The following is a 112431-nucleotide window of genomic DNA, read 5'->3' as shown; positions in this document are numbered from 1 at the left end:
GCATTGCGTTCGGTGCTGCTTATATCGCCTACCTTGGCGCACCAATTGGGCCTTTTCCAGCACTCTACGGCACCTTTGCATTGCTTGTCATCGCCGCCACGGCTTACTTGCTGCCCTTCTCCGTCCAAACCGGGCGGGCGGTGATCCAACAGGTTGGTGGCGAACTCGAAGAAAGTGCGCGTATCACCGGGGCGGGTTTTGTTCGCCGGCTGGCTTCGATCACAGTTCCACTGGCTATTCGTGGTCTTAGCGCTGGCGGCATACTGATCTTCGTCAAGATCATCCGCGATCTATCACTCGTGGTTCTGCTGTTTACGCCTACGATGCCGGTCCTTTCGGTACTGGCGTACCGCTATGCTTCCGAAGGCTTTGGGCAATTCGCGAATGCGATCACGGTTGTGATCCTCTTCATCTCAATTGCAGCCTCTCTCATCGCAAACCGACTGCAATCAAAATCCCAGCCCTGGCTCCAGAATTAGAGGTCTCATATGTTGGAAATCCGCAACCTTACGAAACGGTTTGGCACTGTTGAGGCCGTCAAAGACGTGTCCATCACGGTTCCTGACGGTGCATTTCTGGTTCTGCTTGGCCCTTCGGGCTGCGGCAAGACGACTCTCTTGCGCATGCTGGCGGGATTAGAGCTGCCTTCGGAAGGGCAGATTATCTTCGACGAACAAACCGTCTCGGACGGTGATCGTGACTGGTCTGTTGATCCAGCCAAGCGCAACTCGGGCCTTGTTTTTCAATCCTATGCGCTCTGGCCGCATATGTCGGTCAAAGGCAACGTTGAATGGCCTCTCAAGGTGATGAAAATGGCCAAGGAAGAACGCAATGCGCGGGTTCAGGAAGTCCTTGATTTGCTTGATATTGCGCAACTTGCGGACCGTTATCCGAATGAAATTTCGGGCGGACAGCAACAGCGCGTCGCCATTGCGCGCACCATTGCGCCCAAGCCCGGTGTGCTGCTGTTTGATGAACCACTTTCGAACCTTGATGCCAAGCTGCGGGTTGAGATGCGTACCGAGTTGATGCGCCTGCACCGTGCGACGGGTGCCACGACGGTTTACGTGACCCATGATCAGATCGAGGCGATGACTATGGCCAGCCATGTCGCCGTCATGAACCAGGGTCGCGTCCAGCAGTTCGGCGCTCCTGCGGACCTTGTTGAGCGGCCAGAAACAGCTTTTGTCGCTACGTTTGTAGGTACACCGCCCAACAACATGGTGCCAATCGTCAAGAACAGCACGGGGTTCAAGGTCGGTGGTCGCCACATGCCACTGACCCCACCAGCGGATGATTGTATGGCGATGTTCCGTGCAGAAAACATGAACCTTGCAGAGGCACAGGGCGAAACAACACTCCCTATGGAGTTGGTCGAAACCAGCGCCATTGCTGGGCGCACCATGGTCACCGGGTTGCGGGATGATCTACGCCTGACTGCCATCGTCGACAGCCCACCTGACGCCAGAATTGGCGATACCGTCCATTTTCAATTGCCGTCCCAGCCGGATAGTTGGTTTGGCCCCGATGGTGAAAGGATCGCCTGATGCGTTTACTGTTGGTTCGCCACGGTCAATCCGAGTGGAACGCCGCGCGGCGATTGCAAGGACAGGCCGACATCAACCTGTCCGAACTTGGCAAATCGCAGGCTGACGCGTTGCGTCCTGTCATCGACAACATCGGTCCTTGTCGCGCGATCACGTCAGATCTACGGCGGGCCAGTGAAACCGCACAGCGCGTCAGCACTGATCCGGCGCAACTGACACAGGGCCTGCGCGAGATCGACGTGGGCGATTGGACCGGCCGTGCCATTGAGGACATCAGGGCCGAAAACGAGGCGGCCTATCAAGCGTGGCGCGCGGGAACTGCCGCCCCACCTGGCGGAGAAAGTTGGGCAGATTTTGTCACGCGGGTCAGTCAGGTGATCGAGCAAGAACGCAAAATACCCTGCCAAAACCTGCTGGTTGTATGCCACGGCGGCGTTATCCGCGCCCTGTTGCAACATTTTGTCGGTCTCGCGCCGGCGCACATCATACCTGTCGCTCCGGCAAGCCTGAGCGCGCTACGTCTGGGCAACGGCAAACCTCCGCGTTTGGAGTTGTTCAACTATCTGCCCGATAGCCTTGAGTTTGGAGCACCTGACTGATGCTGGTTGAGCTGACACTGCTGACCCTCGGGTGCGGGCTTCTTTATTTTGGTGGGGACTGGCTGGTTGACGGGGTAACGGGGCTTGCGGCGCATCTGCGTGTCCCACCCGTGATTGTAGCCTTTGTGGTCATGGGTTTCGGCACCTCAGCCCCCGAGCTGTTTGTCGCCGTCAATGCCATGCTTGTTCCTTCACCGGATATTGCGATGGGCAATGTTGTCGGCAGTAATATCGCCAACCTGCTTCTTGTACTCGCCGTCGCGGCCCTTATCACGCCGCTTAATGTTGACCGCCGCGTTCTGCATATTGATGGCGCAGCGATGTTGGCTGCTGCCATTGCGCTTTGCTTCGTCGCCTTGGACGGCACCGTATCACGCCTTGACGCCATATTGCTTGTGGTGGCGATGGCGGCCTATCTGATCTTGCGATGGCGAACCCTCCCGGATCAAGACGAGCCAGATGAACTGGCGACAGAAAGCCTTCGCGGCCCTGTCATCATGTCTATCTGTGCGCTCGTTGCGCTGCCTTTTGGTGCACATCTCTTTATTGACGGGGCCATTGGGATTGCAAACCGGTTCGGCGTATCAGAGGCACTGATCGGACTGACCGTCGTGGCCCTGGGCACGTCGTTGCCCGAACTTGCATCCTGTATCGCAGCAGCCCTACGGCGCAACGCGAACATTATTCTGGGTGGAATTCTGGGCAGCAACGTCTTCAACAGCACTATTGTGCTTGGTGGAGCAGCCATCGTCGCACCTATCACCGTGACAGAAAGCATATTGGGGTTCTGGCTTCCGATGATGATCGCGGCGTCATTGTCCACGATAGCGTTTCTGAGAACCGATCTACTGCTCAGCCGCAAAGAGGCCTCTGTCATGCTCGCATCATATCTGGCGATTTTCATTGTCTGATACATATGCGTTTAAGGCGGGTCGGATTGATCGCACCTGCCCAAACGCCACCATCGAAATAGAACCAGATTCAGTACGAATGCACATCGGGCCATGCCGCTGTTCTTTGCCCAATATGCCACGCCGCATGGCACTTTGATTGCGCCAAATTCGGGGTGTTTTCTCTTATGCGGTACGTGTCATTCTGCGGCGATCTTGAGGGTTGCGATCAGGTGATGGAATTTCTCGCCCTGCACGGCGACGTGCTGTCGGGTGACCTTTGCGGCCATATCCGGGTCGCCGTTGGTCAGTGCTTCGAGAATGCTTTCATGTTCGGACATGGATTGCCGCAACCGCCCCCGCAATCTGAGCTGCAACCGCCGGAAAGGTTTCAGCCGCCGGTGCAGGCGTTTGGCCTCGGCCTCAAGGAAGCTGTTGCCTGACTGCGCATAAATGATGTGATGAAAGCGTTCGTTTTCGCGGTAGTAGCTGTCGGCGTCCCGCTCTTGCATTGCTTTCATGCATTTGCCGTTCGCTGCGTTTAGTTCATCCAGCGCCGCATCTGTCATACGCATTGCGGCGAAACGGGCACTGGCAGCTTCGAGTTCGGCCATCACCTCGAACATTTCGATCAGTTCGATGGCGCCGGGTTGACGGACAAAGGCACCACGACGGGGTATCAGCTCGACAAGCCCCGCCTGAGTGAGCCGCTGTAGCGCCTCTCGGATCGGGGTGCGTGACACTGAAAACCGTTTGGCAAGCTGTACTTCATCAAGGCGGTCATTGTCAGCGAATGTGCCGTCAAGAATCATGTCTTCCAGTTCGTCGGCGATGGTGTTCGCGTGCCGATTGGCCATTGTCGGTGCTCCTTCGCGACCCAGATACATCCTGTATACCTTACAAATAATACACACAGTTCGATCTTGTATACAAAAAACTTGACTATGTATTACCGTAAGGTCAACAAATACTCCATCGGCGCTTACTGAGTGCCATCAAGGGAGGAAATACCATGAAAACCGCTTTTACAGCGACGATAGCGGCTGTTGCCATGATGGCTGTCTCCGCGACATCATTGCAGGCACAGTCACTTCGCCTGTCACATCAATGGTCTGACAATGACATACGCCATCAGGTCGCGCAGATCGTCGCAGACGAGGTTGCCGCAGCCGATGTCGGGCTCGACATTCGCATTTTCCCGACACAATCCTTGTTCAAAGCGCGCGAGCAATACACGCCGCTGTCGCGTGGTCAGCTTGATATGACAGTGCTGCCATTGTCCTATGCTGGCGGTCTGCAACCCGCATTTAACCTGACCCTGATGCCGGGATTGGTGAAGAACCATGACCACGCCGCACGCCTGAACGAAAGCCCGTTCATGGAAGCGATCGAGGAAAAGATGGCGGAAGACGACGTGATGGTGCTTGTCCATGGCTATCTTGCCGGGGGCTTTGCTGGCAAGGAAACCTGCATCACCTCGCCTGACGACATGGCTGGCTTGCAGACCCGTGCGGCGGGCCGCGCGTTTGAGCAGATGTTGGCAGGTGCGGGGGCGTCCATTGCCTCGATGGCGTCTTCAGAGATCTACAATGCAATGCAGACAGGCGTTCTGGACGCCGCGAATACGTCGTCGTCATCCTTTGTCAGCTACCGCATCTATGAACAGGTATCCTGCTATACCCCAGCGGGTGACTACGCGTTGTGGTTCATGTATCAACCGCTGCTGATCAACAAATCAACGTTTGACGGACTGACCGCAGAACAGCAGCAGGCGCTGTTGGACGGCGCGGCCATCGCCGAAGCCTTCTATCTTGAAGAAGCCAAGAAAGAAGATGCGGCCAGCCGCGAAGTCTTTGAACAAGCCGGCGTTGAAATCGCTGAAATGTCCGAAGAAGACTTCAACGCTTGGCGCGCGCTGGCGCAAGAGACGTCTTACAAGGCGTTCATCGAAGACACGCCTGATGGTCAGGAACTGCTTGATCTGGCACTGTCCGTGGAGTGATGGCACCCAAGGGCGGCGATTGCGCCGCCCTATTCTTCAAATAAAATCAGGAGGCTATGGTGGCAGGCAACCTAAGCACCGCTGTTGCGCAGACCGGTAACAACCGTTTCTTGCGGTTTGTGGCAGCGATTTCCACTTTGGCGGGATGGACATCTGCTGCGATGATCGTGGCTGCCGTCGCCATCACTTGCCAGATGATTTTCATCCGCTTTGTGTTGAACGGGTCGACCATCTGGCAGACTGAAGCAGTGATTTACCTTGTCATTGCTGCCACCCTTCTGGGGCTGCCCTACGTGCAGCATCTGCGCGGGCATGTGAATGTCGATCTTGTGCCGATCTGGCTGGCACCTAAGGCGCGGTTTGCTCTGTTCGTATTCACCATGTCGATGTCGATCATAATCGTCGGCGTGATGCTCTACTATGGCTATGAATACTGGCACTTTGCCTGGGACCGTAACTGGCGCTCGGACACGGTCTGGGGTGTGCGTTTGTGGATACCTTATCTGGCGCTGCCTGTCGGATTTGCCCTTTTGATGCTGCAACTGATTGCCGATCTGGTTGCCGTGCTGCTTGGCATCGAGGACCCTTTCGGCCTTGGAAACGACGACGGGCTTGCTTCCCGCACGGCGGGGGAACTCTGATGGATCCGCTGTTGTTGGGCGCTTTGGTCGCCATTTTCACGATCCTGATATTGTTTTCCGGCATTTCGGTGGCCCTTGGGCTGCTGGTTGTCTCGGCCGGGTTCCTGATCATCTTTGACGGCATGCGGTCGTTGGAACTGATGCCCGAGATTTTGTTCGGCAAGCTCAACAATTTCGCCCTTCTGTCGATCCCGATGTTTATCATCATGGGATCGTCCATTGCATCGACGCGAGCGGGCGCGGATCTTTATGAGGCGCTGGAACGCTGGCTGACCCGTGTGCCCGGCGGGCTTGTCATTTCAAACCTTGGTGCCTGCGCGCTGTTTTCGGCCATGTCGGGATCAAGCCCGGCAACATGTGCAGCCATCGGCAAGATGGGCATCCCCGAGATGCGCAAGCGCGGCTATCCTGATGGGGTCGCGGCGGGGTCTATCGCGGCGGGCGGCACGCTGGGTATCCTGATCCCTCCGTCTGTCACGATGATCGTTTACGGCATCGCCACCGAGACCTCGATTGGTCGCTTGTTTCTTGCCGGTGTCTTTCCCGGCCTGATGCTGGTCGGCCTCTTTATGGCGTGGTCGCTTTATTCGACATGGCGGTCGGGCAATATGGATGTGCTGTCTTCGACCACCTACACGTGGCGTGAAAAATTCGAGATCCTGCCGCGTGTTCTGCCGTTCCTGGCGATCATCATCGGCGTGCTTTATGCGATGTATGGGGGCATTGCGACACCATCCGAGACCGCAGCCGTTGGCGCGCTTTTGTGTCTGGTTATCGCGATGGTGATCTACAGGCTGTGGAACCCCAAGGACCTTTGGGTCGTGCTGCGCGACAGTACCAAAGAGTCGGTGATGATCCTGTTTATCATCGCAGCGGCAGGCGTGTTCAGCTATATGCTGTCATCGCTTTTCATCACGCAGTCCATCGCAGCCTGGATTGGCACACTGGATGTAAACCCTTGGGTGCTGATGGGGGCGGTGAACGTCTTTTTGCTGATTGCCGGTTTCTTTTTGCCGCCAGTTGCTGTGATCCTGATGGCCGCACCCATCCTGCTGCCAATCATCACGACGGCAGGATTTGACCCGATCTGGTTTGCCGTAATCCTGACTATCAACATGGAAATCGGGCTGATCTCGCCGCCTGTGGGTCTGAACCTTTATGTCATCAACGGCATTGCGCCGGATATCAAACTCAAGACCATTCTGATGGGCTCACTGCCTTATGTTGCCTGCATGGTTGTGGCGATCATTCTGCTGTGCATCTTTCCGGGTATTGCGACATGGCTTCCGGACGCCGTGATGGGACCGACGATATGACCCTTCTGGCTGATCTTCTTTCGACAGTGTTTGAAAGACGCTTGCGGCCGGGCCGGGCCGGGCAGCGCGATGACCGGCCAATTGCAGATTTGACGACCGATCTGATTGGTGCGTCAGGCGAGGTGTCAGGCACGACGGTCGCGCGCAACCTTCTGAGCCGCTATGACGAAATGGATGATGATGCCAAACTGGCCTTTTTCCATCACCTTGCCCGCGACATGAACATCAATGCGCCTGACGTGCATCAGGCGTTAGAGGCCTATGAGGCAGCGCATACCAAGGCCACTTACCGCGCGTTCATGCAGGCCGCCGAACCACCACGCCAAGAGCTGATCCGGCGCCTTAATCAGGTGCCGGGGGCCACCGGCGCGCTTGTTGCGATGCGCGCTGATCTGCTGCGTCTGGGGCGTGGTGTTGATGCGTTGCAAGCGCTCGACATTGATTTTCGCCACCTTTTCGCCAGTTGGTTCAACCGTGGGTTTTTGGTGCTGCGCCCCATCAACTGGCAAAGCCCGGCGCATATTCTGGATAAGATTATCGCTTATGAGGCGGTCCATCAGATCGACAGTTGGGACGACCTGCGTCGGCGCCTTGAACCGTCTGACCGGCGCTGTTTTGCATTCTTCCATCCCGCCATACCAGACGAGCCACTGATTTTCGTCGAGGTCGCCCTGACGCAAGGCGTGACAGTTTCGGTTCAAGGCGTGCTTGCCGAAAGCCGTAAGATGATCGAGGCAGAAGCCGCTGACACGGCTGTCTTTTATTCAATCTCGAATTGTCAGGCGGGACTGGCCAGCATTTCGTTCGGAAACTCACTGATCAAACAGGTCGCTGCCGACCTTGCTATGGAACTGCCGGGGCTAAAGACTTTCGTGACACTGTCGCCCATTCCGGGGCTGGCTGATTGGCTGGCCGAAAACGATGTCCTTGCCAAACCCGACGATGACGAACGCATTCGCAGCCTCGCCGCCTACTACCTGCTGGACGTCAAACAGCGCGATGGTCTGCCGCGTGACCCTGTCGCCCGCTTCCACCTTGGAAACGGTGCGCTGATCCATCAGGTCAGCGCCAACGCAGATATGTCGGAAAAGGGTATTGCCCAATCGCGCGGCGCGATGGTCAATTATCTGTATGACCTTGCAAGAGTATCGCAAAACCACGAACGTTTTGCGGTCGATCACGCGATCGCCGCCTCGGCTGAAGTACGCGCGCTGGCAGCCGCTGCTCGGAACGCCGCAGCCTGAGGAAACGACATCTAATATGACAAATCCACTCTACGACACGCTTTTTGGCATCCACGCTGGTAAGATCACGCCGTTTCTTCATTTGCCGGATGGGGGTACGATCACACATGCCGGATTTTTGGCAATGGCGGCCCGCATCGCACATGTGCTGACCAAAGCGGGTCTTCAACCGGGTGACCGCCTTGCCGCACAGGTGGCGAAGTCGCCGGAAGCCTTGGCGCTTTACGCCGCCTGCGCACAGGCCGGGCTTGTGTTTCTGCCGCTGAATACGGCCTATACGGTCGATGAACTGACCTACTTTATCGAAAATAGCGGCGCACGGATGGTTGTCTGCGACGGTGCTGGCGCAGACGGGCTGCAACCGGTGGCCGACCGGCTTGGCGCACAGCTGCTGACGCTGAACGGCGATGGCACCGGTCGCCTGATGGATCAGGCCAAGAGCCAGCCCGACACCTACCCGACCGTGGCGCGCGGGGCTGATGATCTGGCGGCGTTTCTTTATACATCGGGCACAACGGGCCGATCAAAAGGCGCAATGCTGACGCAGGCCAACCTTCTTTCAAACGCTCGCACGCTGGCGGAACACTGGCGGTTCACGGCCGACGACGTCTTGCTGCATGCGTTGCCGATTTTTCACACGCATGGGCTTTTTGTGGCGACGAACGTGACGCTGATTGCTGGCGGTGCGATGATCTTCCTGCCGAAGTTCGACACCGATGCGATGATTGAAAAGCTACCGATGGCCACGGCGATGATGGGGGTGCCAACATTTTATACGCGCCTTCTGGATGATGACGGGTTCACCCGCAATCTGGTGCGGGACATGCGGTTGTTTATTTCCGGTTCTGCCCCTCTTTTGGCAGAGACGCATGTTCAGTTTGAGGCGCGCACCGGGCACCGTATCCTTGAACGCTACGGCATGACCGAAACCAACATGAACACCTCAAACCCTTATGAGGGCGAACGCCGGGCCGGGACGGTAGGTTTTCCGCTGCCGGGGGTGGACCTGAAAGTATGCGACCCCAAGAGCGGTGCAGAGCTGCCACAAGGTGAGGTTGGCGTGATCGAGGTGCGTGGCCCGAATGTGTTCCAAGGCTATTGGCAAATGCCGGAAAAGACCGCGGAAGAACTACGGGCCAATGGTTTCTTTATCACGGGTGACCTGGGGCGCATTGACGATGACGGGTATGTTCACATCGTTGGGCGCGACAAGGATCTGATTATATCGGGCGGTTACAACATCTACCCCAAAGAGATTGAACTGGTTCTGGATGCGCAGCCCGGCGTGCTTGAAAGTGCCGTGATAGGGGTGCCCCATGCAGATTTTGGCGAAACGGTTTTGGGTGTTCTGGTAGCAGAACCGGGTGCAACGCCTCAAACGGATGCAATCGCTGACGCCGTGCGTGACAAACTCGCCCGTTTCAAACACCCGCGCGAACTGATTGTGATCGACGAGCTTCCCCGCAATACGATGGGGAAGGTCCAGAAGAACGTGCTGCGCGATCGCTATCGTGAGATATTCTCTACGACCTAGGGTCAGGGCCCATTAAATTCACGCCATCAGCGGCGTTTTCACGACATATCAGTGGTTTGTGCCAGTAGTGCATAGGGTTACAATGCGGAAAACAGCGTACGCTGCGCCAATTATCTGGTACCTCCACACCACAAGATTTCCCGTTTTTGAACCCCGGCCTGCCGCGTAACTTACTTGCCGCAGAGCAAAAAACGCATTTCACCTTTTGCAACTTTGGTAAACTTCTGCGCAAATTGGCAAAACTAGCCGCGCAGGAGTGTTCGTGTCCCTCTTTTTTATTGTCGCCTTGCCTTTCTTTGGTGCTTTGCTGCCGGGGTTGATGAATGCCGCAGGACGCTCTGCGACAGCAGGTGTCACGTTTACCGTTACATTGGCCGCTTTTATTGGCCTGCTGACCAACCTGCCCGCCATTCTGGCAGGGGATGTCGTGATGGCGCGGGTCGATTGGATGCCCGCTTTGGGCCTGAACTTTACCCTGATGCTGGATAGTCTGGGCTTTTTCTTTGCCCTGCTGATCCTTGGTATCGGCCTTCTGATCATCGCCTACGCCCGCCAGTATCTGAGCAGCAAGGACCATATGGGCGAGTTTTTCACCTATCTTCTGCTGTTCCAAGGCGCGATGGTGGGGATCGTCCTATCCGATAACATCCTGCTTTTGTTGATTTTCTGGGAGCTGACGTCGCTATCGTCCTTCCTGCTGATCGGCTATTGGAAACATCTGCCCGAAGGCCGCCAAGGTGCGCGCATGGCCCTGACCGTGACCGGCATGGGCGGGCTTGCGATGATTGGTGGCATGCTGATCCTTGGGCAGATTGTGGGCAGCTATGACCTGAGCGTCATTTTGCAAAACCGCGAATTGATTCAGGCCGATCCGCTTTATGTGCCTGCGCTGATCTTGATCCTGCTGGGCTGTTTCACGAAATCTGCGCAATTCCCGTTCCACTTCTGGCTACCGCACGCAATGGCAGCCCCGACGCCTGTGTCGGCCTATCTGCACTCGGCCACGATGGTGAAGGCCGGTATCTTCCTGATGGCACGGATGTGGCCGGTTTTGTCGGGCACGCCCGAATGGTTTGTGATCGTCACAAGCGCCGGGTTGATCACAATGGTGCTGGGCGCGGTGATTGCGCTGTTCAAACACGACCTCAAAGCCTTGCTGGCCTTCTCAACCGTCAGTCATCTGGGGCTGATCACGATGCTGTTGGGCACTGGCACGGCCTTTGGGGCGATGGCGGCGGTGTTTCACATCCTCAACCACGCGACGTTCAAAGCGGCGCTTTTCATGTCCGCAGGCATCATCGACCACGAAGCACATACTCGCGATATCAGGCGCTTGGGGGGCTTGCGCACCCTGATGCCGATCACCTTTATGATCGTGTCGCTGGCTGCATTGTCGATGGCGGGTATCCCACTGCTCAATGGGTTTTTGTCCAAGGAAATGATGCTGGAAGAGGCCAACCATACGGTACTGTTCAACAGCCCGTGGCTGGTGCCTGTTCTGGCGACGTTTGGTTCGCTTTTCTCTGCCGCTTACTGTTTCCGCCTGATCGGGCATGTGTTCTTTGGCCCGGTTCGCGATGACTATCCGGCCAAACCGCATGATCCCGGTGCGGGCCTGTGGTTGCCCCCTGCCTTGTTGATCATCCCTGTCGTTGTGATCGGCGTGGCCCCGTTTGTGGCCGAACCCTTTGTCAAACTGGTCACCGCATCCGTACTGGGCAGTGCCGCCGAAATGCCCTCGGCGCATTTGAAAATCTGGCACGGGCTGGTGCCTGCACTTTACATGTCGATCATCGCCGTTGTGGGCGGTTTGGTGATGCTGGCGATCTTCACCCCGGCGTTGCGCATTTGGGAGAATACCCCACGTCCCGAGGCCAAGGTGATCTTTGAAACCATCGTCGAGGCCGCCGCGAAACTGGCCCAAGCGCTGATCCTGCCGCTGCATAATGGTGCGTTTTCGCGTTACGCCGCTGTGGGAACGATCACGATTGTCGTGGCGGGCTATTACGCGTGGACCACGGGCACCATTGGCGCACCAACCCACGCGCTGCAACCGGCTGATCCGGTTCTGATTTCCGGCTGGGGTATGCTGGTTGCGGCCACGATTGGCATGGTGTTCCTGCACCGCAATCGCTTCCTGTCGCTGATCCTGATCGGGATTGTCGGTCTGATGGTATCCATCGGTTTTGTCTTCCTCAGCGCGCCTGATCTGGCGATGACCCAGTTCACAGTTGAGGTGGTGACGATCATCCTGATGCTGCTGGCCCTCAACTTCCTGCCCAACCGCACACCGATTGAAAGCTCGGTCCTGCGCCGGGTCCGCGATGTGGGTGTTGCGGCGGCGGGTGGATTGGCAAGCTTTGCGCTGGCCTATCATTACATGCTGCGCGATCCGGTGGCGTCGTCGATATCCGAATTCCATCTGGCCAATTCCTACAAAGGCGGCGGCGGCACCAATGTGGTCAACGTCATTCTGGTCGACTTCCGTGGTTTTGATACCTTCGGCGAGATTATCGTGCTGAGCATCGCGGCCTTGTTGATTTACGCCCTGACCGAGACCCTGCTGGGTGGCCCTGTGGGCGCAAAGCTGCTCAACCGCAGGCCGGATCAGCCGCGCGCGGGCGATATGCACCCGATGATGATGGTGGTCCTGACGCGCGGCATGATGCCGGTTGTGATGATGGTTGGCTTCTACATCTTCCTCAGCGGTCATAATGAACCGGGGGGCGGTTTCATCGCCGGTTTGATCGTGTCGATTGGGATGGTGATGCAATATATGGCCAGCGGCTTTTCCTGGGCCTCGGCGCGTTTGAAATACCCCTATCACGGCGTCATTGGCGCAGGTGTGCTGGTGGCCGGGTTCACGGGCATCGGCTCTTGGTTTGTGGATAAACCCTTCCTGACCTCTGACTTTACCTATGTGCGTATTCCGCCGTTCGAGAAGTTTGAGCTGGCGACGGCGGCCCTGTTTGATGTGGGTGTTTTCCTGTCCGTTGTGGGTGCCGTGATGCTGTCGCTTGAAAGCTTCTCACGGCTCGCGCGCCGGGCGGATGCACCGCAGGTCCTGCACCCGATGGATATTGACCCTTCCCGCGAAGACCTCAAGGAGGGTGTGTGACATGGAACTGCTGATCGCATCCGCCATCGGCATCATGACGGCCGCCGGGATATATCTTGTGCTGCGATTGCGCACTTTCCCGGTGATTTTGGGCATCTCGTTGCTGACTTATGCGGTGAACATCTTCTTGTTCACCTCGGGGCGGCTGGTGGTCGGTGCGCCGCCTGTGCTGCGTGATGACATCACGACCTATACCGATCCGCTGCCACAAGCGTTGGTGCTGACGGCTATCGTGATCTCATTCGGGATGACGGCTGTGGTGGTGATGATCGGGCTGGGGGCCTTCCTTGGGTCTGACGACGATCATGTGGATGACCAACCTGACCGATCCGATGACGCGCCGGAGGGCACACCATGACCCATTGGCTGATCGCACCCGTGGTGCTGCCCGCACTGCTGGCGCCCTTCATTGTGCTGGCGGCGCGCTATCACATTGGTATTCAACGTGTGTTTTCCATCGCAGGCGTTCTGACGCTGATCGTCATTTCAGGCGCGCTGGCCTGGAATACCTCTGACGGCACAATCATGCTGTATCAGCTGGGCGATTGGGCGGCACCGTTTGGGATCGTTCTGGTCGGTGACCGGCTATCGACCATGATGGTGCTTCTGACCGTCGTGCTGGCGCTGTTTGTACTGGTCTATGCAATCAGTTCGGGCTGGGACGACCGGGGGCGGCATTTCCATGCGCTGTTCCAGTTTCAGCTTATGGGCATCTTGGGTGCGTTCCTGACCGGCGATCTGTTCAACCTCTTTGTGTTCTTCGAGGTGCTTTTGATCGCATCTTACGGTCTGATGATCCACGCAGGTGGGACCAAACGGCTGCGGGCGGGCGTGCAATACGTGCTGTTCAACCTCATTGGCTCGACCCTGTTTCTTTTTGCGCTTGGCGCGATCTACGCCGAGACGGGCACACTGAACATGGCTGATCTGGCGAACCGCGTGACGCTGATCACGCCTGATGAAACGGTCGGTATTCGTGTCGCCGCCGTGCTGCTTTTGCTGGTCTTTGCGATCAAAGCCGCACTTGTCCCGCTGCATTTCTGGCTCCCCTCCAGCTATGCCGAGGCACCGGCCCCGGTTGCGGCCCTATTCGCGATCATGACCAAGGTTGGTGCCTATGCGATTATCCGGGTCTATACGCTGATCTTCCCGCCTGATCTGGCAGTGACGTCCGGCTTGCATGATGTGTGGCTGTTGCCTGCCGCGCTGATCTCGCTTGCGGTTGGCATGATCGGGGTGCTGGCCGCCAAACAGCTGGACCGGCTGGTGGCGTTTTCGATCATCGGGTCGATGGGTATGGTGCTGGTGTCGATCGCGCTGTTCAGCCCCGTTGGGATCGCGGCCGCACTGTATTACATCGTGCATTCCACCTTGGCCGGGGCGGCCTTGTTCCTGATCACCGATCTGGTGCGATCAGGCCGCAGCAATCTGGAACTGACACCGCAGCCACCGGTATCAGGGGCCACGCTGACGGCGGGGCTGTTCTTTATTGGCGCGATTGCAATGGCAGGCCTGCCGCCGCTGTCCGGGTTTCTGGGCAAACTGCTGGTGCTGGATGCGGCCTACGGCACAGACCTGATGGTCTGGATCTGGGCGATTGTGCTGGGGTCCAGCCTGATCAGCATTGTCGGTTTTGCACGGGCGGGTAGCATTCTGTTCTGGAAAGCAAAGAGCGTGGACGCAACCGAAGCTGCGCCGCCGCCACCTGCAACCATGTCATATGTCGCTGTCGGTGGCTTGATCACAATGCTGGCCGCCCATACGATTTTCGCAGGGCAAGTGCATGGCTATACCACCACCATCGCCGCACAATTGTTCGCGCCAGAGCCCTATATCTCAACCGTGGTGGACACGCCGGGCAAGCTGAGCGACCCGACCGAGAAGGAGGAGGATCACTAGAATGGCACGCGCTTTCAACTGGCTTTTGCCGCACCCTCTTTTGACCTTGATCCTGACAATCGTCTGGATGCTGCTGCAAAACGAACTCTCTGCGGGGATGGTTGTCTTTGGGTTCATCCTTGGGATCATCATCCCATGGAGCACGTCGATCTGGTGGCCGGACACGCCCAAAGGGTTCAGGCCCGGCAAGATGATCGGCTACAGCTTTGTGGTCATCTGGGACATCATCGTCGCAAACATTGAGGTCGCGTGGATCGTGCTGACAGTGCCGACATCCAAGCTGAAACCGGCGTGGATTGTCGTGCCGCTGCAACTGCGTGAACCTGAGGCGATTACGATGCTGGCAGGGACGATCACGCTGACACCGGGCACGGTTTCGGCTGATTTGTCAGATCAGGGGCATAGCCTGCTGGTGCATGTGCTGCACACTGATGACCCCGATGCGGTCCGTGACGACATCAAAACCCGGTACGAGGCCCGCCTGCTGGAGATTTTCTCATGACCCTTGCTTTGCAGTTTCTCAACGTCGCACTGGCGATCACCTTTCTGTCGCTGGCCCTTGGTCAGGTGCTGTCGATGGTCCGGCTGGTTCTGGGGCCGACCTCAGGCGACCGGATCCTTGCGCTGGACACGATGGTGATCAATGCGCTGGGTCTGGTGGTCGTGCTGGGCATTCACCAAGGCGTGCAGATCTATTTTGAAATCGCATTGCTGATTGCCATGCTTGGCTTTGTATCGACCGTGGCGCTGGCACGGTTCATTTTGCGGGGGAACATCATCGAATGACACCTCAGATTATCGGAACCTATTTCGTCTGCCTGTCCTTGATCATTGGATCGGGCTTTGTGCTGGTTGGGGTCATTGGGCTGTTGAAATTCAACGATCCCATGACACGGCTGCATGCCCCCACCAAGGTCGGCACCGTAGGCATCGGCATGTTGCTGATCGCCTCGATTATTCATTCATTTGATATTGGTGAACCATCGACCCATGAATTGCTGATCATGGGGTTTTTGTTCGTCACGGCCCCGATTTCAGCAAACTTCATCGCCAAAGTGAACATCCACCGCCGCGCCTGCGACACACCGCCAGAGCCGCCGCGCGATGACACATGGTCAACGCTGAACGCCCCTGTCGAAGACGGTGACGCGGTCGCGCAGAAGTAGGGGCGCGGCCCGCAATCTATACAAACGATCTGGCTGGATTTAGTCTCATCCTTATTTTCCAAGGCTTGAGGAGCGCAATTATGCGTCGTTTGATTATTCTACTCAGCTTCATTTTCGTGTTGGCTCCGGGGATTGTTGCCGCAAAATCAATTGCTTTGATCATTGGCAATGACACTTACGCCAACCTCGTTGATCTGGACAAAGCCCGGTCGGATGCCGCGGGATATCAATCGCTTTTTCAGTCGCTGGGCTTCGATGTGACCATGCGTACCGATCTAACAAGACCAGACATGAGCTTTGAACTGGCCACCTTTTTTGATCGGATCGCACCCGGCGATACCGTGGCTTTTGTGTTTGCGGGCCACGGCTGGAGCGACGGGAACGATAATTTCCTGATCCCGACTGATATGCGCGCCGCTGGGTCCGAAACACTTTTTGCCCGCGAAAGTTTTTCACTGCGCAATGGTGCCAATGGGATCATAGATGAGATCACAAAGCGCGGTGCGGGCTTAACGCTCGCTATTATCGACGCCTGTCGCGACAATCCGTTTGCGGCAACCCAGGGGACACGATCTGTTGGTCTGGCGCGGGGACTGGCACCGGTTGAAGCACCGACAGGCACATTTGTTGCCTTCTCGGCGGGTGCTGGTCAGACCGCACTTGATAGCCTGTCCAACACTGACCCCGCTACCTATTCCGTTTTCACCCGTCATTTTCTGGCTGAGCTGGCAAAACCACAGGATTTGCAATCGGCCTTCAAGCGCACTCAGCAACTGGTCAATCAGGACGCTGCGGGCGTAGGCCATCCACAAAGGCCTGCTTACTATGATGAAGTTATCGGTGCTGCTTGCCTGTTACCTGATTGCGGTACGGCGCAGGTGGTTGTTCAGCCGCTGCCGCAAAATCGAAATGTCGAAGCGGCGCAGGCCTGGGAGGCATTCAAGAATAGCAATTCGGTTGATGCGCTCAGATTGTTTGCGCAACAGTATTCTGGAACGGCATATGCAGCCTTGGCGAGCGAGCGGATATCGCAGCTTGGAACGCCTGCGGTCCAACCGCAGCCCGCTGAACCCGCGCCGCGTCCGGCGTGGTGTGTAAACGCAAGGACCCAAACAGAGCGGGCTATCTGTGCAAATGATGAACTCGCAACTTTGGATCTGGAGCTGGAGATGTCCTACAAAGCCCGTCGTCAGTCGCTGAGCGCGAATCAACGCGACAGGCTGTTGTCGGAGCAGCGCCGTTGGTTAACTGCGCGCGACACCTGTGGCGCATCGCTTGCCTGCCTTGTGCAATCGTACACCACCCGGCTAAGCGCGCTTGGGAACTAGGGTCAGCACCCATATAGACCATTGCCTGCACAGCGTTTCCCTGTGTGTTGCCATATCTTTGCCGAAGTTCCGAAATAGTTAATAGGCTGTTGACGATTCCCTTCGTGGTTGTTTTACAAGTGCCATAAATCCATACATTGATCGGGTCTGATATGCGTTATTTTCCTGCTATTTCCATAGCTTTTGTTGCCACTTTGTGGACAATCCCCGCGACTGCTGATGTCGCACAAGGTGTTGAGCTACTAAACGCAGGGGATGTGTCTGGCGCCGCGACTGAATTTGCCGCCGCTTACGAAGCAGGCGACGGAGAAGGCGCGTTTTATCTGGGCCGCTTGTTTGAGCTGGGTCTGGGCACCGAGCAGGATGAAATGCGCGCCGCCAACCTTTACTCTGCCGCCGCCGAGGGTGGATCAACAAAGGCGCAGGTCCGTCTGGGGCTGATGTACCACGAAGGCCGCGTCCTGTTGCGCGATTATGTGGAAGGCACCCGGCTGCTGTGTGAAGCCGCCGATGCGGGCGATGCGGATGGCCAGCTGAACTGTGGTCTGGCCTACCGCGCCGGACGCGGTGTGGACGCCGATGACGTGCTGGCCTTGTCATATTGGCAGCGCGCCGCAGACCAAGGCAACATTCTGGCGATGAACGTGCTGGGGCAGACCGCGCTTGAGACTGGCAACATCGAACAGGCCGCAGTGCATCTGAAGCAATCCGCCGATCTGGGCAATGCCGGCGGCATGTATGAATACGCCAAACTGCTGATGATCGGCGCATCGCCTGATCCGGTGACCGCCTATTCCTACGCCAACCTTGCTGTCGTGCGTGGCCTTGCCGACGCTGGCGTGCTGCGCGATGAAATCGAGGCGCAGTTGACGGCTGAACAAGTCGCCGCCGGTCAGGCCTTGGCGCGTGAATGGACCGAAGCGCGCATTCTGGAAGAGAGCGTTGGCGGCGAGAACTGATCGCTGCCGTGGATCATAGCATGAGATATGCCGCCCTTGGCGGGGCGTTCGGGCTCTTGGCCAGTGCCGCACAGGCGCAGGTCAACTGCATCCCGATTGATACGATTGATGTGACGGGCATCACATTGCTCAGCCCTGCTGAGACTGACGCGGCCCTTGCCCCTTTTCGTGGGCAGTGTCTGGATATCGCAGGGATCAATGCGGCCCTTGAAGCGATTACGTTCCTTTACGTGGACAAAGGCTATGTCACCGCGCGCGCCTACCTGCCGGAACAAAACATCGCGGACCGGTCTCTGGATATCACGGTGGTCGAGGGCGAATTATCCGCCGTCACCTTCAATGGCGAGGACCGCCCCCTGTGGGAAGCGATCGTATTCCCCAACCTGATCGGCAAATCCGCCAACCTGCGCGAGATTGAGCAGGGGTTGGAAATCATCCGCTCCATGCCCGCCTATAACGCAACGATGGAAATCGGGGCAGGCGAAGAGGAAGGGCAATCCGTGCTTGAGGTGACGGCAACGGCTGAGCGTCCCTGGACCGCGCGGATTGGTGCCAACAACCAAGGCACCAAAGGCAGCGGTGAATATCTGGGTACGCTTGATCTGACTTATGATCACCTGTTGGGACTGAACGAAAGCTGGTCACTCAGCTATACGCGCGGGACAGAAGAGTTTCCGTTTTCGTCCGACACAGGCGGGGCGGCGACCGAAAACATCGGTGGATCAGTGCGGTTTCCCTATGGGCGTTGGGCGCTGATGGGCAACTACAAATACTCCAGCTATGAAACGGACACTTTGGGGCCGATCACGACGATTGGCACGGACGGCTGGACCCATTCGGCCGATATCGAATTGTCCCGCGTGATGCACCGCAATCAGGACAGCAAAACGATCCTGTCCGGCACGATAGAATACCGCGACAACGTCAACCGGATTGCCGAAATCGAGATCAACGCCTCCAGCCGCACATTAGCCAGCGCACGGCTTGATCTGGAGCATGAGCGCAGCCTCTGGGGCGGCAGCATGACGGCGCGGGTGGGCTATGAACAGGGCATTCCCGCTTTTGGCGCGGAAGAGCCAGATGATACGTTTTCAAGCTCTGATCCCCAGTTTGAACTGGGTGATTTTGAGCTAAGCTATTTCCGCCCGTGGCAGTTGGAGACCAGCCAGATCAGCTATACCGGCGTGCTGCGCGGCCAATACAGTGATGACGCGCTTTACGGGGCCTACACGCTGACCGTCGGTGGCTTGTCTTCGGTGCGCGGTGCCAAGACGCTGGACTTTGACGCGACGGATGCAGGCCTTTTTGCAGGCAACGCTGGGGCTGTTTGGCGCAACGACGTGGCGTGGACGCCTCAGGTTGGCGCGACCAAGCTCTTTGGCAGTTTGCAGACCTATGCTGCTTTGGACGCCGGTGCGGTCCGGGTCGATAACAGTGATCGGGCGCGGCCTTTGGTGGGGTCGGCGGTCGGTCTGCGGACGGTCGGCGGCACTGTTTCGATTGATCTGGGCTATCAAGAAGTGCTGCGCATGCCCAATGACGATGCACCACCCGACGGAATTTTTATTGCTTCTCTTTCAGCCCGATTTTGATGAAGGTTCGTATTATGACACGCAAGATGACAAAATATCTGAATAATGCGGTCTCAGCGCTTTGTATCGCACTGATCAGCGCCCAGCCGATCATGGCCCAGTCGATTGTCGCCGATGGCAGCGGCCCGCAAGTGATCGCGGCACCCAACGGCACACCGATGGTGATGATCAACACGCCCGGTGCCAACGGTCTGTCACATAACACCTATACCGAATTCGGGGTTGGCCCGGGGGGTGCGATCCTTAACAACGTCGACACCAACTATGCCGATACCGCCCTTGCCGGTGTGGTGCAGGGCAACAGCAATCTTCAAAATGGTGCGGCCAGTATCATCCTCAATGAGGTGACATCGAACAATCCATCCGCGCTGAATGGCTTTCTTGAGGTTGCAGGCCAGCAGGCCGATGTCATCGTCGCCAACCCCAATGGGATCACCTGCAACGGCTGCGGGTTTATCAGCACCAACCGGGCAACGCTGACGACCGGCAGCCCGACGATCAACGGTGGCACACTCACTGGGTTTTCGGTTGATAACGGTGCAATCCAGATCGGCAGAGCCGGGCTTGATGCTTCTGATACCACAACCTTTGATCTGATTTCGCGCCAGATCACCGTCGCTGGCGCTGTGACAGGTCAGCGTATCCGGGTGATCGCAGGGCGGAATGACGTGCTCTATGCGACTGGTGAGCCAACGCCAAAAACAGATGCTGGGCCAGCCATGTCCGGCTTGGCGATTGATTCCACCGCCTTTGGCGGTATGTTTGCCAATTCCATCACGATTACCTCGACCGAGGAAGGGGTGGGCGTTCGCGCGCCGGATGATATGGCGGCGAATGCCGGTGGTATGACAATCACCGCAGACGGGCGCTTGGTGATGAACAACGCCACCGCCAGCCAGAATGTGACTGTGCGCAGCAACGACCGGGTTGAAATCCAAGGCGATGTGGTTGCGCAAACCGTCAACGTCACCAGCGCCGAAGATCTGGTGCTGGCCGCCAACGCCAACTTGGTTGCCGAAAGTACTGCCATCCTGACGACAGGTGGTGATCTGAATGTGGGCAACGGTGCCGAGATCGCAGCGACTCGCTTTGACTTTGATGTCGCCGGTGCGTTTCGTGTCGGACGCGATGCGGATGTGGTTGCCGTTCAGGACGTCAACATCGACGTGGAAAGCCTGCACAACTTTGGCACGCTGGCCTCGACCGATGGCGGTCTGCTGGTCACCACCAGCCTTGATCTGACCAATGAAGGCCTGATGTTTGGCGATACAAACGTCACGCTGCGCAGCGACGCTGCAATCTTCAACAATGGCGGCAGCATCATCGCCAATGGCAGCGTTGCGATCCGGGGTGACACCAATGCTTTGGCGACCGCGTTCACCAATCAGTTTGGCGGTGTGGTTGAAACGATCACAGGCGATATCAGCATTGCGGCGGTCACCTTTGGCAACTTGCGCGAAGCGCCGCTGGTCGATGGAGCCCTAACGCAGGAAACAGGAAGTGACGCCGTTCAGGAATGCACCGGCGACACTTGCTTTGATCCAATCACAGTTGCGGGCCAGATCACCGAACGGGGCGAAGCGGCCAGGATTATCTCAGCGCGTGATATCAACCTGACCGGCAGCGCTGTCAGGAATGAATACAGCCTGATATCGGCGGGTCGCAATATTAACATCAATGTAAATCTACTCGATAACGTAGGGCTGAACGCCTATCGACCAAGCGGCGAGTTTGTTGGCGCTGTTTTTGGAACGATTGAAGCACGCGGCAACATCAATGGTAACGTATCGGGCTATATCAACAACGGGGCCTACAGAGACAACACTGTTGTTATCACAGGGCCTACGAATACCGATCTTACGGATGTGGATGTGGATTCGATCGGTAACCCTGACCTGCTGGTAGTCAATGTGGACCCCGACGCAGAGTTTCTGGTCGAAACGCGGCCTGAATTTGTCGACCTCGATGCATTCCTGTCGTCCGATTACTTCCTTGAGATCATCGAATATGACCCAGAGCTAAAACGCTTTGGCGATGCCTATGCCGAAGCCTTGTTCATCCGCAAGCAACTACAGGAATTGCTGGGACAGTTGGTGCTGATCACAGGGATCAACGAACGCGCCCAAATTCAGGCGATGTATGACAATGCGATCAACGCGCTGGAAAACCTTGACCTGACACCTGGCGTGGCGTTGACCCCCGACCAGATCGGCGCGCTGACAAGCGACATCATTTGGCTGGAAGAAACCGTTGTTGATGGACAAAGGGTGCTGGCACCGAAGGTCTATCTCGCCAATCCCGAAATCCGTTTTGCGGGTCTGAGTGGCGCGATGATCACCGGGCAGAATGTCAATTTCAACACAGGCAATTTTGACAATGCGGGCAACATCCGGGCCACCGAGACGATCAGCATCGCGGTCAGCGATACGTTCCGATCGACCGGCGGCACGATCTCGGCAGAAAACATCGCCGTCGTCGGCAATAACATCGAAATCGTGACAGACGCACGGACGGTGGTGACCGAACAAGGCATCCGTCTGGTCCGGTTGCCGCAATTCCGTGGCGCAAGCTGGACCGACCGCCAAGACCGCGCATTGCAAACGGCAACCTTTGCCGCAGGCAGCACCATTGTGTTGACAGCTCGTGACGCGATCACCACTGCCGGAGCGCAGATCAGCGCAGGCGACAACATCACGCTGCTGGCTGGTGGCGACATCACCATTGGCGCTTTGGCGCTGTCCTCAGAAACGGGCAAGACCAGTGGATCGAACCGCAACCGGATCGAACGGTTTGACCACCTGACCACAAGTCTAAGTGCAGGTGGCGACATTACCATTTTGTCTTCGGGCAATGTGCCGGGGCAAAACGATATCGTGCTGGAAGGCGCGAATGTCACAGCAGGCGGCAATGTCGGCCTGATCGCACAAGATGGGGACCTGATCCTCGCGTCGGTCGCCGATGTGTATTTCCGCGATTACGCCCGCAAAAAGGGTGGATTCTTCCGCAAGAAAATCCGGCGCGAGCAGACACTGAACATCACAAATCGCACAACCGCGATCACCGGGGCATCCATCACGGGTGTAGCCAATAACAATATCCTCGTGGAAGGCAGCCGGTTTACGATACCGGGTGTTGCAAACAGTGATCTTGCACCGGGGCAATTGTCGCTTGTGTCCGTCAATGGCGGCTCTGCGTTTACGGCACCCACCGATGTGCGGGCCAGTTCCAGCTACAAAAGCACACGCCTTCTGGGCGGGTTGATCACGAACTCACGCGATAAACGCTCCTTGATCACCGACAGCGTTGGCACGGTTGCGAACACGGCAGGCGACATCGCCATCAACTCTGGCGCTGACCTGACACTGACGGCCGTTGATTTCAACGCAGGCGGAGAGTTCGTGACCAAGGTCACCGGAACCACGTATTTGCTTGCGGCGATTGACATCGAATACCACAGCCTGACTGAGCACAAAGACAACGGCGTCATCATGACCGACATTCGGTCCGAAGATCTGACCGAAAACGTGACCTTCAACGCGATTGAGGCCGCAGGCGGGGTCAACTTCGACGTCAACTCCCGGATCATACTGGCAGGCGTGCGCAATCCGCTGATCGACAGCATTCAGGCCGGTGGCTGGACGGCTGAGAGCGAAGACAGCGGGCGGATGAATATCGCTGACGCCTATCTGGGCACGGATGAAGAGCCCGTGACAGAAGAAGAGACTGCCAGCGACGATCCGCATTGGCGGGAAGGCGGCGAATGGTCGGAAGAAGGTGAATTCCTTGTCCGGCAGGTCGCACTGCCAACAGGCGCGGATGGGGCGGAATACGCCTATCTGAGCGGCGTTCTGGGCCGCGACAGCACAATCAACGACCCGATTGAGCTGGTCAGCTACAGCTTCTACGAAAAGAAGCAAGCACTCAGCCCCGCGTTCAAAGCGCTGCTGACGATTGTGGTCACGCAGGGGCTTGCCGGGGTCGGCGGGCTTGCCGGGCAACTGGGGATGACCACACAGGCGACAGCCACGGCAGCCGCAACTGTCACAAACACAGGTCTGGCCGTGAACGCCGCCGCCGCGAGCGCAATCGTCGGCACGCTTGATGGTGCGGTCGCGGGCGACATTGATGTGGGCGACATCCTTGGCGAAGCAGCCTTCGCAGGGGTCAGCGCCGGGCTGACGGCAAGTGTGAACCTCAAGACGCTTGGTGGTGACTGGTCCGGCATGAGCTGGGCCACGGAAAGCGTAGGCTTTGGCGAAGGGCTCACCTTCGCCGCCCTGGTCGAGAACGGGATCGACGCGACACTGACGGCAGGGCTGACAGTGGCGGTTTACGAAGACGCCGACTTCCTCGACAGCTTCACCGGCAGCATGCGGAGCAGTTCCATCACTATGGTGATGGCGGATTTCCAAACGGGGATTGGCGCGAATTTCGCACGAGGCAGCGCGGAGAATGTCCTAAGTCACGCCGCTCTGGGTTGTGTGGTGGCGGAAGCAACTGGTGCCAACTGCGAAGCCGGCGTCGTTGGGGCGTTGACAGAGCAACTCTATCTCGAATTTGTTGCGGGCGATGCGCCAACTCCTGGAACGCTTGAATACCAAGCATGGAAAGAAGGTCACACCAGAGACCTGACGCTTGTCAGTGCTACGGTTGGCTGGGTCTTGTCCAGCGGCAAGGCGGAAAACGTCAATGCGACGCAAGAATATGCAACATCAGCGTTCCAGAACAACTATCTGACAACAGAGCAGCGGGCACAGGCGGACAAGCTGATCGCGGCGCAAGACGCATTTGAAGACTTCGTACATTTTTGCCGTATCCTACAAGGGGCCAATTGTACGGCCTCTGACGAGTTGAAGAACCTTCTTGATGATGCGGGGATGCTCGATCTCATATCGCAGCAAGGCAGCGTTTCTCCAAAGGAAAGGCAGGATGTCACAACTGCTTTAGATGGTGCGCTCGGCATACTTCAACAAATATCGCTACAGAACACCCGCGCTATGATGGCGGCGTGTTCCGGTGCCACGCTGAGTACTGACTGTAGCCGTATGATCAATGACGCCGATCAGTTCTTGGATTGGCACAATGCCAGCTGGTTCGATGGCACTGAAAAGGTCACTGTCGGCTCGGAAACACTCAGCCGTGACCTTGAGTGGGGCAGAAACCTTGACGCGTTAATTGTCGAAGAAATGCGTGCCGTCCAAGAAGGCACAAAGACGGTCGCAGAAGCCCATGCTGCTATTTCGGCACGTGCTGCGCGGTTCGATGGAGGCATGAACGTTGGCATGGGGGCATTGGCCGCTGGGGGTGTCGCTGTGACCTGCTATTTCTCGGCGGGCACACTTTGCGTTGTGGCTGTTGGTGCCGGCACCGTGGGATCAGCAGATGAATTGGCGGACGGTGCGGCCACGCTTTACACCGGTCAGGCAATCGAAAACCCGTATGAGGCACTTGGGGAAGCCGCTGGTTTGTCTGAGTCACAAGCACGCGAGGTGGAAAGCTGGCTGGACGTCGGCGCGATGCTTGTCGAAGTGGGTGCAGGTGGTATTGCGATCGTCAAGGGCGGCAAGGTTGTTGGCACAATTGACAACTTAAGTGGTGCATCTCCGACTGTAAGAGTTTTGGATGACACTCCAATAGTGGTTCGGCAAACGCACCCAGATCACCCACTTACGGCTGACGCGCTGATACGAAACGGTGATCGCGTGCTTGATGCTCAAGGAAATGTCCCGACTTGCGGTCAACACAGTTGTGCTATGTTGACATCAACAACAGGCGAGAACTTAGATCCTGCAGCTTTGATACGGCAAACTGGTGAACGGGGAACAACTCGTGATGATCTAGCTGCGCTTCTAGGTCAAAATGGTGTGAAGGCTGTTGGAGGCAACGTAGGCGCAGGTCGCGTTGACTTGATTGAAACATTGACACAAAATGGCAAACCAGTGATCGTCAGGATAACTGGTGATAACGGCTTCTCTCACTGGGTTGTTGTGGATGGTGTCACTGTCCGTCAAGGGCAAAGAGTAGTAGCTATTCGCGATCCACATGGGCAACAATACTTCAGTCCAGAGGCAACATTTCAGCAGAATTTCAGCGGTGACGTAGTGAGAACCAGACAATGATCGAGATTAGAGCCGACTTTCCTGAGGAACTTAATTGTATCGAGGCTCTTAAGCAAAAAGATATACCTTGCCGATTTTGGATCGGCGAAGGCACCCTAAAGCTATACTTTTCAAACCCATTGTTTAATGCGATTGCTAGCGCGTCGAGCTGGGATCAGCAGAAAATTGATGCAATTGCACCAGCTTATGGAGGGTCAAATTTTTCTCACGATAATTACGCGACAGTAACACTGTCGCCTATTGACAAGGGTGTCTTTGGTATCTTGTCACTTTCGCTTTTTTACCCTGTCCGTGGCTGGATAAGCGTGATTTCGGATGGCCAGTATTTATGTACTCAAGACGAAGATTTTTGGCTTGATTGACCTGTTCTCAAATAAGTGCTTGGTCATTATATTTAGCAAGTCAAAGCCTACACAAATAACCACCGAACCAAAACTATACCCTTCTGTACGCAAGCCGAACTAGTCAATGATCCGAATGCGCGAAATGGATATCAATATGGTATCTCTGGTGGGGCTTGCTGCCAACCTGATGACTGCAGTAGTCATCTGATCGCGTCCGTCTTTGGTGGTGCAGGCGAGGGAGTCAATCTGGTTCCGATGAACCGTACCCCAAACGGTTCGGGTGGCCGCTGGTATGAGCTGGAACGGCAATGGCGAAACGCGTTGGATGCTGGTCAGAATGTTCGCGTGGATATTCAACCGCGTTACACGACTAATCCACAACGGCCCACGGATTTCATTGTTCGTTATGAAATTGATGGCGTGCTAACCTCTCCACCTCCAATCAAAAATACGCCAACTGGAGACTGATATGGACGCATCTCAAATTCTAAAGCAAATTGGTTCAAAACTATGGTCCATATTCAGAGAAGATGCCGACTTGAGTCATTTCAATTTCAAGGGGTTCCCAGATAGTCGTGGGGGAGACATGAGTATCGTATTCTTCAAGAATAAAGAGTTACTCATAGAAAGCTTAAATAGTGATAATCCTTGGCCAGTTTGGGAAGAGATGCGAACACTGGCATATGAACTTCAGAAGATGCCAGAATTTAAGATAGAGCCTTTTACCAACATGAAGTTCGCATTGAGGGAGAACGGCAAAATGGATGTTCAATTTGCCTACATCCCAGAATGGGACAGCTGGCCAGGTCTTTACATGAAGGGTGTCAGCCAGATACCGGAAGCGGAGATTGGCAAGCACAATATCCCGCATGATATCTGGTTGGAGCGTGTGAAAATGGCGAAAGAGCGGCCGTACGCTTAGACCCTAGATTGTACCGGACTACATCGAGGCCTTGCCGGCAACTCAAAATCGCAGCTTGTCATTCTGGAGTAAACTATGTGGGCATTCCTAGTTAGAAGTAGGTATCGGGGATTTGACGAAGACGCCCGTATGGTTGTCGACAACAACCTTGTTGCTGCACCTCTTTTGCGGCGTATGTGGTGGTATCTCGAAGAGAACGACATGGACCTGTATTATCGGGTCTGCGATCCTATGGCTGATAAGCGTATCCAGCTTACTGATCTCACGGCGGAAGAATTCCGCAAGGTGCTGAAGCTGATCGAAACCGCATATGATGACTTCAAATCGGGTCGTGACCCTGATTTTGTTGGAAAACCCGAAGACAAACAACACTATGCGGCGCGGCTCGAAGCCTTCGACAAGTATCTGGAAATCTTACACGCAGATCCGCGGTATCTGGACACCTGAAGATGCGCGACCCAGTCCGTCTGCAGTAGCCGTCACACCTCAGAACGGCTAACCTAGGTTATGGCGCTCTTTCGACATCTCTTTTGTAGTTTCATTCTTCTGCTGGCTACCATTAGCGGCGTTTACGCTGCTCATGCGCCGATGCCAGCGCTGACCGACTTTGGCATATCGGGAGCCGAGCCAGGTAAAATCTTCACGGAACATAACGTGCGGCAACCACCAGACGTTTGATGTCCCTTAAACCCACAGTGCCTTTGTAAAATCTTGCATTGTGGTTGGCCTTCTTAATCGCCTCGAAAAGCGTTTCTGGATCTGCGGCCGCAACAGTTGCCGGGTCTGCGTTGCCCGCCGCAACAAGCGCACGGGCGAAGTTTGGACTGACCCACTGAATGCGGCACAGGTCAGAAATTGACAGAAGGTCCCGCGCGTCCTCTGGACTTATCCCGGTGTTGCGGGCCAGCTTCGCCGGCTCACCACATGCTGCTTCAAAAACGTGCCGCGTGTTCTTGATGCCCGCCTTGCTCAGACATGCGGTGACATCAGCCCCCAACCAATCCATTTCCCTTAGCGACCGTGGCTTTGGAATGAACCCGTTGATGGTACGTTTCAGCAGCCGCAGGTAACCGGCATCTACGCCAGACCTTTCCGAAAGGGACGTGAGGGATTTTTCGGCCTTCAAAGCGCAGCGCAGATTGGCCAATGTAGTCACGCCAGCTTTCTTGAGTGACGCCAGCTTGTCGGACAAGCCGTCAAGCAACGGTTCATGGCTCGGGATCAAATCCGTGCGTTGCAGGCGATCTTGCAAAGCGTCAAGATCGGTTCCGCGCTCATCAAGATAGTAGCGCGTCATCCCGGACCTCAATCTGGGGGTGGCGCGTATTTGGCAAAGATTTCCGCAGCCGTCATCGTTTCCGTCTGATTGGCCAATGCATAGAATGATGGCTTGCTGTCGATGAACACCTGAAGCGAAAGGTGTAAATCCGACTGATCATCCATCAGCCCGATTGATACCTGAAATTGTTCACTATCAATGATGTGATAGAACAGGTTCGTCCCACATTTATTGCAGAAGCCCCGTTCGGCCCATTCCGACGAGCGATACTTTGTGATGTTGTCTTCTCCCTCGAAGGTGACGTCTTCGCAAGTCACCTCAAAAAATGGCCCAGAGCACCAACGGCGGCACATGTCGCAATGGCATGTCCCGACCTCATCCCCATTCGCGGTGACGGCCATTGAAACCGCACCACACAGGCATTTTCCGGTCAGCGTCCGTTTCGATGTCATAGCGCAGCCTCCTTGATCGGGTTACAAACGGTATCGGTCGCACCGCTATCATCGCCAACCAAACCCGGTTTGATATTCATCAATTCACGCCACTGATCCGAAAAATCTGATTTTTCAGATCATTTTGCGTAGAAAAATGATGCGAATACGGCTATTATTCGCATCATGACCTATATCTGGCAATCAACCCACTGGCCCAACTTCACCCATGATCCGGCGGTGACTGCCCCGCATTTGGCCGCCGCCATGCGTGCTTTGGGCGAAGTTACAGGCCTACGCGCGGGGATGGCCGCTGCTGATCTGGAAGAGCTGAACCGCCGCCAAATCGTGCAAGAGGCGCTGTCGTCGTTTGAGATTGAAGGCGTCACACTGGATGCGGCCGAGATTGAGGCGTCGGTGATTGCGTCGCTCAAACATCGTGACAAAGCGGCGTTTGGCCGCCGGTCTGATGCGATCGTGGAACTGATGCTGGCCGCCCGCGATGCGCATGGACCACTGACCGCGCAAATGCTGTGCGACTGGCACCGGCTGCTGTTCCACGGGATCGAGATCGAGGATCTGGGCCGTTGGCGCAGCTTCGATATTGAGATTGTGCGCTCTGCTGCGGCTGGCCATGCAGATGTGCTTTATAAAGGGCCACCTGCCGGTCAGGTGCCGGGGCAGATGAAGGTGTTTCTTGCGTGGTTGGGGCAGGACAGTACGTTGCCCGTACCGGTCCGTGCCGCAATTGCGCATCTGTGGTTTGAATCGATCCACCCGTTTTCAGATGGCAATGGCCGCATCGGGCGCGCGCTGGTCGAACACGCCTTTGCCAGCGAACAGCCGCTGCCGTTTACATTGTCGCGCCAGATTGAACGGGACAAACGTGGATATTACGCCGCTTTGCAAGCAGGCCGGATTGAGGGCAGGGCGGGCATTGATGCCACCACCTTTGTGGTGTGGTTTCTGGACACGCTGACCGCTGCGGCTGACGAAGGTCGCGAAGAAGCGCTGTTCTTGGTGCGTCGCAACCGGTTCTTTGCGACCCGCGCGGATGTGCTGAACGCAAGGCAGCGCAAAGCGCTTGAGGCGATTTTTGCCCAAGGGCCTGACCGGGTGGCGCAGGGTCTTAGCGCGAAAACCTATCGCAAGATCACAGGCGCAGCCCCGGCGACCGCGACACGCGATCTGGCCGCGTTGGAAGGGGCAGGGGTCTTGCGGCGATCCGAAGCCGGGGGGCGGTCAACGCAGTATAAGGTGTTGTACTAGGATCAGGATATGGTGGAGCGCAAGGACCCTGGGGGTCACCATACCTGGCCGTAAAGTTGCACAATCTCATTTTCGGTTGGAATGCGTGGATTGTTTTGCGGCGATCCAGAAGCGAGCGCCTGTGCCGCCATCAACGTGAACATCTCTTGGGTTGCTTTATGGCCCAATTCACCGACGCGGGGCACTTTCAAATCTGCGTTCAGAGTCTTGAGCTGTTGTACAAGGCTGTCACATGCGAATGCATCGGTATCATTATCGTCAGCCCATCCCATGACGCGCGCGCAGGTCGCGTACCGCGCCTGTGAGGACCCGATTGAAAACTCTGTGACAGCTGGCAATAGCATTGCGTTCGACAGACCATGGGCCACATGAAAATGCGCACCAATCGGGCGGCTCATACCGTGCACCAAAGCAACAGAGGCATTGGAAAAGGCCATGCCTGCTTGCGATGCTGCAAGCATCAGAGCGGCGCGCGCGTCTGCATTGTCGGGCTGTTTGCAGGCGGTGCGGACGTGTCTGGCTATCGCAGACATGGCAGCTAGCGCGAATGCATCGGTATAAGCAAAGGCCTTCCGGCTAACATAGGCCTCAATCGCATGGGTCATACTATCGACAGCGGTGTCTGCGGTGATACGCAGCGGCTTGGTCGTTGTGAACGTCCAGTCGATCAATGCCGCAGTTGCTACGCAGGCAAGCCCTGACAGATTGTATTTCTCAGGCTGCGCGGTGTCCGTAATCACGCACCAGCGCGTCAGTTCCGATCCGGTGCCCCCGGTCGTCGGTATCAAGATCACCGGCGGCCCGCAGCGATCAATTTGGCGCGGCGCCTTGTAGTCTCGGACATGGCCGGGATTAACGCTCATGAAACTGATCGCTTTGGCCGCGTCCATCGGGCTGCCACCACCCAGCCCGATAATGCAGTCAAAATCGCCACTGCGCAGCACAGCAAGCCCGTCGTCCACACAGCGATCGGTAGGATCCTCGACGACCTGATCAAAGACCCGCCATGAAAGACCCGCACTGTCCAATACATCGGTGACAGTCGCGACGTGCCCCAGCGTCATCAGATTTTTGTCCGTCACGATCAATGGCCGTGACAGACCAAGCTGAGATAGGACCTCGGCAACTTCCAGTGCAATACCACCACCGATACGTATAATACGTGGTGATTGTACCCTTCCAATTGAATCGACGCTCATCCGCGTTCTCCCTGGCCCAGACTGTTGCGCCACATTGCTACAGCCCAGAAGGAACAAACTCAATTTCCAGTTCATGAGACTCTGTACGCAACAAGTCTTTCGTACCGTGTTCAAAAAGCGGACGTTCCGATCGGGGCGGTTGGCCCGCCTGCGTCAGCCTGCGGATGACCTGCTGGCCAAGCGCGTTGTATGCATATTCGGCCTGAATGACCCCGTTGATCGCAAAGGAGGACATGCGGTTGGCGGCGTCGTAGTTATAGCTATAGCCCGGCCCGTTGCGGTTGTCGAAGGTGACATTGCCCGCCGCGTCATAGGTCAGCTGGCGCAGACCGCCGGTGCTGAAGACAATCTCCTCCAGACGGTTTGACAAACCGGGACAAAGGCAAAGGTTATGAATCCCTCCAAATTGTGGAGTTCAACTTCCCAGATATGACGCGTCTTAGATGATCTTGCTCGGCATCTTCGAAGATTCCGAGTTGTGAGGATTTATTTGCGAGTTGCTCTAGCGCTAATTTTGATCGAGTTTCGTCGCTTAGAGTCAGCACCAATATGACATTGCGAATGATGGACTTCTTTAAGACGCTTTCTCGGCCCTTAAATGCTGAGTGGCTACAGAATTCTTCCTCTATAGCCTTAAGCGAGACTAGAGCAGCTTCAACGCCGTGGGATGAACAAAGCTGGACAGCTTCGTTCACTGCAGCTTGGTACTCTAGCGGCCAAATTTCTGGTTCCATAATTCATCTCCGATAACACGACTGCCCGCTTGGCGTTGTATCTGGCCATGCCCCTTGAGCAAAACACTCTAAGTTGCAGCGTCCACAACGTGACATTCCGGCCTCTTGATCAAAGACTCCACCAAGGTCGGACGCAACACATTCAACAAACTTGTCAGCACAATTTGGCGGTGGTGGAGGCGGTGGGCTACAGTCGCTGCATGCTTCTCCGCTTGGTGGAAGTATGTTGTCGGGATCACTTCCGTCAATGCCGCTACCCGGGGCTGGACAAGAACTTGGCCTGTCACACAAATGAGGGAAGAGATGACAAAGGTCGTCCCAAACACTCTCGCCTCTCGGATCAATATACCGCCCCGGATTCTGCAGCGCATAGCCATAGACACTGGCCCCATCGACCAACCCCAGCGGGTCGGCTTGGATGTATCGTCCCGTGGTCGGGTCATAATCCCGCATCCAGTTTTGGTGCAGCCCGGTCTCGGATTGGAACCATTGTCCGGGGAAGCGCAGTTCCGGATTGGGTCCGGTGGACGCCTGCACGCCGCCGAAGGGCAGGTAGCTGGCCTCCCAGACCTTGGTGCCGCCGCCGTCCGTCGCAAACACAGGCCGTCCAATGTGGTCGGTCCGCACATAGTAGAGTGTGCCGTTCTCATAGACACCAACGATTTGGCCGTTCGCCCAGATATATTCGCGGATCAGGCTGCTGGTGCCTGCACTCTCATCATAGAGATACTCCGCAATCCGGTTGCCCGCGCCGTCGTGGATGGAGTGGATCGTCTGCGTCCTTTAAAACTTTCGACGAAGCCATTTTGCATCGGCTTGCCCGGCGCGATGTAGTGCCAATCGACCTTGCGGTCCTCCTGCCACTTCAGGATACCCTTAACTTGACATAGAGAAGAATCGCGGTTCACGGTTCGTTCACAAGTACGGAATTTCGACTTGCAAAAATATTTGTGGCTGAGCCGCCGTTCTGCACTGGTCTCGGCTTTGGTCGTCAATTATGGTTGACTTTGTCGCAATGGAGAAATTCAACAGGAACCCGAACACTTCATTTCACACGACGCTTAAATTCGGCTGATCGGGTTTTACATTGGGCGCTTTTAGGGGATGTTATGACGGTTGTAATCGGGGCCAACGGGCGTTTGGGCCAGGGGCTCATACGAGCGCATGGAACTCAGAATCTGATCGCCTTAGGCAGAGCGGATTGCCATGATTGGGTGCAGGATGAAACATTAGATCGCGTCATCAATAAGCTGGGAACAGTGACCGAACCTGGTGACACAGTTTTCGTTGCATCGGGGCTTCTTGACCCGCGGCTGCCCGTAGATGCGCTGGATGAGGTGAATTTCACCCTTCCCCGAAATGTGATCCTTGCGGGCGAACAGTTGGGGTTGAGCGTTGTGACGTTCGGAACCGTGCTCGAAGGCATGATGAAGCAACCCAACGCCTATGTCCGATCGAAAGAACGGCTCTCTGACTACGTTGCAGAAGCTGTCTCGCGGAACGCGAACGTTCTTCATTGCCGTATGCACACGCTCTTTGGGTTGGACGACCCGCCACCATTTATGTTTCTGGGCCAACTTTTTGCAGCCGCGCGGTCCCGGGTGCCGCTAAAGATGACATCAGGACTGCAACTGCGAGAGTACCAACACGTTCTCGATACTGCGCTGGCGGTGCGTGCGATTAAGAAAAGCGGCTGCTTGGGCCACGTGACAATTAGCCATGGCAAACCTGTCAAGCTGCGGGACATTGCCACATCGATCGCTGAAGCGGTCGGATTTCCCGAATTGGGCAAATTTGGCGCACTGCCTGAACCGCCTGAAGAAAATTATGGCGTTGTTTTTCAACCCACTTTATTACCAGATGAAATCAAGTTTCGTGATACGATCCCCGCCGTTGCGAAATACGCGGCAGAGCGTATCTGACGGGACACTCACGAAGAACACAGGCGCTGGTGCAGCAAGCCGGTCGATCTAACGCAGTGCAGCGGGAACTTTAGGAAACAATGAAAGAAGATGCAAAGCCTCTCATTTCTGTTTCAATTCCCGTGTTTAACGAAGAAGAAAACCTTGACCAGCTCTATAAGCGGCTAACGGCGCTTGCAGATCGCATGTCTGACCGATGTGAGTTTGAGTTCGTGTTCTCTGACAATCACTCGAGCGATGGTACGTGGGGAAAACTCAGGCATCTCGCTGAAAATGATGCACGCGTTCGGGCGATTAAATTCTCAAAGAACTTTGGGTTTCAGAACTCAATCTTAGCCAACTACATGCACACACGCGGCGATGCAGTTTTGCAAATCGATGCAGACCTTCAAGATCCGCCCGAACTTTTGGAAGAGTTTTTTGCGCTTTGGCAGCAGGGTTACCAAGTCGTCTATGGTGTACGCAAGGGGCGTAAAGAAGGACCATTTATCACGCTTTTCCGTAAGGTTGGGTATTGGGCAATCGACAAGGTGAGCGAGCATCCAATCCCCAGAGATGTCGGTGATTTTCGTCTGATTGATCGCCGGGTTGTCGAGGCGATTTCTAGGAGTGGCCAACCAAACCCATATCTGCGTGGCATGATCGCAGGTCTTGGTTTTAACCAGACGGGCATTGCGTACGACCGAGACGCCAGACAGGCTGGCCAAAGTCAGTTCGGTACGTTGCGGCTTGTAAGTCTTGGACTGACAGCAGTTCTCAATCATTCGACGGTTCCGTTGAGGATCGCGACATACACCGGTCTTGTGATCATTTTGGCCACCGTTGCACTGACGGTTTTCTATTTGATCTCGAAGTTTCTTGATCCCAACTTGCCCCCCGGTTTCATCAGCATCCAGCTTCTGATTTTGTTTGGAATTGGCCTGAATGCATTCCTTTTGGGCATTATTGGTGAGTATATCTTAAGAATTTACCGTGCCATCCGCTCTGATCCGATAGCAATCATCGAGCAAAGCCTAAACATCGAGGATACGGATTTGAAACTCTGACTGCACTTAAACTGGAAGAAATCAGGCACCAACGGCGGTGGGGTTTTTGAACTCGGGTGTCAATGAGTTGTATGTTAGAAGCAAGCAAAACTGGACAAGTGATCAATCCCGCGCAAGCAAGACACGTCGCAGGAAAACGAAACGACAAGAAGGCAGGACAGATGCAAGTTGCGATACTTTGCGGGGGGCTAGGGACGCGGATCCGAGAAGAGACCGAACTGAAGCCAAAGCCCATGGTTGAGATCGGGCACAAGCCGATTTTGTGGCACATCATGCGAAGCTACAGCCATTTTGGTCACCATGATTTTGTGCTCTGCACAGGCTACAAGAGCGATGTTATAAAGCAGTTTTTCCTGAACTATCGAAATCATAGTCAGGATATAGAAATCGATCTAAAGGCAGCGACGGTGACCAACCTTGGAACCACTGAGGAACTGTTACCTTGGAAAATTCGCATCCAAAATGCAGGCGTCCAGACCCTGACAGGGTCACGTCTGAAACGGGCAACCAAGTACATTGATGACGACATATTCCTCGCGACCTATGGGGACGGTGTGAGCGATGTGGACATCAACGCCGTGATTGAACATCATCACACGAATGGCAAGCTTGCCACCGTTGTCGCAGTACGCCCTTCTTCGCGTTTTGGCGAACTCGCACTAGATGGGGATGTCGTGTCTTCGTTTAGTGAAAAGCCGCAAACAGGTTCTGGTTGGATCAACGGCGGCTTCTTTGTTTTCAGTAAGAGCATTTTTGAAGGCCTTTCCGATGCAGATGACATCACGCTTGAGGACGGTGTTTTGCAGCAACTTTCGGAAGCAGGTCAGCTCAGCGTCTATCGCCATGCCGGTTACTGGCAGTGTATGGATACCCAACGCGAAATGAACCTGCTTGAAGAATACTGGCAATCTGGCAGGGCGCCTTGGAAAACCTGGTGATGACTGACGATTGGTGGCAAAATAGGCGCGTTTTCGTAACCGGTCACACTGGATTCATGGGTGGTTGGCTTTGCAGCTATCTTTTGAGGAAAGGCGCTATCGTGTCAGGTTACGCGCTTTCACCTTTGACGAACCCGTCTTTTTTTGACGTGGTTTTGCTAGGTGACAGGCTGTCAAAGTCGACAATTGGTGATGTCCGTGATTTGGATCGTCTGTCGACGGCGATGACAGATGCTCGGCCAGAAATCATATTTCATTTGGCCGCCCAGCCACTGGTTTTGACGGCGCATGGTGATCCTGTCGAGACTTTTGAGACCAACGTCATGGGCACGGTCAATGTAATGCAGGCCGCCCGAAAGCTTGAAGACTTGAAGGCTATGTTATTGGTAACGACTGATAAGGTTTATCAAAACAAGAACTGGCATTGGCCCTACCGGGAAAACGACCCGTTAGGCGGCAAAGAGCCTTACAGCGCCAGCAAAGCGGCAAGCGAACACGTTATTACGGCTTACGCCAATAGTTATTTCCCCCATCTCGGGATAGCGGCGTTGCGTGTTGGTAATATCATCGGTGGCGGCGATTGGTCTGCCAACCGGCTATTACCAGACGCGGTGCGTTGTTTCGCGGCAGGCGAGCCGCTGACATTGCGTAACCCGCATTCCACGCGGCCATGGCAGCATGTGCTTGATCCATTGCCTGGGTATCTTGCTTTGGCGAAGGCGCTTGCTCAGAATGGGACCGCATTCTCTGGCGGCTGGAACTTCGCATCTGCTGGAGCAGATTGCCAACCTGTCGAAATCGTTGCGCGCCAGTTAGCTCAGATTTGGGGCCAAGGGGCTGATGTTCAAGTTGCGCAAACATTCGAAGTATTCGAAGAAAAACTGTTGGCACTTGATAGCTCTAAGGCGCATGCCGAGCTTGGATGGTCGCCCAACTGGCGATTGCCTGATGCGCTCTCGGCTTTGGCCGCGTGGTATAAATCACATGCCGAAGGTGCCGATATGTGGGCAATGACCCAAACCCAAATTGCGCAATTTGAAAGTGACGGTAGCCAACATGGCCAGTGAATGTAGGTTCTGCAAATCACCTCTTGAGTATGTCTTGGTCGATCTTGGGCTAAGCCCGGTTTCAAACCATTTCCGAGACCCCAGCCGTGTCGATCACGAAGGACAAACGTTCTTTCCACTCAAAGCACTGGTTTGCGAAAGCTGCTGGCTTGTCCAACTCAGCGATGTAGTGACACCACCACATTTTTACGAAGACTACGCCTATTTTTCATCCTTTTCGGCGTCATGGTTGGCGCATGCGGAACGCTATGCGCAAGAGATGCAAGAAAGGCTTGGCCTTGGGTCGGATTCTTTTGTGCTCGAAATCGCCAGCAATGATGGCTATCTGCTGCAACATTTTAAGAACGCAGGCATCAAAGTTATTGGCGTGGAGCCGTCAGACAACGTCGCCGCGTATGCAAAAGAGCATCACGGCATCGAAAGTATCGTCGAGTTTTTTGGCAAGTCGTTGGGAGACGCACTGCGGAAAAAAGGGATCTCTGCAGATCTGATTGCCTGCAACAATGTGCTGGCCCATGTCCCTGATATTGGTGATTTTGTTTCAGGTATCGGACCGGTGTTGGCCCCTGATGGCACCCTGACAATTGAATTCCCTCATCTGTTGCAAATGCTGACGCAAGGACAATTCGATACCGTCTATCACGAACATTATTTCTATCTTTCCCTACTCAGCGTGGAACGCATTCTTGGAGCACATGGCTTAACGGTTTATGGGCTTGAGCAACTAAATACGCATGGTGGATCGCTACGGGTCTTTGCCAAACACAGCGCAAGTGAGATCAATGACCATGCTTTGGCTGAGACACTCGCGAAGGTGCGTCGTGACGAAGCGAATTTTGGCTTGAACAGCCTTGCTGGGTACAGCGGGTTCGCCGAACGACCAGCCCAATGCAAGGCAGACCTTCTGTCGTTCCTGATCGACGTGTGGCGACAGGGAAAAACTGTCTGTGGCTATGGGGCGCCCGCAAAAGGCAATACGATATTGAACTATAGCGGTATTGGGCCAGAGCTGCTCCCCTTTACCACGGACTTAAGCCCGCAGAAACAAGGTAAGTTCTTGCCAGGGGTCAACATTCCGGTATTTCACCCCGACCATATCAAGGCCACGCGTCCAGATTATGTGCTGATTTTGCCGTGGAACCTGCGGGAAGAGATCGTTCAGCAGCTGAGTGATATTCGCGACTGGGGCGGCCAATTTGTTGTTGCGATCCCAAAGCTTGAGACTTTTTGATGGAATTCGCTAAGACATCGATACCGGGTGTTATGCAGATCAGGCAAACACCCCACCGCGATGAACGCGGACATTTTGTGCGGACATACTGTCATAAGAGTTTTGCTGAGGCTGGGCTAGAGCAACCAACGGCGCAAATGGCGTTGTCCCATAATTCCAAGAAAGGGACACTCCGCGGTCTGCATTTCATTCCGGTCGCCGAGGGTGAATGCAAGCTTGTGCGCTGCGTGCGCGGTGCAATATTTGACGTTGCCGTCGATTTACGCCCAACCTCGCCCACTTTTCACCAATGGACGAGTGTTGAGTTGAGCGCAGAGAACATGGACGCATTCTACATCCCGAGTGGCGTTGCGCATGGCTTTGTGACCTTAACGGATGATGCCGATATCCTGTATCAGTTCAGCGAACCCCATCGGGCGGGTCTTGAAAAAGGTGTGGCGTGGAATGATCCTGATATTGCCGTAGCTTGGCCCATTTCACCAACCGTGATGTCAAGCCGCGACGAAGCGCTGCCCTTACTTTCGCAGATCGCGTCACTGACATGACAAACCCAAGAATTTTGATCACAGGCGCGCGTGGATTTGTAGGATCAAGGATCAAAGCGTGCTTGCTCGACGGGTATGATGTGCACGCCGTCGCACGCACTCAAGCCGTTGTTGAGGGCGCAACTTGGCATCACGCGGATCTTCTTGATCCCGCCGATTGCCTCGCGCTTATCCGCGATGTCCGACCCACTCATTTGATCCACAGTGCTTGGGAAACGACCCCCGGCGTGTTTTGGGAAGCGGACAGTAACCTTGCTTGGTTAGACGCTGGCAAGGCGCTTTTTACAGCTTTCCATGCCAATGGTGGTCAACGCATCATCGGGTGTGGAACTTGTGCGGAATACGCTGGTTCGTCTAAACCGTTGCGCGAAGAAGATGACGGTCAGATACCGTCATCGCAATATGGGCGGGCAAAACGTGACCTCTTGAACGCCCTGCGTGAGATGCCGGTGTCCTTTGCTTGGGCACGTATCTTTTATCCTTATGGATCGGACGAACACCCGGCACGTTTCGTGCCTTCGGTTTGTCGGTCATTACTGCAAAATGACGTGGCGAAATGTTCATCAGGAACACAAACGCGCAATTTCATGGATGTAAGGGATGTCGGTGCTGCTATCGCGGCACTTGTGCATAGCAACCTTCAAGGCCCCATTAACGTGGGTCACACTGTTTCGGACAAGCTTGGCGATGTGGCGAAGATGCTTGGACAAATCGCAGGCCGCCCTGATCTGATTGAGCTCGGGGCATTGCCGGATCGAGAGGGCGAGCCAGCTATACTGATCCCAGATTTACGTCGGCAGACCGATGAATTGAAGTTCGATCCAAAAATCAGCATATATGACGGCATGAGCGATGTTTATCGTTGGTGGGCGAAACAAATGGCCGAAAGCCATCTGAAAGATCTGCCTTTGTCGCGCGCAACTTAAATTGAGGGCCAGACATGGTAGACGACGTTTTTCAAACCGAACGAAATGACAATATAGCGGCAATTGGCGATGACAAAGAATTTGCAAACAAGACAAGTGCTTGGCTGCATCACGCTCAAGAACGCAAGTATTCCTATCAGTTTGATTGGATGGGCCTACCCATCATTCAGTATCCACAGGACGTCGTGGCAATGCAGGAACTGGTCTGGAGTATCAAGCCAGACCTGATTGTCGAAACGGGGATCGCAAGAGGCGGATCCGCAATCTTCTACACATCATTGCTTGAACTGAATGCCATGTGTGGCGGACCAGCCGATGCCGAAGTAGTCGCAATCGACATTGACATACGTGACCACAACCGGCAGGCAATCGAAACGCACCCAATGTCAAAGCGGTTGCACATGATTGAAGGTTCAAGCATCGACAAGACCATCGTTGAACAGGTCAAATCGCGTGCAGCCGGGCGCAAATCAATCCTTGTTTGTCTTGATTCAAACCACACCCACGACCACGTCCTAGAAGAACTGCGGGCCTATGCGCCGTTGGTTACCAAAGACAGCTATATGGTTGTCTTTGATACGCTCATCGAAGAGCTGCCCCACGATGCAATAGGAGAACGCCCATGGGGTCCCGGTGACAATCCGTTGACGGCTATTCATAAATTTCTGCAAGACGATGACAGATTCGAGATCGATGAGGATCGGCATACAAAGTTGCAGATCACAGTCGCAAAAGAAGGTTTTCTAAAGTGTATTGGCTAGGATAGTGGCGCAGTTCTCTGTCCTTATTCCGGTCTACAATGGGGCCACTTTTTTAGCTGAGGCGTTGCAATCTGTGGCCGATCAAACGCTGGAAGATATCCAAGTCGTCGTCAGTAACAACGCGTCATCGGATGGGACGGCTGAGATACTTGATCAATGGAAAGATCGACTGAATCTGCGCGTGATAACGCAAGAAAAGACACTGCCAATGCAAGATCATTTCAACGCGATCTTGGATTTTGTCGAGACAGAGTTTTACGTCTTACTGTGTCATGACGACTATTTGGCGGACCCCGATGCCCTGCTGCTTGCGCGCGATGCACTGGTGGCGGCACCAACAATTGCAGCGGTTTACTGTGATCTGCTTTATGTAAATCCGCAGCGTCGACAGCTTGCAAAGCGTACCTTTCGACGTGGCCACTTTTTTTCAGCCGATATGGCCGGAGCAAAGACTATAAGCACAGCGCGCAACCAATTTGGAATTCCCCTTGGGGTGCGACATGCAAGTTTGGGCGCATTGCGATACGACTCGCGTTTTTATTATGCGATGGATGTTGATTTGAGTTGGGCGTTATCGCGTCACCAAGATGCGCTGCACATCCCGAAACCGCTTATCGCGAACCGTTACGGAGACACAAACATGACGTGGTCTTTGTTGTCAAAGGCGCGGAATGAATTCTTGGAGCTTGCGAAGAAATACGACATCACCGTCGGGCCCGTGGGATACGTGCGTTTGAGTGCTGTAAATTTTGTTGTTAGCCAACAAAAGAGGATCTTTGGCCTATACCAAAGACTGATCACAAGGTGCAGATAACTCCTCGACATTTTGCAACGATGTTACAGAACACATTCGTGCGGTTTGGTGTCGTTGGTGCGTTTAACACAATGGTTGGTTTTGGGGTTTACGCCTTCGGGATTTACCTCGGGCTGACGTACTATGTTGCCAGTTTTGTCGCGTTGGTTTTTGGTATATGCGTCAGTTTCTTCACGCAAGGCAGGCTGGTTTTTCAATCTCAACTCAGGGGCCGTTTTCCGGCGTTTCTCTTTATGTGGTGTTTGCTCTATCTGTTGAATATCGCGGTCATCAGATTGCTCGTAACATTTGATATGAGCTATTATTCCGCTGGGCTTATTGCGACCCTTCCGGTGGTGCTGGTTTCATTTATTTTGCAAAAGTTCATCGTCTTCAAAGGGTCGTAACAGTGCCATCTCAGACTGCACAGAACTTTTTGCCCAAAGTGCAAACAGCTCTCATTTTGATGTTGCTTGCCGTCGCAATAATGCGGCTTGTAATGGTATTCGTGCATGAGGCCAATTGGGACGAATATCTCAATCTTTCGATGATCTATGATCATCAACGTGGTGAGCTGCGCGAAATTCTTCAAACGGGGTTTGTCCATATTTTTGGCTGGGTCACGTGGGTGTCTGGCAACGAAGCTGACCAAATCATCGCAGCGCGCCTGGTGTATTTTGGCGTTGGTATTCTTACCTCCGCGGCGATCTGGAAGACAGCGCGTGCTCTTGTCTCGACGGAAGGCGCTTTCTTTGTAATCCTGTGTTACTGGGGGTTTAGCTACAATTTTGTCCACGGTGTGTCGCTTAGGACGGATCCGCTGGCAGCAAGTGCCATGATGTGCGCCTTGTGTCTGGTGATATCCGGTAATCCTTCGACCCGTCGTGCGTTGGCGGCTGGTGTGTTGGTCGGACTGGCGGGCTTCTTTACGATCAAAGCGATTTTCTATGTGCCAGCACTTGCTGCAATCACTTTGATCCGCTGGGCAAAGGTTGGATCTATGGTGAAGGGCGCAGGGACAACCCTCCTGATCGGGATCGTTGCCTTGCTTTCCTTTGTCGGGTTGAGTTTCGGACATGCCATGACATTTCATAACGTCGCTTCGCCGTTTGAATTCCTTGGCCGTACAGCAGACAGCACTTTGGCCCCACAAAACTATATGATCCTCATTCAGTATCTTCGTGACGCATTTATGCAGAATCTTGTTTTCGTTGCTCTTTGGTTATTTGGATTTTTTGGTCTCGTCATACGTCTGCGGGATCCGGTCAGCCGGACGGAAGGTTTGCTTGGGCTTGCATTGGTCACGCCGCTTCTTTCCGCTTTTGTCTATCGAGATACTTACCCATATTATTATCCGTTCATCCTCGCACCGGTTATGGTTATTGTCGGCTTCGCCTGGGACGATCTAAGACGTCGTTACAGCGCTAAGATCGCCGTGACGGTTGCCGCTGTGGCCTGTCTTTGTACTTTGGTCGTGACAATTGAATATGTGCAGAAACCCATTGACCGACAACGTACGACCCTTGATGTTATCCATCGTATATTCCCTGATGAGCCGTCATATATAGACGGGCGTTCAATGGTTTCATCCTTTTCGAAACGCGGACCTTTCATGAGCACTTGGGGGATGACGGATTATAGACGTGACGGTCGTCCTATCATGGCCGAGCTTATAGAACGACATCAGCCTCAGTTCTTACTGGCAAACACGTGGCACCTTCAACTGGATCGAATGTCGCCTGCTCAGTCTGAATCCCGTGCGTTAGGCCTGTTATCTGCTGACATGGCACTACTGCAAGATAACTATACCCGCTTTTGGGGACCTCTTTATTTACCGGGGAAAACGATCGAAGTAGAAGATGACAGTATTAATATATTGATTTCAGGAACTTATAGGTTAATTGCTGAGGCGCCAGTTGTCATCGACGGAAATTCCTTAAGGCCCAACGGTGTAATTCAACTGGATGCAACGGAGTATAGCGTGGCTGCCACCACCAGTTCACAACTGATTTTTGACGTTGAACGACCAAGTGAACCTTCCTCGGAAGATGGATTGTTCAGTAGCTTTTAAAGTCCGCTCTTTGGTTTGAATCCTTGTCTCCCAGACTGGATCGCCTTAGAATTCTGATCCAATGGGTTGATAGTGCGATCCGTTTTTCAAAATGGAGGACTGCATTTTTGGGGCAAATTCGTCATGGGAACGCCACGACCATGCACGCCCTTCAGCAATGCTGCTGCACCTGTGTAGCTATTGACCTGACCTGCGGTGATAATGAAACGGATCGGGCGACTTTTGGTGTCGGTAGCAGCCCTTTGTAACTGGCCTCGCAAACAAAAGCGGACATCAGCTTGAGATGATCGTAAATGTGCTTCTGCCATTAACGAGTTCCGATAAGGTAAGTTATGTTAAAATACTTGTAAGCCTGGGTCCATTTCATGACCAATGGCAATCGTCAGTCCTGACTCTAGGTACTTTGCGCCCCAAGTAAGCATTTTACCGGAGCAACAAGCATGCAAGCTCCAACGCCTGGCATCGTTCCTCCTGCCAGATCTCCACCTCAGAAAGAGAGGTTCTGCGATCCAAAGCGCCTGACAACCTGTGCCATTATGGTGATTGCACCCAATGCATTATTGGTAAAACAGATAAGGCCATTCAGATACATCAAGAAACCAAGGACAAAAGTCTGGGTGCTGATGTTTCCCATCTCAACGGCTACGAATTGAGGCAGAAACGACGTCAGCAGAACGATCACCTTAGGGTCAGGACCCATTAAATTCGCGCCGTCAGTTTGTCAGGGCCAATAGAGCTGTCGGGCCCGGTGTTGCAACCGTGATCAACACCACCAAACAGAATGCAAAAAAGCGAATAATCCATCAGTCATTTACCTCATTCAAAAGCATGAGCGCGAGGCCGGTCAAGACAACTGCAACTGCGCTGGCGACCGTGCGGGCGGTGTTCCAGACCTGCCATGTGCCAGAGTACTCGGTCCAGATTTGCTGTGCGGCCGCGACGTCTTGAGGGATAACAACCAAGGCCAAGGCTTCGTTCATCGGGACATTCACGACCATCGTCAGCACAAGACCACCCAGCAGATAGACAAGGCCGGCACCAAGGAATGCCGCCGCAGACCTGCTGCGATCTTGGGCCCGCGCAACCAGTGCCGTGAGGATCAAAACGACGGGCGTTCCAAAAAATGCAGGTGCGAAGGCGGCGTTGCGCACAGAGGCATTCATGGCCTGCATCGCTGCAATTGCGACCGCAGGGTCGGCAGCATCCAATCCCCACATGGTCGAGCATACCCATGCATAGAAGAACCCAAATATCGCGCCAACCAGCAAAAGCGAAAGCAAGGCCAGCAAGATCATTCCAGTGGGTAGCGGTGCATGTTGAGCGCGGGGCATCATAGAATCTCCTAAATACGTAATTGTAATTACGGTTGCGGGTATCCGTAATACCAGTTACGGTAACTGTCAACACTGAAGGAAACGACGATGCGTCCCGAAACCAAATCCCACCGTCAGGAAGAGATCGAAGCCGCCGCCTATCAGTTGCTGGAAAAAAACGGCTTTGCAGGTACGTCGATGCAAGGCATCGCGCGTTTGGCCAAGGCCTCGAATGAGACACTCTACAATTGGTACGGTGACAAACTGGGGCTGTTCAATGCTCTGGTTGTACGCAACGCTACTCAGGTCAAAACATTGTTGGAACAAGAACTGTCAGCAAAGCGTGATGCCCTTGAGATCCTTGAACTTTTGGGCCCCAAACTGTTGACGCTTCTTCTGGGACCGCGTGCAATCGCGTTGAACCGCGCCGCCGCCGCAGACCCAAGCGGGGCATTAGGGCAGGCGTTGTCACAGTCGGGACGCGAAACCGTTCTGCCTCTCGTGCGACAGGTGCTGGAGCGTGCAAAACGTTCGGGCCAGCTTGACTATGACCACAGCGATCAGGCGGTTGCTCTTTACCTCGACCTGCTTGTTGGCGACCTTCAGATACGTCGTGTGATCGGAACGATCCCACCCCCTACGGCCCAATTCTGCGACGTGCGGTCTGCGCGGGCAGTTTCATTGCTCAAACAGTGGACTGCGCCGTAGACGAACAAGGCATCATAATGGCACAGCCCATACCGCCTGCAGACTGCACATCAATTTGGTGGCAAATCAGCCCAGCATTGATCCATTGATTGCAACCTTGGCCCCAACATCCGGTATGGTGTTCAACGCCTCGTTACGCTGCGCATCATCGGTATAGTAGAACGTTTCCTGACCCTTGGTAGCCTCCACTTGATCCAAGAATTCGCTGCTCCTTCGTGTCTGTCTGCGATAGACCAAAGATAGCAGACACCCGCGCATCCCCAATAGCCTGCGGTCATTTTGCCCAAATGCGCAGTTGCGGTTTGCTGGGTTATGCCCGCCTGCGCAGCATCACGCAATTGACATCGCTCAATCGGGCAAGTGGGGGCTGTGGCAGACTTGACCTTGATAATCACAACGAAGGAGGCGCGTTATGGGATTGGTTACGGATCAAACCGCACTTGTCACCGGTGGTGCTGCGGGTATCGGGCGGGCCACGGCCCTGACATTTGCCGCAGAGGGGGCCAGGGTTGTTGTCTCCGACGTTAATGACAAAGGTGGCGCGGAAACCGTTGCAATGATCGAAAAGGCAGGTGGTACGGCCATCTATGTCGCCGCTGATGTGTCGAAACCCGATGCTGTCGGCACCCTGATTGCCAAGGCAATCGCGGCTTATGGCAAGATAGATTGCGCCGTGAACAACGCCGGTATCGAGGGCAAGATCGCCCCTTTCACCGACCAGCCAGAGGATAATTTTGACGCAATCATCAGGATCAATCTGAAAGGCACCTACTTGTGCCTACAGGCTGAAATCGCTGAAATGCTTAAATCTGGTGGTGGCACAATCGTGAACCTGTCTTCTATTGCCGGTCTGATCGGGTTTGCGGGCTTGTCGCCTTATGTTGCCTCCAAACATGGGGTGATCGGGCTGACCAAGAATGCGGCCCTTGAGTATGCCAAAGCCGGCATTCGCGTAAATGCGGTTTGCCCCGGAGGGATTGATACGCGGATGTTGGATTCTTTGGCCGATCAGGCAACCGCTGGCGCACAGTCTTCGGCTGAAATGATGGACCCGTTGCATCCCATGGGCCGCATCGGCACCCCGCAAGAAGTGGCCGACCTGATCGTCTGGCTTTGTTCGCCGCGCGCGTCTTTCATCACCGGTACGGCGATCCCGATTGATGGCGGTTATGTCGCCCAATAGCGGCGTCACAAGAGGTCAAACATGATTGCGTTGCGCCTGACCGACATTCAGAAATCATATGGTGACAACCATGTCCTGATTGATGTGAACCTGACCATCGAGGATGGTGAGTTCATTGTCATCGTCGGCCCCTCTGGCTGTGGCAAAACCACCTTGCTGCGGGTCATTGCCGGGCTTGAGATGCCAGACGCAGGCGACATTGCGCTGTTTGAAGAGGTCGTCAACGACATGTCCCCGGCCCAACGCGGCATCGCGATGGTGTTTCAGTCTTATGCGCTTTACCCGCATTTGACCGTCTATAAGAACCTTGAATTTGCGTTGGATCTGGCCGGTCTGACCCGCGACGAGATCAACCAACGGATCACTGATGTGGCGGGTATCTTGTCACTGACCGATTACCTTGATCGCAAACCATCCGAGCTGTCGGGTGGCCAACGCCAGCGGGTCGCCTTGGGGCGTGCTTTGGTGCGCAAGCCGCGGATGTTCTTGTTTGATGAACCCCTCTCGAACCTTGATGCTGGCCTGCGGATGAATACACGGATCGAGATTGCAGACCTGCACCGCACCCTCAGAACCCCGATCATCTATGTCACCCACGACCAGACCGAAGCGATGACGCTGGCAGACCGCATTGTGGTGATGCGTGAGGGCCGGATTGAACAGGTTGGCGCGCCGCTGGACCTTTATAACACCCCGAACAATCGCTTTGTGGCGGGGTTCATCGGATCGCCTGCGATGAATTTCATTGACGGTGATCTACTACCCGGATCAGGTGCAGCTTCGATCGGGGTGCGGCCAGAGCATCTGCACCTTGCTGACAATGGCCGTTTGCCGGGTAAGGTACTGCATCACGAAAGGTTAGGGACCGACACCCATGTAATTGTGGATATCGGGGCAGACAGCAACCTGACCGTGCGGTTGGTTGGGCAATGGGAGTTTGAAAGGGGCGCGCCGATCAAGCTTGATTTTGATGACGAAATGGCTGTGCTTTTTGACGCGCAAGGGGACCGGATTCAAGTTCACCTCACATAGTAATATGCCGCCAAGCTTGCCAGAAACGTGCCAATCACAAGCACGGAATCAAGCCCCAGCACCCCGATGCGCGGTTTGCGCCGCACGATCAGCCCGACCAGATAGATCGCAGTCACCGCGATCCCAAAGGCCAGCGCAAGGCTGACAGTTGGCGAGGTGCCTTGCAGGATTGGCCCGCCATAAAACAGAATATCGGCCGGAAACACCAAGACCAGCATGATCAGGTTACTGCCAAAGATATTCGAGATTGCCATCGTATAAGCGCCGATGCGGGCGGCGGTGATGCTGGTGGTCAGTTCCGGCAAAGACGTCGCACCCGCCAGCAGCGTCACCCCGATAAAGCTTGTGCCAAGCCCTGATTGTACGGCGATCCGTTCGGCCAGAACCACCAGCAAAAGACCGAATACCAAAATGGCCAAGCAGGCCGCGACAGCTTGAAGGATCAAGGACTGATTGGGTCCATCGTCCTTGACCGCCAAAAACGGCTTTGCCTCTGGATCAGGCAGATCGACAGGCACCCAGTCGCTTGATCCATCATAGCGCCGCAGCAGCCAGATCGTGCCCGCATAACACAGCGCGATAAATGCACTGCCGGGGCCGATTTGGAACAAGGCGACGGGTTCGCCGATAACCGTGATGATCAGGGTGATCGACAACAATAGCACCAGCAGCGTCGCCTCAAGCGCGTGATTGGCCTTGCGCGGGTAGTTGGTGATCGCCCCCCGCGCCCAAAAATCCGCCAGCCCAAGGATCGCGGTTTGTAAGGCAATCCCGCCAAACAAGTTATTCAGCACAAGGTCCTGTGCCTGACTGACGGCTGCGGAAAGGGTTGTGGCAACCTCGGGCAAGGATGTGGCAAGCGACAAGAACAGCAACCCCACAAGCGATTTGGCCAGCTTGTAGCGGTCCGCCAGCGCGTCGGCCAAATAGGCCAGCCGCGCGCCTGCAAACCAGACAACCCCAGCGCAAAGGGCAAACAGCAGCAGGCTGCTGGTCAGGGTTGTGGCGGGGATGCTCATAGGCCCGTCCTGCCGCATTCGCGGACCTCTGCCTTGATATTGCTCAATCTGCTGCCCGCGGGCTTTTGCTAGTCTTGGAACAAACGCGAGGCGATACGATGTTCTCAAACGCGATCAGGCTTTTTGATCTGGGTGGATTTGAAATCAAGCTGGACCCCAGTTGGTTCCTGATTGCCGGGCTGATCACCTGGACCCTCGCGACCCAGTATTTTCCTGTCACTTTGCCCGGACAAACCGGGGCGACCTATCTGGCGCTCGCCATTATCGCGATGCTTGGCTTTTTCGGTTCGCTTTTGCTGCATGAACTGGCCCATTCGGTCGTCGCCCGCCGGTTTGGGGTGCGGATCAAGGCGATCACGCTGTTTTTGTTCGGCGGTGTCGCAGAGCTGGAAAATGAACCGCCCTCGGCCAATGCCGAGTTTTGGATTGCCGCCGCTGGCCCGGCGATGAGCATCGCCTTGGGCTTGGTGTTCTGGGTCATCAGCGGTCTGACGCAAGCAACGGGCGTGTCCGCCGCCTTGACAATGGTCCTTGTTTATCTGGCCACGATCAATGTGATCCTTGCGATCTTTAATATGGTGCCTGCTTTTCCGATGGATGGAGGGCGGGTATTGCGCGCCTATCTTTGGCACCGCAACGGTGACGTGTTGAAGGCCACCAAAACAGCAGCGCAATCAGGGACCGTCTTTGGCTACGCTTTGATGGCGCTTGGGGGGCTGGCGGTGCTTCAGGGTGGGCTGCCTGCCGGGCTTTGGTATATTCTGATTGGCCTTTTCGTATTGGCCGCGGCCCGATCAGCGTATCAAAATCAGCTGATGCAAAGCACGTTTAAAGGCAAGACAGCTGCGGCGGTGATGATCCCCAACCCGGTTGTCGTCTCGCCGGAAGTTACTCTTTCTGAATTCGTCAATCAGGTCATGCTGAAGCATCGCATCAGCTTTGCCCCGGTGGTCGCAGAGGGCGTTTTGATCGGCCAGATCGACAAAGATGTGTTGTCCGTCATTGACCGCGATAACTGGACCAGCACACGCGTCGGCGATGTTTTTGCCGGGCTTGATGTGGCCGAAACGATCCCGCCTGACATGCCGGTGGACGCATTGATGACCCTGATCGCACAAACCGGCACCCGCAAGTTTCTGGTGGTCGACGACCACAAGCTGCAAGGGGTGGTCACGCTGGCAAATTTGATCGGACATTTGCATTCTGCTGACAAAGCCACCGCGCGGGTCTGGTAGGCTCAGGCCTGTTTTTGCGTGCGTCTGATCGCGATAAGTGTGGCGACCGGGCCCAGCAGTTCAAACACGACCGTTGTGCCAATTGTCAGCGCGATGATTTGCGGCCCCCAGTCAGGAAAGCGTTGTGCGGCGATCAGGGACATCCCTATTGCCACCCCAGCCTGCGGCAAGAGTGCCGCCCCGTACCACCGCCCTTCACGGGCGGGCACACCTGCGATCTGTGCACCAACCCAACCGCTGATGATGCGCGCAACGGTGCGCAAAATCACAAAGGCCAGCCCGATAACGCCCAGTGTTGTAGCCACTGCGATATCAAGCGCGCCGCCTGCAAGAATGAAAAACAACACCACAAAGGGCCATTGGATATGTTCGATTTCGTGGAATGCCTTGGTGTGATGCGTGGCAAGATTGACGATCACGGCCCCCACCACGATGCCGGTGATCAGGAAGGACACTTCCAACCACAGCGATAAACCGGCGGACAGAAAAACAAGGCTCAGCGCTTCGATCTGAAGCGGTTCGCCATCGCGCAACCGCCCCGTCAGCATCGCCGCAGGCCCGCCAATCACCAGACCCAGCGTGATCGCCCCGCCGATTTCCCATGCCGCATGCGATAGCCCCACCAGATCCTGATGCCCTTGCAGCTGCGCCACGATCACCAGCACCAGACTGAAGCCAACCAGCCCCCAGACATCATCAATCGCGACAATCCCGCGCAATGTTTGCGTAAAGCCGTTATTCACGCCTGATTGCGTGATCACGTCGCTGGTTGCTGCCGGTGCCGTTGCTGTTGCGATTGCCGCCATCAACAGCGCCAGCCCAAAAGGCAGGCCCATCGCGGTCAAACCAACGCTAACAATGGCCAGTGTGCCCAACACAATCGCCACAGAGATCGCCATGATCGCCCGCCCATGCTGGCGTAGCGTGTCGCGGTGCAATCCCCCGCCCAACAAAAACGCGACCATCGTCAGCGCGATCACGGTCAGCAAATCGTACCACGCCTGAAGATCAGCGGGGATCAGGGCAAACCCGGCCTCGCCGACTGCCAGCCCAAAGATCAACAGCAGGGTCACCCGAGGAAGCCCTGTTTTGCGTGACACAGTATCGGCGATCAGCCCCCCAAGAAATAACGCGCCAAGGGCGATCAGGGATGCGGCATGCACTGCCGTTAGCCCAGGGTTGGTATGGCGCAATCTGCCGCATCAAGGGTCAGCACCGGGTCATTTGGCCCACATTCTTCGCCGGACACAGGATAGCGGTCTTCGGCGCAACTGACGATGAAGATCAGGGCAAACAAGGGAAGAAATTTCATAGCGGACCTCTTTATCGGGGGTTGTTTCATTCGGTGCAGATTACGCCACCGTCACAGCGCCCGATTGACTTTAATCAAAACGCCTCTGGCGGAAGCTGCGTAAAGCGTCCAGATGACAACGCGTGCAGTAACTTCCATGACCCAAGGGCCCGTCCCGCAGATATCCCTGACCGACGGGGTTTTTGTGCTGGAAGGTGACTTGCTGATTGGCACAATCGAAAGCCTGAATCTGCGGCAGGGCCTTGCACAGACAATCGACCTCAGCAGGGTCGCGCAATTTGATACCGCGGGCGCTTGGGCGGTGGTGACACTAGAACGCCGTTTGCAGGACGCGGGGCTTTCCCCTCGGATTATCGGGGCCAGTCCCTTACAAACTGATCTGCTGGCGACCTTGCGACAAAACATGCCAACAAAGGATGGCGCCGGTGTCATGCGCATGACCCTTGCCGACCGGCTGGATCAGCTGGGTCGCAAGACAGTTTCGGCCTTTCGGACCGCCTTGGCGATCATTGGATTTCTGGGGCAGACAGTTGCAACAATCGCAGGGCTGCTCCTGCACCCTGCCCGCATCCGCTGGACCGCGATTGTGCATCATATGCAGCAGGTTGGCCTGAATGCGGTCCCTATCGTGGCGCTGATGGCGTTCCTGATCGGGGTGGTGCTGGCGTTTCAGGGGGCGGCCCAGTTACGCCAGTTCGGAGCAGAGGTTTTCGTGGTCGATCTGATCGCAATCTCGATCCTGCGCGAACTTGGCATCCTGTTGACCGCGATCATCGTGGCGGGGCGGTCGGGGTCTGCCTTTACCGCCGCGATTGGGTCAATGAAAATGCGCGAGGAAATCGACGCCATGCGCACCCTTGGCCTTGATCCGATTGAGGTGTTGGTGGCCCCTCGCGTCATCGCGCTTATCCTTATGCTGCCAGTGCTGGGCATCATCGCGAACTTTGCAGGGCTGTTGGGCGGGGCCATCATGTCATGGATTGAACTTGGTGTGTCACCGGGCGTGTTCCAGTCGCGTTTGGTCGGTAACACGGGCGTCTGGCATTTCGGCGTTGGCCTGATCAAAGCGCCGTTTTTCGCGCTGATCATCGGCATTGTGGGCTGTTTTGAAGGTATGCAGGTGGGTGGCGACGCGGAATCGCTCGGGCGTTTGACATCGACCTCTGTGGTGTTGTCGATCTTTCTGGTGATCACCGCTGACGCGATGTTTTCCATCTTTTTTGCGATTGTGGGGGTCTGAATGACGGATAATCCGATCATCAGTGTGCGCGGCCTTGTTACGCGGTTTGGCAAGCACACGGTGCATGACGGTTTGGATCTGGATGTGCAGCGCGGCGAGATTATCGGGATCGTTGGCGGCTCTGGCACGGGCAAGTCTGTGTTGTTGCATGCGGTTGTGGGGCTTCTGAAACCCGCCGCCGGACAGATCACCGTCTTTGGCGAAAGCGTGCGCGATACCAGTGCCGAAGACTACCGCCGCCTGCGCAAACGCTGGGGCGTGATGTTTCAGGATGGGGCGCTGTTTTCATCGCTGAATGTGCAGCAAAACGTCGAAGCGCCGATGCGCGAGCAGTTGGATTTATCCGATGAAACGCGCGAAGCCTTGGCTGCGATTAAGGTGCGGATGGTCGGTCTGCCGGAACACGCGCTGCAAAAGATGCCGTCGGAATTGTCAGGGGGCATGCGCAAGCGTGCAGGCTTTGCCCGTGCCATCGCGCTGGACCCCGAGATTGTGTTTCTGGACGAACCGACTGCGGGCCTTGATCCCATCGGGGCTGCGGCTTTTGATGAACTGACCGCACAGCTGCGCCGGGCTTTGGGGTTAACTGTTTTCCTCGTCACCCACGACCTTGATAGCCTGCATGCGATCTGTGACCGGATCGCGGTGCTGGCCGAAGGTCGCGTGTTGGCCACCGGAACAATGGCGCAAATGCAGGACGTCGATCACCCTTGGGTGCAGGCTTATTTCAAAGGCCCCCGCGCCCGCGCCGCCCTTGCCCAGAAGGAAGCCGTCTGATGGAAACCCGCGCACATTTTATCATGATCGGGTTGTTCACCATTCTGGGTATCCTTGGGGGTCTTGGCTTTTTCCTCTGGCTCGCCAGTGTCCAGATTGACCGGCAATATGCACAATACGGCGTGCTGTTTGAGAATGTGACAGGTCTGGATCAGTCTGCGGACGTGCTGTTCAACGGGGTGTCCGTGGGCAGTGTCACAAGTATCCGTATTTGGGAAAACGATCCAAGCCGGGCCTATGTCGCGGTTGAAATTGACGCCAATACGCCAGTTGCCGTTGATACGGTCGCGCGGCTGGAATCCCAAGGGGTCACCGGCGTCGCCTATATCGCGCTGTCAGGCGGATCTCCGGGGGCGGCGTTGTTGACGCCAGAGGCAAATGGCCCGCCGATCATCCCTTCACGCCAATCGTCGTTTCAATCACTGGTCAGCAGCGCCCCCGAGCTGATTGAAGACGCCGCCACGATCATCGCGCAACTGGAAGAACTGACAGGGCCGGAAAATCAGGATCATGTACGCAGTATCCTGCAAAACGTCGATAATGCGACTGCCGGGTTGGAGCAGGCGCTGACCGATTTTTCCGATATCTCGGATACGCTGCGCACCGCAACTGCGCAGGTTACGGGCTTTGTCGAAGGTTTCGAAGGGGTTGGTGAGGCCAGCAAGCAAACCCTGAACGCCGCCGATCAATCCTTTGCCGCGATCACCCAGACCTTTGAAAATGCTGATGCCGCCATTGAAACGCTTGGCCCGGCAATTGATCAGGCCAGTGCCGCAATCGCGGCGATCAATACGCTGATCACCGATGATTTTGCCCCGCTGGCCGGTGATCTGCGCACCACTTTGGGCAATGCGGATCAGGCGTTCATCCGCGCCGATGAGGTCATGGCGACCGATCTTGGCCCCGCCCTTTCGGACGCACGCGGCGCATTGAATGATCTGGCCGATACGGTCAGCGCGATCACAACCGATGTGCCCGCCATTATGACCGACCTGCGTGCAGGCGTGGCCGAGGCGCGCGCTGCCATTGCCGCGGCCAGCCCCGGCATGCGCGACTTTGGCCAACTAGGTGGCGAAGCCCGCGCGGCTGTCAGGGCCTTGAACGATTTGATCCGCCGTATCGCACAAGACCCGTCAGGGTTTTTGCTAGACAACCGCGTTCCTGAATACCGGAGGTAATTTGATGACCCTGTCCCGCCGTATGTTCGCGCTAGGCGCCCTCGCGCTTCCGGGGTGCACGTCGCTTGGCTTGCTGGACGCCGCCCGCGACGTCTATGAATTGCAACCCGTCAGCCTGCCTGCACAATCCGGCCGCTCATCACAAAGCTTGCTTGTGTTGATGCCAACCGCCCCGGCGGCCCTGTCCACCGACCGGATATTGATCAAACAAGACCCTCTTGCGGTGGCCTACCTGCCCGATGCAAGCTGGTCCGACAGTGTCCCGCAAATGATGCAGTCGGTGCTGATCCGCACGCTCGCCTCTGCCGGACGGATTGGGTTTGTGGGTGCGCAGGGGGCCGGGCCTGTGCCTGACACGGTTCTTTTGACGCGGATTGATGCGTTTGAGGTGACGATGCTGGCAGATGGGCGCTTTGAAACCCGCATATCATGCGAAATGACGGTATTGCGCGACCGTGATCAACGGGTGCTGGGCACGCGGCGCTTTGAGGGCGCGCTAATCATCGCCAGTGATCAGGCCGGCCCTATCGCGCGTGCCTTTCAGCAGCTTTTGGATGATCTGTTGCCACAGGCTGCAACATGGGTCTTGGCCCGCGCTGCCTAGGGTCAGGACCCTAAGGCGCCGGCCATAAATCCCGCAGCTCTTGTGGCAGGCAGGCGCGCACGTCTTCGACCTCGCCGCGCGATATGCGGGCATTGATGACGTTGAAGACTGCCTTGATGTCCGTGACCCCCTGATAGTCGATCACATCGCCGACCTTTTCATCAACGGCAGCTACAAAATCAATCGCATGGCGTTCATGGACGGGCGTCAGCTTGGGTTGCCAGCCCTCAAAGAACATGCCGCGCAGCATCACGGGCAACTGTGCAGAAAACTGGGCCATTTCATTGACGGGCAGATGATCGCGGATCTTGCTAAGGACGATGCGCAGCAGGCGCAGCACTTCGCGTTCGTTGCCCCAGCCGGTGCGCCCGGCGACATCGTTCACCCATTCATGTGCCTCGTGGGTCGTGCGTTCAAAAACGTGGATCATGCGTGCCATTGCCAATTCCTTTCGTGGTGATGTGGCCCTTGCTAGCCCGTCAGCCGCGCGCAGGATTGACCAAAATCAAAAAGGGGTGCCACGCCGCTTGCTAGAACGAGGGACACGCCGATCCACCAAGGAGGAATAGCAATGCAAGACCCTGAATTGGACGTCCTGATCAAAGAGTTGGAAACCACCCGCGATATGAGCATCGCTGATTTTGATGGGGTGATCCGCGCGCTGGCATTCTTGTTGCCCAAGGTGGACCTTCCAGCAGCGGACCGCATTGGCTTAACAGATCAGGCGATTTTGATCGCGGATGAGGCTTATCCCAACTGGTCGATCCATATTCGTGGACGTGCCAACGACCGCGACGGTCACTGGCATTGCACCCTGCGCGAAAACGACAGCCGCGACAGTGACGCAATCATCGGCATTGGCCATGCGGCGGTTCTGGGGCAAGCGATACTGGCCGCTGTCATGCGGTTGGCAATGGTTCAAAAGACCTGAAGGATGCACCCACAGGCCGATATTCTGACCATCACCCTGAACCCCGCAGTCGATTTGGCAACAAATGTCGCCGAGGTTATTGCCGGGCCGAAACTGCGCTGTGCTGTGCCCCGTTTTGATCCCGGTGGGGGCGGCGTCAACGTGGCGCGCGCTGTGTGCAAACTGGATGGATCAGCCCGCGCGCTTGTCGCTGTTGGCGGGGCAATGGGGGACCGGTTGTTGCAATTGCTGGCCGCTGAAAATGTCCCTGCCCTGCCCGTGGCTGTCAGCGGTGAAACCCGACAAAGCTTTGCTGTGACCGACGATAGCACAGGCGCGCAGTTCCGCTTTAGCGTGCCGGGGGAACTGATGACACCTACGGACGCGGGTCATTTGCTTGCCGCCATCGCGGAACAGATCCCACAGGACGGATTTGTGGTGATCAGCGGCAGTGTCGCACCGGGTCTGCCCATTGATTTTCTAAGTCAGATCATCGCGGTCACAGCCCCTAAAGGCGCGCGGGTGATCATTGATACCTCTGGCGCTGCGCTGGATCGGTTGATTGCCCACCCTGCAACGCCGGTGCACCTGCTGCGCGTTGACCAAAACGAAGCGGCACAGGCCGCGACCCATCCCATGACCACAATTGCCGATAGTGTTGCTTTTGCCGCCGAACTGCTTGCGCGTGGCGTGGCGAAAACGGTTGTGATGGGGCGCGGGGCTGAAGGGTCTGTCTTGGTGTCACAAAATCACCGGTTCTTTTCCCATCCCCCTCACGTGAAAGTGCGCAGCAAGATCGGGGCGGGTGACGCTTTTGTAGGGGCAATGACGCTGGCTCTGGCCCGTGGCAAGGCGCCTTGCAAGGCCCTGCAATGGGGCGTCGCTGCCGCCAGTGCCACCGTCAGCACCAAAGGCACGGCCCTGTGCAATCTGACCCATGCAGAGGCGTGTTTCGCCAAATGCCAGACTGATGCGCTCTAGGGTCAGGAGTTATTGAAGGGGGCCTTGTTCTGCAACGGGCCTTGCGAAAGCACAACACCGCATCGAAGCAAATCGTGCTATTCCGCACTTACCTAAAGGTTAGGCGACCCAGTCTGCAAGATGCTGCGCTGCCTGCAAGGTCCGGAAGGAGCCCAACCTGTTCCTTAGTCAGACTGCAGCGAACGACCGCTTTTTTGCGCCCTACTTTGTTCTTTATTTCGAACGACCTGTTCATATGCGGCTTGTAAGCGCTGCAGGACTGACTGCTTTGGGTCTGGTAGCGGGATGCCAAGATGTAGGGCGCGCAGTTCGTTCATGAAGTCATTCGCAAACTCTTGCCCACCATCTTCGAGAAGCTCCGCCCGGATACTCAATTCTTCGGAGACGGGCAGAAAGCGTCGCCCCCATGACCCAAGTGCGACGATCACCGGAACGAGCGAGATTGCCATTTCAGTGAGACTGTAGATAAACTTCTGGCGATGTGACGGGTCGGGCCTTTTTGTCAGCAACCCTTCTTTGACAAGCTTGTTCAAACGGCTTGTCAGGATGTTTGTTGCGATACCCTCTTCCGAGTTCGTCAGTATGTCCCGAAAGCTCCTGCGCTGCCCGAACATGATGTCCCTCAGGACGATCAAGCTCCATTGGTCGCCAAGGACCTCCATAGAGAGATTGATCGGACATCCTGATCGTCGCTGCATTTCATCGCTCCACACTTCTAGTTGCAACTTGCAATTAGATTGGCAATCATATACCAATTGCATACTGCAATTAGTAGGGGATGTGAGTTATATGCGCAAACTGGTTGTATCAATGGTTCAGAGTGTCGATGGCTACATCAATGGTCCGGGTCACGAACCGCTCATTCCAGAGTGGTCAAGCGATCTCGATCAATGGACGTTCGATATGATCGAGCGTTTCGACACGCTCCTATATGGACGCGCCGCTTGGCAAGAGATGGCTGCCTTTTGGCCGAACGCCGAAACGAATCCAGAAACGCCCGAACCTCAACGCAAGCTGGCCAATTTCATGAATGGATCGCGGAAGATCGTTTTCAGCCGAACGCTGCAAGATGCTGATGCTTGGCAAAACTCGACATTGGCAAATCACGGCATCGAGACGGTGGTCGAGGATTTGAGAAAGGGCCAGGGCAAAGACATGGTAATCTTTGCAGGCGCTGCTTTTGCACAGGAAGCGATGCGCGCAGATGTTGTCGATGAAATTTGGTTGCTTACCGTTCCCCTATTATTCGGGCACGGAACGCGGCTGTTCGATGGCCACACATTTCGCACCAACTTGATGTTGACCGAAGCTAAGCAAATGGACACCGGTGCAGTTTCCACGCGCTACGTCCGAGTTCGCACAAGCTAAGCCAAAAGCGGACATTGGGCGAACGGCCGCCGCGTCCACACACCTGCCAAACAAACTCACCGCATCCACAACCCTGCTGACTTGATCTGGTTTCTGATCGCCCGCTCGTGCCGCGGTAGGTTTTGCCGGTCAAAGAGTGCGCGTACCTTATGGCCGCGTTTTTGGTAGACCATCCGTTTGAAAGGCTCATGCAGCTTGAGCAGTTTCTTGATTTTGTTGGGGGCCGTGACCTCTTCCAGCAAGGCAACCTGATTGTCGGTGGCGGTGGCATAAAACAGCGGTAAGACCCGGTAGTGGTAGGTTGCGGTTCCATCGAGGCCGTCCAGTTCAGACCCCGGGCGTCCGCCACCGAAGCTGTGGATGACCAGTGGCAGGACCACCTGATCCAACCATGGATCGAGCGGTTGGATCACCAACTCAGCGGGGGGATTGTCGCGTATGCTGAGGGCGTATTCGGTGAACCTTTGGCCGAATGCTGCGGGGTCTGCCCCAAAGAACCAACCAGCGTTGAAATATAGATATCGCTCCCAGTATTCATCGGGTTGGGACAGGTCGAGCGAGCTTTCGAAGTTCAGATCAAAGCGGTCGTACAGCGATTTCCAGATCGCGGTATAGCCGGGCCAGTAAAGCTCTTCCACCGGCCATGTGGCGGTGCGCTGCATGGACGCGGCGGGGCGGGTGAAGTCAAACGGGACGTCCGCCAATTCCCCGGTGATCAGCGTATCGGTGTCGAAAAAGATAAAGGGCTCGCCCGCTGGCAGCGCCTGCAACCCTTCGATTTTGTTCCCATGTGGGTAGGGCTGCCCGAAATGCGTCGATTGAAACGGCACGATCTGCGCGCCCATTTCTGTCAGTTGCGCCTTGATGGGCTCGGACATCCGTGGATCGCGGTCCCACAAGGGGCCCGGCTGGGGTTCGGCGACAATGAGTTTACCCGCAAACTGCGGCGAATAGGCCCGCAACGACGCCGTGAAAAGCAAAGCTTCATACTCCAGCCGTCCGCCTTGGCCGACGATCATGATGTTAAAGCGGGGCGGCTTGGCCATGTGGGGTCCGATCAGATGAAGCGCCCCCGTGTTTAGCTGTTTGCCGCCCATGGGTGCAACCGCAGGCTCAGCATGGGCCGAGGTAGGCGAAATCGGGACCAAGCCGGATCGCGTTTGCAGGATGTCCGGTCACAAAAGCCCCCGCAGCGCCCGGTTGTTTCAGACAATCGGCGGGGAACTGTGTCGCCATCGCCAATGCGGTTTCCGGTGCCACACCAACCTTATCCACCAACACCGAAATAGCCTGCGAAAAGTTGAGGTCTGCCCCTGCCAAGGTTCCATCTTCCAGCGTTAGCCGCCCGTCGCGACGCAGGACAGTGCGGCCATTCAAGGTGAATTGGGTGATCTCAGATCCTGCCGTTGCCATGGCGTCCGTGACAAGAAAAATCTTGCCCGGGTGTTGTTTGGCGGCCAGTGCGATCCGCATCATGCTGGCGTGCACATGAATGTCGTCTGCGATCAGCCCTGCCGCGATGCCGGGTGTGTCCAATGCTGCCCCCACAAGACCGGGCGCGCGATTGCTCATCTGGCTCATGGCGTTGAACAGATGGGTGACACAGCGCGCGCCGGCTGCGAAAGCGGTTTGGGCGTCTTCAAAGCTGCAATCGGAGTGGCCAAGTGACACGATCAAACCGGCATCCGAGAGCCGCCCGATCTGTTCCGGTGTCACGCTTTCCGGTGCCACGGTGACCAACACATTTGGCAGGCGTCGTGCGGCATCCAACAGCAGTGCCTCATCTTCATCCGTCATCGGACGGATCAGACTGGGATCATGCGCACCTTTGCGGGCGACCGATAGATGCGGCCCCTCAAGATGGAGCCCGATAACCCCTGGAACACCTTGCGCGATTGCACTCTCTACCGCGTCAATCGCGGCACGCGTGCGTTCTGGTGTGTCCGTAATCAGGGTGGGTAAGAATGCACGGGTGCCCGTGGCGACAAGCGCTGCCGCGATCTTTGTCAGACCCGCGACATTCGTGGCGTCATTGAACATCACCCCACCACCACCGTTGACCTGCAAGTCAACGAAGCCGGGCATGATAATACCGCCATCCACCGCCTCTGCGGGGTAGTCAGGCGGTAGAATGTCGTCTGCGACGATATCAACGAAATCGGGGCCATCCAAAAGCAAAGTGCGGCCTTGGTGCAGCACTTTGCCGTCAAAAATCGCGGCCCCGATCAACGCGCGTTTTGTCATACCGTTTCGGTCACTTTTTTGAGGTGCCGGGGCGCGTCGGGGTTGATGCCGCGTGAAACGGCGATTTGCTCAACCATCGCATAAAACGACACAATCAACGAAATGGGATCGGTCAGCGGATGCGTCGTGCGCGCGCATGGCAGGCAGGTGGCATGCTTGGCCTTATCTGACGTGACAAACACCTTTGCGCCTTTCTGTGCGATCTGATCGGCGACCTCGACCAGTGATCGTTCGGCCTGATCAGCGGCGGTCAGTCCGATGACCGGGAAGCCGCGATCGACGATGGACACCGGACCGTGCAGCACTTCGGCGGAAGAGTAAGACTCAGCATGCAGCTGGCAGGTTTCCTTGAACTTCAAGGCCGCTTCATTGGAAATGGCGAATGCCGGGCCACGCCCAAGACAGTATAGCGATTGATGCGATGCGGTCTCGGCGCTGAGCGCGCTCCAATCCATATGTGCCGCTTTTTCTAACGCTTCGGGCAGTTGAAAAATTGCGGACCGCAGCGCGTCGTCATCTTGCCATTCTGCCAACAGCCAGATCGCCGATACCACCGAATTGACGAAGGTCTTGGTGGCCGCGACGCTGATCTCGGCCCCGGCATGCAAGGGCAAGGTATGCTGGCTTACCTTTGCAAGATCGCTGTCAGCATGGTTCGTCAAAGCAATCCCAAGCGCGCCTTGCTGCCCGGCCATTTCAGCCATGCGCACGATGTCGGGGCTTTTGCCGGATTGCGAAATCGCAAGGCAGGCGCTGCCAGCCAAGGCGAGCTTTCGGTCATAGATCGAGGCCACTGAGGGGCCAACCGAGGCGACAGGGATGCCAGCGACCAACTCGCTGGCATATTTGAAATAGGTGGCGGCGTGGTCGGACGAGCCGCGCGCCACCGAGATCATAAACCTCGGATCTGCTGCACGCAGCGCGTCGGCGGCGGATTTGATGGCCCCGGCACCTTGTGACAGCAACCTGTCCACGGCTTGCGGGATTTCAAGGATCTCGCGGCGCATATGGGTTGGCGCGGGCATATCTATTCCTTTGACAGCCGCAGCTCGGCCACAAAGTTGTAGGCGTCACCGCGATAAATGGATTGCGTGAACTCGGCAACGCGCCCCGAAGCCAGATACGACGTCCGCTCGATCCGTAAACCGGCGTCGCCTGTGGCCACCTCTAATAGTGCCGCTTCCGCCTCTGCCAGATTGATCGCCGAGATTTTCTGCAATGCGCGTACAGGACGATGGCCGTCCTGTTCCAGCGTCTCATAAAGCGAGGTTTGCACCGCCAGTGGATTTGGCAAGATATCAGTGGGCAAGGAGGCGCGTTCAATCGCGATGGGGGCTCCATCTGCGCGGCGCAGACGCACAATGCGCGCAACCGAGTCCTCGGATGACAGCCCGAGCGACGTCATCTCATCAGGCGAAGGCAGGAACAAACCCCGCTCTAGCCATTGCGAGGTCGAGACTTTGCCACGTCGTTCCATGTCTTCCGAAAAGGACGTCAGCCGCGACAGCTTTTGTTCGATCTGCTCGGTTTTGGATGCGATGAACGACCCAGAGCCTTGGCGTTGCACGATGATCCCGTCTTCGGCTAGTGACTGGATTGCCTTGCGGACGGTAACGCGGGAAAAGTCGGTGATGGATGCGATTTCGCGTTCGGGTGGCAGGGGGCTGCCCGGTGACAGGATGCCTTGGGATACGCCATCGCTGAGACGTTGCCGTAGCTGCACATAGCGCGGTCCACCGTCGTCGCGGAACCAGTCGGCGGGTTTAAGAAAGGCGGACACGCTCATGAGGCTTTGGCCCTTTTCGCCAGATTGCGTTGTGCAAGGTGGAATGCGCCGTCAAGCGCGGTGCCTGCGGGTGCTTGCAGCGACGCGCGCAAATCCTCATCAAGGTAGGGTGCATAATGTGGGCCAAGGCCGCCGGTTAGGCACAGGGTAGTTCCGGGTGCGCATTGCGCGGCTTTTATGCAGGCCATCAGATATTGCACCCCTTCCTGCATCAGTGCCACGCCATTTACGTCATTGCGACTTGCCGCATGAACGATCCTGGGGGCAAAGGCAGCCATGTCGCTGGGACGCGCGTCCCTGGCAAACTGGACCAGTTTGACAAGGCTGCCGTCGAAGTGATCCAACAGGTGCCTGGTCAGGTCTGACTGCGCGATCACGCCGTCATGTGCCAGAAGAGTGCGCTGCAATGCATGGCGTCCCAGCCAACCACCGGACGCCTGATCCGATACGTCAAATCCCCAACCGCCAAAGTATCGCACGATTCCGCTTGATTGCGCTGTAACAAATGATCCGGTGCCAACGGCGGCCAAAACCCCGTCACTGTCACCAAAGGCTCCGGCCACCGATGTCGCGCGGTCGTCTGATACGGTCAGATGTGCAAAGGGCATCGCGGCGGCGATACGGTCACCGTCAGTAGGGTCTATGACCCCCGCGAGCCCAATATGAGCAGCGCTTTGTGCGATGACCTGCGTTGTGAACCCTGCTTGCGCGGCTGTTTTTTGGATCACGTCCAATACGTTGCGGATTGCGTCGTCAGGGTTGGTGAAGACGTTGGCAGGCGCACCTTTTGCGGACGCGATGACCTCTTTGTTGGCATCATATATGGCCACGCGGCAGCCCGAGCCGCCGCCATCTACTGCAAATATGTACTGTTCAGACGCAATACCCATATAATACCTTTATCATACCTTTATATGTTTGCAACGTTCAAAATCACGGAATTATTGGCTTTTTGCGGTCGTAAGGCGGCGAATATTATAAATTGGTAGACAAAAGGTATTGTTTAGGTATTGTATTTTGAAGATCGGGGGATTCGGCTTTGCCAGCACATGACGACACCATGCACGCAAATGCGCCAATTGATGCGCTGTCCGGCGCTGATGCGCTGTCGGTGATGTTGGCGTCTCACATCGCGGCGCTTGAGGCTGCGCGTGGTGCCATCAGTCAGATCAATCAGGCGGCGGGTATTGTTGCGGCGGCCTTTGAAGGCGGCCGGACAGTGCATTATGCGGCGGCGGGTAGCTCTGGCCTAATGGCGTTGGCTGACGCAAGCGAGCTGCCGGGCACTTTCCGTGTGCCGCATGATCAAATTCGTATTTTTATGGCTGGCGGTGTGCCCGTCGATGGGCGGATGCCCGGTGATACAGAGGATAGCGAAGCAGAGGCAGTCACGGCAGCAAGTGAGGTCAACGCAGGCGACGTCGCACTGGTGATCAGCGCCAGCGGAACAACACCCTATGCGCTGGCCTTCGCCCGCTTGGCATCTGAGCGCGGCGCACAGGTGGTCGGCATCGCCAATGTCGCGGGCTCGGACTTGCTGAGGCTGTCTGATGTTGCGATCGCATTGAGCACCCCGCCGGAAGTGTTGGAGGGGTCCACACGGCTGGGTGCCGGAACGGCGCAGAAGGCAGTGCTTAATATGATTTCGACACAGGCAGGCGTGCTGATGGGCCATGTCCATGACGGGCTGATGGTGAATGTCTACCCCGATAACCTGAAACTGCGCCATCGCGCGGCGGACATTGTGGTGCGTATCGCCGGTGTTACAAATGCCGTTGCTGAACGCGCGCTGGTGCAGGCCGGATACGACACGAAACGTGCAACATTGGTGGCCACCGGCATGACGCCAGCCGACGCACAAACACTGCTTGACCAGCACAAGGGCCGCTTGCGCGCGTGTTTGGCGGCAAGCATATGAATTTAATAAGTAAAACCAAAAGGGAGACGACGATGACATCATCAACACTCAAAGGGGCGCTGCTTGCCACCACATTGCTGGGTGCGACGGCTGCTGCCGCGCAACAGGCAGAGCTGACAATCGAAAGCTGGCGCAACGACGACTTGGCGATTTGGCAAGACCAGATCATCCCGGCGTTTGAAGCTGAATATCCTGATATCAAGGTCACCTTCAGCCCCTCCGCACCTGCCGAATACAATGCGGTGCTGAATTCCAAACTGGACGCAGGCTCTGCCGGTGACATCATCACCTGCCGTCCGTTTGATGCGTCACTGGCGCTTTACGAGGCCGGGCACCTGACCGACCTTAGCGGCATCGACGGCATGTCCAACTTCTCGGACGTGGCAAAATCGGGTTGGTCCACGGATGATGGCAGCGTGACATACTGCGTGCCAATGGCGTCGGTGATTCATGGTTTCATCTACAACAAGGACGCCTTTGAAGAGGTCGGCGTCACCGTCCCGGAGACCGAGGACGAATTCTTTGCTGTGCTCGAAGCCTTCAAAGAAGACGGCACCTACATCCCGATGGCGATGGGCACCAACGACCAATGGGAAGCCGCGACAATGGGCTATAACAACATTGGCCCGAATTACTGGAAAGGCGAAGAGGGGCGTCTGGCCCTGATCGCGGGCGAGCAAAGCCTGACGGATGACGCGTGGGTCGCACCCTATCGTCAACTGGCCCGCTGGGGTGAATTCCTGGGCGATGGGTATGAGGCGCAAACTTATCCTGACAGCCAGAACATCTTTACCCTTGGCCGTGCTGCAATTTACCCCGCCGGTAGCTGGGAAATCTCAGGCTTTAACAATCTCGCTGATTTTGAGATGGGCGCGTTTAACCCGCCCGTCGCGAATGCTGGCGACACTTGCTATATCTCGGATCATACCGACATTGGTATCGGCATGAATGCCGCGACTGAGAATGCGGAGGCGGCGACAACCTTCCTCAACTGGGTCGCCTCGTCCGAGTTTTCGACCATCTTTGCAAATGCGCTGCCGGGGTTCTTCCCGCTGTCCAACGCATCGGTCGATCTTGAGGACCCGCTGGCGCAAGAGTTCATCTCATGGCGCGACAAATGCGAAAGCTCGATCCGGTCGACGTATCAGATCCTGTCGCGTGGCACGCCAAACCTTGAAAACGACACATGGAACGCATCGGTGGCCGTGATCAAAGGCGAAGAAAGCCCCGAAGATGCAGGCGCGCGTCTGCAAGCGGGCCTCGCCTCTTGGTACGCGCCGCAACAATAAGCGTTTAATCACTGCCCCGGGCGCTACTCCCGCGTCCGGGGCATTTCCCAACCCTATCTTCATGTGCAAGGAGCCGATCAATGGCGGCAGCCGATAAGCCAAAGACCCGCTGGCATGTCGCCGTTTTTCTGGCACCTGCCGTGCTCGTCTACACGGCCGTGATGATCTATCCGTTGTTCAACACGCTGCGCCTGGCGCTTTATTCGGAAGTCGATCAGGAACGGATCTGGGTGGGATTGCAGAATTTCCGCACCCTGTTCGGCGATGCCATCTGGTCTGACCAGTTCTGGAATGCGCTGGCCAACAACGCATGGTTCTTTGTGATCCATATGCTTGTGCAGAACCCCATCGGGATTGCATTGGCGGCTATCCTTTCATCACCCAGATTACGGTTTTCGGCTTTCTATCGTTCGGCCATTTTTATTCCGACAATCCTGTCCTTTGTGATCGTGGGTTTTGCTTGGAAACTGATCCTGTCACCGATCTGGGGGATCGCGCCGGGGATGCTGGACGCCGTGGGTCTGAAATTCCTCTACCAGCCGTGGCTGGGCAAAGAGGAATACGCGCTGACCACCCTGAGCCTTGTGTCCGTCTGGCAATATGTCGGCATCCCGATGATGCTGATTTATGCCGCCTTGCTCTCAATCCCGGATGAGATTTTGGAGGCTGGCGAATGTGACGGCATCACCGGCATGTCCGCGTTCTGGAAGATCAAACTGCCGCTGATCCTGCCGTCCATCGGGATCATATCGGTGCTGACATTTGTGGCGAATTTCAATGCGTTTGACCTGATCTATGCCGCCCAAGGGGCGCTGGCGGGGCCGGATTTTTCGACCGATATTCTGGGCACCTTTATGTATCGCACCTTCTTTGGGTTCCAGCTGCAATTGGGTGATCCGCATATGGGGTCGGCGATTGCCTCGGCGATGTTCGGGATCATCCTGATCGGCGTGTGCATCTACCTTTTCGGCATCCAGCGCCGCCTGCGCAACTATCAGTTCTAGGGGCGGTGGTATGAACAAAGTAAGAAGCGCGACACGTACAACAATCGCAGCCCATGCGGTGTTGATCACCTATACGCTGATCGCGCTGTTCCCTGTGTTTGTTATCGTCATCAACAGCTTCAAGGACCGGCGCGCGATCTTTCGTGACCCGCTGGGCCTGCCGAATGAAGAGACGTTTTCGCTGATCGGCTATGAAACCGTGCTCAAGCAAGGGGATTTCTTTCTCTATTTCCAGAACTCCATGATTGTGACGGTCGTGTCGCTGACCCTGATCCTGCTTTTCGGTGCGATGGCGGCCTTTGCACTGGCCGAGTACCGGTTCAAGGGCAACAGGTTGATGGGGCTTTATCTGGCGCTGGGGATCATGATCCCGATCCGCATCGGCACCGTGGCAATCCTTGAAATGATGGTCTCTACCGGGTTGGTGAATACGCTCACAGCACTCATCCTTGTTTACACGGCCCAAGGGCTGCCGCTGGCCGTCTTCATCCTCAGCGAGTTCATGAAAGGGGTCTCGGACGACCTCAAGAACGCGGGCCGGATTGACGGGCTGTCGGAATACAAGATCTTCTTTCGCCTTGTTTTGCCGCTGGTGCGCCCGGCGATGGCAACGGTCGCGGTGTTCAACATGATCCCGATCTGGAACGACCTGTGGTTCCCGTTGATCCTTGCGCCCGCAGAAGAGGTCAAGACCCTCACTTTGGGTAGTCAGGTCTTTATCGGGCAATTCGTGACCGACTGGAACGCGGTGCTTTCGGCACTGTCGATGGCGATCCTGCCGGTCATGGTGCTTTACGTCATTTTCTCGCGGCAACTGATCCGTGGCATCACATCGGGGGCGGTGAAATGAAGGTCTTGATTGCAGGGCTGGGTAACATGGGGCGCAGTCATGCGCTGGCGCATCATGGGCACCCAGAGACAGACATCGTGGCACTGGTGAACCGCAGTGCGGTGGACTTGCCAGAGGTGCTGCAAGGCTACCCGTTCTATAAGGATTTCGCGACGGCATTGGCACAAACCCAGCCTGATCTGGTCGTCATCGCGACCTACACCGACACCCACGCAGATTATGCCGTTGCCGCGATGGAAGCAGGCGCGCATGTCTTCGTGGAAAAACCGCTCGCCATGACTGCCGCGGAGGCGGAGCGCGTGACGCAAACCGCGCAGCGCCTGAACCGTAAACTGGGGGTCGGCTACATCCTGCGCCACCACCCCAGTTGGATGCGTCTGATCGCTGAAGCCCGCGAGTTGGGAGGACCATACGTTTTCCGGCTCAACCTCAACCAACAATCTACCGGCGAAACATGGGACACGCATAAGGCATTGATGCAAACGACCTCACCGCTGGTTGATTGTGGCGTACATTATGTGGACGTGATGTGTCAGATCACTGACGCCAAACCTGTGCGCGTGCACGGTATGGGGCTGCGGCTGTCGGATGAGATCGCAGCAGATATGTACAACTATGGCCAGTTACAGGTGATCTTTGATGATGGGTCCGTCGGTTGGTACGAGGCCGGGTGGGGCCCGATGATGTCCGAGACAGCGTTCTTCGTCAAAGACGTGGTCAGCCCAAATGGGGCGGTCAGCATCACAGATGGCAACAAAGGCGCATCTGATGATGTCGACGGGCATACCAAGGTGGGTGGGCTGCTGGTGCACCGCACCGATGGTGACCGGGTGATCGACCTGCCGGATGAACCGGGGCATCAGGAATTGTGCAACGCCGAACAGGCGTGGATCGTTGACGCCATCAAAACAGACGCCGACATGACCCGCCATATGACGGACGCCGTGCAATCGCTGCGCATCTGTCTGGCTGCCGACGAAAGCATCCGCACCGGCCATGTGATCGCATTAGGAGACCTCAAATGACTGCCCTGAAGCTTGAAAATGTCAACAAATCCTTCGGGTCTGTCCATGTTCTCAAAGACATCAACCTGACGGTGGAAGACGGCGAATTTACCGTCTTTGTCGGCCCTTCTGGCTGCGGTAAATCGACGTTGCTGCGGGTGATTGCGGGGCTGGAGGACGCGAGTTCAGGCACCGTAACCATCGGGGGTGATGTAGTTAATGCGGTGCCACCCGCCAAGCGTGGCATTGCGATGGTGTTCCAGTCCTACGCGCTTTACCCACACTTAACGGTCAAGGGGAACATGGGGCTGGGACTGAAACAGGAAGGCCAGCCCAAGGCTGTCATCGACGAACGCGTGTCGAAAGCAGCCAAGATGCTGGACCTTGAAAAGTACATCGACCGTCGTCCGTCTGAACTCAGCGGTGGACAGCGGCAGCGCGTCGCGATTGGCCGCGCGATTGTGCGTGAACCCAAACTGTTCTTGTTCGACGAACCCTTGTCCAATCTTGATGCCTCGTTGCGCATGAATACACGTATTGAGATCGCCGAACTGCACCGCACGCTCTCGGCCTCGATGATCTACGTCACGCATGACCAGATCGAAGCAATGACATTGGCCGATAAAATCGTGGTCCTGCGCGATGGGCGCATCGAACAGGTGGGCAGCCCGATGGAGCTTTATAACAACCCAGCCAACCGCTTTGTGGCCGGTTTTCTGGGTGCGCCGTCGATGAATTTTCTGGAACGTTCGGTGCTCGGTCTGCCAGAAGGCGAAACTATCGGCATACGTCCAGAACATTTGGCGCTCTCGGATAAGGGACAGATCGCTGGCAAAGTGACCCATGTGGAGCGGCTGGGCGGCGACACAAACCTGTTGGTGACCACAGACGCTGGCGAAACGCTGACAGTGCGGGTCTTCGGTCAGGATCCGACAGAGGTGGGCGCAAAGGTCCAACTGGCCTTTGATCCGGCCAACGCATTCTATTTCAACGCCGCCCAAGAACGCATTTTCGACAAGGCAGCCTAGCTGCGGATTGATCAGCAGAACGGTCTGTCATGTCAGAAAATGGTGGGCGACCCTGGAATCGAACCAGGCGTGAGTCGCCTCGAGGGAGTTACAGTCCCCTGCCACACCTTGCGGCCTGTCGCCCACTGCGGCGGTGATTACCTGTGGCCCAATGGTGCGTCAACCGCAAAAGCGCGCCGTGACGTGATACTCTTCACAGCCCCCGCATAGTCGGGTATCGCGTGGGCCAGCGCAAAGGTTGGGACCAATATGAAAAAGCCAAAGTGGGTGATCGCGAAAGAGCAAGGCAAACGGCTTGCCGCACAAGAAACCGTCTGGCTGTTCGGCCTGCATGCAGTGCGTGATGCCTTGGAAAACCCCGCCCGGCAAAAGCTGCGTTTGGTTGTCACCCGCAATGCGCTGGAACGGCTGGGTGAGGCTGTTGCCAAAGGCGGAATTGAGCCTGAGATTTCTGATCCGCGCAAATTTGCGGCGCCTCTTGATCCGCAGTCGGTGCACCAAGGTGCTGCGTTAGAGGTTAAAGCGCTGGATTGGGGCAGTCTGGAAGATGTGGCTCTGGGCGATGGACCGATGCCGCCGCGTATTGTGTTGCTGGACCGCGTTACGGATCCGCATAACGTCGGTGCCATCCTGCGTTCAGCCGAGGTGTTCGGCGCGCGCGCCGTTGTTGCCGTGCAGCGTCATTCAGCACCGGAAACCGGTGCTTTGGCCAAGACCGCCAGCGGTGCACTTGAGCGGCAACCTTACCTGCGCGTGCGCAATCTGGCTGATGCGATGGAGGCCCTGAAGGGTATGGGATATCTGGTCTTGGGTCTGGACGGCGAGGCTGATCAGATTATTGAGGCCGCAGTGGAAGGCAAGCGCGACCGTCCAGTCGCTTTGGTGATGGGGGCCGAGGGGCCGGGATTGCGCGAAAAGACCCGCGAAACCTGCGACGCATTGGTGCGGATTGACGCGGCAGCGGGATTTGGTTCGCTCAACGTCTCAAATGCGGCCGCCGTTGCCCTATATGCTGTAAAAGGCTGAAGGACAGGACAACATTCATGGGTGCCACGAAAATTGCGACCTGCTGCTATTGCGGCACCAAAGCGGCGCTTGTTTTGCGCGGCAAGGACAAACATGAGCTGGCCTGCGGCAATTGCGGAGCCCCCTTGCGCAAGCTCAAAATGTTACCAAAGCAGACGGGGCACACCACCGTGGCCACACCAGCACCAGCCCGCAATAACAAGCGTAAACGCGTGGAAAAGTATCCCGAATACGGCGACGACCGACCCAAGAAACGCAAGAAATCCAAAGGGTTCGGGCAGCGTATGGTGTCGGGCTTGTGGGATGTGGTCGAAGACGTCGTCGACGAGATTTTCGACTAGCATGTGTTCACCTCTGCTCACGGCTTGGCGAGGGGGGTAGGCAGGGCCGGGGTGTTCGGCCCATGTTTGGCGGATGCTGCACCAAAAACCCATCACGCCCATGATCACGCGCCGCCATCTGCTGTGCGCGCTTTGTGCCGCCCCGCTTGCGGCCACGCCTGCCTTTGCAGGTGGCCCTGCGATATTTGCCCAAGGAGGTATCGCCATTGGCGGTGTTGATCCTGTCGGGTACTTCACCGATGCCCGCCCTGTTGCGGGGTCCGCACAGTTTCGCCTGAAGTGGCGCAGTGCCATCTGGCATTTTGCCTCACATGACCACCGCGATATGTTTGAACGTAATCCGCATCGTTTTGCCCCGCGCTATGGCGGGTTTTGCGCGATGTCTATGTCGCAAGGCGGGGTGTCAAACAGCATACCAGAGGCTTGGGGCATGCATGAAGGACGTCTGTATCTGACGCATTCGCTGACGGCCATCGACCAGTGGCGCCGGGACCCTGCTGCGTATGTCGCGCAAGCGGATGGTCATTGGCCGACAGTCTTTTGTGAATAAAACGCGGCGCGTTCACATTTCGCTGAGGTCCACTGTTGTGGCCAATTGCAGATCATATCTATCCATCAGAAGCGCGCTTTTGGAACACGCGCGTTTCTTCTCACTGTCCCTCGTTCCGTAACTTGCGCCCGGGCCTTACCGGGCGCTTTTTTGTTTGTGGGATGCAGGTTAGTGTAGGTGCATGCAGTATTCAGACGATCACATCCGCAACATCTTGCAACGCACAAAAACCGTGGCGGTGGTGGGTGTGTCGGCCAATCAGGTCCGCCCCAGCTTTTTTGTAGCTCGCTATCTGGATCTGAAAGGGTATCGGGTGATCCCGGTGAACCCTGGTCTCGCTGGGCAAACATTGTTGGGGGAAACGGTTTATGGCGATGTTTCAGACATTCCCGATAACGTGGATATGGTTGATGTCTTTCGCCGGTCCGAGGCCGTACCACCGATTGTGACCGCAGCGCTTGCGCGTTGGCCGTCGCTGCAAACGATCTGGATGCAGATCGGCGTGACCCACCCAGAGGCCACAGCTGAGGCCGAAGCGCGCGGTGTGGATGTGATCCAGAACCGCTGCCCGAAGATTGAATATCAGCGACTGTTTGGTGAACTGCGCATGGGTGGCTTTGCGACGGGAATCATCTCTTCCAAACTGCGGCGCTGAGTTCGGGGTGCCGCAGCGTCAGGTTGTCCGGCTGTTCATCGTCCGTTCATTTTCACTGGATTTTTGACCGAAATTTACCCCAAAGAGTTGCAAAAGCATTAAATTGCAAAGGCTTCTTTGTTGACTTCGACCCTGTGTCGCTAGCTATAGTGATATCTTCTGACGAGTATTTGTTTTCCCGCGTGCGCGAAACTAAGGACGACCGATGCAAGAGACCAGAATAATTGATCCTTCACAGACCTACGAGGCGCAAGGTCAGGGCTTGCCCGCTGGATCAGTCTTGCTTGATGGGAAATTCACGATTGATCGGCAAATCGGTGCCGGTGGTTTCGGCATCACCTACATCGCCAAAGACAGCTTTCTGGAACGCGCTGTCGTGATCAAAGAGTGTTTTCCTGAATCGATCTGTGTGCGCTTTGGAGACAACGTCACGGTGAACTCAGCGACGCATGAACGCCAGTATCGCTATATTGTTGAAATGTTCATGCGCGAAGCCCGCAGTGTGGCCAAGCTGCGCCACCCCAATATCGTCAGCGTGCATCAGGCGTTTCAAGAAAACGGCACCGCCTACATGGTGCTGGACCTGTTTGACGGGCGTGATCTGATGGACATCATCGACGATGAAGATGATCTGCTGAGCCCTGATCAAATCCGTGACGTCATGGTCAAACTTTTGGACGCGATTGATCTGGTGCACCGTCACGACCTGCTGCATCGCGATATATCGCCCGACAACATCCTGCTTGATAAGTGGGGCAGCCCCGCGTTGATCGACTTTGGTGCCGCGCGCGAAGATGCCAGCAAGAAGACGAATGATGTCTCAACCATGCTAGTGGTCAAGGACGGCTATTCCCCGCATGAGTTCTACATCTCGGGCAGCACCCAAGGGCCCTGTAGCGATCTGTATGCGCTGGGTGCGACCATGTATCATCTGATCTCGGGCGAAGCGCCGCCAAACAGCCAGACCCGTGTGGCTGAGCTGACCAACAACAATGATGATCCCTACGTCCCGCTTGCGGGACGTTTCCCGCAATATGAAAGCAGCTTTCTGGATGCGATTGACAAGGCCGTGTCAGTGCCACCCAAAGATCGCATTCAGTCCGCGGCGGAGTGGCTGTCGCTGATCGAGCAGGAAAGCAAAAAGGTCAAAACGGTTAACATTCCGCAGGCCAAGGGCCTGACAAAGACGCTGAGCGAGTTGATCGAAGAGACGAACAAGCACGTGCGTAGCGAAGCCTTGATGCCGTCCGCGCCCGTCGCGAAAGCGCCCAGACCTGCAAGAAGCGACAGGTACCGCCCGGCTTGGGTGGATGAGTTCAACCGCGAAACAGCCGAAGTCGCCGCCCGCAAACGCGCTGAAGAGCGCGCAGCGGCTGAGGCCATCAGGCTTGCGGAAAAAGCACGACTTGAGGAAAAAGAGCGTTTGCTGCGCGAAGCGCAAGAGGTCGCACTGGCCCAGCAGAAAAAAGCGGAAAACGAAGCTTCATCGCCGAACATTCTTGGCTGGGTTGCGCGCGGCAGATCATAAGCCAAAGGCCCGTCAGGCGCCCCGTGACGCTTTCTCTGCGATGCCCGATATGCCTTGTCGCTTTGCCAATTCCGCCATCACATCTTCCAGCGGCACATCAGATGCCGCCAACATGACAAGCAGGTGATACAGTACGTCTGCCGCTTCTGATGTCAGCGCGGTTTTGTCACCTTTGACAGCTTCAATGATTGCCTCAATCGCTTCTTCACCGAATTTCTCTGCGCATTTCTCAGGCCCCTTCGCCAACAGCTGCGCTGTCCAGCTGCTGTCGCGATCAGCGTCTTTGCGCGCGGCGATGATATCGGCAAGCTCTTGCAGGGTCATGTCAGCCTCACAGGGATACCGGCAGCGGCCATATGCGCCTTGGCCTCGCCGATGGTGTAGGTGCCAAAGTGGAAAATTGATGCCGCCAGCACGGCAGATGCGCCACCTTCGGTGACCCCTTCAACGAGGTGATCCAGCGTGCCAACCCCGCCAGAGGCGATCACAGGCACGTTGACCGCGTCCGAAATCGCGCGTGTCAGCGGCAGGTTGAACCCCGCCTTGGTGCCATCGCGGTCCATAGAGGTCAGCAGAATTTCTCCGGCCCCTTTTTCAACGACGGTTCGGGCGAATTCCACCGCATCAATCCCTGTTTCGCGCCGCCCACCATGGGTGAAAATCTCCCATTTGCCGGGTGCCACCGTCTTGGCATCAATCGCCACGACGATGCACTGCGAGCCAAAGCGCATCGCGGCTTCGGCCACGACATCGGGGTTGGCGACGGCGGCGGAATTGAAACTGACCTTATCAGCACCTGCCAGCAGCAGATCGCGCACGTCGTGGTGCGTGCGTACCCCGCCACCGATGGTTAGTGGCATAAAGCACTGCTCGGCCGTGCGCGTGGCCAGATCAAACATCGTGCCCCGGTTTTCCTGGGTGGCCATGATATCCAGAAAACACAACTCGTCCGCACCTGCCGCGTTATAGGCGATGGCCGCATCGACCGGATCGCCTGCATCAATCAGATCAACGAAGTTCACGCCTTTCACGACGCGCCCTTCGGCGACGTCAAGGCAGGGGATGATGCGTGTCTTCAACATGGGGCTGACGTCTATGCACAATCGCGTGAAATGGGAAGAGGCAGGGTGGTCTGGCTTGGTGATCTGCGGCTTAGTCAGTGCACTGGAAATGGGAGCTACAACATGAAAATCACACTCACCGCCGCTCTGATCGGGCTATGCGCTGCGCCTCTATGGGCTGAAAACATGGTGAAATCCTCGCCGCTGTCGGTTGCTGAAACAATTGATGGGCTTGAGGCTGCCGTAAACGGGGCGGGGGCCACGGTCTTTGCCCGTGTGGATCATGCGGCTGGGGCTGAAAGCGTGGGCAAGTCGATCCCGGACGCCACCTTGCTTATCTTCGGCAATCCCGCGTTGGGCACACTGGCGATGGAGCAGGATATTCGCGCGGGTCTCGTGCTGCCGTTGCAGGTGCTGGCTTACGCGGACGCGGATGGCAATACGCAGATGACGTGGACGCCTGCTGAGGACTTGCTTGCGGGTCTGGATATCGCACCGGACGCCGAAGTGATCGGCAGGATCAATGGTGCCTTGAACATGCTGACCGACAAGGCAATGAGCGCGAACTAGGCGCGTGCCACCCGTGCCAATGCATTGCGCGCAATGGCGATATGAAACGGCATGATGGCGGCCAGGTAAATCCGGCCGCCTATGTTATGCGGGGCAACCCATGTCGCCAGACTGATGTTGCCGTCATCTGACAGCACAGACACCCGAAAGTTCAGGTGCTTGTCGTCAAAGCCCGCGATGAGCTCTTGCGGGGTCTCGGACTCAACCGGAAAAATACCGACTTTGTCAGCCACCTCTGGCCCATCATTGTCGAGCCCGAAAGGGGCGGTCACGATACGGCGGATCACCAGCAGGAACTGCGCCCAGCCGGGAAATGTGGTGATGATGTTTGCCGCATCGCGTGGGTGCATGTCCGACGCCACACTGTAGCAATCAAGAAAGTCGCCGGGCACCCGGAGCCTGTGCAAAGCGCTTGCCTGTGGCAGTGCGATCTTGCGGACATTTGGGTATTGCATGCGCTATCCTTTCAGATGTGCCAACGCCTGTTTGAGATCAATCGCCCCATCATAAAGCGCGCGGCCAGAGATTGCGCCTGAGATGACCCCGGTGGCCTTCAGGGCCGTCAGATCATCCATCGAAGACACGCCACCCGAGGCGATCACAGGAATGTCCACGGCACGCGCCAGATCAGCGGTGGCGTCGATGTTCGGCCCCTTCATGGCCCCATCGCGCAGGATGTCGGTGTAAATGATCGCGGCGATGCCAGCGTCCTCGAATGATTTGGCAAGGTCGGTGACCATCGCATCTGTTTCCTCGGCCCAGCCGCGCGTTGCGACGCGCCCATTGCGCGCGTCCAAGCCGACCGCTACCTGACCGGGAAAGGCCTTGGCTGCGTCACGCACCAGACCGGGGTTCTCCACCGCGACCGTGCCAAGGATCACGCGGGCCAAACCCTTGTCCAACCAGCGTTCAATCGTGGCCATATCGCGGATACCGCCGCCCAGTTGGGCGGGCACAGGGCAGGCCTTGAGGATCGCCTCAACCGGGGCCGCGTTCACGGGTTCGCCCGCAAAGGCTCCGTTGAGGTCCACAAGATGCAGCCATGCGCAGCCTGCCGCCACAAATTCTTTCGCCTGTGCTGCCGGATCATCATTGAACACTGTGGTCTGATCCATATCCCCATGCACCAGCCGCACGGCGTTTCCATCTTTCAGATCAATGGCAGGATACAGGATCATCAGGGCGCACCTTTCACGTTTTCCTGTGTTTATGCATGGGCTGCGGGGGATTGCAACGTGGGGCTTTGACCCAACGTCTTACTTGATCGTGTGGCCATTGCCCGCGCATGATCTGCCCCAGAACTCAGGGAGGAAATGAGTATGAGACAAATCGCAATGACAGCCGCCGCGCTAATTGCTTTGGCAGCCCCAGCGCTGGCCGACCCGCTTGAGGGGTTGTGGCAGACAGCACAAGATGACAACGGTAACTTCGGTCATATTCAGGTCGCGCCCTGTGGTGCAGCCTTGTGTGGGACCTTGGTCCGGTCTTTCGACGCCAGCGGTGCGACGCTGCAAACAGACAACATCGGACGTCAGATCATTTCCGAGACAGTGGCAAGCGGCGGTGGCGAATACCGTGGCAAGGTTTATTCGCCGGATCGGGACAAAACCTATAGCTCGCGCCTGCAACTGACTGGCGATCAGCTATCGGTATCCGGCTGCGTATTCGGCATTTGTCGGGATGGCGGCACTTGGGTACGAGTGCAGTAAAAACCTTTATGGTGACGCATTTGAAGGACCTGCCTATTCGGGTGGGTCCTTTTCAATTGGGATCACCGCGAAGGACGCGATGCGAATGGCGGCTTGGAGCCCCTTTGCTGGCTTTCCATCCCGCAACGAAAGTCAGCTTTCCAAAAAGCATGATAACCTACCCGTCCTTTTACTTCTCACCACTACCCCTGCCACGTAGACCTAATACCGACCTGCGGTGTATTCTGGGCGGCCATCGTACACATTAGTAACTCACCGCAAGCAGACCCGCTCGCTCAATCATGCTTGTCATCGGGAAGAAAGACGGCTTGGAAAGCCATCCGCACTTTTCCGATGAAACGCGCCGCCTCCTGCCAAGGCCCAATATTGCTTCGCTCTTTATCAAATTTTTATTGGTTTCCACGAAAAATGGATGCTCAGTTTGGAGATTCGACGATGAAAGAAGCACCACGCGATGAGATTGCTTGCGAGGCAACTTTTCTACAACGGAGCAGTGCCATCCAGAAAGGTGCTGGATTGCTCGTGGTGGACCGCAAGACCCTGTGCATACTCGCCGCGAACCAAACGCTTTGCGATGCCTATGATAAACCCAAAGGGTTAGACGACGTCTTTCAAAAGGGGGACGCTGACTCAATCGCCGATAGTATTCTGACCGATAAACGCATCGATTCATGTTTTATGCGTCTGCGCAAAGGTGAATTTGTCTGGGCAAGTTTTTTTGATGCAGATGCACACATTGGTGTGGATCTTACCTATGTCGGCGAGAACTTTTTGCGCTCGGAAAACACAAGTCACGTGTTTGCCAATTGTGTTCAGTCATTGTCGCGTGAACACGAAGTGCTTATGCGGGATAGCAGTGTAGAACACTCAAACTACTTTGATCTATTGGTGCAGGGCGTCCAGACACTCAGCGGTTTTGACAGAGTGATGTTGTACAAGTTTGACCCTGATCTAAATGGCGAGGTCCTTGCCGAAGCCCGCAGCAGATCTGATGTTCCGGCATTTCTTGGGCTCAAGTTTCCATCTGGTGATATCCCAAGACCAGCCCGAGACCTGTTCCTGCGCAACAAAGTACGCCAAATCATGGAGGTTGCTGCCTCACCAGAACCCGTTGTGGCAACGGACGATGGATCCCGGCCCGTTGTTTTCAACCAAACAAATTCGGCATTCCGCTATACCGCACCTGTTCACCTTGATTATCTCACGAACATGGGGGTCTCTGCGACACTGACCATCGGCATTGTTGTGCACCGAAAATTATGGGGGCTTTTGTCTTGTCACAACATGTCGGGGCGGCGCCAGATGCCACCTGATAAGCTAACACTATGCCATGTCATATCTGATCTTGCATCTAACCATGTTGCACGTTTGACCGAGCGTCAACGCATTCTTGCAAGTGAGCAAACTGGAAAGATTTTGTCACGCATATCGCAGACCATTCAAAGTGCCGAAACACCTGATGAATTCGCGAATGTGATCTCAAGTTTTCAAGACGACATATTGAGTCTTCTCGATGTTGAAGGTCTTCAATTTGAATCTGAGACCACAAACCTCATCATTGGTAAAATTCCTTCAAGTCAGAGTGTAAGCAAGATCGACCAGTTTGCAAAAGTTTGGCAAGGCAATCACGATAGAAACTATATCGCCACCGCCGATTTACATCGCCTTTGCAGCGATCTACCTGAGGACGCAAGACAATTTGGCGGGCTACTTCACTTTGCATCTTGGGATGCAAAGACCCGGCTAAAGGTTTTTCGCAAAACAGAAGAACAAAGCGATACATGGGCCGGCGATCCGAATGCCAAGGAACGCTATGCGGACACGGCAGATAATGTCATGCATCCACGGAATTCTTTTGCCTCATATAAGGAAAACACCTTGGGTTGCTCGAAACCTTGGGAAGAGGCCACTGTTCAAGTTGCGCGCGACTTGCAATCGGGACTTCGCAATATTGAAATGTCGTTTCACAAGTCGTTGCGCGAACGGCAGCTTCGCCAGTCAAATGCGGTGATGCGGAATGCATTGAAACATGCCAGCTATGAGGCGCATCATGACCAGCTTACCGGCGTTTACAACCGCCGGGGTTTCGAGAAACTCTTGTCCGAAATGTCACCCCGCGGCAAACGGTCTAACACAATGTGGCTGTGTCATATTGATGTCGATCACTTCAAGAAGATCAACGATACCTACGGTCATCTCGCAGGGGATGCTGTTCTGGTGCATGTTGCCGCGGCGCTGACACAAGCTGTGGCTGAACGCGGAAGTGTTGCAAGAATTGGTGGCGACGAATTTTCGATCATTATGTCGGGTAATCTGCAATCAGAACAGGTTTCCGCTCTTTGCGGTGATTTTGCTAACTATCTGAAAGGGCCATTTTTCCACAATGGCCTAGAGATTTCAGTCACCTGCACAGTTGGTATTACAACGTTTGAGGCCGGAGCAGAACCAAGCAGTGCAATCCTGACGCGATCGGACCTCGCCCTTTACAGCGGTAAATCAAAGGGCCGCGGAACCTTTTCGTTCTTTTCGCCGGATATGGAAGATGAGAGCAAGGCCCGTCGCTGTTTAGAGCAGGAAATCGAGCGTGCATTAGAAGATGACGAGTTTATTCCGTATTTTCAGCCACAAATCGATGTAGGGACCAAAGGAATTGTCGGCTGCGAAATGCTGTCAAGATGGAACCACCCCAAAAAGGGTATCCTTGGCCCGGCAGCGTTTCTTGCTACTGCGTAAGACATGGGCGTGATGGGTGACATCGACCGCGCCATGTTCAAAAAAGCGATCAAAGTTCAGTTGGAATGGAAAAAACGAACGTCTACAACCATGCCAATTTCCGTTAATGTGTCATTTGATCGGCTTCGCGACCCCGAGCTTGTGAACGACCTCGTCAGTCTTAGACGAAGCGCCCGTCATTTCACGCTGGAACTGCTGGAAACAATTGATCTGGATGAGAATGAGATCGACTATGAGGGTATTCTGAAAACACTACGCGCCACCGGTGTCGGAATCGAATTGGACGATTTTGGCTCTGGCCATAGTTCGATTCTTGCGATTCTTATGGTCCAGCCAGATCGGCTTAAGATCGATAAGCGCCTGATCGACCCGATTGTCGGAGATTCGTCCGCACAGAACATTGTTAAGTCGGTGATCGATATCGGGACCCAACTTGGGATCAAAGCAATTGCCGAAGGTGTCGAAAATGCTGAACAAGCAGACATCCTGTCCAATCTGGCCTGCGACAGGATCCAAGGTTATCATTTCGGAAAGCCTCAGCCGGCAAATGAACTGGAAAAACTGTTGACCTGTTGTGCAGCTTAGCCACGTTCCCGAAATAGATGTCGCACGATCGCAACCGTCCAGCGTTGTCTCCGTCCGGACCCAGATCGCGACTGCGACGCGGCAGGTACACGAAGCGTTGCATGTTCATCCGGTGATTGGCCGTCTTCTTGCGCCGGACATCACTGCGCAGGAGTATCGCGCGATCCTTCAAGCGTATCTGTCATTCTATCAAGATGCAGAAGCTATTCGCAAAAGATACGCTCTCATGCCTGCCCTGTCATTTGCGCCGGACCTTGCACGCATACATAGTGATCTCGGAGTGAAGCAGGCCTTGCCACCGCCTGCTTTGCCCATTTCGTCATCACTTCAGACATTGGGGATGCTGTATGTGCTCCACGGTTCCCGCTTTGGGGCAGTGGCGATTTATCGCAACTTAAGGGTGGCAATGCCGCATCAGGCGCATGCGTTCTTCTGTCAACGGCCAAACAAGTCTATCTGGCATGCTTTGCTGGAAAGAATGGAAGAACAGCAAGGACGGTCTGCTGAGATATCAGAAATTGCAGAGGGATCTGCAATAACATTCGATACGTTTGATAAATGGCTGCTCCTCGCAATATCTTCTCAGTCTTGACCGGACCGCAGTTGAAGCGATTGTTGTCGTCCCGACGCTGACCCGTTTCGCTTCGTATGCAACGATTGCGAAGCAGACTTTGCAAAAGATGGAGGCAAGGTCGGCGTCTATAATCGGGTGTTTGGGTCAAGTTCATTTCATCGTTTGGTTTCGGCACTCTGGGATCACTGTCTCTCATCCGGGTCACGCTTCTATTCGCAGTCATTGTTGGCCCGGTTCGGTTGAGCCGCTGCACGCATGTGTCGGAATGGACGTAGAGCGCCCCGCTTCGTCTCGCGCTTGCCAGTCGCAGCAGACTTATTCGGCGTCATCTACAAACCTCGTCCGGTGAGGGACGATCGCCTCATTGGTCTTTGGAAGGTTGTCAGATCATAGCGTGGCCTCCAAAGGTTTGTGACGGAACTCGGTATTGTCAACCCACATGCGGTGCATGATGACGGCCAGTTTGCGGGCGACAGCAACAACAGCCCGGCGGCGGCCCTTTCGCCTCATCAGCCGCAGCCCCCAGCTTTTGATCTCTGAGCTGGCCACAGATCGCATCATCATCGCGTTTGCTGCGGCATACAGAGTTGCCCGCACATCCCGGTCGCCCGCTTTGGAGATACGGCTAGGATTGTCGGTTTCGCCAGATTGATATCGTCGCGGCGTGAGTCCGAAGTGCGCGGCCACTGTCCGAGAACTGGTAAACCGTGACGGGTCATCAACGGCCGCGCGGAAGGTGAGGGCCGCGATCGGCCCCACGCCAGGGATCGCCATGAAGCGCAGGCAGATCGCATCGTGACTAGCGGCTTGCTTCACCCGCCTATCCAACTCACGATAGGTCTTGTAGAGCATCGCGCGCACGTCCAAGAGCGGTAGCAGAGCACGTGACAGATCCGGATCGGCTTCGATCAACGGCCTGACCCGCTCATCGAACGACCCCTGATCAACGCGAGACGGCAAGCGGAGACCGAAGACCCGGAAGAGGCCCCGAACCTCGTTGGCCAGATCGATACACTTCTTATGAACGGCCTTTCGACTGCTCAGCAGAGCCCGGTAGGCATGTGCTTCGCGGCTCTTGATGCAGACCTTGCTGAACCATCCAGATCGCAGCACTTGCGCGATCCCCCGGGCATCCGTTTTATCGGTTTTGTTCCGCATCGCGGACAGCGCCGCATTCACCTGGCGCGCTTCCATTCACACAACATCAAAGCCAGCACCTCGAAGCCCGAAGTATAGATACTGGCTCATCGCGCCAGACTCAAAGCCGATCCGGCACTGGCCCTTCGGTACATCGCGCAGGCAGGTAACGATATCCTCGATCTCGCAAGCTACGACGCGTTCAAAGACATGCTTGCCACCGGCATCAATCACGCACACGGTGACAGACCGCAGCGATACGTCCAAGCCAACAAAGTAATCCATCTCGTTCTCCTCAGATTGCAGCAAATGCCACAACTCTATCGAAAACCCGACCCATCCATCAGGCCAGCCCGATTACCCATGCTTCGTCCGCAAAACGGTCATCTGGTCCGTGTGGATTGACCTTCACATAGTCAATTGAACCAGTGCCCCTACCTGCCCTCAGCTTTCGCTACATTCCGCAGCACGCTGACAAAACTGTCTGGCGTGACCGAAATACTGTCGATCCCGTACGACACCAGCTTTTGCGCATAGGTTGGATCGTTGCTGGGCGCTTGCCCGCAGAAACCGACCTTTTTGCCCGCCTTATGCGCATCGCGGATCACCGTTTCGATCATCCATAGCACCGCTGGGTCGTCTTCGCGGAACAACCCCGCAAGCGCGTCTGAGTCCCGGTCGATCCCGAGGGTCAGTTGCGTCAAATCATTGGACCCGATCGAGAACCCGTCGAACCGTTCGGCAAATTCCGCAGCGCGTACGACGTTGGCCGGGATTTCGCACATGACATAGACTTGCAGGCCGTCCTTGCCGCGTTCCAACCCGTTTTCAGCCATCACTGCCATCACCTGATCGGCCTCTTGCGGTGTGCGGCAGAACGGGATCATCATGATCACGTTGTCAAAACCCATTTCGCCCCGCAGCCGCGCGATTGCCTGACATTCCAGCGCAAAGCCGTCGCGGTAATGCTTGGAATAATAGCGTGACGCGCCCCGAAAACCGATCATCGGGTTTTCTTCATGCGGTTCGAAATCGCGCCCGCCTAAAAGGTCCGCGTATTCGTTGGTTTTGAAATCACTCATCCGCACGATGACCGGTTTGGGGTAGCAAAAGGCCGCGATGCGCGACAGGCCGCGTGAGAGTCGATCAATGAAGTAGTCGGGTTTGGTCGCGTAGCCTGCTGTCAGCGCCTCAATTTTGTCGCGGGTGTCTTCATCGGTGATCGCATCAAAGTTCAGCAAGGCCATTGGATGCACCTGCACCGCGCTGTTGATGACAAATTCCATCCGGGCAAGGCCCACCCCGTCCACCGGCAAGCGCCACCAGCGCAGCGCCGCAGAGGGGTTGGCGAGGTTCAGCATAACCTTGGTTTTGACGTCTGGCAGATCGCCCAATGTCTCCTCGGCCACGGTGATCTTGGATATGCCTTCGGTGACGACACCCTCTTCGCCACCCGCACACGATACCGTCACGTCCTGTCCGTCATGCAGCAGATGCGTGGCGTCACCACAGCCGACGACGGCAGGCAAGCCCAGTTCGCGGCTGACGATGGCTGCGTGTGACGTGCGCCCGCCGTGGTCGGTCACGATGGCGGCAGCGCGTTTCATGATCGGCACCCAATCGGGGTCGGTGGTAGAGGTGACCAGCACGGACCCTTCCACGAAATTGGCGATGTCCGCCGCGCTTTCGATCATGCAAACCCGGCCAGTGACCGCCGCGTTCCCCACGCTTAGACCTGTGACCAATGTTTCGCCCGCGTCAGCGACCGTATAGGATTTGATCGACCCGACATCAGCACGCGATTGCACCGTCTCGGGCCGCGCCTGCACGATGTATAATGTGCCGGTTTTGCCATCGCGCGCCCATTCCATGTCCATCGGGCAGCCGTAGTGGTCTTCGATCACGCAGGCTTGCCGCGCGAGGGTTAGGATTTCTGCGTCACTCAGCACAAACTGTGCCCGCTCGGCCTTGGAGGTCGGCACATTGCGGGGCGTGCCGTCGCGGTCGTGGATCATCTTGATCTCTTTCGCGCCAAGGGTTTTCTCAAGGATCGGCACCTTGGTTTCATCGCCCACAAACGGCTTGTAGACTTCGTATTCATCGGGATCGACAGCACCCTGCACGACATTTTCACCCAAACCCCAAGCGGCATTGATCAGCACCGCATCGGGAAAGCCGGATTCTGTATCAATCGAAAACATCACGCCTGATCCGCCGGTATCAGCGCGCACCATCTGTTGCACGCCGACCGATAGCGCCACTTGGGTGTGCGAAAACCCTTGGATCTGGCGATAGGAAATGGCGCGATCTGTGAACAGTGACGCATAGCATTTGCGGCAGGCATCGAGCAGGTCCGCTTCGCCGATGACGTTCAGGAATGTTTCTTGCTGGCCTGCGAAACTGGCGTCCGGCAGGTCTTCGGCAGTGGCGCTGGACCGGACGGCGACGGGGATATCCGGCTCGCCTGCTGTGTGTGACAAAGCGCGGTAGGCATCAACGATTTCGCCCGCAGTGTCGTCGGGCCAGTCGCCGCCCAGGATCATGTCGCGGATCGCCTGCCCTGTCTTGTGCAAGGTGGCCTTGCCCGCGGCCAGCGCATCCAACGCCACCCCGATCCGCGCATCCAGATCATTGGCCGTCAGATAGGCCCGAAACGCATCCGCCGTTGTCGCAAACCCCGGCGGCACCAGGATGCCCTTGGGACCAAGCGCATGGATCATTTCGCCCAGTGACGCGTTCTTGCCGCCCACGGTGTCCACATCACCACGCCGCAGTTCAGTGAAATTCAAAACAAGGGGTTTGGCATCGGCCATCGTTTCATCCTCCAATATCTTTGGGGGACTGTGGCGCAAGGCGCGCGCGCGAAACTGACATAGGTCAATCCGCGCCGCGCCTTTGGCGGCACACTGCATGCGACCCAACGCATAAGGAGCAACCGCATGGACATCACCGAACGCAGACTGCAGATCACGGCGCGGATCAAGGAACTGACCGCGCATATGCAACAGATTTCTGACGATCTGGATCAGCCCCTTCCCGCAGATCTTGAGGATCAGGCGATTGATCTGGAAGACGATGAGGTGCTCTCCAGTCTCGGACGGGCCAACAGCCAAGAGGTGCGACTGCTGCATGACGCGCTTAGGCGCATTGAAGATGGCAGCTATGGCATTTGCCAGAAATGCGGCGAGGATATTTCGCACGCGCGGCTGGATGCGGTCCCCTACGCCGTGATTTGCCGAAACTGTGCGGTGCAGGATTGATCTTCATCAATGAGGACTCCTGAGCATTGACATATTAGAGAAATGAAATGTATTAACTGAGGAGAAACTGATGACTTATCCCGTTCATATGACCACCAGCCCACATGTCTCTGCCTTCTTTGATGAGGCGACCAATACGATCAGCTACATCGTGTCAGAGCCTGATGGCGACCACTGTGCAATCATCGACAGCGTGATGGACATTGATTACGCCGCTGGTCGGATCACCTTTGACAGCGCCGATGCCCTGATCGCCGAGATTGAGCGGCGCAGTCTGACCTTGGACTGGATCATTGAGACGCATGTCCATGCAGATCACCTGAGTGCCGCCCCCTATATTCAGGAAAAACTGGGCGGCAAAATCGGTGTCGGCGATAAGATCACCGTTGTGCAGGATGCCTTCGGCAAGGTCTTTAACGAAGGCACCGACTTCCAACGCGACGGGTCGCAGTTTGATGCGCTGTTCAAGGACGGTGACACCTATCAGATCGGTGGCATGCAGGGTTTTGCCATTGCCACGCCGGGGCATACGCCTGCTTGCATGGTGCATGTGATCGGGGATGCCTGTTTTGTGGGTGATACACTCTTTATGCCGGACGGCGGATCAGCCCGTGCTGATTTTCCGGGCGGCGATGCAGGTGTGCTTTATGACAGCATCCAAAAGGTGCTGGCCCTGCCCGATGAGATGCGGCTTTTCATGTGCCACGACTACGGTCCAAACGGGCGCGACATCAAATGGGAAACGACTGTGGCCGAAGAAAAAGCCCACAATATACATGTCGGCGGCGGCAAAAGCCGTGAAGAGTTCATCAAGTTCCGCAACGAACGCGATGCGACGCTGGATATGCCCAAGCTGATCATCCCGTCGCTGCAAGTGAACATGCGCGCAGGTGAGTTGCCTGTCGATAAAGACGGCAATGAGATGCTCAAAGTGCCGCTGAACCAACTTTGACAGGAGACGCACATGGAAATCAAAAAACTGACCTCAGAAATCTCGGTCATGCCGCAAGTCGCGATTGCAGACCTGCCTGCGATCCATGAAAAAGGCTTTCGGTCCATCATCTGCAATCGTCCTGACGGCGAAGGCGCTGATCAACCAACCTTTCAAGAGATCGAAGCGGTGGCGAAGAAGCTGGGGTTGGAAACAGCGTATCAGCCGATCACCATGGGCAAGGTCAGCGATGCCGATGCCGATGACTTTGCCAAGCTGATGACGGAACTTCCCGGCCCCGTGCTGGCCTATTGCCGGACAGGCACGCGGTCGGCGACGCTGTGGTCGCTGACGCAGGCAAAAATGCGAAGCGTGGCGGATATTCTAAGCACAACCAAGGCAGCAGGCTATGACATGGCCGGTGTCGTGCGGCGTATCGCCAATGGTGGTAAAACGCCAACCGATACCGGCGATGCCAGCTATGACGTGGTTGTTGTGGGTGGAGGAGCGGCGGGCATTGCCGTGGCGGCCAGTCTGAAGGCGCGTAAGCCGGGGCTTGAGATCGCGATCATCGACCCGGCCGAGATACATTATTACCAACCCGGCTGGACGATGGTCGGTGGCGGTATCTTCGACGCGCAGGATACCGTGCGCACGATGGGCAGCCTGATCCCCAAAGGCGTGCATTGGCTGAAATCAGCGGTGGCGGCGTTTGAGCCGAAAGATGATGCAGTGATCCTTGATGGCTGTCGCGTCGTGAAATACGCGCGCTTGATCGTCTGTCCGGGGCTGAAGCTGGATTGGAACAAGGTAGAAGGGCTGGTTGAGACGTTGGGCAAAAACGGCGTGACCTCAAACTACCGCTATGATCTGGCGCCTTATACGTGGGAGCTGGTGCGCGACATGAAAGAAGGTCGCGCGATTTTTACCCAGCCGCCGATGCCGATTAAATGCGCAGGCGCGCCGCAAAAGGCGATGTATCTGTCCGGCGATGCGTGGTTCCGGCGCGGTGTGCTGAAGGATATTGATATCCACTTTAACAACGCCGGCGGGGTGTTGTTCGGGGTCAAAGACTATGTCCCCGCACTTGAGAAATACGTCGAAAAATACAGCGCAGACCTGAATTTCTTTCACAACCTTGTTGCTGTCGATGGCCCGGCCAAGAAAGCGTGGTTCGATGTGGCCAAGCCTGATACCCCGGTCGAGCGGGTCGAGATGGACTTTGACATGATGCACGTCTGCCCGCCGCAGACGGCACCAGACTTTATCAAAGTGTCGCCTCTCGCCGATGAAGCGGGATGGGTCGATGTTGATCAGGCCACCCTGCGCCACAAAACCTATGACAACATCTGGTCGCTGGGGGACGTGATGAACGCGCCCAACGCAAAAACGGCGGCGGCAGCACGGATTCAGGCCCCCATCGTGGCCGAAAACGTGATTGCAGACATCAGAGGCCGTGCGCCGGTCGCCCAATACAACGGCTATGGTTCTTGTCCGTTAACAGTAGAGCGGGGCAAGATCGTACTGGCCGAATTTGGCTATGGCGGCGCGTTGCTGCCCAGTTTCCCCAAGTTTCTTGTGGACGGCACCAAACCGTCGCGGATGGCGTGGCTGTTGAAGGAAAAGATCCTGCCGCCGGTCTATTGGGGTGCCATGCTCAAAGGCCGAGAGTGGATGGCGAAACCTGAGAAGGTCAGCGCAAGCTAGGATTAACCGGACATGGCAAATACACTGCTACGGTACGTGCCCATTCTGACCTGGGCACGCGATTATGATCGCGCCGCCTTTGGCAACGACATGATCGCGGCATTGATTGTGACGATCATGCTGATCCCGCAATCGTTGGCCTATGCGTTGCTGGCGGGGTTACCGCCAGAAGCGGGGCTATACGCGTCCATCGTGCCCATCATGCTTTACACGGTCTTTGGCACCAGCCGGGCGCTGGCTGTCGGGCCAGTGGCCGTTGTCTCGCTGATGACGGCGGCGGCCTTGGGCAATATCGTTGAACAAGGGACAGCGGGCTATGCCGTGGCTGCCTTGTCATTGGCGGGGCTGTCAGGGGCGATGTTGCTGGGGCTGGGGCTGCTGCGCTTGGGCTTTTTGGCGAATTTCCTGTCGCATCCGGTGATTTCGGGGTTCATCACGGCCTCGGGTCTGATTATTGCGGCCAGCCAGTTGAAACACGTCTTCGGGATTGAGGCGGAAGGGCATAACCTGCTTGAACTCACGCTGTCACTGGTCGCGCATTTGCCAGAACTCAACCTGCCGACAGCAATCATCGGGATCAGCGCCACGGCGTTTTTGTTCTGGGTGCGCAAAGGCCTGAAACCGACGCTAAGGGCCATTGGTGTAGGTGCAAAAGCGGCCGACGTGGCCACCAAGGCCGGACCTGTGGCCGCTGTCGTCGCCACGACCGTCGTCGTTTGGTATTGGGGATTGGCGGGGCACGGCGTGCAGATTGTCGGCACCGTTCCACAAAGCCTGCCGCCCTTTACCTTGCCATCATTCTCGCCGGTATTGTTGCAGCAACTGCTGCTGCCCGCCTTCCTGATCTCGGTTATCGGTTTTGTTGAATCCATTTCCGTGGCCCAAACACTGGCCGCCAAGAAACGACAGCGGGTAGACCCCAATCAGGAACTCATCGGGTTGGGGGCGGCCAATCTGGGTGCGGCGTTCACAGGTGGTTTTCCGGTGACGGGCGGCTTTTCGCGGTCCGTGGTGAATTTCGACGCAGGCGCGCAAACGCCCGCAGCAGGCGCATTCACGGCCATCGGGCTGGCGATTGCGGCGGTCGGTCTGACCCCGCTGATCTACTTTCTGCCCAAAGCGACATTGGCCGCCACGATCATCGTCGCCGTCCTGAGCCTTGTGGATTTCAGCATTCTGCGGCGCAGTTGGGCCTATGCGCGGGCGGATTTCATGGCGGTGCTGGTGACCATCCTTGTCACCCTGTCCGTGGGGGTCGAGGCAGGTGTATCTGCGGGCGTGATCCTGTCCATTCTGGTGCATCTTTATGTGTCATCGCGGCCCCATATCGCCGAGGTCGGGTTGGTCCCCGGCACCGAACATTTCCGCAATATCCATCGCCATAAGGTGCAAACTGACCCACGCATCCTGACCCTGCGGCTGGACGAAAGCCTTTATTTTGCGAACGCACGGTTTTTGGAGGACGTGATCCTTGCGCGACTGGCCCACGACGAACTGATCGAACATGTGATCCTGCAATGCAGTGCGATCAATGAAATTGACCTTAGCGCGCTGGAAACGCTTGAGGCGATCAATAACCGCCTGCGCGAGATGGACGTCAAGCTGCACCTGTCAGAGGTCAAAGGCCCGGTCATGGACCGGCTACAGCACGGGCATTTCCTGGATGATCTGTCAGGCGAAGTTTTCCTGACACAATACGAGGCAGCCTGCCGCGCCGGGCTGAAACCGCAGGTTTGAGATTTCTCAAAGGGGCCGATTGCGAAATGCCTAAAACAACAGGCAACAGCAATCAAAAGAGGGTCCTATGCCTGCATCAAAGCCAAAGATCGCCATCGTTTGCTATTCGAAATCAGGCCATTCGCGCCACATCGCTGAGCAGCTGTCCGAGGTGCTGGATGCGGATATCTATGCCTTGACGACCGCGCGTTACATGATCCCGTTTTTTGGCTATCTGCGCGCCGGATTTGACAGCGTCCGCCGTGCGCCAACGCCGCTGACCCACCCGCTGCCAGATATCGAAGGCTATGATGCCGCAGTCCTGTGTGGCCCGGTTTGGACGTCATATCCTGCTGTGCCGCTGATCAGTTACATGCGACAGGCAAACTACTTGCCGCAGGTGATCGGCTTGCTATTGACGTCTGGCGGACACTCCCCACCGCAAAAGGCCTATGCGATGGCTGAACAGGTGCTTGGGCGCGCCTTTGCCGTCCAAGAGGCGATCCCGAATAGTATTGAGGATACACCGGACATGGACGACAAGATTGCGCGTTTTGCCAGCGATCTGATCGCGGCAACGATAAAAGGCTAAATTGGCGTGCCTTTGGTTCCTGCTTTTGCGGTCGGCAGCATATCCAGACTCATCTTGACCAGCTTGCCGGTCTCGTCTGTGTATTGCTGATAGGCCTTTTCCAGAAACGCGAGTTGCGCCTTCTGAAGCTCTTCTGCCGATTTGCAGTGCAGCAATTCATGCTGGGTTTTGACGTCTTCTTTGATGCGCTCGGACACGAAATTCACAACTTCGCTGTTCATGTCGGCCATTGCTTCGAACCAGGCGGTCCCCATCCAGCGCATCGGGCCAAGGCCTGCGTCTTCGAACTGCTGCAGAAAGGCTTGACCAAGTGCGACCGGATCTTCACTTGCGGATGTCTCTTTCTTTGATTTGGCCATGTCAGGCTCCCTCTTGCTGGTGTGGATTGTGGCATTCTAGCAGGATAATCCCCGTCGACTTTGACATCTATCAACACCCATCCCGCTCAAATCGTAGATTTCAAAGGGTATGACAGATGATCTGACCTCGGGCCTGAGCACCCAGCGTGCGTTGGCCTTGCACGACACGCATGGCTGGAACGAGCTACCCCAGGCTGCCGGGCCGTCGCCGCTGCGCATTCTGCTGCGTCAGTTTACGAACGTGCTGGTGGTGATCCTGATCATCGCTGCCGTCATTGCTTTCTTGGCAGGCGAACGGATTGATACCATCGCGATTGCCATCGTGATTATGCTGAACGGCGCGCTTGGGTTTGTGCAGGAATGGCGGGCCGAAAACGCGCTGCAAGCCCTGCGCAATATGATGTCCCCGCAGGCAACTGTGCTGCGCGATGGCCGCCAGATGATTGTCGCGGCGCGCGATCTGGTGCCCGGTGATCTGATCATCGTGGCCGCTGGCGACAGGGTGCCTGCTGATGCAGAGGTGATCGAACAAACAGCCCTTTTTGTCGATGAAAGCGCGCTGACGGGCGAATCCATGCAGGTGGCCAAGGATGGTGACGCCCCTGCCCTGTTTATGGGCACTAATGTGGTCGAAGGGCGCGGCATGGCGCAGGTCACAGCGATTGGCACGCAGACACGCTTTGGGCAGATTGCGGTGCTGACAGGGTCCGTGGAACAGCGCGAAACCCATCTGCAACGCCAGCTTGGGCAGCTTGCCAAACAATTGGGTATCGTCGCCCTGCTGATCGCCGCCGCTATCATGGGCTTGGGCGTTTGGAACGGCCGCCCGATGGCCGAGATGTTCATGACCGGCATTTCACTGGCCGTGGCGATGGTGCCAGAGGGGCTGCCTGCGGTGGTCACGATCACGATTGCACTCGGTGCTGCCGCATTGGTCCGGCAAAACGCCCTGACACGGCGGCTGCAAGCGGTTGAGACGCTGGGTGCGGCCTCGGTCATTTGCACCGATAAAACCGGCACCTTGACCGAAAACAAGATGACCGCGACCGAAGTCTGGACACCGCAGGGTCAGTATCAGGTGACCGGCACGGGGTACGACCCATCAGGCCATATCGCGATAAAGGGTGAAAAACGCCGCGCCTCAAACGATCCGGTGCTGGCCGCTTTGCTAGAGGTATGCGCAGGCTGCACCCACGCCACCCTGAACCACCAGCCTGACGAATGGACCATGATCGGCAGCCCCACGGAAGGCGCGTTGCTGACCCTTGCCTACAAAGGCTGGGCCGCCCTGCCCGACCCTGCTGATATCGTGGGTGAGTTGCCCTTTAACAGCGACCGCAAGCGGATGAGCATCCTGCGCGAAACGCCGGACGGGCTGAAGGTGTTGACCAAAGGCGCACCAGAGCGGTTGCGCGACCTGTGCACAAGCGTGATGGGGCCGGACGGGCCTGCGCCGCTGACCGATGAAAGCCGCGCACAGATCGAAGCCGCTTACACTGACATGGCCGCGAACGGGCACCGCGTGATCGGCTTGGCCGCAGGTCAAAGCCCTGACGGCACCTTGCGCGAAGACGCACTGACGTTCCTTGGGCTTGTCGGCATCATAGACCCGCCGCGACCCGAAGTGCCCGCCGCAGTGGCCCTTGCCCATGCCGCAGGCACCCGGATTATCATGATCACCGGCGATAGCCCGGTGACGGCCAAAGCGATTGCCAAAAGCATCGGGCTGAACCCGCAAACGGTGATGACCCATGACGAAATCGCCGCCATGTCGGACACGGAACTAACCTATGCGCTTGATCAGGATATGCTGCTCGCGCGGGCGGAACCGGCGGACAAGATGCGGGTGGTTGCCTTGCTGCAAGCCGAAGGGCAGATCGTGGCGATGACGGGTGATGGGGTCAACGATGCCCCTGCGCTGGAGCAGGCCGATATCGGAATCGCGATGGGGATCCGTGGCACAGATGTCGCCAAGGACGCCTCTGATCTGGTGCTGCTAGACGATAACTTTGCCACCATCATCGCCGCCATCCGCGAAGGACGGCGGCAGTTTGATAACCTGCGCAAATTCGTCCGCTATCTGCTGTCTTCAAACGCGGGCGAGGTCATCGCCCTTGTTATCAATATCATCATCGGCGGGCCGTTGATCTTTCTGGCGACGCAAATCTTGTGGATGAACCTGATCACTGACGGGCTGACGGCGGTCGCCCTGGGGCTGGAAAAGCCAGAGAAAGGCCAGATGCAGGAACCACCCCGCCCCATGAACGCGCCCATCCTTGGCTGGTCTGGTGTTGCGCTGATTGCCATCTTTGGGCTTTACACTGGTCTGTCGAGCCTTTGGATCTTCTGGACGCTTCTGCCCACAGACGAAACGCTTGCACGCACGGCGGCCTTCACGGCGATGGTGGTGTTTGAGAAATTCAGCGTCTTCGCGTTTCGGTCCTTGCGGTCGCCATGCAGCCAGATCGGCTGGACCAGCAACCCGTTTTTGCTGGTGGCGCTGGCGGCAACGCTGGGGGCACAGGTTGCGGCAGTCTATTGGGCTCCGCTGCAAACCTTGCTGCACACAACGGGGCTTAGCCTTGCCGAATGGCAGATGATCGGGCTGTTCACCCTGCCGCTGATTATCATCCCCGAACTGACGAAAATGATCGTGAAAGGCAGGCACCCCAATGGCACTTGAACACGGACACAACAAGGAAGAGATCATCGCAAGGCTTGATGCTCATAATAAGACGGGCGAATTGCGTGACGCGATTTTCGGGGGGATCGACGGCACCGTGACGACCTTTGCTATCGTGGCGGGCGTGCAGGGTGCTGGGCTGGCATCTGGTGTCGTCGTCGCCCTTGGGCTGGCCAATGTGCTGGCTGACGGGTTTTCTATGGCGGCGGGCAACTATGCCGGGACCAAGGCCGTGGCAGATGACCGGCGCAGGCTGTGGGAGGTCGAGGAAAAGCACATCCGCGAAAACCCGCAAGGCGAACGGGATGAGTTGAAAGAAATCCTTGGGCGCAAAGGGCTGAGTGGTCAGGTGCTGACTGACGCCACGATGATGATCAGCGGCAACAAAAAACAGTGGATCAACATGATGATGTCCGAAGAATACGGCCTGCCGCCTGTCGATGATCGGCCCATCAGGGCGGCAATGGTCATCTTTGTGGCCTTCGTGCTGGCAGGGATGCTGCCGCTCTTGCCCTATCTGGTTGGCATGTCCGATGCGTTTTCATGGTCCATGGGGATCGCAGGGCTGACCTTTTTTGGGATCGGCACGATCAAAGCACGGTGGTCATTGGCCCCTTGGTGGCGATCAGGACTGGAAACGCTGCTGATTGGCGGCTTAGCGGCTTGGTTGGCCTACATCGTGGGCGGGATGTTCCACGTCTAACATCAGGGTCTGACCAGCCCGGTCATGTCAACGTCAACCTGTTCCGACAGGCTTTCCAAGCTGTCGTAGAGCAGTTGCAGGGCATAGTGCGGGTTGTGGGTGTAAATACCGGTGTCCTTGGCCACGACCTGATAATTATAGGCGGCTTTCAACAGACGCGGGGTCCAGCTTTGATACCGGTTTGGATAGATCGACTCATCATCAGAAGCGATGCCGTCGGCATCACTATCAATGAAGAAATACGGATATGACCCGACGTTATAGACAATGGGGGTTCCGGCGATATCCATGCCATAGCTTTGGATTGCAGTCTCAAGGCGCGCGTGCAGCGCATTGATCGGCACAGAGATCCCGACAGTGGTATCGCCGTCTCCGTCAAAATCCGTGGTTGTGGTGCGGATGTCGGTAAAACTTGTCACGCCTTGGTGGCAGGCCGTGCAGTTATCCAACTGCACCTCAAGCGAATGCGGGCGGTGGCAATCAACACAGCCATTCATGTCAGGGACGTGTGTGAACTGGCCTTTGTAGACCTTGCCGTCGTATTCATAGCCCCCCCTTACAGCGGTCCCCATCAAGGTCGCCGCGGACGGTGCATAGTGAATGTTGATAAAGCTCAGATCGCCCGCGATGACGTCGTCCTCTAACCCGGCCACTGCGCTTTCGACGTCAAAGGTTGATGTGCGGCCCTGATGGCAGACTGTGCAGACGGCGGATTCTTCGAAGGTGTCCACGGTTTCACCAGACGGGAACGGTACAATTGCCAGCGATGATGCAGCCGAGGTGTGACAGACCACACAGTCGACAGATGTCCCCGTCGGCACCGCATGATCAATGACACCCGGTTGGGTCATTTCACCCAGCAGATAATCAACCGCCCCGGTGCTGGAATGACAAACCGCACAGGTGCCGGGGATTTCGCCTTCTTCGTGCCAATGGGTGAAAGCTTCGGACGACCGGCTGGCGTGGGGTGACGCCAGCCAGGCATCGACGATTGCATCAAGAGATGGGCCATCATCCGGGGTGTCCTGGGCCGCAGCCTGCGTGCTGGCCAAAGCAATAAGCAAACTGGCGGTGATCATTTTGGTAAGCGGCATCATCATTGGCATCGGTTTTGGCTCCTCTCGCTAAGGCATCTTCAAGGGATGCCGCGAATTCACACCACCACATTGATAAATATCAATGGGACCGCCGCATGCGCCCATATCCATGGACCTTAAAACGTCGCAAAGGGTTGGCAGACTTGCATGCATTACACGATTAGACAGGGGCATTGGCCATCTGACCTTGTTGCGCCGGTGCAGGCTATTGATGGCGTCAGCTTGCCAGACACGGCAGCCGTGATCGGTGCTGATTTCCCCGGCCTGCGCCCTGTTTTTGCTGTTGAGCAGGGTGACGAGGTTGCCGCAGGTCAGGTCCTTTTTACTGATCGCAAACACAAAGAAATTACCCATGTCGCCCCATGTGCAGGAACCGTGGCGCAAATTGTCTACGGGCCCCGCAGGACGCTATCCGCTTGCGTCATCAAACGGGCGGCGCAGGCCACGCCCCGGCAAAGCATGCCTTTGGACGACAGCACCGATGCTGCCGTGCGTGATGTTCTGCAAAGTCGCGGCATGTGGCCCGCTTTTCGGACCCGCCCGTTTGGGCGCACGCCATCCCCCGATGCCCGCCCTGCTGCGATCTTCGTGAACGCGGTGCGCGGCGCTGCCGCCCCTGACCCGCATGTGGTTTTGCAAGCGCGCACAGAGCTGTTCGCAAAGGGTGCCGCCGTCCTGACCATGCTGACAGATGGATTGGTTTATGTCTGCCAGGCAAAAGGGCACCCGCTTTGCCCGATCACAAACCGTGTGCGTGTGGCGACCTTTGGCGGAACAATGGCGTCGGCGTTGCCGGGCACGCATATCGACCGATTGTACCCGGTGCAGTCCGGGCGGCAGGTTTGGACCATCGGCTATCAAGACGTTGTTGCCATCGGGTATTTGTTTGCGACGGGTCAGTATGCGGCTGATCGGGTGGTTGCGATCAGCGGGCCGCTTTCGGAAAGTCCAAAGCTGGTGCAGACCATTCTTGGCGCGCGCATTGCGGATATTGCAGCGGACAGCATGGCCGAAGGAGCAAACCCCGTTTTCCACTCTGGCACCCCGCTCAGCGGACGCGAGGCGGTGTTTCTAGGGCGCTTTGACGTGCAGATCACGGCGACCGCACGCCCTGCCCCGCCGCGCAAAGCATCGTGGTTATCCGCAACCCAAGGCGCCTTGATCCCGACCGCAGCGCTTGACCGCGCACTTGCGCCGCGCGTCCTGCCTGTGCCGCTGATGCGCGCGCTCAGCGTGGGCGACAGCGAAACCGCGCGGCGCCTTGGGTGTTTGGCGTTGATCGAGGAAGATGTCGCGATCCTGTCGCAGCTTTGCACAAGCGGTGCCGACTATGGCCTATTGCTGCGACAGGTCCTGGATGAACTGATGGAAGACGCGGCATGACCGTAGCGCGGCCCCTTTGGACCAGCGTGGCTGGTGTCACTCTTGCGCAGAGTGCAGCACTTGTTGCGCCGGCTGTTGTGACGGGTCTGGCAAACCCCACAGGCTATGCCGTTGTACTCGCAACTGCCTTGCTGACCGTGTGGTTTTGGGAAGGGTTATTCGCCGCCCTGCGCCGCCACACACCCAGCGGTCACGGGATCACAACCGCGCTGATCATCGTCGTGCTTGTACCAGTCGATACTGCCCTTTGGCAGGTGGCGATTGCCCTGTCGCTTGGGGTGGTTCTGGCAGAGCTGGTATTTGGCGGGCGCGGGTTCGGGTTTTTGAGTCCGGCCGTTGTGGCGGCATCACTGCTGGTATTCTCATTTCCCGAAGTGACCTTGGCACCCGGCACAACAAACGTCGCACTCGCGACCGCTCCGGGGGCGATTTTGCTGCTGTTTCTGGGCCTCATATCGTGGCGCGTCATACTCAGTGCGGTTGTTGGGACGGGCCTTTTACTTATGCTTTCGGTTGATGGCCTGAATGCACCACAAGTCGCTGCGGCAATGACATTCTGCGTCGTCTTTTTGGTTTGCGACCCCACGGCGGCATCGGCCACCAACACCGGACGCTGGATATATGGGCTGCTTGCTGGGGGTCTGATCGTCCTGTTTTCCGGCGGCCCGATCCCCACGACAGAAGGGATCGTTTTTGCAGCACTGCTTGCCAGCATCTTTGCGCCTTTGATTGACCATCTGATCGTGCTGGCCCACGCGAAACGCTGGAAGACTGCCGATGCTTAATCCGCTGAACCTCTGGCGGGGCTTTCTGGCGCGCCCGAACGATGACCACATCAAAGTGTTCGGCGTGGCCCTCCTTGTTGCAATGATCAGTGCGGCTTTCGTGTCCACCGCCGCTGTCGCCCTGAAACCGCTGCAAGACGCCCATCTGGAGGCCGAACGCGCAGCGCGCATGGCGCAAATGCTCGACACTTTGCCGGGCCTGCGCGCGGTGATGGAAGAGGCCGGGGTCGATACGCTTGAAACCCGTGTGGTGGACCTTGCGACAGGTGCTTTCGTCCCCGATATTGACCCTGCCGATTACGACGTGCAGGCGGCAGCAAGTGATCCCGAACAAAGCACGGCCATTCCCCCCGACGTGGATGTGGCCGGTCTGCGCCGGCGTGCCGACTATGCATTGGTCCACCTGCTTGAACGGGATGGCGCGCTGTTGCTGATCGTCCTGCCCGTTGAAGGCACAGGATATCAGTCGACCATCCGGGCGATGCTGGCGTTGGAACCTGATCTGAACACCATTGCCGCCCTGACAATCACCGAACAAGGCGAAACACCCGGCATTGGCGCGCGCGTCGAAGACGCAGCGTGGCTTGCACTTTGGCCCGGCAGGCAGGTCGCTGATGAAGACGGCAACATCGTCATTTCCGTTGTGCGCGGCACCGCGACCGGACCTTATCAGGTTGATGCGATCTCAGGCGCGACCGTGACCAGCAATGGGGTGGCGAATATGCTGCGATATTGGCTGGGCGATCACGGCTATGGCCCGTTTCTTGACCGCCTGACGACAGAGGGGCTTTAGCAAAATGGCATCAAACCTGCGACATGTCACAGCACCGCTGGTCCAGAATAATCCGGTGACGCTGCAAATCCTCGGCATCTGCTCGGCGCTTGCTGTCACGACGTCGCTGTCAACAGCGCTTGTCATGTCGATGGCCCTGACGGTGGTCTTGTGCCTCGCATCCGCGACGATCAGCCTGATCCGCAACCATATTCCAAACGTCATCCGCCTGATCGTGCAGATCATCATCATCGCGTCACTGGTGATCGTGATCGACGAATTGCTTCAGGCCTATGCGTTCGAGATCAGCCGCCAGCTTTCTATCTTTGTCGGACTGATCGTGACCAATTGCCTCGTGATGGGGCGGGCCGAGGCTTTCGCGATGCGCAACCCGGTCTGGCCATCGGTACTGGACGGGTTGGGCAACGGATTGGGCTATAGTCTGGTCCTGATTATCGTGGGGTCCATCCGAGAGCTTCTGGGCGCAGGTACGCTGTTAGGCTACACCATCCTGACACCCGCATCGCAGGGTGGCTGGTTCGTGCCTCTTGGCCTGATGCAGCTGGCCCCCAGCGCGTTCTTTATCATCGGCCTGCTTGTCTGGGCCATTCGGAGCCATTGGGTTGGACAGGTTGAAACCCCAAAATTCAGCCTGAAACTGCAAAGGTCACGCGGATGACGGACCTGCTGATCACTGCGATTTTCCATGAAAATCTGGCGCTGACGTTCTTTTTGGGCGTCTGCACGTTCTTGGCGGTGTCCGAACGTCTGGAAACCGCGTTTGGGCTTGGCCTTGCGATTATCGTGGTGCAGACGATCACCGTGCCGGTCAACAACCTGATCTTTAGTGGGTTCCTTGTCGAGGGCGCATGGGCCTGGCTGGGCCTGCCCGACGTTGATCTGACTTTTCTCAAGCTGATTGCCTTTATCGGCGTCATTGCGGCGATGGTGCAAATCCTTGAAATGACGCTGGACCGGTTCGCGCCGGTTCTATACCGCGCGCTTGGTATTTTCCTGCCATTGATCACGGTCAACTGCGCCGTTCTGGGCGGTAGCCTGTTCATGGCCGAAAGGCAGTATGACTTTGCGCAATCGGTTGTTTTTGGCTTCGGCAGCGGCGCTGGCTGGGCGCTGGCGATTGTCGCCTTCGCGGCCATTCGCGAGCGTCTGAAATACAGCGATATGCCAGCGGGTCTTCAAGGATTGGGAAGCGCATTCTTGGTCACCGGGCTGATGTCACTGGGCTTTTCGGCCTTCGCGGGGGTCGGCTCATGACGGAAATCCTGTTTGGCAGCGCGCTTGTCATCGCCTTGGTCCTTGTTTTGACAACGACGGTCATTCTGGCGCGCGCTGCCTTGATGCCGGAACGGCCTGCGACGCTGACGGTCAACACGCACACGCCGATTGCCACGACAACCGGACAAAAGCTGTTGTCGGCGCTCAACGACCACGGCGTTCTTGTCCCCTCTGCTTGTGCGGGTGCTGGCACCTGTGGGCTGTGCCGCGTGGCGATCACGAATGGTGGCCCGGACAGCCTGCCGATTGAGGCCGCGCGCTTTACCCGCGCCGAATTGCGGCAGGGGCTGCATCTGGCGTGTCAGGTAGTGGTGCGCGGCGATATGGACGTCGAAGTTGCAGAAGACATGCTGGGGGCCGAGGCGTTTACCTGTCATGTCACGTCGTCACGCCAGCTAACGCCATTGATCCGCGAAGTCGTGCTGCAAATGCCCCAAGACATGCGGCCAGACTTTTTCGCGGGGTCCTTTGTACAGGTCACGGCCCCGCCATACACGCTCGATTATGCGAACTTGGCCGTACCTGAGCGCTTTGAGGAGAGCTGGACATCGCTGCGCGGTCTTTCGGTCGAAAGCACGCAGGACGTCACGCGTGCCTACTCTGTCTCGAACCGGCCCCACGACACCGCCGCGGGCCAAATCGTCATGAACATCCGTCTTGCCCTGCCGCCACCATCCGTAGCCGATGCCCCGCCCGGTATCGTGTCATCCTGGTTGTTTTCTCTGCAACAAGACGACCCGGTCCTGGTGTCAGGGCCGTTCGGTTCTTTCCGCATTCAACCGACCGAGCGCGAGATGGTCTTTATCGGTGGCGGCGTGGGCATGGCACCCCTGCGCGCGATGATTTTTGAGCAACTCAGCCACGTCGAAACCACCCGCAAGATGAGCTTTTGGTACGGCGCCCGCAACAAAACCGAACTGCTTTACACGGATGAGCTTGACGGGCTTGCCGCCCAACACAGCAACTTTCACTGGACCATCGCACTGTCCGATCCTGACGCGGCGGACAACTGGGAAGGGGCTGTCGGCTTTGTGCATGATGTGGCGCTGGAAACCTATCTTGGGGATCATCCTGCGCCCGAAAACTGTGAATACTATCTGTGTGGTCCGCCTCTGATGATCCGGGCGGTTTTGGCAATGCTGGATGATCTTGGTGTCGATGCCGACCACATTTTCAACGATGATTTTGGAGTTTAAGCGATGGTCCTGAACAGGCGTGACATGATCCTCGGGCTGACGGCGGCGGGTCTTATTCTGCCAAATGTTGCAAACGCTGCAACGCAGGTGTTGGGCGGGCACGCCTTTGGTTCGACATGGCGGGTGGTCGCGGACAACGGAACCGATCCCGCCTTGATCAGATCGACTGTGCAGGCCGTAATCGACCAGACCGACAGGGAGATGTCGCCTTATCAGGCGGCATCGGCCCTGACGCGGTTCAACACGCGCGATACATTGGCACCGCAAAACATGCCGCAGGCCTTATGCGATGTGACAGCAAAGGCGCTGGCCATCGCCACGCTCACAGGCGGGGCATTCGATCCGACTGTAGGGCCGATGGTGGCGCGTCATGGCTTTGGTCCGATCAAAGGTAGGCTGGGCACATTCGCGGATATCGCCGTGCGGGGCGATCGAATACAGAAGGCATCGCCAAACCTGACGCTTGATCTGTGTGGCATTGCAAAGGGCTATGCGCTTGATCAGATCGTCAGCCAACTGTCCGGCATCGGGTTGACCGCTGCGCTGATTGAGGTTGGCGGAGAGGTCATGACCATAGGTCACCACCCGGACGGTCGGACATGGCAGGTGGTAATCGCAGACCCGGTTGCGCAAGATTTCAGGGCGCTTGATGTGATCGACCCGCAAGGCTACGCACTTGCGACATCCGGGCATGCGGCAAACGGTGTTTCCGGGCCGATTGGGACCAGCCATATTATCAATCCGCGCCACATGCGGCCTGCCACGACGACACTCGCGTCGGTTTCAGTGTTGGCGAATACTGCGCTGGAAGCAGACGCCTTTGCGACCGCATTATGCGCCGCCGGACCCGAAGATGGCGTCGTCTTGGCCCAACAAATTGGGATCGCTGCGTTGTTTGTCACGGACGGCATCAACACGCCTGAACGCGTGATCACCGGCACGTTTGCACAACATTTGCTGAGTTGAGGAAAGCATCATGGCATCCATCATCCTGACGTTCCTCATCCTGCTGATCTCAATGGGTGGCCTTGCTGTGGGCATTCTGCTTGGGCGGGCGCCGATCAAAGGGTCCTGTGGCGGTTTGGCCTGCGCGAACTGCGGCGGCTGCAAGAAAACCGGCCGAGGAGGCAAACAATGACAACCCGACAACGCGTGGCCGATTACATGGTGGTCGATCTGATCACATTGTCCCCCGAGACAGAGATCAACCGCGCCATGAACCTGCTGCTGGACCGCCGCATATCGGGCGCGCCGGTCGTGGACAAAAACGGCGATCTGGTAGGTGTTCTGTCGAAAAAGGACTGTCTGAAGGCCGCACTTGAGGCAAGCTATTACCGCGAGTGGGGCGGAACCGTCGCCCAACACATGACGAAAGATGTCGAAACGCTGGATGCCGGCACAGACATTGTCACAGCAACGAAGGCCTTTCTGAACAGCGTCTACCGACGGTTTCCCGTGATGAAAGAAGGACGGCTTGTCGGGCAAATCAGCCGCGCCGATGTGCTGCGCGCTATGAACGACAACTGGGGTTAGGGTTGCCTAAACCGCCAACACATCGCCCAAATGCCCCGGCAGTTCATCCAGCGGCAGATGCGTCAGGTCCTTTGGAATATCAGCATGCAAAACGGCCTGAACGCGGGGTGTCAGCGCTTGGCGCAGCAATCCCAGCATCGCGGCGGGTGCGATCAGGATCAGGCGTTGATAGTGGCCGTCGTCATGGGCGGCCTCAAGGAAACCGACGATGTCAGCCGCAAAGGCGCGGGCAGCCTGCCCTTTCAGGTCGGGGTCGGAAATACCGCCGCGATTGGGGCCTGCGGCTGCGGCAGTCATGCCGGGGGCATCTGACAACTCTGTCACAGCCGGGGCGGTAAGGCCTTGCGTACTGTGGCCATAAACACCCTTGCCGGGGCCTTCGTTGACGGCAACGCGCACGGTCTGGGTGTCGGCCAGCACAATCCATGTCTTGATCGGTTTCATCATCCTGCTCCTGCGGTTTTCCCGGCGACCCTAGGTCTAGCGCGTGGCGCAGCGGTTGATTTTTCTCAATATTCAACGTCAACTTCGTGGGGCAAGGGACAAGGTGTGATGGCGCAATGACGGATCAAAAACTCGACGGGTTGTTGCTGATGGCCATGCTAGACGCCATGCCAGATGCCGTTTTGATGAGTGACGCGGACGGCATCATCACGCGCGCCAATAAGGCCACAGGCGCACTTTTCGGCTATGCGCAGGATCAGTTGACCGGATCAAGCATCAACACCCTGATGCCGCCTGCCATGGCAGAGCGCCATGACGGTTTTATGCAGGCCTATCTGAAAACCGGCAAATCCCGTGTGATCGGGCGCGGGCGCACCGTGGAAGGGATGCGACAGGACGGCACGTTGTTTCCGCTGCATGTCTCCTTGGGCCATGCCGAACATGCAGACGAGACGCATTTTGTCGCCATCATGCATGATATCAGCAGCCGGGTTGCCGCCGAAGAGGCGCTGGCGCGGTCTGCCCGCATCGACGCTATCGGGCAAATGACGGGTGGGATCAGCCATGATTTCAGCAACATCCTGACCGTCGTGATCGGCAATCTGGAATTGCTGCAAGAGCGGCTGAAAGACAAAGAAAGCCGCGCGATGCTGTCTGATGCGCTGGAAGCGGCAGAACTGGGATCAGAACTGACTTCGGGCCTGAGTGCCTTTGCCCGCAAATCGGCGACCCATTGCGAAACAATCAACGTGAACGCCGCTTGTGAGGCAGCACTTGGCTTGATCCAGCGCACCTTTGATCCGCAGTACGACATCACGGTTGAGCTGGAAAACGACCTGCCCTCCGTATTGGCTGACACCACACAATTGCAGTCGGCATTGATCAATATCGCCCTGAACGCCCGCGACGCGATGCCAGAAGGCGGCAAGCTGATTGTCCGGTCAGAAGCTGTAACCATTGACGACACCTATATGGCGCAAGAACTGGATGTCGCCGAAGGGTCCTATGTCCGGGTGTCGGTCACTGATACGGGGCGCGGCATGGGGCCTGACACGCAACAACGGGTGTTTGAGCCTTTCTTCACGACCAAACCGGTCGGGCGCGGCACTGGTCTGGGGCTGGCGATGGTGTACGGTTTCGTGCGGCAATGCGGTGGGCATGTCGCCGTTTACAGCGAAATTGGCCTTGGCACGACGATTGCGCTGTATTTCCCGGTGCTGGATGCCCCACCGTCCCACGAACCTCAGGTGCGCGATGTAACCGCGCGCAAGGCAGCACGGGGACAGACCGTCTTGGTGGTTGAGGACAATCCGCAGATACGCCAACTGACGACAGCGCGCCTGCGCGATTTGGGGTATAAAGTGCATGAGGCTGTTTCAGGCGATGCCGCCGCTGAAATCTTGCAGCAAGACGCCCATATTGACGCGGTTTTCACCGATCTGATCATGCCGGGCGAACTGGATGGGCTGGCACTGGCGCGGCATATCGTGGCGACCTATCCGCGTATTCGGATTTTGCTGACGTCCGGTTATGCGGCGGATATTCTGGGCCGCCAGACCGATGATATGAAACACCATATCCTGCGCAAACCATACCGTCAGTCTGATTTGGCCAAAGCCTTGTCAGCACTTTTTGACGGTGACTGACCATCACAAGACTGCACCTCGCAGGTAAACGAATAGCCGATCCCGCGGATCGTTGAAATCAGTCTGGGAGAAGCGGGGTTGCGTTCGATCTTTTTGCGCAAGCGGGCGACCTGATTGTCGATTGTCCGGTCCAAGGGTGCGTAGCAATGCCCGCCTGTCAAATCCATCAGCTGTTCGCGTGATAAGACCCGTTTGGGCCTTTTGAGGAAAACCTCTAACAGTTTGAATTCGCCACTGGTCAGATCAAGCAAGACACCGTCGCGATCACGCAAAGCCATTTCGGCGGGCACAGCCGTCATATTGTCGAACTGCCAACACTGGCTTTGTGGTGAGGGTTGGGACAGCGGGGCCATATCGCCGGTTCTGCGCAGCACCGATTTGATGCGCGCCAGCACCTCGCGCAGATGAAAGGGCTTGGTGATGTAATCATCCGCGCCGATCTCCAACCCGACGACGCGGTCAATCACATCGTCTTTGGCAGTCACCATGATAATGGGCACTTTGGATGTTTTGCGCATCGCGCGGGCGACATCCAGACCATCATCATGGCCCAGATCAAGATCAAGGGTGACCAGATCAACCGGATCTGCGGCCAAGATGGCAAGAGCGGTTCTTTTGTCTCCAGCCTCGCGTACGGTGCTGCCCGCGCCCTCAAAGCAACGTCGCAGCAGCGTTCTGATTTTAGGGTCGTCATCAACGACCAGAATGACAGCGTTCTTCATCAAGCAGCCCCGCCCGGTGTCCAGTAACAACTATCTAGTAAATGCCCCGCCTAATAGTAGCTGACATCTGCCATTGATACAAATTGATACAATCCGATACCGTGGGGCCATTACAGCAGCTACATTCAGACCACAGTTATCTTTCACACGGATGAAAGGACGCTGGAATGTATGTGACTGCCGCATCGACTGCCGAAGACGTTGTTGAAACCGGTCCCTCCAAACGCAGCATCGTCCGGCAACGCACCGTGACGATCAAGCCTGGCAAACACCTGTTCCTGGAAGGTGACCCTGCCGATTACATCTACCAAGTCGCCAGCGGCGTCTTGCGCCTGACCCGGATTATGGAAGACGGGCGGCGGCAGGTCATCGCCTTTGGCTATCCCGGTGACACGGTGGGGTTTCCCAGCGATGGGCTGTATCACACCGACTGCGATGCACTGGTGCCAAGTACATTGGTTGTGCATCGCCGCGCCCATCTTGAATCGGCCAAAGGTGATCCGGTGCTGCATCAGCGGCTGTTGCTGGCGGCATTGCGGGAAATCAGCGGGATGCAAGACCACTTTATGATGTTGGGGCGTAAGTCCTCGATTGAAAAGCTGGCGTCGTTCCTGATGGTTCTGACCGCCCGCGTGGGCGAACCGCTTGGTGAATTCGAACAGGTGACACTGCCGATGACACGCGCTGATATCGCTGATTTTCTGGGGCTGACGACCGAAACCGTCAGCCGCACGTTCACCCAATTACGCAAATCGCAGATCATCGCGATTGATCATGTGAATACCGTCATTATCCTCAAACCCATTGCGCTGCGGTGCATCGCCGAGGGTGACGACAACTAGACCCCCCCCAGACCTCCAAGGCGGCTGCGCAAGCGCTGCCTTGGTTTTTTTTGGGGGTATGAACCTGATCGACTGAATGTCACAAGGTCTCTGTCTCAGGATGTCCCCGGCTATGAAAACGATAGAAATCACAACTCATTTGGACGCTACGCCGGATGAGATTTGGGAAGAAGTGAACAAACCACGCCTTTTGTTTTTTGTGGCGCGCCCGCTTATCCGTTTCAAACCCGTCAAACCCCGAAACCTTCCGAATTCATGGCATGAAGAGGACTATCTTTTTGCCATGTTTTGGTACGGATTCTTACCCTTGGGTCGTCAGACAATCAGCATTTCCCGATCAACAAAAGGACAAGATGCCAGAGTATTACGAGACAATGGGCATAGCGCACTGATCAAGCGGTGGGATCACCTGATTTTGGTGCAGGCAGATGGCAACGGGACCCGCTATACCGACCGGGTTGAGGTGGAGGCAGGCATTTTGACACCGTTGGTCGCCGCCTTTGCACGCGGGTTCTATGCGCACCGCCAAAGACGGCTGCGCATCCTTGTCGACTCATGTTTCGACTATGCTCAGAATTGAACGCTTGAACCTGTTCGGTCCACGACCAAGGACCGCGCATGACGGTCATTGGCGCATGTGCTGACCCTAGTCGTCAATCGGGGTCTGCATATCAAGTTCAACCGCCGGATCAGGGTCTGGGATCCAGATCGACAACAACCCTGCCGTCATCGCACCCACACCCAGCAAAACCAGCGTATAGTTCACAACCCAACCCACAAACGGAATGAAGTTAAGGATAGCGACAACACAAATCGCTAGCGCAACCGTGACCAGTTTCATCAACAGCGACGGGTCCTCGGACCCATTAAACGCCACCAACACCCGCCGTGCCACACCGTAGGCGGCCAGCAGATACCCCAAAGTCCATGCCACGATGATCGCCAGCAGGGCAAAAGGCACAAACGGCAGGCCGACGATTGTCAGCGCTGTAATCGGCACCATGCCAAAAAGCGCCGACAGCCCGATCACCCCCAACAGGAATGTCTGCAACGGCTGACGGGTCACACGTCTGCGCATCTTTTCAACGCGGGTTTCGGCGAAGGTCAGGAAAATCGCAGCCAGCACCAACAGGAAAATCGCCGAGATCAGGAAAGCCGAAAACATCGACAGCCAGATCGGCAGCATTGGCATGTCAACCGCGTCCCAACTGCGATCAAACTCGCGATACATCTTGCGGCTGTCCCACTCTTCAAGGGTGATGCGTGCCGCCGGTATCACACGGTCAGGGATAGATGTGTTCTCATCTGACGACAGGATCAGCGTGCCATCAATCCGGGCCTCTGGTCCGTAAGTGACGGTTTCGGCCACGATCCACGCATCCCCAGATACGGCTGCGTTCAAATGCACTGTGCCGCCAAACGCGGTCAGCGCCCCCGCAATCGGCCCTTCGATGGTCAGGCTGCGGCCAAAGAAGCGCAGATTGCCCTCAACCGGGGCCGTTGCGGTGCTGCGCACGCTGAAACCAGCGGCGGTGATGTCTTCGCCCACAGGGGCGCTAATGGTCACCGAACTGCCTGCCGCATAAAGATCACCGCCGGTGTTTGAACTGATGTTCACGTCATAGCCTGCGGCGTGAATGTCACCGCTGGCGCTGCCAGAGGTGGTAATGACGCTGCCGGCGGCAAAAACATCGCCGGTGGCGGTCAGGGTTTCGGTTACGGCTTCTCCGGCGGTGTAGGTATCCCCGCCGTGCACGCGGCTGACGTCTTCGGTGAATCCGGGTCCGGCAACGGCCAGACTGGCAATGATGGCTATCAAAACATGTCGCATATCAAGGTCCTTTGCTCGGTTCTTTTTCGCGTCCCTTGGTAAGGCGTCCGGCGGCATCGCGATTGAGCAATGTCAAAACCCGGGTCGGCTTTGCGCGCTAAACGAAAGGCAGGCGCACCGATGCGCCCCTTTAGAAAAACGGAGACTTGATATGCAAACAAACCTCCCCCCTGCCCCGTCAAAGAACCCCGCGCCACAGCCCTTCTTTGAACAGCTTCAACAAGAGATGGAGCAGCTCTTCGATCGGTTCCGTGGCTATCCGCCCGTCGCAGGCGCACTGCCGCGTCTTGGGCTGGCAAGTGGTCTGCACCCCGCAATCGACCTGGCTGAAACTGACGACGCGGTTGAAGTGACCGCCGATATTCCCGGTGTTGCCGCCGATGATCTGGATGTGACGCTGAACGGTGATGTGCTTGTGATCAAAGGCGAAAAGTCGGACGAACGGACCCAGGACGACAAGAACTATCACATGCATGAGCGCAGCTACGGCAGCTTTCACCGTCAGATCCCGCTTGGGTTTACGCCTGCGGATGACGCCATCGACGGGCATTTTGCTGATGGGGTGCTGAAGGTCACGATCCCCAAACCTGACGATGCCAAAACACCCAATCGCAAGATCGCGATCAAGGCAAAGTAACACGATCGGCGTCCGGCACCGCCCGGGCGCCGCACCCAAATTGGAGGACTGAACATGACCCTGCGCACCATCCTTGTTTGCCTGACCAGCACCAAATCGGCAGCCCATCTTCTGCAGGCTGCGGCCATCTTGGCCCGGCGCGACAATGCGCATGTGATCGGGTTTTATGTCACGGAATCGCTCGTGGTGTATCCCAGCATCGCGATGCACATCCCCGAAGTAAGCTTTGAAAGCTTCGTCGCAAGCCAGCGGGCCCATGCCAAAGAGGCCAAGGAAATCTTTGATGCGCATGCCAAGGCCGAAGATTTCCCGAGCGAATGGCGCCAAGTCAGCAGCGAAAGCGGCTTTCTGGCTGATAGCATCGTGGCTTCTGCGCGCAGCGTTGATCTGATTGTGATGGCCCAAGAGGATGATGGCGAAGACCGCCCGCTTATCAACAACCTGCAAGAGCGGGTCATCAAAGAAAGCGGCCGACCGGTTCTGGTGATCCCGCGTGACTATACCGCCGACACGCTGGGCGAAAACATCGTCTTGGGCTGGAGCGAAACACGCGAAGCCACCCGCGCTGTCCATGACCTTGTCGATGTCGCAAGCCCAGATGCCAAGATTCGCGTGCTACGGATCGGCAAGCCACCCAGCGACACGCTGGCCGATCATGCAGCCAATGATCTGGCTGTTGCGCTGGCCCGTCATGGCCCACAGGTAGAGGTCGTGCACCGCGACAAGGATGGCGAGAAAATCGCCGATATTCTAAGCCACGAAGCCTTTGAGGTGGGCGCAGATATGCTGGCCGCCGGGGCCTTTGGCCACTCGCGGGCCTATGATTTCGTGATCGGGGCCGCAACACGCGCACTGCTGAGTGATGCGAAATTGCCGGTGCTGTTTTCCAAGTAGGGGTCAGCCAACAACGGACTTAATGGCATCCCGTAGCGCCACATCGCGCGGATCAGGATCGACACCGGTGCCTATCCGGTTGGTCACATACCCGTATCCAAGGCCGATTGCCGGGTCAGCATACCCCAGCGAGCCACCCGCGCCTGGTGTCCCGAATGCGCTGGGGTGGCCAAAGGGAAACCCTTCAAATGGTTTCATAAAGCCAAGCGAATACTGGGCATCGCCGCGCAACACTTCGTCGAAATGCCCTTTTGTGGGTGGCGTTGCGGGTGCGCTAAGTGCTGCCAGTGTTGCGGATGACAATCCAAGTGCGGCACCTTTGGTCGCGAACACGCCATAGGCTTTCGCGATGGCCCGCGCGGTCCCAACGCCGCCGCCGGATGGCACCTCAAGGTCGCGGGCATAAATACGATCCTTGTCCATCACGACACCTGCGCCCGGATTGACAATGCACGCCCGAAACCCAGCCGACCAAGGGTTCAGCATCGTCAGGATCATTGCCGGTGGATAGGCGAGGATTGATTTGACAAAGCCCGCCATTGTCAGCGGCGCAAGCCGCGCATTCGGGATATCGGCAGGCAGGCCGATATGGAATTCCAGATCGAGCGGATCCGCAATTTCATCGCGGAAAAACTGCCCCAAACTGCGATGCGCCGGATCAACGCGGCGCAGCAGCTCGCTTTCGTAAAACCCCAGTGACAAGAAATGATAGGCGTTCCGGGTGCCCGGCGGCCATGCTGGCGTTTCGCGGGCCATGATGATGGCAAGGCGGTGCTGGTCTGCAATCGTGGCACGATCAATCTTTGCGTGAAACGCGTGCAAACCGGCCTGATGCGACAACAACTGCCGGACGGTGATCGCTTGCTTGCCGCTCTGGGCAAACTCTGGCCAGTAATGCGCGACCCGTTCATCATAATCCAGCAATCCACGCGAATGGGCCAAGGCCAGGGTCATCGCCGACATGCCCTTGGTCAGTGAAAAGACGATCACCATTGTGTCGCGATCCCAGGCCGCACCGTTCTGGGGGTCACGAACGCCGCCCCAAAGATCAACGACCTTTTCGCCATTCAAATACACACAGCACGCGCCGCCCAATTCGTTGCGTTTGGCAAAGTTTTCCGCGAATGCCTGTCTGACAACGTCGAATTCCGGCGTGGTGACGCCGTGAACGACCGTCTGTGTCGTCTGTGTCATCTCAAAACCCCTCAGTGGACTGGCGGTTTTGTTCTATGGGCGTCTGACAGTTCCAGATTGACTTTGCGCAATCAGGCGACGTTGTTGGCGAAAAAAACGCTGAGGTGTGGCCCTACCCCACATCCGCCCAAATCGGTAGGTGATCCGATGCACGTTTGGCCAGCGGCCCCTGATCAACGCCCGCATCAACCAGCGTCAGATCATGGGTCAGTGCCACCCGATCAAGTGCGGCAATCGGGCGGGCGGCGTGAAAGCTGTGGCCGGGGCTGTGCAGGGCAAAGGCGCCATTCAGCGCCTCAAACCCGCGGGTGCGCGCCCATTCGTTCATGTCACCGATCACCACTGTATTTTGGGGCTGTGGGGTATGCTCTGCAATGGCCTGCAACTGTTTGCGCCGCGAATTGCGCAGCAGACCCAGGTGCACGCCAACCACCGTCAGCCCATCATCAAGCGTGACCGCCACCGCGCCGCGCGGCTCTGCCCCGGGCAAGGTGATTTGGGTGTGATGGGCCACCCCTACCCCGCGCCGCATCAGCACCGCGTTACCATGCCAGCCAAGGCTGACAGTGTTGCCCGCCAAAGGCACAAGATCGAAATCAGTCGCCCGTGCAATCATATCCTTGGGTACTGCCGCAGGGCGGTCCCCCATCCGGCGGTCGGCCTCTTGCAGCACAATCACATCCGCGTCCAACCCGTTGAGCACATCAATGATGCGTCCGGGATCACGCCGCCCATCAAGGCCGCGCGCCTTGCGGATGTTATAACTGGCGATCCGGCGCGGCCGGTCCTTGAAGGCATCATACATGATGGACATATAGGTATCGAAGCCTTGAAAAACAGGGCCAGGAGGGGGTGCCTTTGCAGATCCGTCAGCAAGCATATTTTGTCTACCTGATCTGGGCGCTGCTGGTGCTGTCAGCCATTGCCTCTGCGTTCGAGGGGCGCTGGCCCATGACCTTCGTGGCCCTTGCGACACTGGGGCTGTCGCTGGCCCCGCTGTTTCTTGCCGACCGGTTCGGGATCACCTTGCCGGTGCCATTTGTGGCGGCGGTCACCCTGTTTGTCGTCGCCTCGATCTTCATGGGCGAGGCCTTTGATTTTTATGAAAGGGTGTGGTGGTGGGACATCGCCTTGCACGCATCCTCGGCCATCGGGTTCGGGCTGGTCGGGTTTGTCTTTGTGCTGATGATGTTTGAGGGCGACAGGTTCGCCGCCCCGCCGTGGGCGATGTGTGTTATGGCCTTTGGGTTGGCTGTCACAGTCGGGGCCTGCTGGGAGATTTTTGAGTTCACGATGGACCAGTGGTTCGGACTGAACATGCAAAAGTCAGGCCTGCAAGACACGATGGAAGACCTGATCGTCGACGTGATCGGTGCCGGGTTCGCCAGCTGGTTGGGTTATGTCTATCTGCGGGCCAAAGACCGGTCATTCTGGACATGGCCGATTGACCGGTTCGTAACCCTGAACAAGCGGCTGTTTCGCAAGTCGCGGTGAATGAACGGTGCCCGATTTGCTGCCCAAAGCGGCGTTCCATGCGTCGGTCAGGACTGGCCGCTTTCGGGACAGGTTGCACGGTGATCGGTTAACCAGTCGCTGGGACTCTTGCCTGAGATACGCAGGAATTCACGATTGAAATTTGATTTCGTATTGAAGCCTGACGATAACATCGCGTTGGTAATGCTGTTTTCGGCGTTGAAGCCCCACATCATAATCGCGGTATGATTGGTGCGATTTGGTATCCCTCTACCGGCGGTGGCCGCGCATTCGAGTTTGCCGACAGTGCGGTTTTTCACGGAGTGATCGTTGTTGAAGAAGCCACCATTCTCAGTTCAAACCTGACCCTAGTCTGTTAGGCGCACAGCCGTCCCAATACCACTGATCAGGGTCATGTTGGATGACCCGTACCCTATAGGTGTGTACTGGATCGCAACGCCAACCACCGCGTCGGCGTGCAGTGCGATGGCTTGCTCTTTCAACGCCTGCATCACCACTGCGACGCCGTCTTGCATTGTCTGCTCAACCACTTTTGCGCGGCCTTCCACATCTTCGTGGACGGATGCGAAAACATCGTTGAAGATGCGGGCGCCAAAGGCACATTGCGCTGACACAACCGATATACGCTCGGCGACCAGCAGACCGTCTTGCGCTTCGGTTGTCATCACAATCGGCGATGCGGTGATCTTTTTGTCCATCTGATTGTCCTGCATGTCCCAAAACCGGCGGCCAGTGGCCGTGCTATTTCACGGTTAAAAACGCGCAAGGCGCATCATGTGCGATCTTTTGCGAGGTGCTGCCCATCAAAAGGCTTTGTATGCCACCGACCC

The 112431-nt window shown here is 56.6% G+C and carries 117 protein-coding genes, 1 tRNA gene and 2 pseudogenes (2 of these 120 running past the window's edge); 83 read left to right on the top strand and 37 right to left on the bottom strand.

Features of this window, described 5'->3' with window-relative positions:
* The 4 genes in view from MWU60_RS17925 to MWU60_RS17910 are tightly spaced (at most 12 nt apart) and all read left to right on the top strand, a layout consistent with a single transcriptional unit that may run on beyond the window.
* Positions 1-479, top strand: the 3' portion of a protein-coding gene (locus MWU60_RS17925; RefSeq protein WP_247228767.1) for an iron ABC transporter permease. Its footprint begins 1267 nt before the window's first position; 479 of the gene's 1746 nt are visible here — the last part of the coding sequence; the start codon falls outside the window, past its left edge; it ends in the stop codon at positions 477-479.
* Positions 480-491: 12 nt separating this feature from the next.
* Positions 492-1547 carry an ABC transporter ATP-binding protein gene (locus tag MWU60_RS17920; RefSeq protein ID WP_247228766.1) on the top strand — a complete coding sequence of 352 codons (1056 nt, stop codon included), beginning with the start codon at positions 492-494 and terminating at the stop codon, positions 1545-1547.
* On the top strand, positions 1547-2146 hold the full coding sequence (locus MWU60_RS17915) for a histidine phosphatase family protein (RefSeq protein WP_247228765.1): 600 nt from the start codon (positions 1547-1549) through the stop codon (positions 2144-2146). Before MWU60_RS17920 ends, MWU60_RS17915 begins: the two co-directional genes overlap by 1 nt.
* Positions 2146-3057 carry a calcium/sodium antiporter gene (locus MWU60_RS17910; RefSeq protein ID WP_247228764.1) on the top strand — a complete coding sequence of 304 codons (912 nt, stop codon included), beginning with the start codon at positions 2146-2148 and terminating at the stop codon, positions 3055-3057. Before MWU60_RS17915 ends, MWU60_RS17910 begins: the two co-directional genes overlap by 1 nt.
* Before the next feature lie 179 nt (positions 3058-3236).
* On the opposite strand, the gene MWU60_RS17905 is transcribed toward MWU60_RS17910, so the two are convergent.
* Positions 3237-3893, bottom strand: a complete 657-nt coding sequence (locus MWU60_RS17905; RefSeq protein WP_247228763.1) for a GntR family transcriptional regulator — start codon at positions 3891-3893, stop codon at positions 3237-3239.
* A 155-nt stretch (positions 3894-4048) separates the two neighbouring features.
* Here MWU60_RS17905 and dctP point away from each other — a divergent pair, with 155 nt between their 5' ends.
* The 19 genes from dctP to MWU60_RS17810 all read left to right on the top strand — a co-directional run bounded on the left by dctP (position 4049) and on the right by MWU60_RS17810 (position 27667).
* Positions 4049-5038 (top strand): TRAP transporter substrate-binding protein DctP, encoded by a 990-nt coding sequence (gene dctP / locus MWU60_RS17900; RefSeq protein WP_247228762.1) that lies wholly within the window; start codon positions 4049-4051, stop codon positions 5036-5038.
* 59 nt (positions 5039-5097) lie between these two features.
* Positions 5098-5679 carry a TRAP transporter small permease gene (locus MWU60_RS17895; RefSeq protein ID WP_247228761.1) on the top strand — a complete coding sequence of 194 codons (582 nt, stop codon included), beginning with the start codon at positions 5098-5100 and terminating at the stop codon, positions 5677-5679.
* The gene (locus tag MWU60_RS17890; protein WP_247228760.1) at positions 5679-6995 is read left to right on the top strand and encodes a TRAP transporter large permease; all 1317 of its coding nucleotides are present in this window, start codon (positions 5679-5681) and stop codon (positions 6993-6995) included. Before MWU60_RS17895 ends, MWU60_RS17890 begins: the two co-directional genes overlap by 1 nt.
* Positions 6992-8239, top strand: a complete 1248-nt coding sequence (locus MWU60_RS17885; RefSeq protein ID WP_247228792.1) for a malonyl-CoA decarboxylase — start codon at positions 6992-6994, stop codon at positions 8237-8239. The genes MWU60_RS17890 and MWU60_RS17885 overlap by 4 nt, the downstream gene beginning before the upstream one ends.
* A 16-nt stretch (positions 8240-8255) precedes the next feature.
* Positions 8256-9773, top strand: coding sequence for a malonyl-CoA synthase (locus MWU60_RS17880; RefSeq protein ID WP_247228759.1), 1518 nt, complete (start codon positions 8256-8258; stop codon positions 9771-9773).
* Between the two features lie 262 nt (positions 9774-10035).
* Positions 10036-12891 carry a monovalent cation/H+ antiporter subunit A gene (locus tag MWU60_RS17875; RefSeq protein WP_247228758.1) on the top strand — a complete coding sequence of 952 codons (2856 nt, stop codon included), beginning with the start codon at positions 10036-10038 and terminating at the stop codon, positions 12889-12891.
* A 1-nt stretch (position 12892) separates the two neighbouring features.
* Positions 12893-13249, top strand: coding sequence for a Na+/H+ antiporter subunit C (locus MWU60_RS17870; RefSeq protein WP_247228757.1), 357 nt, complete (start codon positions 12893-12895; stop codon positions 13247-13249).
* On the top strand, positions 13246-14790 hold the full coding sequence (locus MWU60_RS17865; RefSeq protein WP_247228756.1) for a monovalent cation/H+ antiporter subunit D: 1545 nt from the start codon (positions 13246-13248) through the stop codon (positions 14788-14790). The genes MWU60_RS17870 and MWU60_RS17865 overlap by 4 nt, the downstream gene beginning before the upstream one ends.
* A gap of 1 nt (position 14791) precedes the next feature.
* Entirely contained in the window at positions 14792-15292 is a 501-nt protein-coding gene (locus MWU60_RS17860; protein ID WP_247228755.1) for a Na+/H+ antiporter subunit E, read from the top strand.
* Positions 15289-15576, top strand: coding sequence for a K+/H+ antiporter subunit F (locus MWU60_RS17855; RefSeq protein WP_247228754.1), 288 nt, complete (start codon positions 15289-15291; stop codon positions 15574-15576). The genes MWU60_RS17860 and MWU60_RS17855 overlap by 4 nt, the downstream gene beginning before the upstream one ends.
* Positions 15573-15956 carry a monovalent cation/H(+) antiporter subunit G gene (gene mnhG, locus MWU60_RS17850; RefSeq protein WP_247228753.1) on the top strand — a complete coding sequence of 128 codons (384 nt, stop codon included), beginning with the start codon at positions 15573-15575 and terminating at the stop codon, positions 15954-15956. Before MWU60_RS17855 ends, mnhG begins: the two co-directional genes overlap by 4 nt.
* Before the next feature lie 80 nt (positions 15957-16036).
* Positions 16037-17284, top strand: a complete 1248-nt coding sequence (locus MWU60_RS17845; RefSeq protein WP_247228752.1) for a caspase family protein — start codon at positions 16037-16039, stop codon at positions 17282-17284.
* A gap of 152 nt (positions 17285-17436) precedes the next feature.
* Positions 17437-18243 (top strand): tetratricopeptide repeat protein, encoded by an 807-nt coding sequence (locus MWU60_RS17840; protein WP_247228751.1) that lies wholly within the window; start codon positions 17437-17439, stop codon positions 18241-18243.
* A gap of 20 nt (positions 18244-18263) precedes the next feature.
* Complete coding sequence (locus MWU60_RS17835) at positions 18264-19835, top strand: ShlB/FhaC/HecB family hemolysin secretion/activation protein (RefSeq protein WP_247228750.1); 1572 nt, start codon at positions 18264-18266, stop codon at positions 19833-19835.
* 14 nt (positions 19836-19849) lie between these two features.
* Positions 19850-25954, top strand: a complete 6105-nt coding sequence (locus tag MWU60_RS17830) for a filamentous hemagglutinin N-terminal domain-containing protein (protein WP_247228749.1) — start codon at positions 19850-19852, stop codon at positions 25952-25954.
* Positions 25951-26316, top strand: a complete 366-nt coding sequence (locus MWU60_RS17825; protein ID WP_247228748.1) for a hypothetical protein — start codon at positions 25951-25953, stop codon at positions 26314-26316. The genes MWU60_RS17830 and MWU60_RS17825 overlap by 4 nt, the downstream gene beginning before the upstream one ends.
* Before the next feature lie 75 nt (positions 26317-26391).
* A complete protein-coding gene (locus MWU60_RS17820; protein ID WP_348644708.1) occupies positions 26392-26766 on the top strand; it encodes a DNA/RNA non-specific endonuclease in 375 nt (124 codons plus the stop codon).
* Between the two features lies 1 nt (position 26767).
* Positions 26768-27220: a hypothetical protein gene (locus MWU60_RS17815; protein ID WP_247228747.1), complete on the top strand. Its 453-nt coding sequence runs from the start codon at positions 26768-26770 to the stop codon at positions 27218-27220.
* A 129-nt stretch (positions 27221-27349) separates the two neighbouring features.
* Positions 27350-27667 (top strand): hypothetical protein, encoded by a 318-nt coding sequence (locus MWU60_RS17810; protein WP_247228746.1) that lies wholly within the window; start codon positions 27350-27352, stop codon positions 27665-27667.
* A gap of 193 nt (positions 27668-27860) precedes the next feature.
* On the opposite strand, the gene MWU60_RS17805 is transcribed toward MWU60_RS17810, so the two are convergent.
* A complete protein-coding gene (locus tag MWU60_RS17805) occupies positions 27861-28517 on the bottom strand; it encodes a DUF4332 domain-containing protein (RefSeq protein WP_247228745.1) in 657 nt (218 codons plus the stop codon).
* An 8-nt stretch (positions 28518-28525) separates the two neighbouring features.
* On the bottom strand, positions 28526-28951 hold the full coding sequence (locus tag MWU60_RS17800) for a GFA family protein (protein WP_247228744.1): 426 nt from the start codon (positions 28949-28951) through the stop codon (positions 28526-28528).
* A 165-nt stretch (positions 28952-29116) separates the two neighbouring features.
* On the opposite strand from MWU60_RS17800, the gene MWU60_RS17795 reads away from it, so the two are divergent.
* On the top strand, positions 29117-30199 hold the full coding sequence (locus MWU60_RS17795) for a Fic family protein (RefSeq protein ID WP_247228743.1): 1083 nt from the start codon (positions 29117-29119) through the stop codon (positions 30197-30199).
* Between the two features lie 35 nt (positions 30200-30234).
* Here the strand turns inward: MWU60_RS17795 and MWU60_RS17790 are convergent, their stop codons facing one another.
* From MWU60_RS17790 to MWU60_RS19555, 3 genes and pseudogenes are all read right to left on the bottom strand, one after another.
* Positions 30235-31398: an iron-containing alcohol dehydrogenase gene (locus tag MWU60_RS17790; RefSeq protein WP_247228742.1), complete on the bottom strand. Its 1164-nt coding sequence runs from the start codon at positions 31396-31398 to the stop codon at positions 30235-30237.
* Between the two features lie 37 nt (positions 31399-31435).
* Positions 31436-31768, bottom strand: a complete 333-nt coding sequence (locus MWU60_RS17785) for a hypothetical protein (protein WP_247228741.1) — start codon at positions 31766-31768, stop codon at positions 31436-31438.
* A gap of 1056 nt (positions 31769-32824) precedes the next feature.
* Positions 32825-33004 (bottom strand): annotated as a pseudogene (locus tag MWU60_RS19555) (integrase core domain-containing protein); the annotation flags it as partial.
* A gap of 78 nt (positions 33005-33082) precedes the next feature.
* Here MWU60_RS19555 and MWU60_RS17775 point away from each other — a divergent pair.
* The 11 genes from MWU60_RS17775 (at position 33083) to MWU60_RS17725 (ending at position 43432) form a co-directional block, all read left to right on the top strand.
* Complete coding sequence (locus tag MWU60_RS17775; protein WP_247228740.1) at positions 33083-34054, top strand: hypothetical protein; 972 nt, start codon at positions 33083-33085, stop codon at positions 34052-34054.
* 80 nt (positions 34055-34134) lie between these two features.
* Positions 34135-35100, top strand: coding sequence for a glycosyltransferase family 2 protein (locus MWU60_RS17770; protein ID WP_247228739.1), 966 nt, complete (start codon positions 34135-34137; stop codon positions 35098-35100).
* 71 nt (positions 35101-35171) lie between these two features.
* Positions 35172-36038, top strand: a complete 867-nt coding sequence (gene rfbF, locus MWU60_RS17765; RefSeq protein WP_247228738.1) for a glucose-1-phosphate cytidylyltransferase — start codon at positions 35172-35174, stop codon at positions 36036-36038.
* Positions 36038-37105: a CDP-glucose 4,6-dehydratase gene (gene rfbG / locus MWU60_RS17760; RefSeq protein WP_281493347.1), complete on the top strand. Its 1068-nt coding sequence runs from the start codon at positions 36038-36040 to the stop codon at positions 37103-37105. Before rfbF ends, rfbG begins: the two co-directional genes overlap by 1 nt.
* A 229-nt stretch (positions 37106-37334) precedes the next feature.
* Entirely contained in the window at positions 37335-38336 is a 1002-nt protein-coding gene (locus MWU60_RS17755; RefSeq protein ID WP_247228737.1) for a class I SAM-dependent methyltransferase, read from the top strand.
* A complete protein-coding gene (gene rfbC, locus MWU60_RS17750; protein ID WP_281493346.1) occupies positions 38336-38881 on the top strand; it encodes a dTDP-4-dehydrorhamnose 3,5-epimerase in 546 nt (181 codons plus the stop codon). Before MWU60_RS17755 ends, rfbC begins: the two co-directional genes overlap by 1 nt.
* The gene (locus MWU60_RS17745) at positions 38878-39807 is read left to right on the top strand and encodes an NAD(P)-dependent oxidoreductase (RefSeq protein WP_247228735.1); all 930 of its coding nucleotides are present in this window, start codon (positions 38878-38880) and stop codon (positions 39805-39807) included. The genes rfbC and MWU60_RS17745 overlap by 4 nt, the downstream gene beginning before the upstream one ends.
* Positions 39808-39821: 14 nt before the next feature.
* Entirely contained in the window at positions 39822-40568 is a 747-nt protein-coding gene (locus MWU60_RS17740) for a cephalosporin hydroxylase family protein (protein WP_247228734.1), read from the top strand.
* Between the two features lie 4 nt (positions 40569-40572).
* The gene (locus tag MWU60_RS17735) at positions 40573-41382 is read left to right on the top strand and encodes a glycosyltransferase family 2 protein (protein WP_247228733.1); all 810 of its coding nucleotides are present in this window, start codon (positions 40573-40575) and stop codon (positions 41380-41382) included.
* 20 nt (positions 41383-41402) lie between these two features.
* Entirely contained in the window at positions 41403-41768 is a 366-nt protein-coding gene (locus MWU60_RS17730; protein WP_247228732.1) for a GtrA family protein, read from the top strand.
* Between the two features lie 2 nt (positions 41769-41770).
* Complete coding sequence (locus MWU60_RS17725; RefSeq protein ID WP_247228731.1) at positions 41771-43432, top strand: hypothetical protein; 1662 nt, start codon at positions 41771-41773, stop codon at positions 43430-43432.
* A 487-nt stretch (positions 43433-43919) separates the two neighbouring features.
* On the opposite strand, the gene MWU60_RS17720 is transcribed toward MWU60_RS17725, so the two are convergent.
* Entirely contained in the window at positions 43920-44132 is a 213-nt protein-coding gene (locus tag MWU60_RS17720) for a hypothetical protein (protein WP_247228730.1), read from the bottom strand.
* 103 nt (positions 44133-44235) lie between these two features.
* Positions 44236-44763: an anthrone oxygenase family protein gene (locus MWU60_RS17715; protein WP_247228729.1), complete on the bottom strand. Its 528-nt coding sequence runs from the start codon at positions 44761-44763 to the stop codon at positions 44236-44238.
* 90 nt (positions 44764-44853) lie between these two features.
* On the opposite strand from MWU60_RS17715, the gene MWU60_RS17710 reads away from it, so the two are divergent.
* Positions 44854-45453 carry a TetR/AcrR family transcriptional regulator gene (locus MWU60_RS17710; protein ID WP_247228728.1) on the top strand — a complete coding sequence of 200 codons (600 nt, stop codon included), beginning with the start codon at positions 44854-44856 and terminating at the stop codon, positions 45451-45453.
* A gap of 66 nt (positions 45454-45519) precedes the next feature.
* Here the strand turns inward: MWU60_RS17710 and MWU60_RS19550 are convergent, their stop codons facing one another.
* Positions 45520-45651, bottom strand: a complete 132-nt coding sequence (locus MWU60_RS19550; protein ID WP_281493344.1) for a hypothetical protein — start codon at positions 45649-45651, stop codon at positions 45520-45522.
* A gap of 214 nt (positions 45652-45865) precedes the next feature.
* Between MWU60_RS19550 and MWU60_RS17705 the strand changes: the two genes are divergently transcribed.
* On the top strand, positions 45866-46636 hold the full coding sequence (locus MWU60_RS17705) for a glucose 1-dehydrogenase (RefSeq protein WP_247228727.1): 771 nt from the start codon (positions 45866-45868) through the stop codon (positions 46634-46636).
* 21 nt (positions 46637-46657) lie between these two features.
* Positions 46658-47668, top strand: a complete 1011-nt coding sequence (locus MWU60_RS17700; RefSeq protein ID WP_247228726.1) for an ABC transporter ATP-binding protein — start codon at positions 46658-46660, stop codon at positions 47666-47668.
* Here the strand turns inward: MWU60_RS17700 and MWU60_RS17695 are convergent.
* Positions 47656-48687, bottom strand: coding sequence for a hypothetical protein (locus tag MWU60_RS17695; RefSeq protein WP_247228725.1), 1032 nt, complete (start codon positions 48685-48687; stop codon positions 47656-47658). The two genes, MWU60_RS17700 and MWU60_RS17695, sit on opposite strands and share 13 nt — an antisense overlap.
* A 74-nt stretch (positions 48688-48761) precedes the next feature.
* Here MWU60_RS17695 and MWU60_RS17690 point away from each other — a divergent pair, with 74 nt between their 5' ends.
* Positions 48762-49922 (top strand): site-2 protease family protein, encoded by a 1161-nt coding sequence (locus tag MWU60_RS17690; protein ID WP_247228724.1) that lies wholly within the window; start codon positions 48762-48764, stop codon positions 49920-49922.
* Positions 49923-49924: 2 nt separating this feature from the next.
* On the opposite strand, the gene MWU60_RS17685 is transcribed toward MWU60_RS17690, so the two are convergent.
* A complete protein-coding gene (locus MWU60_RS17685; RefSeq protein WP_247228723.1) occupies positions 49925-51085 on the bottom strand; it encodes a cation:proton antiporter in 1161 nt (386 codons plus the stop codon).
* A gap of 5 nt (positions 51086-51090) precedes the next feature.
* On the bottom strand, positions 51091-51234 hold the full coding sequence (locus MWU60_RS17680; protein ID WP_247228722.1) for a hypothetical protein: 144 nt from the start codon (positions 51232-51234) through the stop codon (positions 51091-51093).
* Between the two features lie 136 nt (positions 51235-51370).
* On the opposite strand from MWU60_RS17680, the gene MWU60_RS17675 reads away from it, so the two are divergent.
* Genes MWU60_RS17675 through MWU60_RS17660 form a run of 4 tightly spaced genes read left to right on the top strand, consistent with a single transcriptional unit; the run spans position 51371 to position 55033 of the window.
* Positions 51371-52474 (top strand): MlaE family lipid ABC transporter permease subunit, encoded by a 1104-nt coding sequence (locus tag MWU60_RS17675; protein WP_247228789.1) that lies wholly within the window; start codon positions 51371-51373, stop codon positions 52472-52474.
* Complete coding sequence (locus MWU60_RS17670; RefSeq protein ID WP_247228721.1) at positions 52475-53251, top strand: ABC transporter ATP-binding protein; 777 nt, start codon at positions 52475-52477, stop codon at positions 53249-53251.
* Complete coding sequence (locus MWU60_RS17665; RefSeq protein WP_247228720.1) at positions 53251-54429, top strand: MlaD family protein; 1179 nt, start codon at positions 53251-53253, stop codon at positions 54427-54429. The genes MWU60_RS17670 and MWU60_RS17665 overlap by 1 nt, the downstream gene beginning before the upstream one ends.
* A gap of 4 nt (positions 54430-54433) precedes the next feature.
* On the top strand, positions 54434-55033 hold the full coding sequence (locus MWU60_RS17660) for an ABC-type transport auxiliary lipoprotein family protein (RefSeq protein ID WP_247228719.1): 600 nt from the start codon (positions 54434-54436) through the stop codon (positions 55031-55033).
* Between the two features lie 10 nt (positions 55034-55043).
* On the opposite strand, the gene MWU60_RS17655 is transcribed toward MWU60_RS17660, so the two are convergent.
* Positions 55044-55472: a DUF2267 domain-containing protein gene (locus MWU60_RS17655; protein ID WP_247228718.1), complete on the bottom strand. Its 429-nt coding sequence runs from the start codon at positions 55470-55472 to the stop codon at positions 55044-55046.
* A gap of 132 nt (positions 55473-55604) precedes the next feature.
* Here MWU60_RS17655 and MWU60_RS17650 point away from each other — a divergent pair, with 132 nt between their 5' ends.
* On the top strand, positions 55605-55964 hold the full coding sequence (locus MWU60_RS17650; RefSeq protein ID WP_247228717.1) for a hypothetical protein: 360 nt from the start codon (positions 55605-55607) through the stop codon (positions 55962-55964).
* Positions 55965-55967: 3 nt separating this feature from the next.
* The gene (locus tag MWU60_RS17645) at positions 55968-56924 is read left to right on the top strand and encodes a 1-phosphofructokinase family hexose kinase (protein ID WP_247228716.1); all 957 of its coding nucleotides are present in this window, start codon (positions 55968-55970) and stop codon (positions 56922-56924) included.
* Between the two features lie 164 nt (positions 56925-57088).
* Here the strand turns inward: MWU60_RS17645 and MWU60_RS17640 are convergent, their stop codons facing one another.
* Positions 57089-57685 (bottom strand): helix-turn-helix domain-containing protein, encoded by a 597-nt coding sequence (locus tag MWU60_RS17640; RefSeq protein ID WP_247228715.1) that lies wholly within the window; start codon positions 57683-57685, stop codon positions 57089-57091.
* A 28-nt stretch (positions 57686-57713) separates the two neighbouring features.
* Between MWU60_RS17640 and MWU60_RS17635 the strand changes: the two genes are divergently transcribed.
* Positions 57714-58292 (top strand): dihydrofolate reductase family protein, encoded by a 579-nt coding sequence (locus MWU60_RS17635; protein ID WP_247228714.1) that lies wholly within the window; start codon positions 57714-57716, stop codon positions 58290-58292.
* Positions 58293-58348: 56 nt separating this feature from the next.
* Here the strand turns inward: MWU60_RS17635 and MWU60_RS17630 are convergent, their stop codons facing one another.
* The 5 genes from MWU60_RS17630 to MWU60_RS17610 all read right to left on the bottom strand — a co-directional run bounded on the left by MWU60_RS17630 (position 58349) and on the right by MWU60_RS17610 (position 63212).
* Positions 58349-59338, bottom strand: a complete 990-nt coding sequence (locus MWU60_RS17630) for a hypothetical protein (protein ID WP_247228713.1) — start codon at positions 59336-59338, stop codon at positions 58349-58351.
* 67 nt (positions 59339-59405) lie between these two features.
* Complete coding sequence (gene nagA, locus MWU60_RS17625) at positions 59406-60536, bottom strand: N-acetylglucosamine-6-phosphate deacetylase (RefSeq protein WP_247228712.1); 1131 nt, start codon at positions 60534-60536, stop codon at positions 59406-59408.
* Entirely contained in the window at positions 60533-61561 is a 1029-nt protein-coding gene (locus MWU60_RS17620; RefSeq protein ID WP_247228711.1) for an SIS domain-containing protein, read from the bottom strand. Before MWU60_RS17620 ends, nagA begins: the two co-directional genes overlap by 4 nt.
* 2 nt (positions 61562-61563) lie before the next feature.
* Positions 61564-62322, bottom strand: a complete 759-nt coding sequence (locus tag MWU60_RS17615; protein WP_247228710.1) for a GntR family transcriptional regulator — start codon at positions 62320-62322, stop codon at positions 61564-61566.
* A complete protein-coding gene (locus MWU60_RS17610; RefSeq protein ID WP_247228709.1) occupies positions 62319-63212 on the bottom strand; it encodes a BadF/BadG/BcrA/BcrD ATPase family protein in 894 nt (297 codons plus the stop codon). The genes MWU60_RS17615 and MWU60_RS17610 overlap by 4 nt, the downstream gene beginning before the upstream one ends.
* Positions 63213-63361: 149 nt before the next feature.
* Between MWU60_RS17610 and MWU60_RS17605 the strand changes: the two genes are divergently transcribed.
* The 6 genes from MWU60_RS17605 (at position 63362) to MWU60_RS17580 (ending at position 69415) form a co-directional block, all read left to right on the top strand.
* Entirely contained in the window at positions 63362-64240 is an 879-nt protein-coding gene (locus tag MWU60_RS17605; RefSeq protein ID WP_247228708.1) for an N-acetylmuramic acid 6-phosphate etherase, read from the top strand.
* Positions 64241-64272: 32 nt separating this feature from the next.
* Positions 64273-65529, top strand: coding sequence for an ABC transporter substrate-binding protein (locus MWU60_RS17600; protein ID WP_247228707.1), 1257 nt, complete (start codon positions 64273-64275; stop codon positions 65527-65529).
* Positions 65530-65609: 80 nt separating this feature from the next.
* A complete protein-coding gene (locus MWU60_RS17595) occupies positions 65610-66533 on the top strand; it encodes a sugar ABC transporter permease (protein ID WP_247228706.1) in 924 nt (307 codons plus the stop codon).
* Between the two features lie 10 nt (positions 66534-66543).
* The gene (locus tag MWU60_RS17590) at positions 66544-67383 is read left to right on the top strand and encodes a carbohydrate ABC transporter permease (protein ID WP_247228705.1); all 840 of its coding nucleotides are present in this window, start codon (positions 66544-66546) and stop codon (positions 67381-67383) included.
* Complete coding sequence (locus MWU60_RS17585; protein ID WP_247228704.1) at positions 67380-68408, top strand: Gfo/Idh/MocA family oxidoreductase; 1029 nt, start codon at positions 67380-67382, stop codon at positions 68406-68408. Before MWU60_RS17590 ends, MWU60_RS17585 begins: the two co-directional genes overlap by 4 nt.
* Positions 68405-69415 carry an ABC transporter ATP-binding protein gene (locus tag MWU60_RS17580; protein ID WP_247228703.1) on the top strand — a complete coding sequence of 337 codons (1011 nt, stop codon included), beginning with the start codon at positions 68405-68407 and terminating at the stop codon, positions 69413-69415. The genes MWU60_RS17585 and MWU60_RS17580 overlap by 4 nt, the downstream gene beginning before the upstream one ends.
* 40 nt (positions 69416-69455) lie before the next feature.
* On the opposite strand, the gene MWU60_RS17575 is transcribed toward MWU60_RS17580, so the two are convergent.
* Positions 69456-69539: transfer RNA gene (locus MWU60_RS17575), tRNA-Tyr, on the bottom strand.
* A gap of 125 nt (positions 69540-69664) precedes the next feature.
* Between MWU60_RS17575 and rlmB the strand changes: the two genes are divergently transcribed.
* The 5 genes from rlmB (at position 69665) to MWU60_RS17550 (ending at position 73515) form a co-directional block, all read left to right on the top strand.
* Positions 69665-70441: a 23S rRNA (guanosine(2251)-2'-O)-methyltransferase RlmB gene (gene rlmB, locus MWU60_RS17570; RefSeq protein WP_247228702.1), complete on the top strand. Its 777-nt coding sequence runs from the start codon at positions 69665-69667 to the stop codon at positions 70439-70441.
* A 17-nt stretch (positions 70442-70458) separates the two neighbouring features.
* The gene (locus MWU60_RS17565) at positions 70459-70782 is read left to right on the top strand and encodes a hypothetical protein (RefSeq protein ID WP_247228701.1); all 324 of its coding nucleotides are present in this window, start codon (positions 70459-70461) and stop codon (positions 70780-70782) included.
* Between the two features lie 73 nt (positions 70783-70855).
* Positions 70856-71332, top strand: coding sequence for a YHS domain-containing (seleno)protein (locus MWU60_RS17560; RefSeq protein ID WP_247228700.1), 477 nt, complete (start codon positions 70856-70858; stop codon positions 71330-71332).
* 181 nt (positions 71333-71513) lie between these two features.
* Complete coding sequence (locus tag MWU60_RS17555) at positions 71514-71987, top strand: CoA-binding protein (RefSeq protein ID WP_247228699.1); 474 nt, start codon at positions 71514-71516, stop codon at positions 71985-71987.
* 205 nt (positions 71988-72192) lie between these two features.
* On the top strand, positions 72193-73515 hold the full coding sequence (locus MWU60_RS17550) for a serine/threonine-protein kinase (RefSeq protein WP_247228698.1): 1323 nt from the start codon (positions 72193-72195) through the stop codon (positions 73513-73515).
* 12 nt (positions 73516-73527) lie between these two features.
* On the opposite strand, the gene MWU60_RS17545 is transcribed toward MWU60_RS17550, so the two are convergent.
* Positions 73528-73839 (bottom strand): phosphoribosyl-ATP diphosphatase, encoded by a 312-nt coding sequence (locus MWU60_RS17545; protein ID WP_247228697.1) that lies wholly within the window; start codon positions 73837-73839, stop codon positions 73528-73530.
* A complete protein-coding gene (gene hisF / locus MWU60_RS17540; RefSeq protein WP_247228696.1) occupies positions 73836-74597 on the bottom strand; it encodes an imidazole glycerol phosphate synthase subunit HisF in 762 nt (253 codons plus the stop codon). Before hisF ends, MWU60_RS17545 begins: the two co-directional genes overlap by 4 nt.
* Positions 74598-74699: 102 nt before the next feature.
* Here hisF and MWU60_RS17535 point away from each other — a divergent pair, with 102 nt between their 5' ends.
* Positions 74700-75146, top strand: a complete 447-nt coding sequence (locus MWU60_RS17535; RefSeq protein WP_247228695.1) for a DUF302 domain-containing protein — start codon at positions 74700-74702, stop codon at positions 75144-75146.
* Here the strand turns inward: MWU60_RS17535 and MWU60_RS17530 are convergent.
* Both MWU60_RS17530 and hisA read right to left on the bottom strand, forming a co-directional pair.
* On the bottom strand, positions 75143-75601 hold the full coding sequence (locus tag MWU60_RS17530; protein ID WP_247228694.1) for a DUF2867 domain-containing protein: 459 nt from the start codon (positions 75599-75601) through the stop codon (positions 75143-75145). The two genes, MWU60_RS17535 and MWU60_RS17530, sit on opposite strands and share 4 nt — an antisense overlap.
* Before the next feature lie 3 nt (positions 75602-75604).
* Positions 75605-76324, bottom strand: coding sequence for a 1-(5-phosphoribosyl)-5-[(5-phosphoribosylamino)methylideneamino]imidazole-4-carboxamide isomerase (gene hisA / locus MWU60_RS17525; RefSeq protein WP_247228693.1), 720 nt, complete (start codon positions 76322-76324; stop codon positions 75605-75607).
* Between the two features lie 141 nt (positions 76325-76465).
* Between hisA and MWU60_RS17520 the strand changes: the two genes are divergently transcribed.
* From MWU60_RS17520 to MWU60_RS17510, 3 genes and pseudogenes are all read left to right on the top strand, one after another.
* Positions 76466-76855 carry a DUF2147 domain-containing protein gene (locus MWU60_RS17520; RefSeq protein ID WP_247228692.1) on the top strand — a complete coding sequence of 130 codons (390 nt, stop codon included), beginning with the start codon at positions 76466-76468 and terminating at the stop codon, positions 76853-76855.
* Between the two features lie 333 nt (positions 76856-77188).
* Positions 77189-80173 (top strand): annotated as a pseudogene (locus MWU60_RS17515) (EAL domain-containing protein).
* Between the two features lie 112 nt (positions 80174-80285).
* On the top strand, positions 80286-80765 hold the full coding sequence (locus MWU60_RS17510) for a biliverdin-producing heme oxygenase (RefSeq protein ID WP_247228691.1): 480 nt from the start codon (positions 80286-80288) through the stop codon (positions 80763-80765).
* A 369-nt stretch (positions 80766-81134) separates the two neighbouring features.
* Here the strand turns inward: MWU60_RS17510 and MWU60_RS17505 are convergent, their stop codons facing one another.
* From MWU60_RS17505 to ppsA, 3 genes are all read right to left on the bottom strand, one after another.
* A complete protein-coding gene (locus MWU60_RS17505; protein WP_247228690.1) occupies positions 81135-81941 on the bottom strand; it encodes an IS110 family transposase in 807 nt (268 codons plus the stop codon).
* Positions 81942-82169, bottom strand: a complete 228-nt coding sequence (locus MWU60_RS17500; protein WP_247228689.1) for a hypothetical protein — start codon at positions 82167-82169, stop codon at positions 81942-81944.
* Positions 82170-82318: 149 nt separating this feature from the next.
* Positions 82319-84697 carry a phosphoenolpyruvate synthase gene (ppsA, locus tag MWU60_RS17495; protein ID WP_247228688.1) on the bottom strand — a complete coding sequence of 793 codons (2379 nt, stop codon included), beginning with the start codon at positions 84695-84697 and terminating at the stop codon, positions 82319-82321.
* A 126-nt stretch (positions 84698-84823) separates the two neighbouring features.
* On the opposite strand from ppsA, the gene MWU60_RS17490 reads away from it, so the two are divergent.
* From MWU60_RS17490 to MWU60_RS17470, 5 genes are all read left to right on the top strand, one after another.
* The gene (locus MWU60_RS17490) at positions 84824-85144 is read left to right on the top strand and encodes a TraR/DksA C4-type zinc finger protein (RefSeq protein ID WP_247228687.1); all 321 of its coding nucleotides are present in this window, start codon (positions 84824-84826) and stop codon (positions 85142-85144) included.
* 70 nt (positions 85145-85214) lie between these two features.
* Positions 85215-86096 (top strand): MBL fold metallo-hydrolase, encoded by an 882-nt coding sequence (locus MWU60_RS17485; RefSeq protein WP_247228686.1) that lies wholly within the window; start codon positions 85215-85217, stop codon positions 86094-86096.
* A 12-nt stretch (positions 86097-86108) separates the two neighbouring features.
* Positions 86109-87782 carry a bifunctional protein tyrosine phosphatase family protein/NAD(P)/FAD-dependent oxidoreductase gene (locus MWU60_RS17480; RefSeq protein WP_247228685.1) on the top strand — a complete coding sequence of 558 codons (1674 nt, stop codon included), beginning with the start codon at positions 86109-86111 and terminating at the stop codon, positions 87780-87782.
* Positions 87783-87794: 12 nt separating this feature from the next.
* Positions 87795-89519, top strand: a complete 1725-nt coding sequence (gene sulP / locus MWU60_RS17475) for a sulfate permease (RefSeq protein ID WP_247228684.1) — start codon at positions 87795-87797, stop codon at positions 89517-89519.
* Between the two features lie 67 nt (positions 89520-89586).
* Positions 89587-90090 (top strand): hypothetical protein, encoded by a 504-nt coding sequence (locus MWU60_RS17470; protein ID WP_247228683.1) that lies wholly within the window; start codon positions 89587-89589, stop codon positions 90088-90090.
* Here MWU60_RS17470 and MWU60_RS17465 read toward each other — a convergent pair.
* A complete protein-coding gene (locus MWU60_RS17465; RefSeq protein ID WP_247228682.1) occupies positions 90087-90449 on the bottom strand; it encodes a phasin family protein in 363 nt (120 codons plus the stop codon). The two genes, MWU60_RS17470 and MWU60_RS17465, sit on opposite strands and share 4 nt — an antisense overlap.
* Positions 90450-90558: 109 nt before the next feature.
* Here MWU60_RS17465 and MWU60_RS17460 point away from each other — a divergent pair, with 109 nt between their 5' ends.
* On the top strand, positions 90559-93132 hold the full coding sequence (locus MWU60_RS17460; RefSeq protein WP_247228681.1) for a cation-transporting P-type ATPase: 2574 nt from the start codon (positions 90559-90561) through the stop codon (positions 93130-93132).
* Positions 93122-93835, top strand: coding sequence for a VIT1/CCC1 transporter family protein (locus MWU60_RS17455; protein WP_247228680.1), 714 nt, complete (start codon positions 93122-93124; stop codon positions 93833-93835). The genes MWU60_RS17460 and MWU60_RS17455 overlap by 11 nt, the downstream gene beginning before the upstream one ends.
* A gap of 2 nt (positions 93836-93837) precedes the next feature.
* On the opposite strand, the gene MWU60_RS17450 is transcribed toward MWU60_RS17455, so the two are convergent.
* Positions 93838-94941, bottom strand: a complete 1104-nt coding sequence (locus tag MWU60_RS17450; protein WP_247228679.1) for a polyheme membrane-associated cytochrome C — start codon at positions 94939-94941, stop codon at positions 93838-93840.
* 138 nt (positions 94942-95079) lie between these two features.
* Here MWU60_RS17450 and MWU60_RS17445 point away from each other — a divergent pair, with 138 nt between their 5' ends.
* Genes MWU60_RS17445 through MWU60_RS17405 form a run of 9 tightly spaced genes read left to right on the top strand, consistent with a single transcriptional unit; the run spans position 95080 to position 101897 of the window.
* Positions 95080-96315, top strand: a complete 1236-nt coding sequence (locus tag MWU60_RS17445) for a hypothetical protein (RefSeq protein ID WP_247228678.1) — start codon at positions 95080-95082, stop codon at positions 96313-96315.
* The gene (locus tag MWU60_RS17440; protein WP_247228677.1) at positions 96312-97100 is read left to right on the top strand and encodes an RnfABCDGE type electron transport complex subunit D; all 789 of its coding nucleotides are present in this window, start codon (positions 96312-96314) and stop codon (positions 97098-97100) included. Before MWU60_RS17445 ends, MWU60_RS17440 begins: the two co-directional genes overlap by 4 nt.
* Entirely contained in the window at positions 97093-97893 is an 801-nt protein-coding gene (nqrC, locus tag MWU60_RS17435; protein ID WP_247228676.1) for an NADH:ubiquinone reductase (Na(+)-transporting) subunit C, read from the top strand. Before MWU60_RS17440 ends, nqrC begins: the two co-directional genes overlap by 8 nt.
* A 4-nt stretch (positions 97894-97897) precedes the next feature.
* Entirely contained in the window at positions 97898-98551 is a 654-nt protein-coding gene (locus tag MWU60_RS17430; RefSeq protein WP_247228675.1) for an NADH:ubiquinone reductase (Na(+)-transporting) subunit D, read from the top strand.
* The gene (nqrE, locus tag MWU60_RS17425) at positions 98548-99147 is read left to right on the top strand and encodes an NADH:ubiquinone reductase (Na(+)-transporting) subunit E (RefSeq protein ID WP_247228674.1); all 600 of its coding nucleotides are present in this window, start codon (positions 98548-98550) and stop codon (positions 99145-99147) included. The genes MWU60_RS17430 and nqrE overlap by 4 nt, the downstream gene beginning before the upstream one ends.
* Positions 99144-100364, top strand: coding sequence for an NADH:ubiquinone reductase (Na(+)-transporting) subunit F (gene nqrF, locus MWU60_RS17420; RefSeq protein ID WP_247228673.1), 1221 nt, complete (start codon positions 99144-99146; stop codon positions 100362-100364). Before nqrE ends, nqrF begins: the two co-directional genes overlap by 4 nt.
* A gap of 3 nt (positions 100365-100367) precedes the next feature.
* Positions 100368-101330, top strand: coding sequence for an FAD:protein FMN transferase (locus MWU60_RS17415; RefSeq protein ID WP_247228672.1), 963 nt, complete (start codon positions 100368-100370; stop codon positions 101328-101330).
* Between the two features lie 10 nt (positions 101331-101340).
* Positions 101341-101502, top strand: coding sequence for a hypothetical protein (locus MWU60_RS17410; RefSeq protein WP_247228671.1), 162 nt, complete (start codon positions 101341-101343; stop codon positions 101500-101502).
* Positions 101499-101897 (top strand): CBS domain-containing protein, encoded by a 399-nt coding sequence (locus tag MWU60_RS17405; RefSeq protein WP_247228670.1) that lies wholly within the window; start codon positions 101499-101501, stop codon positions 101895-101897. Before MWU60_RS17410 ends, MWU60_RS17405 begins: the two co-directional genes overlap by 4 nt.
* A 6-nt stretch (positions 101898-101903) precedes the next feature.
* On the opposite strand, the gene MWU60_RS17400 is transcribed toward MWU60_RS17405, so the two are convergent.
* The gene (locus tag MWU60_RS17400) at positions 101904-102341 is read right to left on the bottom strand and encodes a host attachment protein (RefSeq protein WP_247228669.1); all 438 of its coding nucleotides are present in this window, start codon (positions 102339-102341) and stop codon (positions 101904-101906) included.
* Between the two features lie 116 nt (positions 102342-102457).
* Here MWU60_RS17400 and MWU60_RS17395 point away from each other — a divergent pair, with 116 nt between their 5' ends.
* Positions 102458-103987, top strand: coding sequence for a PAS domain S-box protein (locus MWU60_RS17395; RefSeq protein ID WP_247228668.1), 1530 nt, complete (start codon positions 102458-102460; stop codon positions 103985-103987).
* Here the strand turns inward: MWU60_RS17395 and MWU60_RS17390 are convergent.
* Positions 103939-104709, bottom strand: a complete 771-nt coding sequence (locus MWU60_RS17390; RefSeq protein ID WP_247228667.1) for a response regulator transcription factor — start codon at positions 104707-104709, stop codon at positions 103939-103941. The two genes, MWU60_RS17395 and MWU60_RS17390, sit on opposite strands and share 49 nt — an antisense overlap.
* 167 nt (positions 104710-104876) lie before the next feature.
* On the opposite strand from MWU60_RS17390, the gene MWU60_RS17385 reads away from it, so the two are divergent.
* Together MWU60_RS17385 and MWU60_RS17380 are read left to right on the top strand one after the other, a co-directional pair.
* Complete coding sequence (locus MWU60_RS17385; RefSeq protein ID WP_247228666.1) at positions 104877-105551, top strand: helix-turn-helix domain-containing protein; 675 nt, start codon at positions 104877-104879, stop codon at positions 105549-105551.
* Between the two features lie 112 nt (positions 105552-105663).
* Positions 105664-106131, top strand: a complete 468-nt coding sequence (locus MWU60_RS17380; protein WP_247228665.1) for a hypothetical protein — start codon at positions 105664-105666, stop codon at positions 106129-106131.
* A gap of 66 nt (positions 106132-106197) precedes the next feature.
* Here the strand turns inward: MWU60_RS17380 and MWU60_RS17375 are convergent, their stop codons facing one another.
* Entirely contained in the window at positions 106198-107382 is a 1185-nt protein-coding gene (locus MWU60_RS17375; RefSeq protein ID WP_247228664.1) for a hypothetical protein, read from the bottom strand.
* 151 nt (positions 107383-107533) lie between these two features.
* On the opposite strand from MWU60_RS17375, the gene MWU60_RS17370 reads away from it, so the two are divergent.
* Positions 107534-108019 carry an Hsp20/alpha crystallin family protein gene (locus tag MWU60_RS17370; protein WP_247228663.1) on the top strand — a complete coding sequence of 162 codons (486 nt, stop codon included), beginning with the start codon at positions 107534-107536 and terminating at the stop codon, positions 108017-108019.
* Between the two features lie 54 nt (positions 108020-108073).
* Positions 108074-108913, top strand: a complete 840-nt coding sequence (locus MWU60_RS17365) for a universal stress protein (protein ID WP_247228662.1) — start codon at positions 108074-108076, stop codon at positions 108911-108913.
* A gap of 3 nt (positions 108914-108916) precedes the next feature.
* On the opposite strand, the gene MWU60_RS17360 is transcribed toward MWU60_RS17365, so the two are convergent.
* Both MWU60_RS17360 and MWU60_RS17355 read right to left on the bottom strand, forming a co-directional pair.
* Positions 108917-110107 carry a serine hydrolase domain-containing protein gene (locus MWU60_RS17360; protein WP_247228661.1) on the bottom strand — a complete coding sequence of 397 codons (1191 nt, stop codon included), beginning with the start codon at positions 110105-110107 and terminating at the stop codon, positions 108917-108919.
* A gap of 112 nt (positions 110108-110219) precedes the next feature.
* Positions 110220-110921: an endonuclease/exonuclease/phosphatase family protein gene (locus MWU60_RS17355; RefSeq protein WP_247228660.1), complete on the bottom strand. Its 702-nt coding sequence runs from the start codon at positions 110919-110921 to the stop codon at positions 110220-110222.
* A 44-nt stretch (positions 110922-110965) separates the two neighbouring features.
* Here MWU60_RS17355 and MWU60_RS17350 point away from each other — a divergent pair, with 44 nt between their 5' ends.
* Positions 110966-111601, top strand: a complete 636-nt coding sequence (locus MWU60_RS17350; protein ID WP_247228659.1) for a hypothetical protein — start codon at positions 110966-110968, stop codon at positions 111599-111601.
* 47 nt (positions 111602-111648) lie between these two features.
* Here MWU60_RS17350 and MWU60_RS17345 read toward each other — a convergent pair whose 3' ends face one another.
* The 3 genes in view from MWU60_RS17345 to MWU60_RS17335 are tightly spaced (at most 48 nt apart) and all read right to left on the bottom strand, a layout consistent with a single transcriptional unit that may run on beyond the window.
* Positions 111649-111900, bottom strand: a complete 252-nt coding sequence (locus MWU60_RS17345; protein ID WP_247228658.1) for a helix-turn-helix domain-containing protein — start codon at positions 111898-111900, stop codon at positions 111649-111651.
* A 48-nt stretch (positions 111901-111948) separates the two neighbouring features.
* Positions 111949-112299, bottom strand: a complete 351-nt coding sequence (locus tag MWU60_RS17340; protein WP_247228657.1) for a heavy metal-binding domain-containing protein — start codon at positions 112297-112299, stop codon at positions 111949-111951.
* Between the two features lie 43 nt (positions 112300-112342).
* Positions 112343-112431 carry the final stretch of a universal stress protein gene (locus MWU60_RS17335; protein ID WP_247228656.1) on the bottom strand. 346 nt of this gene lie beyond the right edge of the window, so 89 of the gene's 435 nt are visible here — the last part of the coding sequence; its start codon lies beyond the right edge, outside the window — the gene reads right to left on this strand; its stop codon occupies positions 112343-112345.

The sequence above is a fragment of the Yoonia sp. F2084L genome (assembly GCF_023015625.1).
GTDB lineage: Bacteria > Pseudomonadota > Alphaproteobacteria > Rhodobacterales > Rhodobacteraceae > Yoonia.
This window is presented reverse-complemented; position numbering and strand designations above follow the sequence as displayed.

Coding starts and splice junctions, on each gene's coding strand:
- MWU60_RS17620 (WP_247228711.1), bottom strand. CDS start 61,561: ATGCCCGCGCCAACCCATATGCGCCGCGAGATCCTTGAAATCCCGCAA.
- MWU60_RS17695 (WP_247228725.1), bottom strand. CDS start 48,687: ATGAGCATCCCCGCCACAACCCTGACCAGCAGCCTGCTGCTGTTTGCC.
- MWU60_RS17770 (WP_247228739.1), top strand. CDS start 34,135: ATGAAAGAAGATGCAAAGCCTCTCATTTCTGTTTCAATTCCCGTGTTT.
- nqrC (WP_247228676.1), top strand. CDS start 97,093: ATGCTTAATCCGCTGAACCTCTGGCGGGGCTTTCTGGCGCGCCCGAAC.
- MWU60_RS17555 (WP_247228699.1), top strand. CDS start 71,514: ATGCAGTATTCAGACGATCACATCCGCAACATCTTGCAACGCACAAAA.
- hisA (WP_247228693.1), bottom strand. CDS start 76,324: ATGATCCTGTATCCTGCCATTGATCTGAAAGATGGAAACGCCGTGCGG.
- rfbF (WP_247228738.1), top strand. CDS start 35,172: ATGTTAGAAGCAAGCAAAACTGGACAAGTGATCAATCCCGCGCAAGCA.
- MWU60_RS17415 (WP_247228672.1), top strand. CDS start 100,368: ATGGTCCTGAACAGGCGTGACATGATCCTCGGGCTGACGGCGGCGGGT.
- MWU60_RS17860 (WP_247228755.1), top strand. CDS start 14,792: ATGGCACGCGCTTTCAACTGGCTTTTGCCGCACCCTCTTTTGACCTTG.
- MWU60_RS17655 (WP_247228718.1), bottom strand. CDS start 55,472: ATGGCACGCATGATCCACGTTTTTGAACGCACGACCCACGAGGCACAT.
- MWU60_RS17550 (WP_247228698.1), top strand. CDS start 72,193: ATGCAAGAGACCAGAATAATTGATCCTTCACAGACCTACGAGGCGCAA.
- MWU60_RS17505 (WP_247228690.1), bottom strand. CDS start 81,941: ATGGAAGCGCGCCAGGTGAATGCGGCGCTGTCCGCGATGCGGAACAAA.
- MWU60_RS17600 (WP_247228707.1), top strand. CDS start 64,273: ATGACATCATCAACACTCAAAGGGGCGCTGCTTGCCACCACATTGCTG.
- MWU60_RS17675 (WP_247228789.1), top strand. CDS start 51,371: ATGACCCAAGGGCCCGTCCCGCAGATATCCCTGACCGACGGGGTTTTT.
- MWU60_RS17545 (WP_247228697.1), bottom strand. CDS start 73,839: ATGACCCTGCAAGAGCTTGCCGATATCATCGCCGCGCGCAAAGACGCT.
- MWU60_RS17360 (WP_247228661.1), bottom strand. CDS start 110,107: ATGACACAGACGACACAGACGGTCGTTCACGGCGTCACCACGCCGGAA.
- sulP (WP_247228684.1), top strand. CDS start 87,795: ATGGCAAATACACTGCTACGGTACGTGCCCATTCTGACCTGGGCACGC.
- MWU60_RS17840 (WP_247228751.1), top strand. CDS start 17,437: ATGCGTTATTTTCCTGCTATTTCCATAGCTTTTGTTGCCACTTTGTGG.
- MWU60_RS17885 (WP_247228792.1), top strand. CDS start 6,992: ATGACCCTTCTGGCTGATCTTCTTTCGACAGTGTTTGAAAGACGCTTG.
- MWU60_RS17865 (WP_247228756.1), top strand. CDS start 13,246: ATGACCCATTGGCTGATCGCACCCGTGGTGCTGCCCGCACTGCTGGCG.
- MWU60_RS17490 (WP_247228687.1), top strand. CDS start 84,824: ATGGACATCACCGAACGCAGACTGCAGATCACGGCGCGGATCAAGGAA.
- MWU60_RS17450 (WP_247228679.1), bottom strand. CDS start 94,941: ATGCCAATGATGATGCCGCTTACCAAAATGATCACCGCCAGTTTGCTT.
- rfbG (WP_281493347.1), top strand. CDS start 36,038: ATGACTGACGATTGGTGGCAAAATAGGCGCGTTTTCGTAACCGGTCAC.
- MWU60_RS17910 (WP_247228764.1), top strand. CDS start 2,146: ATGCTGGTTGAGCTGACACTGCTGACCCTCGGGTGCGGGCTTCTTTAT.
- MWU60_RS17610 (WP_247228709.1), bottom strand. CDS start 63,212: ATGGGTATTGCGTCTGAACAGTACATATTTGCAGTAGATGGCGGCGGC.
- nagA (WP_247228712.1), bottom strand. CDS start 60,536: ATGACAAAACGCGCGTTGATCGGGGCCGCGATTTTTGACGGCAAAGTG.
- MWU60_RS17445 (WP_247228678.1), top strand. CDS start 95,080: ATGCATTACACGATTAGACAGGGGCATTGGCCATCTGACCTTGTTGCG.
- MWU60_RS17645 (WP_247228716.1), top strand. CDS start 55,968: ATGCACCCACAGGCCGATATTCTGACCATCACCCTGAACCCCGCAGTC.
- hisF (WP_247228696.1), bottom strand. CDS start 74,597: ATGTTGAAGACACGCATCATCCCCTGCCTTGACGTCGCCGAAGGGCGC.
- MWU60_RS17800 (WP_247228744.1), bottom strand. CDS start 28,951: ATGACATCGAAACGGACGCTGACCGGAAAATGCCTGTGTGGTGCGGTT.
- dctP (WP_247228762.1), top strand. CDS start 4,049: ATGAAAACCGCTTTTACAGCGACGATAGCGGCTGTTGCCATGATGGCT.
- MWU60_RS17650 (WP_247228717.1), top strand. CDS start 55,605: ATGCAAGACCCTGAATTGGACGTCCTGATCAAAGAGTTGGAAACCACC.
- MWU60_RS17890 (WP_247228760.1), top strand. CDS start 5,679: ATGGATCCGCTGTTGTTGGGCGCTTTGGTCGCCATTTTCACGATCCTG.
- MWU60_RS17430 (WP_247228675.1), top strand. CDS start 97,898: ATGGCATCAAACCTGCGACATGTCACAGCACCGCTGGTCCAGAATAAT.
- MWU60_RS17635 (WP_247228714.1), top strand. CDS start 57,714: ATGCGCAAACTGGTTGTATCAATGGTTCAGAGTGTCGATGGCTACATC.
- MWU60_RS17565 (WP_247228701.1), top strand. CDS start 70,459: ATGGGTGCCACGAAAATTGCGACCTGCTGCTATTGCGGCACCAAAGCG.
- MWU60_RS17485 (WP_247228686.1), top strand. CDS start 85,215: ATGACTTATCCCGTTCATATGACCACCAGCCCACATGTCTCTGCCTTC.
- ppsA (WP_247228688.1), bottom strand. CDS start 84,697: ATGGCCGATGCCAAACCCCTTGTTTTGAATTTCACTGAACTGCGGCGT.
- MWU60_RS17630 (WP_247228713.1), bottom strand. CDS start 59,338: ATGGCCAAGCCGCCCCGCTTTAACATCATGATCGTCGGCCAAGGCGGA.
- MWU60_RS17590 (WP_247228705.1), top strand. CDS start 66,544: ATGAACAAAGTAAGAAGCGCGACACGTACAACAATCGCAGCCCATGCG.
- nqrF (WP_247228673.1), top strand. CDS start 99,144: ATGACGGAAATCCTGTTTGGCAGCGCGCTTGTCATCGCCTTGGTCCTT.
- MWU60_RS17460 (WP_247228681.1), top strand. CDS start 90,559: ATGACAGATGATCTGACCTCGGGCCTGAGCACCCAGCGTGCGTTGGCC.
- MWU60_RS17915 (WP_247228765.1), top strand. CDS start 1,547: ATGCGTTTACTGTTGGTTCGCCACGGTCAATCCGAGTGGAACGCCGCG.
- MWU60_RS17705 (WP_247228727.1), top strand. CDS start 45,866: ATGGGATTGGTTACGGATCAAACCGCACTTGTCACCGGTGGTGCTGCG.
- MWU60_RS17680 (WP_247228722.1), bottom strand. CDS start 51,234: ATGAAATTTCTTCCCTTGTTTGCCCTGATCTTCATCGTCAGTTGCGCC.
- mnhG (WP_247228753.1), top strand. CDS start 15,573: ATGACACCTCAGATTATCGGAACCTATTTCGTCTGCCTGTCCTTGATC.
- MWU60_RS17790 (WP_247228742.1), bottom strand. CDS start 31,398: ATGAGCGTCGATTCAATTGGAAGGGTACAATCACCACGTATTATACGT.
- MWU60_RS17595 (WP_247228706.1), top strand. CDS start 65,610: ATGGCGGCAGCCGATAAGCCAAAGACCCGCTGGCATGTCGCCGTTTTT.
- MWU60_RS17670 (WP_247228721.1), top strand. CDS start 52,475: ATGACGGATAATCCGATCATCAGTGTGCGCGGCCTTGTTACGCGGTTT.
- nqrE (WP_247228674.1), top strand. CDS start 98,548: ATGACGGACCTGCTGATCACTGCGATTTTCCATGAAAATCTGGCGCTG.
- MWU60_RS17660 (WP_247228719.1), top strand. CDS start 54,434: ATGACCCTGTCCCGCCGTATGTTCGCGCTAGGCGCCCTCGCGCTTCCG.
- MWU60_RS17615 (WP_247228710.1), bottom strand. CDS start 62,322: ATGAGCGTGTCCGCCTTTCTTAAACCCGCCGACTGGTTCCGCGACGAC.
- MWU60_RS17640 (WP_247228715.1), bottom strand. CDS start 57,685: ATGCAATTGGTATATGATTGCCAATCTAATTGCAAGTTGCAACTAGAA.
- rlmB (WP_247228702.1), top strand. CDS start 69,665: ATGAAAAAGCCAAAGTGGGTGATCGCGAAAGAGCAAGGCAAACGGCTT.
- MWU60_RS17855 (WP_247228754.1), top strand. CDS start 15,289: ATGACCCTTGCTTTGCAGTTTCTCAACGTCGCACTGGCGATCACCTTT.
- MWU60_RS17520 (WP_247228692.1), top strand. CDS start 76,466: ATGAGACAAATCGCAATGACAGCCGCCGCGCTAATTGCTTTGGCAGCC.
- MWU60_RS17835 (WP_247228750.1), top strand. CDS start 18,264: ATGAGATATGCCGCCCTTGGCGGGGCGTTCGGGCTCTTGGCCAGTGCC.
- MWU60_RS17410 (WP_247228671.1), top strand. CDS start 101,341: ATGGCATCCATCATCCTGACGTTCCTCATCCTGCTGATCTCAATGGGT.
- MWU60_RS17810 (WP_247228746.1), top strand. CDS start 27,350: ATGGTTGTCGACAACAACCTTGTTGCTGCACCTCTTTTGCGGCGTATG.
- MWU60_RS17710 (WP_247228728.1), top strand. CDS start 44,854: ATGCGTCCCGAAACCAAATCCCACCGTCAGGAAGAGATCGAAGCCGCC.
- MWU60_RS17825 (WP_247228748.1), top strand. CDS start 25,951: ATGATCGAGATTAGAGCCGACTTTCCTGAGGAACTTAATTGTATCGAG.
- MWU60_RS17585 (WP_247228704.1), top strand. CDS start 67,380: ATGAAGGTCTTGATTGCAGGGCTGGGTAACATGGGGCGCAGTCATGCG.
- MWU60_RS17395 (WP_247228668.1), top strand. CDS start 102,458: ATGACGGATCAAAAACTCGACGGGTTGTTGCTGATGGCCATGCTAGAC.
- MWU60_RS17740 (WP_247228734.1), top strand. CDS start 39,822: ATGGTAGACGACGTTTTTCAAACCGAACGAAATGACAATATAGCGGCA.
- MWU60_RS17465 (WP_247228682.1), bottom strand. CDS start 90,449: ATGGCCAAATCAAAGAAAGAGACATCCGCAAGTGAAGATCCGGTCGCA.
- MWU60_RS17455 (WP_247228680.1), top strand. CDS start 93,122: ATGGCACTTGAACACGGACACAACAAGGAAGAGATCATCGCAAGGCTT.
- rfbC (WP_281493346.1), top strand. CDS start 38,336: ATGGAATTCGCTAAGACATCGATACCGGGTGTTATGCAGATCAGGCAA.
- MWU60_RS17845 (WP_247228752.1), top strand. CDS start 16,037: ATGCGTCGTTTGATTATTCTACTCAGCTTCATTTTCGTGTTGGCTCCG.
- MWU60_RS17400 (WP_247228669.1), bottom strand. CDS start 102,341: ATGAAACCGATCAAGACATGGATTGTGCTGGCCGACACCCAGACCGTG.
- MWU60_RS17805 (WP_247228745.1), bottom strand. CDS start 28,517: ATGACGCGCTACTATCTTGATGAGCGCGGAACCGATCTTGACGCTTTG.
- MWU60_RS17905 (WP_247228763.1), bottom strand. CDS start 3,893: ATGGCCAATCGGCACGCGAACACCATCGCCGACGAACTGGAAGACATG.
- MWU60_RS17720 (WP_247228730.1), bottom strand. CDS start 44,132: ATGGGTCCTGACCCTAAGGTGATCGTTCTGCTGACGTCGTTTCTGCCT.
- MWU60_RS17370 (WP_247228663.1), top strand. CDS start 107,534: ATGCAAACAAACCTCCCCCCTGCCCCGTCAAAGAACCCCGCGCCACAG.
- MWU60_RS17870 (WP_247228757.1), top strand. CDS start 12,893: ATGGAACTGCTGATCGCATCCGCCATCGGCATCATGACGGCCGCCGGG.
- MWU60_RS17500 (WP_247228689.1), bottom strand. CDS start 82,169: ATGGATTACTTTGTTGGCTTGGACGTATCGCTGCGGTCTGTCACCGTG.
- MWU60_RS17700 (WP_247228726.1), top strand. CDS start 46,658: ATGATTGCGTTGCGCCTGACCGACATTCAGAAATCATATGGTGACAAC.
- MWU60_RS17715 (WP_247228729.1), bottom strand. CDS start 44,763: ATGCCCCGCGCTCAACATGCACCGCTACCCACTGGAATGATCTTGCTG.
- MWU60_RS17535 (WP_247228695.1), top strand. CDS start 74,700: ATGAAAATCACACTCACCGCCGCTCTGATCGGGCTATGCGCTGCGCCT.
- MWU60_RS17580 (WP_247228703.1), top strand. CDS start 68,405: ATGACTGCCCTGAAGCTTGAAAATGTCAACAAATCCTTCGGGTCTGTC.
- MWU60_RS17480 (WP_247228685.1), top strand. CDS start 86,109: ATGGAAATCAAAAAACTGACCTCAGAAATCTCGGTCATGCCGCAAGTC.
- MWU60_RS17560 (WP_247228700.1), top strand. CDS start 70,856: ATGCTGCACCAAAAACCCATCACGCCCATGATCACGCGCCGCCATCTG.
- MWU60_RS17795 (WP_247228743.1), top strand. CDS start 29,117: ATGACCTATATCTGGCAATCAACCCACTGGCCCAACTTCACCCATGAT.
- MWU60_RS17830 (WP_247228749.1), top strand. CDS start 19,850: ATGACACGCAAGATGACAAAATATCTGAATAATGCGGTCTCAGCGCTT.
- MWU60_RS17880 (WP_247228759.1), top strand. CDS start 8,256: ATGACAAATCCACTCTACGACACGCTTTTTGGCATCCACGCTGGTAAG.
- MWU60_RS17665 (WP_247228720.1), top strand. CDS start 53,251: ATGGAAACCCGCGCACATTTTATCATGATCGGGTTGTTCACCATTCTG.
- MWU60_RS17745 (WP_247228735.1), top strand. CDS start 38,878: ATGACAAACCCAAGAATTTTGATCACAGGCGCGCGTGGATTTGTAGGA.
- MWU60_RS17355 (WP_247228660.1), bottom strand. CDS start 110,921: ATGTCCATCATGTATGATGCCTTCAAGGACCGGCCGCGCCGGATCGCC.
- MWU60_RS17470 (WP_247228683.1), top strand. CDS start 89,587: ATGCCTGCATCAAAGCCAAAGATCGCCATCGTTTGCTATTCGAAATCA.
- MWU60_RS17380 (WP_247228665.1), top strand. CDS start 105,664: ATGAAAACGATAGAAATCACAACTCATTTGGACGCTACGCCGGATGAG.
- MWU60_RS17405 (WP_247228670.1), top strand. CDS start 101,499: ATGACAACCCGACAACGCGTGGCCGATTACATGGTGGTCGATCTGATC.
- MWU60_RS17390 (WP_247228667.1), bottom strand. CDS start 104,709: ATGAAGAACGCTGTCATTCTGGTCGTTGATGACGACCCTAAAATCAGA.
- MWU60_RS17440 (WP_247228677.1), top strand. CDS start 96,312: ATGACCGTAGCGCGGCCCCTTTGGACCAGCGTGGCTGGTGTCACTCTT.
- MWU60_RS17385 (WP_247228666.1), top strand. CDS start 104,877: ATGTATGTGACTGCCGCATCGACTGCCGAAGACGTTGTTGAAACCGGT.
- MWU60_RS17375 (WP_247228664.1), bottom strand. CDS start 107,382: ATGCGACATGTTTTGATAGCCATCATTGCCAGTCTGGCCGTTGCCGGA.
- MWU60_RS17530 (WP_247228694.1), bottom strand. CDS start 75,601: ATGCAATACCCAAATGTCCGCAAGATCGCACTGCCACAGGCAAGCGCT.
- MWU60_RS17815 (WP_247228747.1), top strand. CDS start 26,768: ATGGACGCATCTCAAATTCTAAAGCAAATTGGTTCAAAACTATGGTCC.
- MWU60_RS17340 (WP_247228657.1), bottom strand. CDS start 112,299: ATGGACAAAAAGATCACCGCATCGCCGATTGTGATGACAACCGAAGCG.
- MWU60_RS17730 (WP_247228732.1), top strand. CDS start 41,403: ATGTTACAGAACACATTCGTGCGGTTTGGTGTCGTTGGTGCGTTTAAC.
- MWU60_RS17365 (WP_247228662.1), top strand. CDS start 108,074: ATGACCCTGCGCACCATCCTTGTTTGCCTGACCAGCACCAAATCGGCA.